The organism is Ruegeria sp. HKCCD6428 (genome assembly GCF_013110595.1).
Taxonomy (GTDB): domain Bacteria; phylum Pseudomonadota; class Alphaproteobacteria; order Rhodobacterales; family Rhodobacteraceae; genus Ruegeria.
In genome coordinates this window covers 109,604-190,346 of the sequence record NZ_WVQX01000008.1, presented here as the reverse complement: position 1 = coordinate 190,346, position 80,743 = coordinate 109,604, and the positions used below count along the sequence as shown (strand labels likewise).

Annotated in this window: 68 protein-coding genes, 1 pseudogene and 1 riboswitch (1 of these 70 only partly in view); of the genes and pseudogenes, 25 read left to right on the top strand and 44 right to left on the bottom strand. The window is 57.7% G+C overall.

Annotation, left to right across the window (positions count from 1 at the left end):
- Positions 1-107: 107 nt before the first annotated feature.
- The 3 genes from GS620_RS17380 to GS620_RS17370 are packed head-to-tail and all read right to left on the bottom strand — an operon-like array spanning position 108 to position 3,492.
- Positions 108-1,286 (bottom strand): carbohydrate porin, encoded by a 1,179-nt coding sequence (locus GS620_RS17380; RefSeq protein ID WP_171617174.1) that lies wholly within the window; start codon positions 1,284-1,286, stop codon positions 108-110.
- Entirely contained in the window at positions 1,283-2,047 is a 765-nt protein-coding gene (locus tag GS620_RS17375; RefSeq protein ID WP_171617171.1) for a DUF3299 domain-containing protein, read from the bottom strand. Before GS620_RS17375 ends, GS620_RS17380 begins: the two co-directional genes overlap by 4 nt.
- A 26-nt stretch (positions 2,048-2,073) precedes the next feature.
- Complete coding sequence (locus GS620_RS17370) at positions 2,074-3,492, bottom strand: amidohydrolase family protein (protein ID WP_253283980.1); 1,419 nt, start codon at positions 3,490-3,492, stop codon at positions 2,074-2,076.
- Positions 3,493-3,604: 112 nt separating this feature from the next.
- Here GS620_RS17370 and GS620_RS17365 point away from each other — a divergent pair, with 112 nt between their 5' ends.
- Positions 3,605-4,612: an AraC family transcriptional regulator gene (locus tag GS620_RS17365; RefSeq protein WP_171617169.1), complete on the top strand. Its 1,008-nt coding sequence runs from the start codon at positions 3,605-3,607 to the stop codon at positions 4,610-4,612.
- Positions 4,613-5,038: 426 nt separating this feature from the next.
- On the opposite strand, the gene GS620_RS17360 is transcribed toward GS620_RS17365, so the two are convergent.
- From GS620_RS17360 to GS620_RS17335, 5 genes are all read right to left on the bottom strand, one after another.
- Positions 5,039-5,530, bottom strand: coding sequence for a hypothetical protein (locus GS620_RS17360; protein ID WP_253283978.1), 492 nt, complete (start codon positions 5,528-5,530; stop codon positions 5,039-5,041).
- Positions 5,531-5,753: 223 nt separating this feature from the next.
- Complete coding sequence (locus GS620_RS17355) at positions 5,754-5,924, bottom strand: AlpA family transcriptional regulator (RefSeq protein ID WP_171120901.1); 171 nt, start codon at positions 5,922-5,924, stop codon at positions 5,754-5,756.
- Between the two features lie 123 nt (positions 5,925-6,047).
- Positions 6,048-6,752, bottom strand: coding sequence for a hypothetical protein (locus GS620_RS17350; protein ID WP_171233360.1), 705 nt, complete (start codon positions 6,750-6,752; stop codon positions 6,048-6,050).
- Entirely contained in the window at positions 6,749-7,936 is a 1,188-nt protein-coding gene (locus tag GS620_RS17345) for a site-specific integrase (RefSeq protein WP_171120897.1), read from the bottom strand. Before GS620_RS17345 ends, GS620_RS17350 begins: the two co-directional genes overlap by 4 nt.
- Before the next feature lie 614 nt (positions 7,937-8,550).
- Positions 8,551-8,760 carry a hypothetical protein gene (locus tag GS620_RS17335; RefSeq protein ID WP_171616948.1) on the bottom strand — a complete coding sequence of 70 codons (210 nt, stop codon included), beginning with the start codon at positions 8,758-8,760 and terminating at the stop codon, positions 8,551-8,553.
- Here GS620_RS17335 and GS620_RS22315 point away from each other — a divergent pair.
- Positions 8,686-8,889, top strand: coding sequence for a S1 RNA-binding domain-containing protein (locus GS620_RS22315; protein ID WP_371809393.1), 204 nt, complete (start codon positions 8,686-8,688; stop codon positions 8,887-8,889). The genes GS620_RS17335 and GS620_RS22315 overlap by 75 nt on opposite strands.
- A 219-nt stretch (positions 8,890-9,108) precedes the next feature.
- On the opposite strand, the gene GS620_RS17330 is transcribed toward GS620_RS22315, so the two are convergent.
- The 4 genes from GS620_RS17330 to GS620_RS17315 form a co-directional block, all read right to left on the bottom strand.
- Positions 9,109-11,052 carry a DUF3604 domain-containing protein gene (locus tag GS620_RS17330; protein ID WP_171617168.1) on the bottom strand — a complete coding sequence of 648 codons (1,944 nt, stop codon included), beginning with the start codon at positions 11,050-11,052 and terminating at the stop codon, positions 9,109-9,111.
- Between the two features lie 350 nt (positions 11,053-11,402).
- On the bottom strand, positions 11,403-13,379 hold the full coding sequence (locus GS620_RS17325) for a bifunctional 2',3'-cyclic-nucleotide 2'-phosphodiesterase/3'-nucleotidase (RefSeq protein WP_171617166.1): 1,977 nt from the start codon (positions 13,377-13,379) through the stop codon (positions 11,403-11,405).
- Between the two features lie 517 nt (positions 13,380-13,896).
- Positions 13,897-14,388, bottom strand: a complete 492-nt coding sequence (locus GS620_RS17320) for an ATP-binding protein (RefSeq protein WP_171363492.1) — start codon at positions 14,386-14,388, stop codon at positions 13,897-13,899.
- Between the two features lie 16 nt (positions 14,389-14,404).
- The gene (locus GS620_RS17315) at positions 14,405-15,304 is read right to left on the bottom strand and encodes a LysR family transcriptional regulator (RefSeq protein WP_171206647.1); all 900 of its coding nucleotides are present in this window, start codon (positions 15,302-15,304) and stop codon (positions 14,405-14,407) included.
- Between the two features lie 96 nt (positions 15,305-15,400).
- Here GS620_RS17315 and GS620_RS17310 point away from each other — a divergent pair, with 96 nt between their 5' ends.
- From GS620_RS17310 to GS620_RS17285, 6 genes are all read left to right on the top strand, one after another.
- Entirely contained in the window at positions 15,401-16,078 is a 678-nt protein-coding gene (locus GS620_RS17310) for a class I SAM-dependent methyltransferase (protein ID WP_171617164.1), read from the top strand.
- A gap of 417 nt (positions 16,079-16,495) precedes the next feature.
- Entirely contained in the window at positions 16,496-18,043 is a 1,548-nt protein-coding gene (locus GS620_RS17305; protein ID WP_171120885.1) for an arylsulfatase, read from the top strand.
- A gap of 412 nt (positions 18,044-18,455) precedes the next feature.
- On the top strand, positions 18,456-18,725 hold the full coding sequence (locus tag GS620_RS17300; RefSeq protein ID WP_371807936.1) for a potassium channel family protein: 270 nt from the start codon (positions 18,456-18,458) through the stop codon (positions 18,723-18,725).
- Between the two features lie 176 nt (positions 18,726-18,901).
- The gene (locus GS620_RS17295) at positions 18,902-19,981 is read left to right on the top strand and encodes an AI-2E family transporter (protein WP_171230012.1); all 1,080 of its coding nucleotides are present in this window, start codon (positions 18,902-18,904) and stop codon (positions 19,979-19,981) included.
- Positions 19,978-21,042 carry an HlyD family secretion protein gene (locus GS620_RS17290; RefSeq protein ID WP_171116978.1) on the top strand — a complete coding sequence of 355 codons (1,065 nt, stop codon included), beginning with the start codon at positions 19,978-19,980 and terminating at the stop codon, positions 21,040-21,042. The genes GS620_RS17295 and GS620_RS17290 overlap by 4 nt, the downstream gene beginning before the upstream one ends.
- Positions 21,032-22,039, top strand: coding sequence for a DUF2955 domain-containing protein (locus GS620_RS17285; RefSeq protein WP_171617162.1), 1,008 nt, complete (start codon positions 21,032-21,034; stop codon positions 22,037-22,039). The genes GS620_RS17290 and GS620_RS17285 overlap by 11 nt, the downstream gene beginning before the upstream one ends.
- Before the next feature lie 266 nt (positions 22,040-22,305).
- On the opposite strand, the gene GS620_RS17280 is transcribed toward GS620_RS17285, so the two are convergent.
- The 10 genes from GS620_RS17280 to GS620_RS17235 form a co-directional block, all read right to left on the bottom strand.
- Entirely contained in the window at positions 22,306-23,055 is a 750-nt protein-coding gene (locus GS620_RS17280) for a proteasome-type protease (RefSeq protein ID WP_152459500.1), read from the bottom strand.
- Between the two features lie 11 nt (positions 23,056-23,066).
- Entirely contained in the window at positions 23,067-23,864 is a 798-nt protein-coding gene (locus GS620_RS17275) for a transglutaminase family protein (RefSeq protein ID WP_171617160.1), read from the bottom strand.
- A gap of 3 nt (positions 23,865-23,867) precedes the next feature.
- Positions 23,868-24,809 (bottom strand): alpha-E domain-containing protein, encoded by a 942-nt coding sequence (locus tag GS620_RS17270; protein ID WP_152459498.1) that lies wholly within the window; start codon positions 24,807-24,809, stop codon positions 23,868-23,870.
- Positions 24,810-24,811: 2 nt separating this feature from the next.
- Positions 24,812-26,230 carry a circularly permuted type 2 ATP-grasp protein gene (locus tag GS620_RS17265; RefSeq protein ID WP_152459497.1) on the bottom strand — a complete coding sequence of 473 codons (1,419 nt, stop codon included), beginning with the start codon at positions 26,228-26,230 and terminating at the stop codon, positions 24,812-24,814.
- A gap of 280 nt (positions 26,231-26,510) precedes the next feature.
- A complete protein-coding gene (locus tag GS620_RS17260; protein ID WP_171116990.1) occupies positions 26,511-27,197 on the bottom strand; it encodes a D-lyxose/D-mannose family sugar isomerase in 687 nt (228 codons plus the stop codon).
- On the bottom strand, positions 27,194-28,471 hold the full coding sequence (locus GS620_RS17255) for an amylo-alpha-1,6-glucosidase (RefSeq protein ID WP_171617158.1): 1,278 nt from the start codon (positions 28,469-28,471) through the stop codon (positions 27,194-27,196). The genes GS620_RS17260 and GS620_RS17255 overlap by 4 nt, the downstream gene beginning before the upstream one ends.
- Before the next feature lie 12 nt (positions 28,472-28,483).
- Entirely contained in the window at positions 28,484-29,524 is a 1,041-nt protein-coding gene (locus GS620_RS17250) for an ABC transporter ATP-binding protein (protein WP_171116994.1), read from the bottom strand.
- Between the two features lie 23 nt (positions 29,525-29,547).
- Positions 29,548-30,384, bottom strand: coding sequence for a carbohydrate ABC transporter permease (locus tag GS620_RS17245; RefSeq protein ID WP_171206652.1), 837 nt, complete (start codon positions 30,382-30,384; stop codon positions 29,548-29,550).
- Positions 30,381-31,226, bottom strand: a complete 846-nt coding sequence (locus tag GS620_RS17240; protein WP_152459492.1) for a carbohydrate ABC transporter permease — start codon at positions 31,224-31,226, stop codon at positions 30,381-30,383. The genes GS620_RS17245 and GS620_RS17240 overlap by 4 nt, the downstream gene beginning before the upstream one ends.
- A gap of 74 nt (positions 31,227-31,300) precedes the next feature.
- Positions 31,301-32,569 carry an ABC transporter substrate-binding protein gene (locus tag GS620_RS17235; RefSeq protein WP_152459491.1) on the bottom strand — a complete coding sequence of 423 codons (1,269 nt, stop codon included), beginning with the start codon at positions 32,567-32,569 and terminating at the stop codon, positions 31,301-31,303.
- 212 nt (positions 32,570-32,781) lie between these two features.
- Between GS620_RS17235 and GS620_RS17230 the strand changes: the two genes are divergently transcribed.
- Complete coding sequence (locus GS620_RS17230; protein ID WP_152459490.1) at positions 32,782-33,792, top strand: LacI family DNA-binding transcriptional regulator; 1,011 nt, start codon at positions 32,782-32,784, stop codon at positions 33,790-33,792.
- A gap of 40 nt (positions 33,793-33,832) precedes the next feature.
- On the opposite strand, the pseudogene GS620_RS22100 reads toward GS620_RS17230, so the two are convergent.
- The 3 genes and pseudogenes from GS620_RS22100 to GS620_RS17220 all read right to left on the bottom strand — a co-directional run.
- Positions 33,833-33,961 (bottom strand): annotated as a pseudogene (locus GS620_RS22100) (integrase); the annotation flags it as partial.
- 509 nt (positions 33,962-34,470) lie between these two features.
- Positions 34,471-35,553, bottom strand: coding sequence for a hybrid-cluster NAD(P)-dependent oxidoreductase (locus tag GS620_RS17225; RefSeq protein WP_171617155.1), 1,083 nt, complete (start codon positions 35,551-35,553; stop codon positions 34,471-34,473).
- 5 nt (positions 35,554-35,558) lie between these two features.
- Positions 35,559-36,812, bottom strand: a complete 1,254-nt coding sequence (locus GS620_RS17220) for an aromatic ring-hydroxylating dioxygenase subunit alpha (RefSeq protein ID WP_171617180.1) — start codon at positions 36,810-36,812, stop codon at positions 35,559-35,561.
- Positions 36,813-36,893: 81 nt separating this feature from the next.
- A riboswitch (cobalamin riboswitch) is annotated at positions 36,894-37,098 on the bottom strand.
- Between the two features lie 265 nt (positions 37,099-37,363).
- Here GS620_RS17220 and GS620_RS17215 point away from each other — a divergent pair.
- Positions 37,364-37,615, top strand: coding sequence for a hypothetical protein (locus GS620_RS17215; protein WP_171617153.1), 252 nt, complete (start codon positions 37,364-37,366; stop codon positions 37,613-37,615).
- 8 nt (positions 37,616-37,623) lie between these two features.
- Positions 37,624-37,848, top strand: coding sequence for a hypothetical protein (locus GS620_RS17210; RefSeq protein ID WP_152459486.1), 225 nt, complete (start codon positions 37,624-37,626; stop codon positions 37,846-37,848).
- A gap of 29 nt (positions 37,849-37,877) precedes the next feature.
- Here GS620_RS17210 and GS620_RS17205 read toward each other — a convergent pair whose 3' ends face one another.
- The 5 genes from GS620_RS17205 to GS620_RS17185 are packed head-to-tail and all read right to left on the bottom strand — an operon-like array spanning position 37,878 to position 42,084.
- Positions 37,878-38,420 (bottom strand): DUF3833 family protein, encoded by a 543-nt coding sequence (locus tag GS620_RS17205; protein WP_171617150.1) that lies wholly within the window; start codon positions 38,418-38,420, stop codon positions 37,878-37,880.
- Entirely contained in the window at positions 38,417-39,034 is a 618-nt protein-coding gene (locus GS620_RS17200) for a DUF3833 domain-containing protein (RefSeq protein WP_171617148.1), read from the bottom strand. Before GS620_RS17200 ends, GS620_RS17205 begins: the two co-directional genes overlap by 4 nt.
- Positions 39,031-40,254 (bottom strand): MFS transporter, encoded by a 1,224-nt coding sequence (locus GS620_RS17195; protein WP_171617146.1) that lies wholly within the window; start codon positions 40,252-40,254, stop codon positions 39,031-39,033. Before GS620_RS17195 ends, GS620_RS17200 begins: the two co-directional genes overlap by 4 nt.
- Positions 40,254-40,799: a hypothetical protein gene (locus GS620_RS17190; RefSeq protein WP_253282525.1), complete on the bottom strand. Its 546-nt coding sequence runs from the start codon at positions 40,797-40,799 to the stop codon at positions 40,254-40,256. The genes GS620_RS17195 and GS620_RS17190 overlap by 1 nt, the downstream gene beginning before the upstream one ends.
- A complete protein-coding gene (locus GS620_RS17185; RefSeq protein ID WP_171617144.1) occupies positions 40,753-42,084 on the bottom strand; it encodes an NAD(P)/FAD-dependent oxidoreductase in 1,332 nt (443 codons plus the stop codon). The genes GS620_RS17190 and GS620_RS17185 overlap by 47 nt, the downstream gene beginning before the upstream one ends.
- A 193-nt stretch (positions 42,085-42,277) precedes the next feature.
- Here GS620_RS17185 and GS620_RS17180 point away from each other — a divergent pair, with 193 nt between their 5' ends.
- Positions 42,278-43,003: an SDR family oxidoreductase gene (locus tag GS620_RS17180; protein ID WP_171330513.1), complete on the top strand. Its 726-nt coding sequence runs from the start codon at positions 42,278-42,280 to the stop codon at positions 43,001-43,003.
- 3 nt (positions 43,004-43,006) lie between these two features.
- Here the strand turns inward: GS620_RS17180 and GS620_RS17175 are convergent, their stop codons facing one another.
- Positions 43,007-44,659, bottom strand: coding sequence for a DNA polymerase Y family protein (locus GS620_RS17175; RefSeq protein ID WP_171617141.1), 1,653 nt, complete (start codon positions 44,657-44,659; stop codon positions 43,007-43,009).
- 62 nt (positions 44,660-44,721) lie between these two features.
- Positions 44,722-45,009, bottom strand: coding sequence for an I78 family peptidase inhibitor (locus GS620_RS17170; RefSeq protein WP_171617139.1), 288 nt, complete (start codon positions 45,007-45,009; stop codon positions 44,722-44,724).
- Positions 45,010-45,139: 130 nt separating this feature from the next.
- Here GS620_RS17170 and GS620_RS17165 point away from each other — a divergent pair, with 130 nt between their 5' ends.
- Together GS620_RS17165 and GS620_RS17160 are read left to right on the top strand one after the other, a co-directional pair.
- Positions 45,140-46,252 carry an S-(hydroxymethyl)glutathione dehydrogenase/class III alcohol dehydrogenase gene (locus GS620_RS17165; RefSeq protein WP_171233384.1) on the top strand — a complete coding sequence of 371 codons (1,113 nt, stop codon included), beginning with the start codon at positions 45,140-45,142 and terminating at the stop codon, positions 46,250-46,252.
- Between the two features lie 89 nt (positions 46,253-46,341).
- Positions 46,342-47,070: an NYN domain-containing protein gene (locus GS620_RS17160; protein WP_171617137.1), complete on the top strand. Its 729-nt coding sequence runs from the start codon at positions 46,342-46,344 to the stop codon at positions 47,068-47,070.
- Positions 47,071-47,078: 8 nt separating this feature from the next.
- Here GS620_RS17160 and GS620_RS17155 read toward each other — a convergent pair whose 3' ends face one another.
- From GS620_RS17155 to GS620_RS17145, 3 genes are all read right to left on the bottom strand, one after another.
- Positions 47,079-48,017, bottom strand: a complete 939-nt coding sequence (locus tag GS620_RS17155; protein ID WP_171617134.1) for a DMT family transporter — start codon at positions 48,015-48,017, stop codon at positions 47,079-47,081.
- Between the two features lie 135 nt (positions 48,018-48,152).
- Positions 48,153-48,566: a group III truncated hemoglobin gene (locus tag GS620_RS17150; protein ID WP_170346782.1), complete on the bottom strand. Its 414-nt coding sequence runs from the start codon at positions 48,564-48,566 to the stop codon at positions 48,153-48,155.
- 47 nt (positions 48,567-48,613) lie between these two features.
- Positions 48,614-51,532 (bottom strand): error-prone DNA polymerase, encoded by a 2,919-nt coding sequence (locus GS620_RS17145; RefSeq protein WP_171617111.1) that lies wholly within the window; start codon positions 51,530-51,532, stop codon positions 48,614-48,616.
- 110 nt (positions 51,533-51,642) lie between these two features.
- Here GS620_RS17145 and GS620_RS17140 point away from each other — a divergent pair, with 110 nt between their 5' ends.
- Positions 51,643-52,107 (top strand): DUF1203 domain-containing protein, encoded by a 465-nt coding sequence (locus GS620_RS17140; protein WP_171172128.1) that lies wholly within the window; start codon positions 51,643-51,645, stop codon positions 52,105-52,107.
- On the opposite strand, the gene GS620_RS17135 is transcribed toward GS620_RS17140, so the two are convergent.
- Entirely contained in the window at positions 52,104-53,096 is a 993-nt protein-coding gene (locus GS620_RS17135) for an ABC transporter ATP-binding protein (RefSeq protein ID WP_171206754.1), read from the bottom strand. The two genes, GS620_RS17140 and GS620_RS17135, sit on opposite strands and share 4 nt — an antisense overlap.
- Before the next feature lie 87 nt (positions 53,097-53,183).
- On the opposite strand from GS620_RS17135, the gene GS620_RS17130 reads away from it, so the two are divergent.
- The 3 genes from GS620_RS17130 (at position 53,184) to polA (ending at position 56,782) form a co-directional block, all read left to right on the top strand.
- A complete protein-coding gene (locus tag GS620_RS17130; RefSeq protein WP_171617109.1) occupies positions 53,184-53,360 on the top strand; it encodes a zinc-finger domain-containing protein in 177 nt (58 codons plus the stop codon).
- 82 nt (positions 53,361-53,442) lie between these two features.
- Positions 53,443-53,913, top strand: coding sequence for a hypothetical protein (locus GS620_RS17125; protein ID WP_152459471.1), 471 nt, complete (start codon positions 53,443-53,445; stop codon positions 53,911-53,913).
- Between the two features lie 70 nt (positions 53,914-53,983).
- Positions 53,984-56,782 (top strand): DNA polymerase I, encoded by a 2,799-nt coding sequence (gene polA / locus GS620_RS17120; protein ID WP_171617107.1) that lies wholly within the window; start codon positions 53,984-53,986, stop codon positions 56,780-56,782.
- A gap of 20 nt (positions 56,783-56,802) precedes the next feature.
- Here the strand turns inward: polA and GS620_RS17115 are convergent, their stop codons facing one another.
- Both GS620_RS17115 and GS620_RS17110 read right to left on the bottom strand, forming a co-directional pair.
- The gene (locus GS620_RS17115; RefSeq protein WP_371809821.1) at positions 56,803-57,123 is read right to left on the bottom strand and encodes a DUF2798 domain-containing protein; all 321 of its coding nucleotides are present in this window, start codon (positions 57,121-57,123) and stop codon (positions 56,803-56,805) included.
- Complete coding sequence (locus GS620_RS17110; protein ID WP_171617105.1) at positions 57,108-57,863, bottom strand: hydroxypyruvate isomerase family protein; 756 nt, start codon at positions 57,861-57,863, stop codon at positions 57,108-57,110. Before GS620_RS17110 ends, GS620_RS17115 begins: the two co-directional genes overlap by 16 nt.
- A gap of 158 nt (positions 57,864-58,021) precedes the next feature.
- On the opposite strand from GS620_RS17110, the gene GS620_RS17105 reads away from it, so the two are divergent.
- Positions 58,022-58,990, top strand: coding sequence for a DMT family transporter (locus GS620_RS17105; protein WP_171617103.1), 969 nt, complete (start codon positions 58,022-58,024; stop codon positions 58,988-58,990).
- On the opposite strand, the gene GS620_RS17100 is transcribed toward GS620_RS17105, so the two are convergent.
- Positions 58,973-59,548 (bottom strand): DUF1285 domain-containing protein, encoded by a 576-nt coding sequence (locus GS620_RS17100; protein WP_171617101.1) that lies wholly within the window; start codon positions 59,546-59,548, stop codon positions 58,973-58,975. The two genes, GS620_RS17105 and GS620_RS17100, sit on opposite strands and share 18 nt — an antisense overlap.
- Positions 59,549-59,612: 64 nt before the next feature.
- Between GS620_RS17100 and GS620_RS17095 the strand changes: the two genes are divergently transcribed.
- The 4 genes from GS620_RS17095 to GS620_RS17080 are packed head-to-tail and all read left to right on the top strand — an operon-like array spanning position 59,613 to position 66,290.
- Entirely contained in the window at positions 59,613-60,620 is a 1,008-nt protein-coding gene (locus tag GS620_RS17095; protein WP_171617099.1) for a MoxR family ATPase, read from the top strand.
- Positions 60,617-61,492, top strand: a complete 876-nt coding sequence (locus GS620_RS17090) for a DUF58 domain-containing protein (RefSeq protein ID WP_171617097.1) — start codon at positions 60,617-60,619, stop codon at positions 61,490-61,492. The genes GS620_RS17095 and GS620_RS17090 overlap by 4 nt, the downstream gene beginning before the upstream one ends.
- Positions 61,489-64,251, top strand: a complete 2,763-nt coding sequence (locus GS620_RS17085) for a DUF4159 domain-containing protein (protein WP_171617095.1) — start codon at positions 61,489-61,491, stop codon at positions 64,249-64,251. Before GS620_RS17090 ends, GS620_RS17085 begins: the two co-directional genes overlap by 4 nt.
- Complete coding sequence (locus GS620_RS17080; RefSeq protein ID WP_171617093.1) at positions 64,248-66,290, top strand: hypothetical protein; 2,043 nt, start codon at positions 64,248-64,250, stop codon at positions 66,288-66,290. The genes GS620_RS17085 and GS620_RS17080 overlap by 4 nt, the downstream gene beginning before the upstream one ends.
- Here GS620_RS17080 and pbpC read toward each other — a convergent pair.
- Together pbpC and GS620_RS17070 are read right to left on the bottom strand one after the other, a co-directional pair.
- A complete protein-coding gene (gene pbpC, locus GS620_RS17075; protein WP_171617091.1) occupies positions 66,287-68,323 on the bottom strand; it encodes a penicillin-binding protein 1C in 2,037 nt (678 codons plus the stop codon). The two genes, GS620_RS17080 and pbpC, sit on opposite strands and share 4 nt — an antisense overlap.
- 36 nt (positions 68,324-68,359) lie before the next feature.
- The gene (locus GS620_RS17070) at positions 68,360-73,786 is read right to left on the bottom strand and encodes an alpha-2-macroglobulin family protein (RefSeq protein ID WP_171617089.1); all 5,427 of its coding nucleotides are present in this window, start codon (positions 73,784-73,786) and stop codon (positions 68,360-68,362) included.
- 116 nt (positions 73,787-73,902) lie between these two features.
- On the opposite strand from GS620_RS17070, the gene GS620_RS17065 reads away from it, so the two are divergent.
- Positions 73,903-76,161: a response regulator gene (locus GS620_RS17065; RefSeq protein WP_171617087.1), complete on the top strand. Its 2,259-nt coding sequence runs from the start codon at positions 73,903-73,905 to the stop codon at positions 76,159-76,161.
- A gap of 90 nt (positions 76,162-76,251) precedes the next feature.
- Here the strand turns inward: GS620_RS17065 and yaaA are convergent, their stop codons facing one another.
- The 3 genes from yaaA to GS620_RS17050 form a co-directional block, all read right to left on the bottom strand.
- Positions 76,252-77,022 (bottom strand): peroxide stress protein YaaA, encoded by a 771-nt coding sequence (gene yaaA / locus GS620_RS17060; protein ID WP_171330492.1) that lies wholly within the window; start codon positions 77,020-77,022, stop codon positions 76,252-76,254.
- Between the two features lie 33 nt (positions 77,023-77,055).
- Positions 77,056-79,095, bottom strand: coding sequence for a DNA helicase RecQ (gene recQ / locus GS620_RS17055; protein ID WP_171617085.1), 2,040 nt, complete (start codon positions 79,093-79,095; stop codon positions 77,056-77,058).
- Between the two features lie 76 nt (positions 79,096-79,171).
- Positions 79,172-79,459 carry a YggT family protein gene (locus tag GS620_RS17050; RefSeq protein ID WP_008757771.1) on the bottom strand — a complete coding sequence of 96 codons (288 nt, stop codon included), beginning with the start codon at positions 79,457-79,459 and terminating at the stop codon, positions 79,172-79,174.
- A gap of 128 nt (positions 79,460-79,587) precedes the next feature.
- On the opposite strand from GS620_RS17050, the gene GS620_RS17045 reads away from it, so the two are divergent.
- Positions 79,588-80,743: the 5' portion of an MFS transporter gene (locus GS620_RS17045; RefSeq protein ID WP_171117052.1), read on the top strand. 212 nt of this gene lie beyond the right edge of the window; the window shows 1,156 of its 1,368 coding nt (coding positions 1-1,156); it begins with the start codon at positions 79,588-79,590; its stop codon lies off the right edge, out of view.

The window sequence follows — 80,743 nt, the reverse complement described above, 5'->3', positions numbered from 1 at the left end:
TCCTTTGCTTCCCAACTTCATTCGACCGGCGTTGAAAATTCCGGCACGCGCTTGATCTCTCTTAGTTGCCCTTTGGCACACCCCTTAGTGACTGCCTTCACTCCGCATTAGAAAACGATTCGGGTTCTTAGACCGAACAGGGTAATCCGGTCCTGATCGGGATTTAGAAGCGGGTCGGAAATGAATTGTACCGATGGCGTGATCTGCAGTCCGGGTGAGATTGAAAAGCGGTAGAAAGCTTCAAGCGTGAACTGATCGCCATCTATGCCTCTTGCTTCGGCCCAGTTTAGGCCCAGACCGGCCAAATCGGTGTTGCGACCATAGTAACCGAGACCGGCAGAAATCGACCGTTCATAAAGCGCTGCGGTTCCCTTCGAGGCCCCTGCACGGAAGAACGGCATCCATTTATTGTCAACAAACCATGCGGCGGAAAACGCTGCGCCGTAATCTTCTGCTCGACTGCCATCGTCAGCCGCATCCGCATGCCAGAGGGTCAGATGGATATTGTCGAAGTAGATGCGATCAAAGCCGGACGTGTACCCAAGTTCGAGCGACTTGAAGAGATTGCCGTCGCTAAACACATCAAAGTTTGGATCGGACGGGTCGGCGTTTGCGTCTGATACGCTGGCAACGGCGTAGAGGTTCTCGCTCAGCTTTACCCCACCGGCAATACCAAGGCCTTGGTTGGGCGTGTTGATTGTCGGGTTGGTATTGAAAGACAGGTTTTGAAAACCACTGTAGGGGCTTACCAACCCGTAGATATCCACAAAGTCCGTTACATCAATCTGCCCGATTTGCAGCGTCCACGACCCGTTTTCAGCCCTTTGGGTCCAGAACAGATTGGTCAGAAGCAAACCGTTGTCATTGAAGGCTGTCCCGGTGATCGAAAGCGCTCCGCCATCCAGCCCAAGAAACTGCGGGGCCACATCGGTATAGCTGTGCCGGTCTTCTATTTTGAATGTCAGAGACCCCCGTTCAGTTGCCTGCCAACTCCCGTAGAATCGCGCAATTCCGCTGGCCGCTTCGCCGGTTCCCAGATCCGCATTCGTGGTTTGGCCTAACGCCAGGTAATCAATATTGAACCGAAACCCACCCTCAGCCAGTTGGTCTTTCCACTCAAACCAACCCGGTGCGATGTTGCGTGGAAAATCGGAACGGTATTGTGGGTCGGTGAGCCCATCTCCGGGGGTAAGATCAGCTTCGACCGAAGAGGGCCCGGAAAGTCCTTGCGCCGAGGCAGCGCCAGCGACAGCAATACTTAGTGTAGCAGCCAGAAGTCTTATCATTCAGACGCCCTTGCCCTACCGGTCTTGCGATTGCCCGCCGCGCGAATGCGATCAGCGGCGCGCTGCTTCCATTCCAGCCTGTCAGCATTGGTTTCGAGCGTTTCGACACTTTCCGTTTCCAACTGGAAAGTCGCGTTCATGGGCATCTGGCCATCCACAACCATCATATTCTGAACAGACGGATCGATGGTCAGCATGCCCGTCAGCCGAACAGGTTCATGAAAATAGCTGGGCGCCCAGTCCCCGTTCAACCGCACACGGATCATCTGGTTGGGCGGAGGGGGAGGCATGTGACTGCACATCCCGCGTTCCGGAACCAAATACGCCACAGTCCGACCGTCCGGATCATTCGGAGCAGGAATGGCAAAGCCCGCAAGCGTGATTTTTTGACCGTCGAATTCCGGATTTCCGTTCGTGCCAGCCTTTCTTCGACGTTCCGTTACAACCTCCCGCTGACCGAGTAGCCAGTCGACATCAATTCCATTAGCTGCCAAAGCATCCTCAGTCTCGGTCAGAAGCATTTGCCACTTTTGCCGCTCGTCTTCACTACCACCGTCCTGCTGCAACCTGCCGCGTATACGCACAACGAAAAGAACATCGTCGAACTGTTCGGGGCTGAGATCACGATAGGGGTCATCAAAGACCTGCGCAGACGGATCTGGCAGGTCTGCCCAGTCCAACGCGGTTCCAGGCGTCGCCGCAGCATCATAACCGCACAAAACCAACCCTGCGAATACTGCGGAACAAAACCAATTTCGCATGAATCCTCTCCGGCTGCTTTATCTGGTCAATCCAGTGTGTTTTTGTAGATCACACCGTCCTTCATGATCAGGCGGATTGTTTCCGGGCTGTCCGGCCTCGGGTCGGCCCCAAACCATTGATCACCCGTTCCAACCATCGAGAAATCTTCGAGCGGATTACCGTCGATCAGCAGGATATCCGCATAGGCGCCTTCCTCGATCACACCGAGCTTGCCAGCTGTGTAAGGGTTCGAGAAATCGCCTGACAATGCTACGACCTCACCGCCGATTGACGTAAGCGTCACCATCGACTGGTACGGTCCGAAGAACTCGTTATTGAGATGTTTTTCATAAGCAATCTGGATGTTGCATGCTTCCACTGATCCCACGCAATCGGTCTGAAATCCGCGTTTTACCGGGCATTCCTTCATATTAGGAATGTAGTTCGCGAAAGTCGCGGACGCCGATATCGCTTTCGCGAGGCTCTTGGGCTCGTTCTTGACCGATGGGATATCCAACAAACCCGGATCAAAAGCCGTGAGGTTGGTCGTTATGTAAGCTCCTTTCTCGTTCATAATCTCGGCAATCTCGCAATCGAAGGAGAAGCCGTGTTCAATGGACATTACACCGGCCTCAAGGGCGTTCATGATTGCTTCCTTGCGATAAGAATGCGCCATGACATAGGTGCCGTATTCGGTGGCAACCTGAACGGCAGCTTCGATTTCTTCCTTGGAGCCGGCGAGCAACTGCCATGGGTCAAAGGCCGAGATCACTCCACCCGACTGCATGAATTTCAGCTGTGTCGCCCCCATGCGCATGTTATTACGACCATACAGGTAGACATCATCGACACCGCTGACCTGTTGCGCCATGTTCAGATTACCGAAGTTGGTCTGTCCGCCCGGCGGCGAGGTGAAGGATGCGAAGTCAGCGTGGCCGCCGCGTGTCCCGAGGAACGCGCCTGACGCATAGTGACGAGGACCGACGATCTGTCCGGCGTCGATGGCCCTCCGCAGACCGCCGTTGGCGCCGCCAGCATCTCTTACAGTCGTAAATCCTTGCATCAGGTACATCTCGGCCATCCTGGTTCCATGGATGCCAAAATCCTCCCAGGTCGAGTTCGTTTCCATGGAAGCGATAGACGGTCCCATGAGCATGAGGTGTGCGTGAAGCTCGATGAAGCCAGGTGTTAGTGTCCTACCGCCGCCATCGATCACCTCCGCATTGGGGGCATCGATCGCATCAGTTGAGACGACCTTGATAAGGTTGCCCTCAACCAGAACGCTTGCATTTTCGATCCGCTGTTCATTGACGCCATCGAAGACATGCACGTTGGTAAACAGCGTTTGGGGTTCTTCTTGATCCTGAGCCTGCGCGGTCGTCGAAAAAGAAAGAACTGCCGCGACAATTGCCGTCGAGCAAAGAGACATTCGTAAGCCGGACATAAGTACTCCCTTCATATTCATGTTTTGCCAACTATAGTCTGGAATTCATTGGCTCGGTTGCCCCTTTTGAATTAGGATGTACGAATGTGACTGCAAAAATGGCCACTTCTTAAAGCTAATCCAGACAAGGGTTATGAGCTTGCCTTTCAACTCCACCTCCCGAGAGCATAGCGAGGGCTTTATTCGCCTCTCTTTAGCTGCTCCGTTTCTGCAATATCTCACCGAACGTAAGATCAATCCGCAACCAGCATTGGATCAGGTCGGATTGAAAGCCGAACTGTTGACTAACCCATCCGTGTTCGTTCACTCAGAGTTGGTTTACGGCTTGGTAAATGCTTTCTCAGAAGTGTCAGGGGATCGATACCTTGGACTGAATGTCGGAGAGACGTTTGACCTGCAAGAGTGGCCTCCATTCGCTCAAGCCCTGCGAACTACAAAGACGCTGTTCGAGTTTTTTACCCGCTTTGTTGGGCTCGTACCTCAGGAGTCCAATTCTGTGCGGCACAGCCTCATTATTGAAGCGGACAAAGCGACTTATCGTGTCGATAGACAACAGGAGCCAACTGTCCCACCCGTTCAGGTAACAGGTTTTGGTGCTGCAATCTATGTACGCCTGTTGCAGACCGTCGTCGGCGATGCCTGGGACTCTTCGCGTGTGCGATGGGAAAGCAGATACATCAATGGTTTGCCTGTCAAATACAAAGGGATCGAGGTTGGCCTTGGAACCGATCCCGGAATGCAAATTAGTTTTCCTGTTGAATGGTTGTTTTTACACCATGTCTCTGACGGCTCTGCCAAGCCGATGGCCTCACCGCGACAAGATGAAGAAGTAACTGTGGTGGCTGCTTTGCGCTCTGTATTGCGCGGCAAACTGGATGAAACCGATTTGGGGCCGGAGATGGTGGCCGAGTTGCTGGGAATACAGCCGGAACGGTTCCTGAAAGCGCTTCAAAAACAAGGCACAACGTTACCGCGCGAAATCAAACGGCTGCGTATCGATGTCGCCAAGGAACACCTCAAAGAAGACCAGATGACAATTGCGGAGATTGGTCTGATGCTAGGCTATTCTGACAAGTCCCATTTCACTCGCTTTTTCCGAGGTCAGACCGGAATGACACCGACCAAGTTCCGAAGCAAGTAAATGTGGTCGAGCCAAATGAACGCTTCGAAGATTAGGTCCTCGTGGGATCAGTTCGGAGAAGTTGTAGTGCGACGTTGAACAGGTTAGTCGACGACATGAATGGTTGGTTGCCACCGCCGATACAACCTCTGCAACTGGCCGTTTCGTTGTGTATTTCGGAGTTAGCAAAGCTTGGTTGCGAAGGTCCGCTTCGGGCTGATTGTGGTCCTTTAGAGCAAGAATGCGGATGGCTGCAAAGTCCGCTACTCGGACCATGGTCCTGTTCAAACCAAAGTCCGGTTCCGCACATAAGCAGTCAGAGGGACGTCAAAGCAGACGTTGCCCCCGTGCTGAGCCCCATGGCTATATGTATATGTGTCCTGTTTCTTGTGACGCCTCTCGGATCAATTTCCGGTTTGGCGTCACAGTATTTAGGACGGCCTCGATTCAAACTGGCTCAACCACCACCCAACCGTCACAACCATTGGGACGGAGTGTCCTGTTTTTTGTGCGGGGCTTCTGTTTTTGCCGCCAAGACACGAAACGCTTCGTTGCTGGTTTTCCGTCGCGTGTCGGCACTTCGCCCAGCGCCCAGACTGATGCCTTGCCGATACCAGACGGACCAAGATGCGGGGCTTTTGTCATGGTAATGAACCCGCGTTGCTGAAGTTCACGAAACCAAGGGCCAACCGTGTTGCGGTGAACGTTTAACGCCGTTGCCGCGTCGCGGTGGCTTAGAATGATATCGCCGTTGTTTGATCCGTTGTAGCGGCGTTTCAGTTCGACGTAGAGCGCCCTTGGACCCGGTGGCAGGGTTGCCCAGGCTTCAGACGCTTGCAGCCACTCAGGAAGCTGGACATGACGCCCAGTCCCCTTTTTCTGACGTTTGTACGGCCTTGCCATTACTTGCACCCTTTCTGGGTCATCAGGGCCAGCCAAACGCTCACTTCGCGGATTTCAGTCTTGTGTGAAATTATGCGCTCGTCCAATAGCGCCTTGCACGTCCAGAGAATCCGTCTCTGGTTTGAATACCATTGATTGCTGCTCATAACCGTGTGCCCTTCGTTGTTGAGCAAACAAGGCGCTGGGCGTATGGTGCAGACGTTCCCGCAAAGAACATTCCCGCCCCACGCCCAGGCGCCAGGTCTGGGTGGGGTGGGTCTTATTGCCTATGTGCGGCGATTGCAGCGTCGATATCAGCTTCGGCCCAATACAGGCGCGAACCGATTTTCACGGGCTTGGGCAATCGGCCCAATTCCACGTCGCGGTAGATAGTGGTGCGGCCTCGGCCACCGAGTTTTTCTTGCAGGTCGCGGAAGGTGAGATAACGCATCTGAGAACGCTCGTTTGTGCTGCGCGGTACACAAAAGGTCGGCCATTTTTTCGAATAGGGGAATAAGGAAACAAGATGTTCCCCTAGGGGACTATCAACTTCCCCCACTTGCTATAATCCGTGTCAGCTAGGCCTCAAACTACGTATCTGACTTACTAATTCGTTGGACGGTGTAACCGGTGGGTAACTGTTCTCAATCGTGCCGCCTTCAAACTGCACTTTCCATAAGTTCCAGTCTGATACGCTAGGCCAAGCTTCGATAATTCGCTGATAGTGCAAAACGGTGGACACCAACTTGAGTGTTTTAGGCAGTGGTTGGACCATAGGATGTGAGGGCCCACTATCAGCCCCGATAAGAGTTTTTGCCGCACAAATATGTGCTGCTGACCTGTATTTTCGGAAATAGGATTTGATCGTGGAGATGTCTCCAACAATAGCTTTCTCTTGGTAATCCCACCCGTTGGGTTTAGGTACCTTAAACAGTATCTTGTCGGAGCTGTACGCTAGCTCAGATGCGATTTTACTCGCTTCGTTGATGCTTGTTGGACTGCCGTCTTCATTTAAGTGCGCCATTATCAACGCAACTATGCCAGACAGATACACTTGTGCAGAGCGTTTATTTAGAGCGTGCAATACACTCTGAGTCACATCGCTGAAACGCCAATTCTTAGGGTCAGAATGATGGCTATGAAACTCTGATTGCAAAAGCTGAAGCGCCTGCAACGCACTTTTGTCGTCGTATGCGTAGAACGCCAGAATATCGAGGCTTTGAACAGCCGTCGGTTTAATACTTCCGTCGTTTTGGTTAATATAGAAGCAACGATTCATAGCTGTACAATCTTCTGGTCCGCTTTAGCCAATTGTTGCCGCGCCCATCGATCCATTAGCGTTTTTCTTTGTTCAAGAAAATCCGTTCGTCGATAACTCCGCTCCACAGCTCCGCCGACAACATGGCCCAGCGCCGTCTCTGCAATATCGTGCGGGGTATTGGTCGCCTCGGCAACCCAATCGCGGAAGCTGGATCGAAACCCGTGCGGACGCTCCACCATGCCGCGCCGCTCCATAAGCTTGCTCATGGTCATGTCCGATATCACGCCCTTGCGGACACCGGGGAATAGGAAGCCATCTCTCGCAAACGGAGTGGCCTCAGCAATTACACTTTGGGCCTCTTTCGACAACGGCACCCGGAAATCACTTGTCGCACCCTTGCGCCCTTTCATGGCCTCTGCGGGGATTGTCCAGATATCACCGTCGATCTGGTCAAGGTGCAGGTAACGCAGGGGATAGCTACGCACCGCTGTCAGTATCAGAAGGCGCAGCGCCAGTTCAGCGGTCGTGCCGCCATCCAAGGATTGATAGAACGCGGGCACATCCTTCCACGGCATGGCCGGGATATTGGTCACCTTGTGCCTTTGCTTGCCCAATAGGGCTTTAGCCTTTTCCGTCGCCTGCAGATCCACGTCCAAGCCCAGCGCTGCCGCATGGCGCATACAGATAGACAGGCGGTTCATGGCTTTGCGCGCCGTATCGGCCTTGGTGTGCCAGATCGGAGCAAGGGTGTCGCGTATGTCGCGCTGGTCAATCTGCGATACGGGCATTTTTCCCAGCTTCGGCAAAACGTGCAGTTCCAAGGGGCTGAACCACCGCCCAGCCTTCCCGTCGCCTTTCAATTCGGCCTTGCGGCTTTCAAAGGCGTCTTTGGCGATGTCGGCCAGAATGTTGAGATTGCGTTGAGCTTCGCGGCTCTGGCGTCCCCGCTCCTTTATGGCGTCTTTGCCAACCCGCACCACCGCCTGCCATTTCTCGGCTGCTTGCCGCGCTGCTTTCAACGAAACCGCCGGGAAGCTGCCAAGCCCCATTTCATGCCGCCGCCCGAACAGGGTGTAGCGCAGAAACCATTGCGCGCCGCCATCGGGCCGCTTGTGAAACCATAGACCGCCCCCGTCCGAATACTTGCCTGGGGCTTTAGCCTTGAGTTCAGCGCTGGAAAGTTTGTGTTTTGGCCGTGCCATTCTATATCCACCTTTCTACCCACCCCTAGATATGGGGTATAGTGGTACAGAATGGTATGGCGTGAAACAAATAAATGTATATTTCAGACATGGTTAGAGCAAGATGGGTGTTCCATGGTGCTCCAAGATTTTAGTTTTGGATGCCCTTCAGCGGCACCAGATTTCATCGAAATCGTAAGGGAAATACTTCTGCTAAGAAAGAATTGTTCTTACTATGTTCTTGTGCCGGGATATATATAACGCAGTTAAAACGGACGTCCGCATGCTCTATAGCGAAGGATCGCTTCGAGCCCGTATTGACCGATGCTGTATTGATCACGAGCGTCTGGTCTCAAAAAAACGGGCCAAAATGTCACAAAATCAAAAGCGATTTTGTCAATGGTTCGTGACACAAGATTTATGAACGATTTCGGTGATGGTGCGAAAAGTGACAGAATCGACCGTTTTTGCAACAAACCGACCTGAGTTCTGCCACTTTGAGTAGAGACTGTGATGGGTTCGGGGCACTTATCTTCCCAAGGAATGTGTTGACACTGGCGGCTCCCATTCCGAGACTATGCAAACCGTTTCACCTCCTTGAGGTTCGCCGTTTGCCTAACCTAATTGCCTGTCCATCATGCGGCAAAGAAGTCAGTCGAAGGGCTCGATCCTGCCCACAATGCGGAGAACCAGAACCGGGAACGGCACAGCGGCAATATGACAAAGAGAGGCTTCTGAGCGAGTTTCAGGATCGAGTTTTGCCCGCCAAAGTGATCCATATCGTCGATTTTGGCGCTTATGCGCAAATCTCCTATGATGGGATGATTTTTGATGGTCTTGTCCACGTCTCACAACTCTCGAACTCGCGCTTAGAGCATCCTAATGAGATAGTTTCAGAAGGAGATACTATCTCCGTAAAAGTCCTGGGAATAAGTGAGCACGGTATACCCCGCTTATCAATGAAGGATGCGTGACCGGGAATTCTAAGATTTACATCGATCAACTCAGGGCGGTGCACGCACTTCAAACCCAATTCGACCGTTTTTGATAATGCGGCAATCGTCAAAGCAACCATTGGCGTAGCCGCAGCGAAGGGGCGCTTTGTCCGAATAGTGATCGCTCGCGATATTCGGGCGAACGACTACAACGAACCCATTTTAGCCATGAAACATGAGCGCGTTTTTGGTGAAGTGCTATCCCTCCGGAGTGTACCAAATGGGCGAAGTATAAGCCCGTTCTTGTGTGGATGTCGGTACTTCTTCAGGTAGTTCGTCGCCGAACCGAATAGCTTCGTAAACCGTCCATCGCGGCGTGGGGATTTCCAGCACGCGCGCGTAGTAAAAAGCCTTTTGTTCCGGATCAAATTCGGGATCAGACCAGACGGTTATCAATTCTGGCGATCCGATTGAGTTCGTGAACGTACCGGTTTCGACGTTCACGGTATTGCCGACAGGCGGCAGCTTGCCATCCGCACCGAGATCCCGATCGCCGGACCAGACGACATCAAAAACCTTTTCTTGCGTCTCTCCGTCTTCTGTTAGCCAGCCCTTGACTATCTGAATACGATCCAGATTACCCGAGTACGGATCCTTGAGTGCAGCGACGAGAAAATTTGGCGCTAAGGCATCACCGGGCGCTTTCGGTAGATCTGCCCCCATGGGTACGCCTTTGTCATAACCAATCTTCGCAGGAAGCCACGATTGAGCGTCGTTTTCTTCGAAATCCCATCCCCCGAAGAAACGTACCGTGATCCGACTGCCTGTTGTCCCATATACTTCCTTACGTTCCATCGCGTCGAAAATAGATGCTCGTGTATTTTCTTCGGCCCAAACCGCCGCATAACCAGAGGCAGCCATCTGCCAGCCCAGAATTTTGGTCGCTTCAAACTCGCCGACAACATGCTGCCAACGCCCAGGCTCAGGTTCCACGCCCGAGTGCTTACCAAAAAAGTTATCTTCCTGGGCTGTCGCCAAAGCCGTGTGACTGTCTGTGGATCCCACGACACCGAACTTGTAAGGGTTGGTCCCAAGCTGCGCCTCGAGCTTCAGGCCATTTTTTAAAGCCTCGCGAGCATACTCGTACTGCAACATCCAGTCTTCTTTGGGGACAGGGCCAAGGTTTGCGACGTCCCACGTTTCGTAATCTGCAAACTCGTCATTTGGGCTCAGGAACGGGTGGGCCTCGCCGTCGCCTTTGATCTGAGTGATCTCATAAAGTGGCTCCCATTTTGCGCGTCTTTCCGCGTAATCTCCTGTGAGCGGTTCGCCGGTATCGGGGTTTGTCTCGACAGGAAACATCAAGCCATTGGAAACATTGCCATTGTGCGCCAATGCGAGGACGCGCCCTCCTGTCGTTTCTTCGTATCTTTCCATCCAATCCCACAGATCTTCCGGATTGAATGTCTCGGCAGTCGTAAACGGCAACATTTGCCGCGCCCGAATCCTGTCGTCCCTATAGATGACATTGCGGTGCAAGTTGTTGCCACCTTCCGTCGAGGTCCATTCGTAGCCGATAAACGCGGTAAACGATCCCGGTTGATCATAAGCATCTGCAGTTTCCGTAAAGTCATCCCAAACTGACTGTACGAAACGACGGTCAGCAATCGCCTCCGGCAAAGTTTCACCGGTAATTCCAGCGAAAGTCTCGATAACCTCCATTGTCGCTCCAAGGGCAACATTCCCTCCTTGGTTCAACCTGTCGTTCCAGTCGCGTAACGTTGGATCGCCCATCAAAGTTGCGTTCCCCGCGACGATCTCGTTCATCGCGCCCATCGCGTCTGAATGGTCTGAAACAACGAGCCAATCGAGCGGGCGAGACAGCTTCGCCCGTAGGCCGTGAGAAGTAGTTACTTCTTCTCCACGCGCAAACCGAAACGCGTCTGAAGGCGAAAGAAGTACACCAAACGCACGCGCGTCGAGTGAGAGCGATGTATGCAAGTGGGTGTCGCCCCAAAGAGGTCTAGTTGGAAAGTCGCGTCCTGCATAAGGCGAAAACGCATCTGATGCAGGGGCATGCATGTCGGCCCCCGAGATGGTCATTTCACCAACTTGTCCACCCTCGGCGGTTTCCTGTGCCCAAGCAGAGGTCGAGGACAAACAGAGACAAAAGAATAAGGTCGCACTGAAAGGAACATTCATGGCTATATTCCCAGCTAATCAGAATATAACTCATGCGACCATTCTCATATGCTTGCTGTCAACCTCGTTTTTGTTTCCGCGAAGAGCTTCAGTACTTGGTTGAATTGGTGTGTAACTACCCAAATCCCTCGCCGCGTCTTAGTCTCGTTTACGGCGGAACCAAACAGCGGCTTTGTCCGCAGAGCATTCACTGATGCACTGCGCAACGAGGACGGCTCCGAGCCCAGATCAAACGTTCATTTCTAACCGCTTATAGCCTTTGAAAGTCGCATGCGGGCGTTCAGTGTAAGCCTGATGGTAGCTGCTTTCGTTGACTTCCGACTTCCTCAAAGTACGCACATGCGATTGCACTAGAGCTTGATGCGGAATGCCGCGAAGCCATCTGCTCCATCTCCGGCATCTTCGATTAAAACGCCTTTGACATCGGCGATGTAGTCTCGGGCCTTTGGGCCGGTCTCGAATAGCACGGTTGTGTTCTCTAAAGGAGCAAATGACCAGTTGCCGTCCGCTTTTGGGTTGATCGTTCCCTGTTCGACAATATAGCGCACGATAACGTCGCGATTAGTGTCCGGGGCTTCGAACACGATTGTATCACCCAATGCGCCGGGGAATGAACCGCCACCCGATGCACGATAATTGTTTGTGGCGATGATGAACTCCATGTCATCGGTGACCGGTTCGCCTTGGAAGGACAAGTTCACAATTCGAGCCGCATCGGGATTCACCTCTTCCCCCTTTGGCCCAAAGCGCGACGGCTGCGACAGGTCGATCTGGTATGTTACGCCATCCATCACATCGAAATTGTAGGATGGAAACTCTGGATTCAGAAGAACCGCATCCTCTGAGCCTCGCTCGATCTGGTTGAACATACCGGCCGAACGCTCCAGCCAACCACGCAGTTGAACACCGTTCACCCGCACCGCGCGCACTGTGTTGGGATAGAGATACAGATCAGCCACATTTTTTATAGCAACATCCCCGACCGGGACGTCGGTGTAATAGTCCGGGCCCCCGCGACCACCCGCCTTGAACGGCGCCGCCGCTGACAGGATCGGCAATCCTTCGTGCTCGGTGCCTTTCAGCATTTCTTCGACATACCATTTCTGTGCGATCGAAACGATCTGTACAGACGGATCATCAGCAACCAATGCAAAATAGCTGTGCAACGGGGCAGATGTTTTGCCAACGGCTCGACGGACATAGGCGAGCGTTTCGTCGTGATCCTTCGCAACCGAGTCGAGAACCTTCTGATCGTCTCCGACCAATGCAGTGATTGAGCGGTCTTCATTGCGTTTGGAAATCGCGCGGGCCTCGGACGTGGTGGTAACCACGCGCCACTCATTTCCTTCCCGTTCCAGCAGCAGGTCCAACAACCCAAGATGTGAACCCCAGAAGCCGCCCATAACAGCAGGTTTACCCATCAGGGTGCCCTTTTCGACGTCGATGCCGGGTCGGTCCGCAAATGTCGGCGAGGGAAAGACAAGGTGATTGTGCCCCGTGACCAGAGCGTCGATTCCGTCAACACCCGCCAAAACGACTGAGGCGTTTTCCATACCGTCCTCATGATTGGCGTCGCCGATCCCAGAATGTGAAAGGGCGATGATTAGGTCACATCCTTGTTCCTTCATCTCTGGCACGTATGCCCGCGCGGTTTCGACGATATCGCGGGCCTGAACATTGCCTTCCAGATGCTTTCGGTCCCAGTTCATGATCTGCGGCGGCGTAAAGCCTATGACACCGATTTTGATTGAGTGCTTGGTCCCATCACCCATTTCGATTTCACGGTCGATGATTGTATATGGTTTGATCAGCGTTTTGTCGTCACGCGGAGTTGCGCCTTGTGACTTTGCAACATTGGCCAAAACGACCGGGAACTCTGCGCCCGCGAGTGATTTTTCCAGGAAATCCAGCCCGTAGTTGAATTCGTGATTGCCCAGAGTTGCAGCATCATAGCCAACAGTGTTGAACGCGGTGATGATGGGGTGCGCATCCCCTTCTTTCATGCCACGCTCATAGGCGATGTAGTCGCCCATTGGGTTCCCTTGAAGAAAGTCACCGTTGTCGACCAAGATCGAATTTGTCGCCTCAGCGCGAATTTCGTTGATGATTGAGGCCGTACGGGACAAGCCCACTGTGTCACGGGGTTTGTCGGCATAATAGTCATAGGGGAACACATGAACATGGATGTCCGTTGTTTCCATGATGCGCAGATGCGCTTGATTGTTGGATGCCAAAACTGAAAAAGGATGCAAGGTGATGGCCGCTGCACCGGCTGTTGTTGCAAGAAATTGGCGACGCGAAATTGACGAGCGGTTGGAAAAAGACATGGGTCACCTTTCGAGTTGGCTGGCAATGAGAATAGTTGCCGGTATTGCATAACGATCTTATGACAGTGTCTTCTAACACATTTTGCAGACTTATTTCAGGGGATATGGACGATCCCATGCACCAGATCCATGAAGTCGCTAAATGATTGGATCAGGTGAAACCAAGCCGGGACTGGTTTGACAACGTATGTGAAGAATAATCAGTGCCTTTTCCCATCACCCGTGCTGTATTGTCGGCGCAAAACTATTCTGGAGATGGTTGTTGGAGCCGGCATTTGCCGATGTGTTGCCCATGCCTGCCAGCGACGTACACTACCGATAATCGACGTGAACGACGCTGCCCGCGTTGCCGTTGCCATGACTTAAGAAGGACGCACCGGGATACATCTTTTGTTGTCACGCAATCTCCGTACCTGAGGCCCAGTGAAAGCTGACTGTAAACATTTGGCCAATCGTCGACTCAGAGCAGGCGGCCGAAAAACATTTAGCTCCGCCGCGACATTTCGAAAGTCTGGTGTTACTGACGGTGAGTTATGATGCTAAAACCCTCTTCGGGTGATGGTGGCACAAAATGCCGCGCAATACGCCGATATTGATCTTCCGTCGCTGCAAATGCATGCGCGCCTTCTCTGTTGCGCTTGTGCAGCCGGTGCAGACAAACCTCATCTGACACATCCAAAAAGTGAAGGTGGTGCTTCGCAGCAGTGTCTTCCAGCAGGTCGCGCATCCAGGCCCTGTTTTCAATTGTGTTCGCTGGAAAATCGAGAACGGCCGAAACGCCAGCCTTCAGCAGAGCAGCCACGTGAGGACCCATGACCAGTCGCAGTTTCAAAGCGCAGTCTACATAATCCTGCAAGGACTTCATTTGATCCCCAAACAGCGCGCTAAGCCATTCATCTTCTGAAATGAGCACGGCCCCGTCACTTTTCGCAAGTCTCGCTGCCAGAGTTGATTTTCCTGAAGCAATTTTGCCGCATAACAAGTGGAGCGTTGGAATAGCCTGTAACATAGAGCGAACTCCCGGATTACCTGATGGTCCCTGCGCTAAGTTGGTCTGCCAATTGATCAAACACCAACCTGATCCTTCGTGCGGTATGTAGCTCGGAGTGCGTCGCCAGCCAAATCGGGAACTTAAACGGCTCACGGTCGGGGAGCACGCGCTCGACGCCGGGTGTTAGGGCAGCCACGTCATCCGACATTACACATATGCCAAACCCTTGGCGCACCAGCTCCCAGGATACAATCCCGCTTTGTGAGCCGACCCGGAAGCTTTTTCGGGTGACCTTAATGCCCGCCGGATCAAGAAAACCGATCATCGTGTCAATGTCACCAAATCCGACAAAGTCCAACTTAGCGAGTTCGCCTTCATTTTTTGGCCGTCCAACCTGATCAAGGTACGAAGGTGCCGCGTAGAAATGTGCCGTGGCCTCGGCGACAAGCTTTGCCGTCAGATCCGGCTGCGTCGGACGTACATGTCGGATGGCGATATCAGCCTCACGTCGCTGTATGTCTCGTATGTCATTTGCAGCAACGATGTCTATCTCCAGTCGCGGTGCTGCAAGTCGGATCTTTTTCAGTATAGGCGGTAGCTGATAGGCAGACATCACATCGGACGCAGTGATCCTGACTTGACCTTCAACAGCTTGCGACTGACTTGTCGCAGTAAGTGAAATCCTGTTCGCCACATCCGCCATTTCTCTGACATGCAACAAAAGCTCGGCGCCAGCAGTCGTCAAATTAAGCGACTTGCCGACTCTTTCGAACAGGGTGATGCCAAGTGCCATTTCCAGCGCGGCAACTTGCCGGCCGACAGTGGGTTGAGTTTGCTCAAGAACGCGCGCCGCTGCGGAAAACGAGCCTTCTTCGGCGGTGGCAAGAAAGGACCGCACCTGATTCCAGTCGAAATTGATGGCTTTCCAGTTCATGCATTTATGCATAACACTTCTGCGGATTGTGGCAATTTCATAAATGATTGTTTGGAAGTAAAGGATACGGCAACAACCTTGTAAGAGAGTAATGAAATGGCTGCTTTATCCAAGGATGCTGCATTCTGGAGTAAAATCTCGCGAAAGTATGCGGCAGACCCAATCCGCAACATGGAAGGGTATCTGAAAACACTCGAGCTGACGAAGTCGTACCTGAATGCCGAGGACAACGTACTGGAAATCGGGTGCGGGACGGGTTCAACCGCGCTGCTGCTTGCGCCGCATGTCGCCCATGTCACTGCCACGGATCTCGCTCCGGGCATGATCGAAATTGCCGATGAGAAGCTTGATAAAGAAGGTCTGGAGAATGTCACTTTCAAGGTGGCCGACGTTCTTGAGCACAGTTTTGACGAAGGCTCTTACGATGCCGTCTTGGCGCATAACTTGCTTCATCTTCTGCCCGATTTGGACCAAGCGCTCGAGCACATTGCTGCGCTGACAAAACCGGGTGGGCTTTTCATATCCAAAACCGTCTGCGCGCCTGAGAGCGGTGGTTTCCAGTTTGCGATGATCAGTCGGATCGCAATCCCAATCATGCAGGCTTTTGGGAAAGCCCCATTTGTGAACTTCGTGTCTGGATCGGCACTTGAGAGGAAAATTGCGTCCGCAGGCTTTGAAGTTCTTTATACTTCTGATCAAGCCTCGATGCTCCAGAGTCGTTATATTGTCGCGCAAAAAACAATAAGCTCCAGTTCGTACAGCTTCGTCCTTTGAAATGATCTTTGCATCACAGTGTTTTATATAAACTGTTCACAAGTGATCGGATGTTACAAAGGTCTGTTTCCGATTTAATAATGCGACTGCGAGTGGCAGCATTAGTCCGCATAGCGATCGCTCGCGATATTCAGGCGAATGTCAGCATCGATTCCGAAGCAGAAGAAAAAGTGCTCCAGCAAACGCTTTGGCGTGGTTCCGAAATGCGGCGAATTCAGTCGTGACCAATTACGTGTTTGAAGCGCTGGAAAAAGGTATCGGTCAGTTCGTTTAGTAAAGCCATTTAAGTCGACAGGATTTTTTTAATTAACTTACGCATTTCCGCCTGAAATCCTGGAAACCGCAAGGGTCCCAACAAAAAACTTCGAATTTGTGGTAGGTTATTCGGTGTTAACAAGAAATTTTGGGAGGACGAATATGAAGTACAAAACAAAATCCACCATAGTAGCGGCATTATTTGCCGCAACCGCTACGGCCGTTTACGCACAAGATGAACCTCCTATGAACTTCCTGATTATTTGGGGAGATGACATTGGGTTTTGGAATATTAGTGCCTACAACCATGGCATGATGGGTTATCAGACACCCAACATCGACCGTATAGCCAAAGAAGGCGCGCTATTTACTGACTGGTACGGAGAGCAGTCCTGTACTGCAGGACGAGCGGCTTTCATAACTGGACAATCTCCCATTCGTACGGGTTTGACGAAGGTCGGCCTTCCTGGCGCACCTGAGGGCATGCCCGTGGAAGACCCCACCATCGCTGGACTACTCAAAAACCACGGGTATATGACAGGCCAGTTTGGCAAAAACCATCTAGGTGACCGTGACGAGCACCTCCCCACCAATCACGGTTTCGATGAATTTTTCGGGAATCTCTACCATCTCAACGCAGAAGAAGAGCCTGAAAATCCAGATTATCCCAAGGATGAAACCTTTAGGGAGAATTTCGGCCCGCGCGGGGTGATCAAGTCAACCGCAGATGGCTCGATCGAGGATACCGGGCCGCTTACAAAAAAACGCATGGAAACCGTTGACGAAGAAGTCACGGCAAGTGCGTTGGACTTCATGGATAGAGCTGTTGAGCAGGACAAGCCTTTCTTCCTTTGGTGGAATTCCACTCGCATGCACATTTTTACGCATCTTAAGGAAGACTCCGACGGAGTGACGGGACTTGGTGTTTATCCTGACGGCATGGTCGAGCATGATGGGCACGTCGGTGTACTACTTGATAAACTTGAGGAGCTTGGGATCGCCGAAAACACTGTCGTAATGTATTCAACAGACAACGGAGCCGAGACCTTCACGTGGCCGGACGGTGGTACTACACCTTTCCGCGGCGAGAAAAACACGCAATGGGAAGGTGGCTATCGTGTCCCGACGGTCATCAAGTGGCCGGGCGTCATCGAGCCGGGATCGAAGATCAATGGCGTAGCTTCACATGCGGACATGTTGCCAACCATTATGGCTTCTGTCGGCGAGCCAGACATCAAAGAAAGGCTACTTGATGGTGGCGTTGAAGCGATCGGTCGCCAATACAAGGCACATCTGGACGGCTACAATCTACTTCCGTCGCTCTCAGGTGAAACTGATGATTGGCCACGCAGTGAATTCATTTATTGGACTGACGATGGCAGCGTAGCCGCCTTGCGCTATGAACAGTACAAGGTGACATTCCTAAAACAGAACGCACATGGACTTGATGTTTGGCTCTCACCTTTCGAGGTGTTGCGCGCACCGATGCTTTCAAACTTACGGAGTGATCCGTTCGAGAGAGCCGAGGAAGAGAACGCTATGGGATACCAGCGCTGGTTCCTCGAGCATATGTTCGCGATAGCTCCGGCCTCCGCCTACGTTGGGCAATGGCTTCAAAGCTTCGAGGAATTTCCGCCAAGGCAAAAACCCGGCAGCTTTAACCTCGACAACGTTATGGAGGAACTCACCAGCCGTGCCGGCAATCAATAGCTCTGACGAAAGCCAGTGATCTTGAATTTAAAGACAACGTTCTGTCGAATTTAAACGCGCAAATCATCCCCTTGGACTGAAAATTGGCGCAGTCCAAGGGAGAGAATGAACGGCGGCTTTGTCCGCGAAGCAGTCGTTCACGCCGAGTGCACCGAATGACTCTGCCGAGCCCATTGCCGACTTTGCCGGGTGATTAAAAACAGAATTGACTTGAGTAATCCCGAAGCGATTGAGCGAGACATTGGTTAACATTCCTGCCGGACACGCGCGGTGGGAGCGCAACAGGCTTTTTGGAAAGATACGAGAAAATTCAAAAAATCCTATGTATAAATAAATCCCTTGGTATTCTTTCTTTATGAATTCACTAACGAGAATTACGCGAGGTATAGGCGTCGCCTTTAAAGATGGCAGGGTGAAGGGCCTTCTAGCATTCACTACTGGCATGATCCTCTGGGCGTCGGTGTTTTACCGTTATGTCGAAGGTTGGAGCTGGCTTGACTCTATCTATTTTTCTGTTGTGACAATTTCGACCGTTGGGTTCGGTGACTTTTCTCCTGAAACAGCGGCAGGGAAAATATTTACAATTTTCTACATCATCGTTGGGCTCGGTATCTTCGTGACTGCAGCGACTACGGTGGCAGATACAATCCTGTCCCAGGACGACAAGCAAGAGGACAACTAGTTTTGCCCCGCCGAGCCACTGCGATTTCATACCCAGGCAATACGTCGACCGAACAGCCCCTCTGAAATCCAGATTTGCGATATACTTCAAATGGTTGCAGGTTTTTTGGTATTTTAAATATACATATTAATTTTTTTGAGTGTAAAGTTTGAACAAACAAATCTTGGAGGGATGGTATGGAAAAGACTCAGGACGCGAAGATTGTCGATCTCGCGATTAGATTGCTGTTTCTCGGGCTATTCCTTTACAGCGCTTTGGTAATGGTGGCCCCGCTGGCAAGCGTGGTCATCTGGGCGACGATCCTGTGCGTCGCACTCTATCCGGTTTTCGATTGGCTGCAGTCCAGGTTGGGCGGAAGAAAGAAGCTTGCGACGACGATACTGGTATTGTTGGGCCTCGTTCTGACCTTGGGACCGGTCGCGACAGCGGTATCCGGAGCAGCCGAACTTGGGTCTGGATTTGCAGAACAAGCTGACAACGGCGAGCTAAAAGTCCCACCGGCACCCGATGGCTTAAAGGAGCTGCCGCTGGTCGGAAACAAAATTGCTGAAGTCTGGGGCTTGTTTGAACGAAACCTTGACGGCGCGCTTGCCAAATACGGCGCGCAGATTCTTGAGATCACCAAATCACTGTTCGGAAAGGTCCTAAGCATAGGGCTTGGGCTCTTGGCGCTGGCCCTATCCGTCTTGATCATGGGGGCTTTGTTCAGTCCTGGTCCAAGTCTGGTGCAAGGCCTGCAGCGCTTTGCCAACCGTGTCTTTGCGCCCCGTGGCGGTGAGTTCGTTACACTTGCCGGCGCTACGATCCGCAATGTGACAAAAGGTGTGATTGGCGTGGCTGCGATTCAGGCGGTCGTGGTTTGGATATTGTTGGCGCTGTTCGGAATTGGCTCGGCCGCCACGCTGGCGTTTATCTGTTTGATCCTCTCGATTATCCAGATCGGGCCCGGCTTGGTTCTTTTGCCAGTGATTATTTACGCTTGGAGCACCATGTCCGGCGGTGCCGCGTTGATCTTCACAATCCTGGCTATTCCCGTTGCGATAATGGACAGCTTCCTAAGGCCTGTATTCATCTCAAAAGGCCTCGAAACACCAATGCTGGTCATACTCATTGGTGTTCTTGGCGGCATGATGGCCTATGGCTTGATCGGCATTTTTATGGGACCTGTTCTGTTTGCCGTGTTTTATGAGCTGTTCAAGGTCTGGATCGACGCCCCTGCAGAAGCTGAAAGCGCGGCTGAAGGAGCCACGAAATGAGAAAGACGATTTGGACCACTTTGGCCGTCATTCTTGTTTTTCTTATCTGGTATCTTGTCGCTGACCGAAAAACGCCGTTTACCGGGAATGCCAGAGTAAAGGCCATTGCGACCCAGATCGTTCCACAGGTCACCGGTACAGTGACCGAAGTTCTTGTCGAAAACGGACAGATCGTCTCGGCAGGTGATATTCTGGTTCGGATCGACCCAAGGCCCTACGAAATTCAACGCAACAAGGCGGAAGCTGATCTAGAAGCGGCAACGCAGGAGGTGGGTGCATCCTCGGCAGAGGTAAGAGCCGCGCAAGCCAAACTGGCGCGGGCCCAGAGCGATCTGGACACAATACGCATTCAAACAGAGCGTGTTTTTGCGCTGGAAAGAAAGGGACTGATCGCCGTCTCAAAAGCCGACGATGCCCGAGGTCAACTGGCAGAGTCCGAAGCAAATTATGAGAACGCCAAAGCGGATCTTGAAAAAGCAAAGCAGAGGCTGGGTGACGACGGGATCGAAAATCCAAAAATTCAGCGCGCGTTAGCTGCCTTGGCGGATGCAGAGCTAAACCTGGAATGGACTGAACTGCGTGCTCCGGCGACGGGTGTCATATCCAATCTGTTGATCGCACCTGGTACGTATGCACGGTCCGGTCAGGACCTTTTGACGTTCCTGGATGCAACCGACATATGGATAGAGGCGTATTTTACGGAAAATAACCTAGGCCGGGCAGGGGTGGGTTCTCCTGTTGATGTCGTGTTGGATATGCACCCCGGTCAAATTATCCCGGGTGTCATTGAGAGCTTCAGCGCGGCTGTATCCTTGAGCGGTGGCGATGAACCTGGCCAGTTGGCCAGCCCGCCAAGTACCAAGGGGTTTCTGCGCGAACCAGAACGGTTTCCCGTTCGGATCGTGCTGCCGGGATATGAGGCCGGAAACGCCAAAGACGAACTGCGCTTCCAACTCAACGGGCAGGCCGACGTGATCATGTATTTGAGCGACAATTCCCTGCTGAATGTGGTCGGCCGGACCTATATCCGTTTGGTCTCAATACTATCCTATGCCTATTGAGGATCGAAAATCCGTTATCCGGCTTGCGCTGGGTGTGACCGGCGTTTTCGCCTTGGGCTTGTTTCTTGGGTGGCCTTTGGCGGTTGTGGGGGCAGTTTTCACCGCGCTGTTCCTACAAGCGCCCACCGCGCTGCCGTTGGCGGCATTCGCAAAGCTGTTTGTTTTCTCTATAGGATTGATGTTCATCTCATTCCTGTTGTCGTCCGTTTTCGCACCCTATCCCGTGGTATTCCTTATTCTGGTTGCCATCGGGATCATCCTGTCCTTCATGTGGTCAGTTTCAGGGGCCGGTGTTCTACCCGGTGTCATAGCACTCATGGGGGCGTTGATGATCCCGAACCTCGTTTTGCAATCGCAGGATCTGGCGCTTGTGCTTGTATTTTGGATACCGATTAACCTGCTATTTGCAGGTTTCGTATCCACGCTGATGTTTGTGATGATCCCAGCGGAACCTCAAACAGTCGCCCAAAAGAAAGCCGACGCGCCACCAGATTTTGACCGGTACCGGCGGATCGTCAGAATGTCGCTTGTGACGCTTCCATTTGCCATAGTGTTTTTTGTGTCCGGGGCATCTGCATTGTTGGTTCTGTTCTTTGTCGCTCTTTTGAGCCAGCAACTGGCCGCCATGCCGTCGATGGGAAAAGCCGTCGCCAAAGCTATGCTTACGGCAAACCTGCTTGGGGCAGCGGTGTCGATCATTTGTTACGAGGTAAACGTGATCGCACCGGTTATTCTGACGCCCATTTTATTATGTCTGTTTTTCTGCTTCACCCTCGGAGCGCTTGGGAAATCTCAGGTCGCACTCGCAGCAGCAGCCGGTTCGGCGTTGACAACGGTTCTGATCGTTTACGGTGGGTCGGTTGCACCGTTTTCGGATGAAGCTGACGTCAAAAGTATCACGCGCGTATTGCAAGTTGCAGGGGCCGCTTTCTTCGTGATTGTCGCTTATGTCATAGTGGACGAGTTCTGGCCGGAGAGGGAAATGCAAGCTTCATGAGTTGCCTGAAGTAAAGCTTTCAGGCGTCCAATCCAGCAACAAGAACAATGTGCTTCGAAGTCAGTGTTACTATCCAAGCGCGCGTCGACAACTCAGGTTAATCCCTTTCAGATTCAACACTGTTCTTCCGAATTTGGCAAACACGGCGCGCTTATATTGCCGGCGGAAACACGGGTGCGATCGTATAAACCATCGTCTGCCTAGCCCGCCAAGTAGACACTCAAGCAAAGCTCAGCGAAAGTCGGCGATGCGGACAAAGCGGACGCTCAATCGTTTGGCTTTCGCTCTGGTTTGTATTCTGGAAGCTTGGACAAGGCCGATTTCAACGCGTCGCCCCACACCTCGGAAATGGTGCGAAAGTACTGATCGTCGGGTTCGAATCTGGACCGTGTGCCGCCTTCAAGACTGTCTTCATCGTAAAGAAGAAGGTCAAGCGGAGCTCCGACAGATAGATTGGCCTTGATCGTGGAGTCGAAGCTGACAAGCAGGAGTTTCACAGTTTCCGCAAAGCTCATCTCCGGATCATAGGCGCGCACCAGAATTGGACGACCGTATTTCGTCTCTCCAATCTGAAAGAACGGAGTGTCAGCGCCAGCCTCGATAAAGTTGCCTTCGGGGTAGATCAGAAACAGGCGAGACGGGCCGCCTTTGATCTGGCCACCTAAAATGAGTGTCGCATGAAAGGCGCTGTCGGCTTGCTGGCCGGATTGGGAATGCTCCTGTATGACGTCATTCAACGTAGCCGCGACCAGTTGCGCGACTTGGAACATTGTCGGTGCTTCCAGTATGGACGGCGAGCGATCTTCTGGCGCTTTGGTCCGCTCTTCCAGAAGGCTTATGGTGGCCTGAGTAGTCGCAAGGTTTCCGGCCGTTAGGATAGTGATCGACCGATCGCCATCAACTGTCCAATTGAACATCTTGTTGAAGGTCGAAACATTATCGACGCCTGCATTCGTGCGCGTGTCGGACATGAACACCAACCCGCGATTCAGCCGCATACCCACAGCATAGGTCATCAAGTTCTCCGTTATTGCTGTGCGACCTGCAACTGCACTGTCAATTGCTCACCCGCTGCCCCAATTCTGTTCCCTATTACTGGGGCAGCTTGGGAATAGTCCAGACCGGTCGCGACGCGTACGTATCGATCGTCAGGTGAAATCCCGTTTGAAACGTCGAACCCAACCCACCCAAGCCCGTCCAAGTACACTTCAGCCCAGGCATGGGTCGCGTCCTGTAGTTCCGTTTCGTTCATCATCAGGTAACCCGATACATAGCGTGCCGGAACTCCGATCTGTCGTGCGCAGGCAATGAAAATATGCGCGTGGTCCTGACACACGCCGCACCCGGATTCGAGTGCGTCTTCTGCGCTCCAGCCCGGGTGCGAACTTCCAATCTCGTACGCGACCTCCGTGCGAATGCTTTCGGAAAGGGCATGCATCTTTTCCAGCGGTTCGCCTTTGGGCAACGCGCCTATCACTTCGGCAACCCCTTTTCCCGGCGTTGTCTGCGGGGTGCTCCTTTTGAATAGCCACAATGGAGTCGACCCTTCGTGACGCCCGAGGACGCCATGTGTGTCTTCTACTTCTACAACGCCTTCTGAGATCAACGAGATTCTTTGGGTGTTTACGTCGAAACTGATCAATTCCACGGTGTTGCGGTGGTAGTCTTCAAAAGTCAGTTCTTTGCGCCCGCCAGTGATTTGGGTGCTCCAACTTACAATGTTCTGATTGCGGAATGACTTTGGTGTCTTTCTCAGCTGTTGCAGCCCGAAGGGAACGGGTGCATCGAAATCGTATCGTGTCTCGTGTCGAATGTGCAGTTTCATTGGCTACTCGTAGAACCTGTAATCAACCTCGATCTGTCGACTTAAGCTGCCGAGATCTGTCAGAAAATCCTGAATGTACTCATGCAGACCGATTTCGAAGATATCAGAGATTTTTTGATCCAGGTATTTCTCGTAGAGGCCATTCGAGGCCTCGCAGGAAGGCCCGGCAAAGCCATAGTCTTTCTTTAGGTAAGAAAGGTTTTCTTGAATTTTTCTGCAGCAAAAGTGAAGGCTGCGCGGCATTCGCTGATCCAAGATCAAAAACTGTGCGATATCAGACGGTTGGGTTTTCTCACCGTGGGTCATTCGATATCCTCCGCCAGCGCCGACGGAACGGAGAATGCTTTCCCATTGGATGTTGTCCAGTGATGAGCCAACTGAGAAAGCTGTGGGCAGAAGAACGTAGTATTTCACATCCAGAATGCGCCCGGTATTGTCGGCTCGTTCGACGAACGTACCAATGCGGGTGAAGTCGAAAATGTCATTGCGTAGCATCGTGCCCAATGTAGCGCCACGAACCAGGGCCGCCTGTTGGCGAATAAGCTCCAGCGTCGCAGGCAGGTCCCGCTCATTCACGCGGCGCTTCATGACATCATCAATCTGCATCCAGGTAGAGTTTACTGCGCTCCAAACATCGTGTGTCAGTGCGGTTCGAACAAGACGCGCATTGTCTCTTGCCTGCTTGATGACTGATTTGATCGAGGATGGATTATCCGCATCACGCAGCATCCAATCCACCGCGTTGTCTTTTGAAACATCATCGTATTTGGCGTGGTACCCATCCAGAACGCCGGCCGTTTTCAGAACAGAACCCCATTCTTCGGTCGAATTCTTGGTGCGGGTCAACGCCATCCGCTGACCTGTTTCAAGCAGCCTGGCCGTGTTTTCCGCTCGTTCCAGGTAGCGGGACATCCAGAACAACCCACCAGCAGTTTTTCCCAGCATGGTCAGTCCTCCAGAACCCAGGTGTCTTTGGTTCCACCGCCCTGGCTCGAGTTGACGACCAATGACCCCTTTTTAAGTGCCACGCGGGTCAGGCCGCCGGGAGTGATCTTGATCCCCTCAGGCGACACTAATACGAAAGGCCGCAGATCGACATGTCTGGGGGCCAGCCCCGACCGCGCGAAGATCGGAACGGTTGAAAGCGACAGTGTCGGTTGAGCAATATAGTTCGCCGGCCGCGCTTTGAGCTTGTCGCGGAAAGCTGAAATCTCTTTCTTGCTGGCGGTCGGGCCGATCAACATCCCGTAGCCGCCAGACCCGTGCACTTCTTTCACAACAAGCTCGGACAGATTGTCCAGTACGTAGGACAGAGATTCGGGATCGCTGCAACGCCACGTGGGAACATTTTGAAGCAGGGGCTTCTCACCCGTGTAGAATTCAACGATTTCAGGCATGTATGAATAGATCGCCTTGTCATCGGCTATGCCTGTTCCCGGGGCGTTCGCAATCGTGATACCGCCAGCGCGATAAACGTCCAGAATACCCGGCACGCCCAATGCGCTGTCGGGGTTGAAATTCAACGGGTCCAGAAAGTCGTCATCCACTCTGCGATAGAGAACGTCGATGGGTTTATAACCTCTGGTGGTGCGCATGCAGACACGCCCGTTTACAACCCGCAAGTCGTGACCTTCGACCAATTCCACGGCCATCTGATCTGCCAAGAAGGCGTGCTCGTAGTAGGCTGAATTGTAGATGCCAGGCGTCAACACGGCGACAGTGGGTTCTCCCTCGGCGCAAGCTGGCGCGCATGCAGCCAGGGACCGTCTTAAACTACGCGGGTAATCGGAAACATTCCGGACATTTGTGGCGCTAAACAGTTCCGGGAACATTTTGAGCATGGTTTCCCGGTTCTCGAGCATATAGCTCACACCGGACGGCGTACGCGCATTGTCTTCCAGCACAAAAAACTCGTCCGGCCCGGTTCGCACCAAATCAACACCGACTATGTGCGTATAAACCTTACCAGGTGGCGTGATGCCCAGCATCTGCGGCAGGAACGCTTCGTTTGCGGCGATCATCTCAGCCGGCACACGGCCTGCGCGAACAATTTCCTGACGGTGGTATATGTCATGAAGAAACGCGTTGATTGCCCGAACTCGCTGTTCGATACCTCGTTCCAGCCGCTGCCACTCTCGTGCCGAAATGACACGCGGCACGATATCAAACGGTATCAGTCGTTCCTCTGCCTCTGCTTTGCCGTAAACATTAAAGGTGATGCCCGTCAGCCTAAAAACTTCTTCGGCTTCACGCTGTTTCGCCCTCAGCCGTGATACGTCTTCAGCATTGAACCAGCGGCCGATCTCTTCATATGGACCTCTGAGTGATCCATCGCCGTTGAACATTTCATCAAAATACTCACTCATGTGTTAAGTTTCACGCTCAAATCAGAATTTTCAAGTCGTTCAGGCTCGATTTGATACTGTCGTCTTAAGTGACGTCTAATTTTCAGGCGAAATGAATATCGTGGTGATCCTAAAACCGTGGCGTTGTTCGCGTTTCCAGCTGTTGAAGCACAACGCAGCGAACGGGCAAATGAAGCCTATAGATATTGCCAATTTTCTGTGAAGGATGACCGCCCAAACTCGGATAGAGAGCGTTAAGTTCGCGCCAAGACGCCACGAACTCCTCCAATGGCTTCATCAATCAGCCTAGCCATTTTGAGTAGTCGCTGACCAGAAGATGTGTCGGCGCGACGTCCTCCTGAACCTCGGCAAATCGGCCAATTGGGTCGCGAAAAACATTGTCGGTCTCGTCGTCATTGACGGTCGAGACCTCGCCGATCAGCACATCGCCACCTTCGCCCCAAAACGCGTGCCAATCACCAGGGCGAAGGGTGACGCTTTCACCGGGGGCCAGGCGCAGTTTCTCGCCCGGGCCGTAATCGCGGCGGATACCATCCAGCCAGACTACGCCGCCGCGATCCTCTGCAAAACCTCCGGCATCATCCGAGCCGAAAAGCTCGATCACTAGGGTCGCGCCACCACGGTTGATGATATCTTCTGCCTTCAGAACATGCGTGTGCATCGGCGAAAGCTGATCTTGCCGTGAAATCAAAAGCTTCTCAGCGTAACACATGCCGCCGCCTTTCGCTAAGTCGCTCTGCAGACCGTTGCGCAGGGTGAAAAGAAACAGGCCCATCCGATCAAAATCACCGTCGCCGTAATCAGTGATATCCCAACCGCAACGCGCGTCAATCACGTGACGGGCATCGCTTTCACGAGCCTTAAATTCTTCCGGCGTCCAATAGGCAAACGGCGGCAATGTGAAACCGTGAGAGCGAATTAGCTCATTTGCTTGCGCCATAATCTCGTTGATGCGCGAACGTTTCATGCGGGCACTTTTTGAATCTTGAGAATTTCAATCACCATTGCAGCTGTCCAAGTGAAATCTCCACCCCCACACGGTTCACCGCTGATGGGATCATAGTATTCCGCAAAGCCGCTTTTCTCAATGAGGCGCAAGCTGCCAGCAAGGATACGTTGCGCCATTGCTTCCTGTCCTGATTGGATAAGCCCTTCGGCAATCATATAGTTCACGACCAGCCATGTCGGTCCACGCCAATAGCGTTTACTGTCAAAGGCGTCATCCGCCGGGTCGTGGCTTGGCACCAGATAATCGCATCGCTCGGACAGCAAGGCGATCCTTCGCACCAGGGCTTGGGCGCGCTCGGGAGGCACCTGAGCAATTGCCGCAAGTAACCCGCCGACCGTTGGCGTGTCTTGCAGAATCCCGGCGGCGCGGTTGTAACACGTGTATTGTCCAAGATTTGCATTCCATAAGCTTTCCAACGCTTCACGGCCCTTGGTGGCCATTTCGCGCGCTTCAGAGGCCATGGCAGGAATACCCAAAATCTCCGCTAATTCCGCAACATCGTCACAAGACCGAATAAGGATGGCATTGAACCCCGGGTCAACCAATCGGAAAGGCGAGGCGTCATGTAGTTTTGTGTTGTCCCATCGCAATCCGCGGAAGTGTTCCACCAACCAGATATACCTTTGGTACTGATCATCTGTCGGGCGATGATCGGGATTGGCATGTGTTGTATCGCGTCGCGTGAACGGTGCTATGCCCTCAGTCGGTACAGCATCCAGCCCTTCGTCCCAGTCCACCGAGTTGTCTCGCCCGGATTCCCACGGGTGAATGATTGCCACCAGCCCGGTGTTTTCTGGATCGCGGTTGCGGTAGAACCACTGATGCCATGCGTGGACCTTGGGCAGAAGTTCAGCAAGCCGCGTCCGGGTGGCGGCTTTGTCTTCGGCCCGATTATAGAGTTTGCGCAGGGCAAGTCCCGCAACCGCCGGCTGGGTGATACCGGTCGTCGGTACAGATTGGCCGGTTTGCCAGACGTCAGGACCGGGGAAATAGCCGTCATCGGGTTCGTGAAAAACGATATGGGGCACCATACCGTCTTCCCACTGATGGGCCATTAGGGTCTCGACCTCGACCCAAGCCCTGTCCATGTCAAAATGCGAAAAGCCTAGCGCAGACAATGCGCTATCCCAGTTCCACTGAAAGGGATAGAGACCGTGGGTAGGCACGGTATAACTGCCACGGTCGTTGCCTTCCATTACTTTGCAGGCCTGATCGATCAGCGCTTGGCTCATCGTGGTTCTCCTTTACGCAACGGCCAGAGTTGTTTTGGGGTCAAACCAGCGTCCGCGACCCTCTTGCGGCGCCAAGGTGAGTACGTCACCTGGTTTCACGTCGAGCTCACTATCCAGCACAGCGCGGAATTGGTGTCCGTCCACATCGCAAGTCACCAGCAAATGCGCGCCCAGAGGCTCCACAACTTTGGCCCGCGCTCCGAAACCCTGATCTGCAATGCGCAGATCTTCCGGTCGAATCGCCCATTTCAGCTCTTTGCCGTTTGCCGGCCCGTCAAGGTTTTGCCCTGCCACATTCCAGCGCCCGGAACCCGCTGCTTCGGCAGGAAGGAAGTTCATTGGCGGATTGCCGATAAAGCTGGCCACAAACTCGGCCGCGGGATCCCGGTACACCTCGATAGGCGAGGCGGCCTGAACTATTTTGCCCTGATGCATGACGCTGATCCGGTCAGCCATGGACATAGCTTCGACCTGATCGTGGGTCACGTAGATTGCTGTGGTTTTACTTTCAGCCAGAACACCCTTCAGCTCGGCCCGCATCTCCATCCGCAACAATGCGTCAAGGTTAGACAGCGGCTCGTCCATCAGGATCACATCCGGTTCCATCGCCAATGCACGGGCAACGGCGACCCGTTGGCGCTGACCACCCGATAGCTCGCCCGAATAGCGCTTCAGAAGCTGCTCGATATGCATCAATCCAGCGGTGCGTTCGACCCGACGTTTGACTTCCGCATCGGGCAGTTTCTGCATCCGCAGACCAAAGCCGATATTTTCGAACACCGTCAGATGCGGGAACACCGCGTAATTCTGGAACACCATCGAGATGCCGCGATCCTTTGGCGACAGGTGATCCACCCGGCGACCACCGATCCAGACCTCGCCGGTGGTCGCTGTCTCGAGCCCGGCAATGATACGCAAAAGCGTGGACTTGCCGCAGCCCGAAGCACCTAAAAGCACCATGAATTCCTGATCCGAGATGGTCAGGTTGATGTCGTGCAGAGCCTGGTAGGACCCAAAGTTCTTGGCGATGTTTTTGATCTGTATTTCAGCCATAACAGTTTCCTTTCAGCCACCGCTCAGCGGTTGGCAATACCCCACATGGCAAAGAGATATTTGCGCACGGCGAAGATGAAAATCAGTGCAGGCACCACGAGAATGAACCCGCCTGCAAATTTCAGATGCAGCGGTGCTTCGCCCAGGGTCTGCAACAGGAACGCGGGAAGCGTCCGGTTTTCGATGGTCAGAACGGCGGCTGCGAAAACCTCGTTCCACGAGATCACGAAGGCAAAGATAGCCGAGGCCGTGATCCCCGGGAGGACCAACGGCAGGATCACCTTGGTAAAGGCGGTCAGCCGCGTGCAGCCCAATGTCCAGGCCGCTTCTTCCAGCTCAAGCGGAATGCCTGAGAATAGCGAAAAGGTTATGAGCACCGCAAAGGGGATTGCCAGTGTGGTGTGGACAAGGGCCAGACCGAAGGCTGTGTCATCCAGACCCGTGCGGATAAAGAGAACCGCCAGAGGCAACGCCAGCAGTGGCAGTGGGAAAGCCCGTGTCAGCAGGATCAAAAGGCGGAACAGTTCCTTCCCCCGGAAGTCGAACCGTGACAGGGCGTACCCAGCCGGGGCTCCGATCGCGATGGACATCACCATCGTCATCAATGCAACCACAACTGAATTCCACAGTGCCGTCAGCATTCCCTGGAACCCCGCAAAGAATTCCAAGGATCCCATGTCAAATTCCGGGAGGAAGCTCTTGGGGAAGCTGTTCACAGTATCCGGTGAGGACATCGTGTTCACAAACAATAGGTAGAGCGGGACGATCACCCAGGCGCACAGCAGGATAACCCCGGCCCGGTAAAGCCCCTTCCCCGCCTTTCGTGCGTCGGGGGCAACTACGTCTGCAACAGCCGTCATATCGTGGCTCCTTTCGGGACGCGCAAGGCGCGCATAATGATCAGAGTGAAGACGATCGAGATAATCAGAACGATGATCGCGAGTGCTGCTGCTGCACCGCCATTTTGCAGATCAAACTGATAGGCGTAGATCTCGCCCATAAGCACCGGGAAAATCGTGCCCCCAAGGGCTGCGACCACGGCAAAAACCTCAAAGGCAAGGATGACGCGCAGGACCAGGGCCGTTTGCAGGGACGGGCGCAAAAGGGGCAGGGTGATCCGCGTGAATTGCTTCCAGCGCGAGGCTCCGAACACGTCTGCGGCCTCGTAGTATTCCTTGGGTATCAAGCCGATGCCTGCGACCAGGATCACAAGCATAATCGCGGTTGCGCGCCAAATCTCGGCCAGCATAATCGCAAGGAATACAATCCAGGGGGTCTGATAGCTCAGCAAACTCACAGGTTGGTCAGTGACACCCAATCCCACCATCATCGAATTCAGGAAGCCTGACTGCTCGAAGATAGCCAACCAGATGATACCAGCAGCAAGGTCCGAAATGCCCAGCGGGATGGTCCAAATGTACAGAACCAGATCGCGTCCCCTTTGCATCTTCGTGACCATTGTGGCCATCAGAAGCGAAAGGGCCAACTGGATCGGCACCACAGCCGCTGCCAGAAGAAAAGTGTTCTTCATTGAAATCGGGAACTTCCAGTAGTTCACAACCTCGCGAAAATTATCCAGTGAGAAACCGCTCTCGGTTCCAAAAGCCTGCTGCGCCACCAACGCAAACGGGTAAAGAAAGAACAGGCAGAGAAACAGAGTCACCGGGAGGATCAGAAGGTATGGCAATAGCCGCGCTTCCATCGGACCGCTCCTTCAAGTTGGGAAAATGCTGGGGAGCCGGGCCGCTATTTCAGCGGCCCGACCGTTGGAAGGTCTTACTCGACCGGGCACGCGCCTTCCGAAGGCGCATCAGGTGCCCAGCAGGGCGCGCCGGTTTCGGTCATGATTTTTTCAAGCTGTTTCTTCTGATCATCCAGTACCTGCTCGATGGGCTGGCCAGCCAGAACAATGCGTTCAAACGTATCTACGTAGACACGATTGAAATCACCGCCCATGCTGCCCAGACCTGCGGGCAACAATCCAGGATTGGCGTCTGCCGAACCGCTCATCTTGGCAACGGCTTCACCGGCAGCTTTTACCGAAGGCGGCAAATCGTCTGGCAACTCGACGTCAACTACAGGGAAGAAGTTAGTGGCTCTCAGAGTTGCGATCTGCGTCTCTGGTTGCATCAGATAAGTTACCAGAGCTTTGGCACCTTCTGCATCCGGCGCGGTGCGCGGTATGGCAACACCTGCCAGAACAGGCATGAAGCCACGGCCGGTCGGACCTGCAGGCGCCGGGAAGGCGACGAAATCATCGGGGCGTTCATTGAATGCCTGCGCCAGGCGCGAGGTGTGATCGAAGACGATCCACGCATCTCCGTTCAATAGCTGTTCCTGCATAAACGAGAAGTTGGTTGATGCAGGGTTCGTATGGCTCCAAAGCTCTTTGAATTTCTCCCATGCGGTCACAGCCTCGGGCGAAGCAAACGTTCGCACGACACCGTTAGTGTAGGACGGGTAAAGATAGCCTTGGAAAAAACGGTGTTTCAGCCCTTTGGGCCCAGCCGGAAAACCGAATTTCTTCTGACCAGTCGCTTGTTCGACATTGGCTGTCCATGCGATCAATTGGTCATAGGTCAGCGCGTTAACGTCTGCACCTTCTGGCAGGTATTGCAGCGCTTCCTTGTTGGCGGCCATGATATAGCTCGCTTGCATCCACGGCATGTATTGCAGGCTGTCCGTTCCCAGCTTAGCCAGATCGTTGAAAGTGTCCGACGCCGACATCACACCCAGATCGCTGAGATCCATCAGATCATCGGGGTTCATTGCCGAGAAGTTGCCGTGCAAAGAGCCCAGCAGATCAATACTACCCGAGCCCGCCTGCAACTCGGCTTGGAGCCGGGTCAACCAAGGGCCATCTTCGTTTGGCTGGTAATCAACTTCGCCATCAAATCCACCAAGCACCTCGGCCCGCATGGCTTGCGCCTCTTCAGCAGGACGGGCTTGGGTCGACCAGAACAGAGTTTCGGCTTGTACGGCAGCTGCGCCAACAAGAATAGCCAAACCTGATACGGCACCCGCAAGTTTCGATTGAATGGACATGTTTTCCTCCGTTTGTCTGGGGCTGGCCAAAATCTGGCAACCTCCCTCCCTCGCCGACAATCTTGGATCAGTCTATGGCGAATGTTGGCACTATGATATATCGTTTTATCATGAGTCAAGTCGGATAGCCCGTTCATGTTTCCATATTTTACTTGAAGTATTCGATTTCGACTGCAAAATAGACAAAACGTTATACCTACAAAAACTCATCCATGGCGAAGAAACCCACCCTTTCCAGCGTTGCCAAAGAAGCTGGCGTGTCAGTACCAACTGTTAGTCAGGTCTTGCGCGACACAGGTCGAATTTCAGAAAAAACGCGTCAAAAAGTTTTGAGCGCGGCTAAGCGGCTTCGATACGTCCCAAATCACGCTGCGGCCACAATGCGATCGGGCGACAATCGCGAAATCGGCTTTATCCTTAACAAGTTGGCAAACCCGTTCAACGCAGAGGTCGTTAGCGGCGCTGTTAACCTGCTGGAGGCCGAGGGCTTTATGGTTTCGGTCCTCGATGCTCAAGGAGACCTTCAGCGCCAGGACCGCCTTCTGGAAGCCTGCATCAGATTTGGTCGACGTGGTCTGATCTGGGTTCCGGCACTCAACACCAGCGGGGACGCCATGGGGCTTCTGGATGCTCACGGTGTTCCTGCTGTCACATTCATGCGAAAGGTGTCTCAGTCTCTGGATCACGTTGGTGTTCTAAACAAAGAGGCCCTCGTGCAGGCCACACAACACTTGATTGATTTGGGGCACAGGCACATCGCCTACTTAGGCGGAACCGAACAAACGTCTGTGCGCGAAGAGCGCATCGCCGGTTATCTGAGTGCCTTGGAGAAATTGGGCGGCGTGCATCCGGTTATCTGGCCATGCGAAGAAACAAAACGCTCTGGTGTTGAAGCAATCACCGCACTTCGTCAGCGACACCCTGAGGTAACAGGCGTTGTTTGCAATGGCGATGTTGTTGCACTTGGGGCATGCTTTGGCTTGATCCAATCCAATTTGAAACCCGGGCGTGACTTTTCAGTAGTAGGCTTCGACGACATCGAAGATGCCGCCGTCTCGACGCCTGGCCTCACAACAATGGCGATCAACCCAAAAAAATTGGGTACGCGATTGGCCGAGATCCTTCTGGACCGCATGCGAACACCTGAAATGCCAGTTCGCCATTTCGAGTATTCTGCAACCCTGACAATTCGAGGAACATCAGGGGCAGCCTCTGACCAATAAAATGTACGTCTTGGCTGCTGTTGCGCGTCCATTCCGGGTTTCGCATTGTACTGTCCGTCTTGCTATGGCCAAGCAACAGTTGGACAGCGCGCATAGTACCCGTTTTCTGATAGATCAACTGAATCAACGCTGCTTTGGTGCGTCTTAGTGAATGGGTTCTCTGGCCTGATGACGCTCATCCAATCGCTTACACCTACTCTCGGACAAGCTTAGCGTATTGGCTCCGGGCCCAAGCTTCGACACCGCGCCGACGAACACATTATCCACTGCCATGATTGATCAACCGGTCCGCGGACGATGAAGTCGTCAGCTTGAGCTTATTGCCGCAAGGGGTCGTCTGCGAGGCGCGTGCCTGTGATCATGTTTTCGTTGGTTTTCCAGATGTGCGGTCATTTGACTGACCGCCAGAACCTCTTCAAACCCTTGTAAGGGTGCTCAGGAACTGCCGCAGGGAACAGCCGCGGGCATTGTGGGGCTCTCTCTTCTCGCGTTTTCTACAATAGCGTGATGGCCGGCGAAGACAAAGGCAGATGCTTGCGCCGCGTTTGTGAGATGGCGGGAAAGCTCCGGACGTCCGGCGACCCAATCCGGCCCGTGTTCTGCAAAGGGCAGAAAAACCGCGCCGAAAACCGCAGCGGGTGTCAGCCACGCTGCGGCTTTGATCGTGATGCGAAGCGCCTAAACGTCGATTTCGACCTTGCCGATCGGGTTCGAGCAGCAGGCCAGAATGTACCCCGCGTCGATGTCGTCTTCCGAGATCCCTCCGTTGTGGACCATATGGACCTCTCCGGCAGTTTTCTTGACCTTGCAGGTCCCGCATACGCCGAAGGTACAGCCTGACGGAATGTTCAGGCCAACCGAGCGGGCGGCGGCAAGGACCGTGTCGGTCTCGGCAACCTTGGCCGTCACGCCCGAGGTCGCGAACAGGATCTCGGCGCTGCTGTCGTCGTCCAGAACAACGTCATCCAACTCGGGCTGATCCGCCTCGGTTTCCACCGGCGCGCCGAAGCTTTCCTGATGGTAGTTGTTCATATCAAAACCAAGACCGGCCAGCGCGTCGCGTACCGCTTGCATGAAGGGCTCAGGACCGCAGCAATAGACTTCGCGCTCAAGGTAATCCGGCGCCATCAGCCCCAGCATCAATTGGTTGAACTGACCCTGATATCCCGTCCATGGGCGGTAGCGGTCCGGCTCTTCCACCACGAATTTCAGGTCCAAACCATCCGTGCGGCTGGCCATCTGTTCCAAGCGCTGGCGGAAGATGATCTCGGATGGCCTTTTGGCGCAGTTGATGAAGACAACGTCCAGATCGCGGCCTTCGTCCCACATACAGGTGGTCATCGACATCATCGGGGTGATGCCCGAGCCAGCCGAGATAAACAGGAACTTGCGCGCATCGCTCAACGCGTTGGTGAACAGGCCCGCGGGCCCAATGGCCTTGATCCGCATGCCGGGTTGAAGATTGTCCAGCATCCAGCGCGTGCCGATACTGTCGGGTTGCGCTTTGGCGGTGATGGTGATCGACCGCGGCCGCGACGGCGACGATGAGATCGTGTAGGTGCGATGCACAACGCCTCCGGGCTGGCCGGGCGCCGGAATCTCGAGCGTCAGGAACTGACCGGGGTGATAGGCGAACTGCGCCCCCGAGGGGGCCCGGAACGAAAAGCTGGCGGTGTTCGGCATCTCGGGCACGACCGAGACACATTCCAGCATCTCTCCATCCTGCCAGATGTTGGAAGAAAGCGAGTTCAGGTCTTTCATCAGACTTACTCCGCCGCCAGGGAGTCAGGGGCCAGGCGGGCCGAAACTGTGTTGCAATACCAATCCACGAATTGCAGCACGCCGGATTCCTGAATGGCTGAATACGGGCCGGGCACATAGGCCGGGCTGTTGATGCCCTGCTGGTTGTCCTCGACCACCTGACGGTCTTCGTCATTCGTGGCGACCCAGACTTCGGTCAGGCGTTTCACGTCATAGTCAACGCCTTCAACCGCATCCTTGTTGACCAGCCATTTGGTCGTGACCTCGGTCTCTGTCGGGCTGATCGGCGTAACGCGGAAAACAATCGAGTGATCGGCAAGAAAGTGGTTCCACGTGGTCGGATAGTGGAACTTCAAAAGCGATCCCGCATCCGCAAAGGGCGACCGGCCCAACCAGCGGCGCACGGCGGATCTCCCGTCCATCGTATAGCTCTCGGCCCCTTCTTTCAGCGGCATCCGCGCTAGTCGATATTGCCCGTCCTCGTGCAGATAGAACTGCGATGGCATGCCGGCAGCCTGGCACCTGTCGAAATGGGCTTGCATATAGGCTGGGGTTTCACCGCCTTCGATCCCCGTCACGCCCGGATCATCAGGGAAGGTCCGGCACAGCGCAGGGTGGTTGCCGCCGCAGTGATAGCACTCGCGATTGTTTTCCCAGACCAGCTTCCAGTTGCCGTTCTCGATGATCGTGCTTTCGAAGGCGACCTTGGCATTCGCAAGATCATGCGGCTTAAGATACGGGCGCGCGATATTGGCGAACGTGTCAAAATCCGGGGCGACATCCGCCAGACAGATGTAAACCAAGCCGGCAAGCTCGCGGCAATGAACCGTCTTCAAACCATGCTGTCTGGGATCAAACTCCGGCCCCATGTCGCGGGCCCACAGCAATGAGCCGTCAAGCTCGTAGGTCCATTGATGATACGGGCAAACCAGCTTCGGCGCGTTGCCTTTTGCCGCCTTGCATATGATCGAGCCGCGATGGCGGCAGGTGTTGTGAAACGCCCGGATCTGGTTGTCGGCGCCGCGCACGATGATCACGCGATAGGCACCCACGTTGTACGTTACGTAGTCGCCGGCTTTCACTAGTTCGCAGGCCGGAATGGCAAAGAGCCATTCGCGATAGTGGATGGCTTCCAGGTCGGTCTGAAAGATCTCGGGGTCGGTGTAAAAGGCCCGTTCCAGAGCATAGCCCGGGATTCGACGCGCCAACAGGTTTTGGACATTGTTCACTTCTGGCTCTCCTGCCGCGCCCCGCGGCATTGCTTGGGCAGATGACAGGGAGGAACCGTCCGGAGGCGCGCGAGGACCACGTCCGAAACCCGTGCCCCCACCGCCACCCGCGGTTTGACATATCTGCAAGGCTGGTTTCCGGACTTGAAAGGGGCTTGCACCCGGTTGCGACACCTTCCCGGGATCCTCGTCCCAGTGGTTGATTGTCGAACCTGACCTTTCTTACCGTTGCGGGGGCAGTGCCGGAATTCCACCGGCTTCCCAATTCTCCGCTGTCTGAGAATCAAACAGCGGCACCTCACGATGGCAGCCTACTTTTTACCCGCTTGGGCGCTGAAATGCTTGCGACATTTCCGGTTTCAAAACAGACATAGAAATATTCCGGCAGAGTGGACGGCGCCGGGACCACAGTCCTTGGCACAGGGGCGTGGCAGGCTCGCCAGCATGGCGTTTTGCGGTGGCCGATGGCCTTGCGATGGATGCGGCCACGTCTGACATCCGCGCCGTAAAATTGACCCCCAACCGCGACGGCGAAGGCCGGCTGCTCTGATCAGAAACCAAACGCTGCGCGTCGCCTGAGCATGGCTGAAAAAGAGAGTGTCGGGCCAAGTGAAGGAGGTTTGCAGCAGGCCCTTTTGCGTAAAGTTGATCCGTTTGGGATAGTGCTGGCTTTCAATGGGGCAGGTGAAGAATGCGAATATCCGTCATGCGAGAGTTGTCAGTCCACCCTGTCAACGGCCGGTAGAAAACCTCATTTTGTCTATAAAAAATTGTCTTTTTCGGGAAAAACCATTACGTTTTCCGAAAATGGTGGAAAACACCGGAGGCAGTAAGAGAGCAGATGCCAAAACCGAAAACAGGTGTTTTGCGGACAACAGTTCCTTCGCGCCTCATGGGAAAACGGGATGGTCTGTTTTTCCTCTGGGGGCAGATAGAACGCGCGCGCTTGAAGGTCGAGGGCGGCGAACGCGCCGAGGGCGCAGCCTCGGACGGGCCAAGGGCAAACACGGCCGGTGAGGTCAAGGGATCGACGACAGCATTGGTGGACGAGTTTATTTTCTACTGACTTTTGTGATGAAACCGGGCCTGGCGGCCCTATTTCTTCTCGAAGAACAGAATGACTTCACCCAGACGGACGCCATAGCGTGAGACATACGCGCGGTTCAGCAGACGGTCGTCATCCAGCAGCCACATCCAATCGTCGAATTTGACACGCATGGTCCCGTCCTTGATCGGCAGGTCGATCTTGTATTTCCAGTTGAACGTATCCCCGCGTTCAATCCCGCTGGCGGTACCCAGTACGCCAGGCGCCGTACCGGTCCACGTATCCTCTCCGGTTTTGGTCAATGTCCAGATGCGTTGTTCCGTCGCGCCATCGTCGTAGACGAAGTCTTCGACCAGGGTCAGGGTTTCGCCGTCCCATGTCCCGTCGATATCAACCGTGAATCTGCGGGGGATATTTCCCAGAACATCCTGAAACTGACCGTAGGCCACTGTTTTGCCTTCGAAAAATTCCTCGAGGTTCAACTGTCGGTCCGACAGAAACGTTTTTGGTACCTTCGGTTTGCCGGAGCAGGCCGCCAAAACTGCAAGGCTTGCGATGGCAATGCAGGCGATGAAAGAGCGAAAGGTGATCATTGCAACGGTTTCCCTTCCGAAGTCGCGTCATACCCGTTTGACCCACTTGGATGAATCGGTTTCGATCTGGGGCTTGGACGCATTGTGGCGATCAGTTCCGCGACCTTGACGCCAAACTTGCGCATCTCGGACCGGTTCATGATGACGCCGGTTTCTGTCAGGTACATCCAATCGGTGACGTCCAGCGTATGTCCACCAGCGTCATCTGGCAGAATGATACGATAGGTCAGTTTCACCGTGGACCCCGAGATGATGCCCTGACCTTCGCCCACGATATCATCCGCCATTGCCGTGAACGTGTTGCCGGTTCCCAGCGTCAGGTACCATTTGCGGGTCATCTGTTTTCCGTTGGAATAGGTGAAGTATTCGGTCAGCGTGCCCGAGTTGCCTTTCCATTCGCCGGACATGCGCGCGACAAAGCTGTTCGACATTTTGCCGTTGGGGCCATAGATCAGGCCCTCGGACAAGATCTCTCCGTTCAGGTGTTTTTTCAGGGAAAAATCTGGCCCGGTGCCGCTGTAATCTGACGGCGATTGCGCGCGAAAGCTCAGCAGCCTTGCACGGATGAAGACAGCGGTCAGAAGGACCAGAAGGATGATGGTGAAAGCGTTCATTTGCTTGTGACCTCGGTGGGCAGGGTCAACACCATCCCGAACGCTCCGACTTTCAGGATACAGGGCAGCACCGCATAGGCAAGATTGAGTGTATCCAGCGCCTGTGCGGAATTGGTTTGACCGGGGGTGAAACCGCTGCGTTCCAGCAGCGGCAGAGTGAAAAAGGCAGCCAGGGCGAGGCCCAGTTTGCCAGCGAAGGACCAGACGCCAAACGCGGCTGATGCGTTCAGCCCGGCCCGGGTAAGGACGATCGAGAACATGGCCGGCAACACGACCATATCTGCGCCCAGCGCCGCGCCCGAGGCGAGACAGATCATTGCAAAACCCGCAAGATTTCCTGCACTCAGTGTGGCAGCGCCGATAAAGCCGGCAATCGAGAGCGGCATGGCGATGATCAGAGTCTGTTTCGGGCCAATTCTGTTGCTGAGCTTTGCCCAGAGCGGGACGCTCGCGCCTGCGCTCAGGAAAAACAGGATCAACAAAGGACCCGCCTTGCCCGGCAGTTGCAGCCGGTCTTCCACAAAAAACAGAAACAGGGTGGAGGTTATGGCAACCGGGAGACTGTTGACCAAAGCCAGCGCAAGAAGGCGCAAGCCACCGGCCTGACCCAGCCCTGCAAAGGACAGGCCTGATCCGGTGATCGGTCTGCGACGCCAGATCGGGATCGTCAGTATCAGGGTCAGAACGGACAGCAGCCCCAGAAACGCTCCGAATGCGGGGTAGCCTTGGGAGTGTGCCCCGAAAGCAACCAACAGGGCCGGAGCGCTGGCTGCGATGACCACCCCGGTCAACTGCCCGCCTTCACGATAGGCGGCCAGTGTCATCAGCTCTTGCGGATCGGTTTGCTTCGCCAGAGTTGCGCTGCGACCATACAGAAGAATGGTTCCCAGGCTGTACGCCGAGAACAGCAAGATCAGGATCGCGACCAGTTCCGGCACGCTGGCACCCTGCGGCAGATTGAAAAGCAGGGGAAACCCGATTGCCAGCCCCAAAGCCGCCATCGCCGCAAATGCAAGCTGGCCGCCGGGCCATCGGTCGATTGCCCAACCGATCAGCGGATCCTGCACCAGATCCACCAAACGGATCACCAGCAGCACCGTACCAATGACCCCAAGGCCAATACCCAGGTTCACGGCTGCAAAGCGCGGCAAGTGGATATAAAGCGGGATACCCGCCGCAGCGAGCATCAACGCATAGAGACTGACCCGGGGATAGAGCATCACCGCCCCTGTAGCCTGCGCGTGAAGGACGCGGACCGCGTGTTGTCTCCCAGGAACACGGACATGAAACTGCGCTTGATGCCCGGATACGCCATGGTGCAGGTCTTTTGCCCGTTCAGCCAGAAACTGACCTTGTCGGGACCATCAGAAACCGCCAGATAGCTGTCCCCTTTTGCCACGGCATTGAAACACCGGTTCAGTTGGTCGCGAACGGGTGCTGACCGGCCGATGCGGTCCATCTCGTCCAGGGTCGAGTTGACCAGCGCTTTCTTCTTGATGTTCTTGCGATAGGTCAGTTGCAGGGCGATATCTTCGCTCCAACTGAACGGCGCACCTTTGGGCGTGTAGAGTTTGGCGTCATAGATTGGCAAACCCAGATAGCGGAACGTCGCGGTTCCGCGCAGTTGGGCATCGTTCAGTTCTTCCGTGACCGGCGACGCGACCAGCCCATTGGGGATCAGCAAGGAAAGTGCAAGAAACGCTGTGCGCCATATCGCCTTATTCAGCGGCAACAGATAGGGCCGGGTCTTTCCCAGGAATGCCATTGTCAGCTCCGATGGTTTGCGGGGCGCCATTTATTCGAGCAACGACATGCATCGCGCTGGCTATCCCGTCTTCGTGAAATCCGTGCCGGTTGTAAGCACCGGCAAACCAAGTTCGGTTCTGTCCCTGCATCTCGCGGATTTGCCCTTGCGCCTTCAGGGCGGCCTTGTCGAAGACCGGATGGGCAAATTCAACCTGGTCATAGATCTTTTCCGCGGGAATTTCTGATGAAGCGTTCAGCGTTACAAACAGCGGGTCACTGTCCGGAATGTTCTGAAGCCGGTTCATCCAGTAGGTTACCCCCACATCTCCGGCTTGCGAACGATAGGTCCAGCTTGACCAGCAGGCGCGCCGCTTTGGCATCTGACCTGGGTCACAATGCAATGTGGCCGTATTGGGCTGGTAGCGGATTGCGCCCAATGCAGCGGCTTCCGCGGGGGTCGCGCCATCACCCAAAATGGAAAGCGACTGGTCCGAATGGGTGGCCAGGATGATTTCATCGAACTGATCCACGGCGCCCTGGCTGTGGATGGTGACGCCCATCTCGTCACGGGATACATTCTGAACAGGGCTGGCCAGACGTATTTCTGCCCCCCGCGCACGAAGGGCCGCGTCGATCCGGCGGACATACTCTATGCTGCCGCCTTTGACCGTGTACCATTGATGCTGGTTTGCGCGACCACTTGCAAGCAAAGCGTGATTGCGGAAAAACTGCACCAAAGAGCGTGCGGGGAACTGATCCACGAACTCGACCGGCGTAGACCAGATGGCACCGCACATCGGCATCAGATAATTGTGCCGAAACCAGTGACCCAGCCGCAGTTGGTCCACCAACTCACCAATCGTGGTGTCATCGTCCTTGGCGGCTTCTGGGGCTTCTTTGCCAAACCGCAGGATATCGGCGATCATTTTATAGTAGGCCGGACGCGCCAGATTGCGCTTTTGAGCGGTCAGTGTGCGCAGATTGTTCAACCCGTATTCAATGCGGCCATTGTCGATTGTCGCGCCAAAGCTCATCTCGCTTTCGATCACGGGCACGCCCAGTTTATCAAACAGCCGGGTCAGGTAGGGATATGTCGCATAGTTGAAGACGATGAAGCCCGTATCGACCGGTTGATCCCCGTTCTTTCCGGCCATCACCGTGCGGGCATGGCCACCAAGCCGAGGTTCGGCCTCATAGACTGTCACGTCGTTGTTTTCTGAAAGATAGTAAGCGGCGGAAAGTCCCGAAATGCCTGCACCTACAATCGCGATTTTCTTCCGTACACCCCGGGGTTCGTCGAACATTCCAGCCTCTTTATGTGACAGTTTACAAGAAGATACGCAGGGTAGGCACAAGTGGATCAATCCGATTAGAAGTTTTTAACAGATGCACTACCTTGTGGCTTCTGGTTTGAGCTTCCGTGACCTGCGCTACCGTTTTGATCCGAAGCGGATGCGAGGCCGTATTATGGTGAAACACAACTGAATCGGCCCATACATGAGCAGCTTTGACGGCAAAACCATTTGGATCATCGGCGCAAGCGAAGGGCTGGGTCGCGCTTTGGCGCATGCGCTTGGCCAACAGGGTGCTTCCCTGATCCTGTCTGCGCGCAATCTTGAGCGGTTGTCCGAGCTGTGTTCTGAACTGCCGGATGCGCGCGCGATCCGGTGCGATGTGACCGAGTTAGACTCTGTTCGTTCGGCTGTTGCCGAGGCGGGGCATGTCGACGGGCTGGTTTACAATGCAGGTGCGTATGACCCCATGCGTTCGGCCGAATGGGACACCGAGGCGTCGCTCAGGATGAGCGATGTGAACTATCTGGGTGCGCTACGGGTTCTGGGTGAAACCGTTCCGGGTTTTGTCCGGGCAGGCCAGGGAGAGGTTACTTTGATCGGGTCACTGGCCGGGTATCACGGGCTGCCCGCCGCAATCGGGTACGGAGCCAGCAAGGCCGCGCTGATTTCTCTGGCCGAGACGATGCGACACGACCTGGCGGGTACGGGCGTGACGGTGCGTATCGTCAATCCGGGCTTCATCAAAACCCGCCTGACCGAAAAGAACGGTTTCAAGATGCCGATGCTGATGTCGCCCGAGGATGCGGCGGATCACGTGGTCAAGGCGATGGCGCGTCGCCGTTTCCGTACGGATTTTCCGGCACCGTTTTCCTGGTTCATTCGTCTGATCGACTGTCTGCCGGATCTGCTGGTTTATCGTGGAAAATAGACTCTAACAAAACTGCCCCTGACAGAACCAGCCGGCGGACATCGCGCCTCCGTGGCCATAGAACAACCACAGGCGCTCCCCTTGTTCTGTCACCACCACCCAGTAATCGCGTACACCGCTGCGCCAGTTGGGGTCATCCAGCCACCATTCCGGCGCGATGCGTTCCGGGCCGGTGGCCTGCGCCAGTTGCCAGTCTCGTCCACGCCAGCGAAAGGTGCAGGGCACATTCGGGGTTTCCGGGGCCATCACGGGTTCGGGCTGCCACATCTGCAAGGGGCGGGGGCGCGGCGGGGCAGGCCAGTCGCGCGCGGGTTCCGACCAGGCCGCCGCCAGCGTTTGCGCCGTTTTCTCGGGGATATGAGAGGCCGCAGGATGCCGCCGGGTGATCGCGTCCAGCCCGACCCGCGCGCCCAGCTTGGCCGTAAGGTCATCCACGGCTGTATTGCCCTCAAGCCGGTTGCAGGCCACGCGGCGCGCTTCGGCATGACCGGCGATGGTGCGGGCGTGGATGGGTTCTGTCTGGATCGCTTCAAGCCGCAGCAAGTCGATGCCATAGCCTGCGTCGATCTTGTCAACTTTCATCTCTAACAAAGGGCGAATGCGATTTTTGTCATAGGTCGGACGGGCCAGGCCGATCTCGATGATTTCAGCGGCCTGATCCGCACGGTGGGCTTCCAGCCGCAGCGTGCGGGCCCCGCGCCCCTTCTCTTCCAGTTTGGTGCAGAGCGTTGGCAGAATCCGATCGACAGCGGCCATCACGTCTTCGACCAGGCCAATCGGGTTGGGCAGAGTCATCCGCACTGCAAAGTGATGTGGCGGACGGGCGGGCGAGACCGGCTCGGGCGCGCTGCCCATGGCCTGATCCAGACGCAACACCAGCCCGCGGCCGAACCGCCGTGCCAAACTGGCACGCGGCTGGCCCAGCAGATCACCGATCCGGCGCAGGCCCAGGCGGTTCAGTTGCGCCACGGTCTGATCGTCCAGCCGCAGCGCCGCGATGGGCAGGGGGCTGAGCGCGCCATAGGCCTGCCCCGGCGCGGCAATCCGCGCGCCACCGCCCAGCGCCATCACCTGTGGCGCGGCCCCGCCCCTGGTCCAGTGCCGCCGCTTGCTTGCCCGGGCGCGGGTGGCGCGGGCCTCTTGGTTGATGGCGTCGCCGTTGCGGTCGGATGTGGCCTGTTGCCCGGCATAGCGGGCCAGCGCCCAGGCCGCGCCTAACGTGTCGGCGATGCCCATCTGCACGCTCAGGCCCATATCGGCGCAGTCGGTTTCAAGCACGCTCAGCAAGGCCTCTTCACCGCCGAACAGATGGGCGCAACCCGACAGGTCAACGATCAGGCCATCGGGGGCCTCTTCGGCCACCCAGGGGCTGAACTTGCCCGCCCAGCGGCGCAGCGCGGTCAGAAACGCGGCCTCGGCCGGGGTGTTGCGGGGGCGGGTGATCAGGCTGGCGCACATGGCATGGGCATCGCGCACCGGCTGGCCCACGCGCAGACCAGCGGCCTGAGCTTCGGTGTTCAGCGAGGTGATGACCTGCATGTTCGACTGTTCGGCCACAACGGCCAAAGGCCCGCCATGCAGGCCCCGCGCAGCGCGGATCAGCCGTTCGGCCCCCAGACGGGGGAACCACAGCGAGAGTATTCGGCGTTTGGGCATCGGGCAGACATCAAAATGTTCTTATTTTGTTCCTATCCGAGAATCACCAGCCGAGTCCACGCTTACCCGCAAGTCAGACGCTGAATAACACCGGCGCCGTCCACATAGACGTTCAGCCTGTCGATACGGTAATCCTGTGTGGCGATGTCATCCGGGCCCAAAACACGAGACCGTTCGGGAAGATCGGCCTGAATCGTCGACACGGGCTGACCGACCGTTTCGGCAAAGGGCTCGCCCTTGCAAAATGCCAGATCAACAGGAGCGTCTTCTGAGGTGGTGGCGACATCCTGCGGAACGCTTGTGTCTGCGCAGGCCGCCAGAAAGATAAAGATCGGTAAAAAACGGTGCATTGGCGTTCCTCATTCTGGCAATGTCGTTTCTGCAATATCAAACAATTAGCCAACCTGCCAAGAAAGCACAGTTGAAAACACCCTGTATTTGACGCAGGGTCGGGGCAAAAGTGACAGGGAGATAAGTACCATGCGTACCCGTGCTGCCGTCGCCGTACAGGCGGGCAAACCTTTGGAAGTGATGGATGTGAACCTTGAAGGCCCAAAGGCGGGCGAGGTTCTGGTTGAAATCAAGGCCACTGGCATCTGTCATACGGATGAATTCACCCTGTCGGGCGCCGACCCCGAAGGCCTGTTCCCGGCCATTCTGGGGCACGAGGGCGCCGGCGTGGTGGTCGAGGTCGGACCGGGTGTGACCAGCCTGAAGCCAGGCGATCACGTGATCCCGCTCTACACCCCCGAATGTCGCGAGTGCGAATACTGTCTGCATCCCAAGACCAACCTGTGCCAGGCCATCCGCGAGACGCAGGGCCAGGGGCTGATGCCCGACGGCACCTCGCGCTTTTCGACGCTGGATGGCGATCCGATCCTGCACTACATGGGCTGCTCGACCTTCTCGAACCATACGGTCCTGCCGGAAATCGCGCTGGCCAAGGTGCGCGAGGACGCGCCGTTCGACAAGATCTGCTATATCGGCTGCGGCGTGACCACGGGCATCGGCGCGGTGATCAACACTGCCAAGGTTGAAATCGGCAGCCGCGCCATCGTGTTCGGTCTGGGCGGGATCGGTCTGAACGTGATTCAGGGCCTGCGTCTGGCCGGGGCCGATCAGATCGTCGGCGTCGACCTGAACCCCGCCAAGGTCGAGATGGCCACCAAGTTCGGCATGACCGATTTCGTCAACCCGTCCGAGGTCGAGGGCGATCTGGTGCCCTATCTGGTGAACCTGACCAAGGGCGGCGCGGATTACACCTTTGATGCAACAGGCAATGTCGGCGTGATGCGCGCGGCGCTGGAATCGGCGCATAAAGGCTGGGGTGAGTCGATCATCATCGGCGTTGCGCCCGCGGGGGCCGAAATCTCGACCCGTCCGTTCCAGCTGGTCACCGGCCGGTCGTGGCGCGGTACAGCTTTCGGCGGTGCACGTGGGCGCACGGACGTGCCCAAGATCGTCGACTGGTACATGGAAGGGAAGATCGAGATCGACCCGATGATCACCCACACCATGGGTCTGGACGACATCAACACCGGCTTCGACCTGATGCATAAGGGCGAAAGCATCCGGTCGGTGGTGATTTACTGACAACCAGAAATTGCAAGGGCGGGGTTTAACCCGCCCTTTTTGTCTCCTATCTTCAGGATATTGATAAATATCTGAATAGAGGGACTAAATTGACCACTGAAGCAACGGAACGCCTGGCCGTTCTGATTGACGCCGAGAATGTTCCGGCAAAGCATGTTGCCGAGATTTTCGAAGAAGTTGCCACATTGGGTGAGGCAAGCCTGCGCCGGATCTACGGAGATTTCTCGGGCGGTACCCCGCAAGGCTGGAGTGCTGAGAAGCTGGCGGAATATGCCATCGTTCCGCACCAGCAATTCGCCAATACCACTGGCAAGAACGCCGGGGACATCGCCCTTGTGATTGATGCCATGGACATATTGCATTCCGGCCGGTTCGGTGGGTTTGTACTGGTGTCGTCAGACAGCGACTTTACCCGGCTTGCCAGCCGGATCCGAGAACAAGGGTTGAGTGTGTTCGGGATCGGCGAAGAAAAGACGCCCAAAGCCTTTGTCGCGGCTTGCAACCGGTTCATCTACATCGAGAATATAAAAAAGGAGGAGGTGCAGGCGAACGATTCCCCGGAGAAAGCTAAGAAGCCCTCTGCCAAACAAGAACTGAACCATGCTTATCAGTTGATCCGGAATGTCGTGCTCAAATCCGAGGAACCGGACGGGTGGGCGGGCCTTGGCTGGCTAGGCAGTCAGCTCAGCATGAACTATCCGGATTTTGACACGCGAACCTATGGCTTCAAGCGGCTGAGCGACTTGGTACGAGCCATCGGGAAGTTCGAGGAAACAGGCGAAAACGGCGGCCTGAAGATCAGATTGAAAGATCAGTAGCAGACGCCCTACGACCCCGGTCGCGCCGAGGCCCCGGTGTCGGACCGCGGCGAGCGGACGCGCAGAACCGGTTTGTTCGGCGATACATTGGCCCGGCTCTCGCGCCAGACGACGAACACACCGGACGCGATGATGATTGCGGCCCCCACGGCCACCCATTTGTCGGGCCGTTCACCAAAGAACACAGCGCCGAATATCGTGGCCCAGATGATCTGGCTGTACTGGCTGGGCGCGACCACGCCGGCGGGCGCAGCCCGATAGGCCAGGATGATCAGGTGCTGGGCGATCACCGAAAACACGCCGACCAGCGCCATCATCGCCAGATGAAGCAGGGACGGCGGCTGGTAGACCGCCGGTTGCGCCAGGCTCATGACCGCGATCGCCAGCAGCATCGGATACAGGATCAGGACGGCCGAGCGTTCCTCGTTCCCGATCTTGCGCACCAGCACCGATGCGAAGGCGCTGCAGAACGCGGCCATCAGGGCGGCAAGGTGGCCCAGGGTGATCTCGGTCGCGCCGGGGCGCAGGACGATCAGCACCCCGATCAGACCCATGCCAACCGCAGCCCAGCGCTGGGCCCGGACGACTTCGCCCAGTATCGGAATCGACAGGACCGTGACGATCAGCGGGAAAGAAAACAGCAACGAATAGACCTCGGCCAGGGGCAGGGCCGAAAAGGCATAGAACGCACAGGACATGGCCGTGACCATCAGACCTGAGCGCAGCAACACCAACCAGGGGTGATGCGGCCGGAAGTTGCCCGTGGTCCGGTCCGTCAAGATCGTCACTGCCATCGGGACAAAGGAAAACAGCGTGGCAAAAAAGATGATCTGCATCACCGAGTAGGTCCCGCCCAGCGTCTTGATCAGCGCGTCATGGGTCGCAAAGACCGCAAAGCCCGCGAATGCATAGCCAAGACCCCGGAGGGTGGTGTTCTGAGTGCTCATGGGTCGGCCTCGGGTGATGTGTCGATGTGAAGGGGCAGCGCAAAAGGGGCTGTCTTGTCTCTGACTAACCCTATTTTCTCGACCCGCATAGCCCCCAATTTACCGCTAACATTGCAAGGCAGCCATGACGTGGGCTCAACGCAGGATTGGTGGCGCGTCCTTGGGCTGGCGGGCCGATTGCACCCCGGCCTTCATCCCAACACCGATGCGGCGCGCCAGAGCGACCCAGGGTGTGGCGGTTTCCGGGGGCAGGGTCTGGGTGGCGACCTCTTCGAACAGGTCCAGCCAATGGGCGAACATCTCGGGCTTCACGTCCGGTCGTTCGATATGCACCCGCTGCGGATTGCCGTCATAGCTGCGCTCGAACAGGATGGCGTTGCGCCAGAAAGATGCGATCTTTTCCTCATGCGCGGACCAGTCGGTGACATGGTTGGCGAATACGGGTCCAAGTACCGCGTCCTGCCGCACACGGGCGTAAAAGGCGCGAACCTGTGCGTTGATCTGCTCGGGCGTCGCGGGAAAGCGCGGCGGAAGGGTTGGTCTGATCATGGTGGCCTGTTTTCGACTCCGTTTTTGGCAGATAGGCGGTTCCGGCGTTATGTGACAGAGGTGGTATTGTCGCGCTGCCCCGGCGTCAGCAGGTGCCGCAGCAGGGCCACCGGATGCGCCCGCAGGCTGAGGCGGGTGGCGACGTAATCCTCGACCACCTGTTCGCCCAGCGACATCTGCGGCAGATGGGCGGCGGGCTCGTCCAGCGCCTCGCCTTCCAGATCCTGCGCGAACAGGGGCAGGGGCCTGGCGGTGGCGATCGCCTTGGCCTGCCACAGCGCCTCGCGCCGGGTCAGGCCGCAGGCGGCAAAGGCATCGGCCTCGGCCAGACGCTCGATCACCGAGGGGCCAAGGCCCGCGCGGCGCCAGACATCCTCGACCTGGGTATAGCCGTTGCCGCGCGCGGCGGTCAGCCAACTGGCGTCCTCTTCGCTCAGGCCCTTGATCTGGCGGAAGCCCAGCCGCAGGGCCAGCCCGCCATGGCCGTCGGGCTCCATCACGTTGTCCCAGAAGCTGGCATTGATGCAGACCGGGCGCACCTGCACCCCATGCTCGCGCGCATCACGCACGATCTGGGCGGGGGCATAGAACCCCATCGGCTGCGAGTTCAGCAGCGCGCAGGCGAAAATCCCCGGATGGTGGCACTTGATCCAGGCGCTGGCATAGACCAGCAGCGCAAAGCTGGCCGCGTGGCTTTCGGGGAAGCCGTAGGAGCCGAAGCCCTCGATCTGCGAGAAACAGCGTTCGGCAAATTCGGCGTCATAGCCGTTGCGCTGCATCCCGCGCAGGAACAGGGCGCGGAATTCGCTGACATTGCCATGTTTCTTGAAGGTCGCCAGCGAGCGCCGCAGCCGGTCCGCCTGTTCCGGGGTGAAACCCGCGCCGACGATGGCGATCTGCATCGCCTGTTCCTGGAACAACGGCACGCCCAGCGTCTTGCCCAACACCTCGCCCAGTTCGTCCGAGGGGAAGCTGACCTCCTCCTCGCCGTTTCGGCGGCGGATATAGGGGTGGACCATGTCGCCCTGAATGGGGCCGGGGCGGATGATGGCGACCTCGATCACCAGATCATAGAAATTGCGCGGCCGCATCCGGGGCAGAAAGTTCATCTGCGCACGTGATTCCACCTGGAACACGCCGACCGAATCCGCGCGGCACAGCATGTCATAGACCGCCGGGTCCTCGGGCGGCAGGGTCGCGAGCGTGTAGCTGGTCTGGTGGTGCTGGGCGATCAGGTCGAAGGCCTTGCGGATGCAGGTCAGCATGCCAAGGCTCAGGACATCGACCTTCAGGATGCCCAGACTGTCGATGTCATCCTTGTCCCAGCAGATGACGGTGCGGTCCTCCATCGTAGCGTTCTCGATGGGCACCAGTTCGTCCAGGCGGCCCTCGGTGATGATGAACCCGCCCACATGCTGGGACAGGTGGCGGGGGAAGCCGTTGATCTCATTGACCAGCATTAGAGTCTGTTTCAGACGCCGATCCTCGGGGTCGAGGCCGATTTCGCGCATCCGTTCGGCCTCGAGCCCCGAGGACGAGAAGAACCCCCACAGCTGCGAGGACAGGGCGGAAATCGTGTCCTCGGTCAGGCCCATGGCGCGGCCCACCTCGCGGATGGCGCGTTTGCCGCGATAGTGGATCACGGTGGCGCACAGCCCCGCGCGGTGGCGGCCATAGCGTTCATAGATGTGCTGGATCACCTCTTCGCGGCGTTCATGTTCGAAATCCACGTCTATGTCGGGTGGCTCGTCGCGGGCCTCGGAGACGAAGCGTTCGAACACCATGGTGCCCATCTCGGGGCTGACCTCGGTGATGCCGAGACAGAAACAGACGACGGAGTTCGCCGCCGAGCCGCGCCCCTGGCACAGGATGCCGCGCGAGCGGGCGAAATGGACGATGTCGCGGACGGTCAGGAAATAGGGCTCGTATTTCAGCTTGCCGATCAGCATCAGCTCATGCGCCAGCATCTTTTTGGCTTTCTCGGACGCCCCGGCGGGATAGCGCCATTTCAACCCTTCATGTGCCAGCCGATGCAGGCGCTGGGTCGGGGTTTCCTGGTCGCTGCCTTCGCTGGGATATTCATAGCGCAGCTCGTCCAGCGAGAATGTGAGTTCCTGGCTGAGCGCATAAGCGCGGGCCACGGCGTCCTCAAAGCCCTTGAAGATGCGCAGCATCTCGGGTTCCGAGCGCAGGCGCTGTTCGCCATTGGCCAGCGCGTGACGGCCCAGATCGTCCACCTTGCGGCGCAGGCGGATGGCGGTCAGCACATCACCCAGCTTGCGGCGCGAGCCGTGATGCATCATCGGCGCGGCGCTGGCGATGGTGGGCAGGCCCAGATGGCGTGATTCAGTCTCTAATAATTGGAAAAACGCGGAATCCGCCCCGTCATAGCGGGGGTGCATCAGCAGGTGCATGCGCCCGGCAAAGCGGCGCGTCAGCCGTTGCGCCTGTGTCCGCCATCCGCTCGCGCCGCCGGTCGGACGGCCCGCCTGTGGCCAGAGCAGCAGGTGCAGACCGCCGGAAAATTCCAACAGGTCGGACAGGTGCAGGATGCAGTCGCCCTTGGCCGCGCGCAGCCGTCCGGTGGACAGGATGCGGCACAGGTTGGCCCAGCCCTGCCGGTTGAGGGGCAGGGCGGTGACGGGCGGGGCATCGGTAAAAATCAGCCGCGCCGCCGGGATCAGGCGCGGCACCGCATGCACCGGGAACGAGGGCGATTTCGGGATGTGATCGGGGCAGGGCGGGCCGATGGGCGTGTTCTGCTCCTCCCACGCGCGGCGCTCGCGCACCTTGCGGGCGATCTCGCGCGCCTGGGTATGGGCGCGGACGATGCCGGCCACCGAGTTGTCATCGGCGATGGCGATGGCGGGCAGGCCCAGGGTGACGGCGCGCTCCATGTACTCCTCGGGGTGCGAAGCCCCGGTGAGAAAGGTGAAGTTCGACGTGATCGACAGCTCGGCATACATGGCGATTCCACATTATATTCACGTTTTGTTCTTTTTCGAGTCCTTTGCGCAGGAAACGGGTCGCCTGGACCAGGCCAGGCGCGCATGGTTGCAGAAAAAGGAGACCTGATATGTTCAAGATCACCGCTCTGCCCACTGACGAAGTCCGCGCCCTTCAGGCAGGTCAACCTGATGCATATGGCGCCGCGCCCGAGCGCGCCGTTTCGTCGGGGGCTGGCAATCCCTGTCGCCACTGCCTGAAGAACATTCCCGAAGGCGCAAAGATGCTGATATTGGCGCATCGCCCTTTTTTAGAGCCACATCCATACGCTGAAACAGGGCCGATCTTTCTGTGCGCAACGCCTTGCGAGCGCTATGAAGACGACGCCCTGCCCGAGATCTTGACCACTGCACCCGACTATCTGATCAAGGGGTATGGACCAGATGACCGGATCGTCTATGGCACCGGGGCAATCACGCCCAAAGATCAGATCGGCGCAAAAGTCAGCGATATTTTTGCCCGCCTGGACGTGGCCTATATTCACGTCAGATCGGCGCGGAACAACTGCTACCAAGCACGGATCGACCGGGTTTAGAGCTTGACCCGGTGCAGGCCCCGGCGCGGCTGGTCCTGATCGTCGGCCGGGGCATCGTCGGTGCGCGAGGAGGTCAGGGCCAGGAACACATCCTCGAGATCGGCCTCTTCGGTGCGCACGTCGCGGATGCGGATGCCCGCCGCCCGGACGGACTCCAGAACCTGCTCGGCGCTGGTCCGGGCGCTGCGATATTGCAGTATAAGGCTGCCGTCTTCACGTAAGCTGGCCTCGACGCCTTCGGTCACCGGCAGGTCGACCACCGGGGTGTCCGGCACAATGACCATGGTCCGGCTGTCCATGCGGCCCAGCAGGTTGGCGGTACTGTCCTGAGCGATCTTTTCACCGTGGTTGATGATGGCGATTTCGTCGCACATCTCCTGCGCTTCTTCCAGATAGTGCGTGGTCAGGATGATGGTCACGCCCTGCTGGTTCAGCTTGCGCACATTGGCCCACAGCATCTGGCGCAGTTCGATATCGACGCCCGCCGTGGGTTCGTCCAACACTAGGATTTTCGGGTGATGCACCAGCGCCTTGGCCAGCAGCAGCCGCCGCCGCATCCCGCCCGACAGCGTGCGGGCATAGGCCTCGGCCTTGTCGCTGAGGCCGACCAGTTCAAGGATTTCATCGCTGCGACGTTCGGATTTCGGTACGCCGTACAGGCCTGCCTGTACTTCCAAGGCGCCCCGCGGGGTGAAAAACGGGTCAAGGTTCAGTTCTTGCGGCATCACACCAATCGCGGCGCGGGACTGCCGCGGATTCTGATTCTGATCGAAACCCCAGATCGATACACGGCCCGAAGACTTCACCACCAACCCGGCGAGAATATTGATCAGGGTCGATTTCCCGGCGCCGTTCGGGCCCAGAAGCCCGAAAACCGAGCCCCTGGGAACAGTCAAATCAATGCCTTTCAGCGCGTGTTTCTCGGGCTGACCCTTGCCGCCACGATAGGTCTTGCGCAGACCTTCGATCCTGATTGCCGCATCGCTCATGTGGCTCTTGCCCCCGGATTGCTCATCGCTCATAAACGCACCTAATACATGCCCGCGAGGCCGACAACCGAAGAAGGATCGCCAGCCGTGACCATCGAAGCGCCGGAAACCAAGATCGTCGAAACCGCCCGTGTCGCCTGTGACGGCGGCGAAGGCGCATTGGGCCATCCGCGCGTCTGGCTGCAAATCCCTGAGGATTCAGGCTGGGTCGAATGCCCGTATTGCGACTGCAAATATGTGCTGAAGGGCCGTGAACAGGGCTGATTGCCCGACCAGCCGGGTTTTGCCCAAATCTTGCCTCGGTTTTCATGTTAGTGCTTTGGCGCAACCAAAGCAGGGATACGTGATGACCGGAATTTCGGCCACTGACAATGTTAACCCGGTTTTCGGCTGGGTTGGGTTCTGCATCGCATCTTTGGCGTTGTTTGCTGCGTTGTTTGTATTCTGGGCGGGGCCCTTTGCACCTCAGCAGACTGCGGGTGTGTCGCTGGGCGAACTGGCGGCCGAAATCGGCAAATCGACACTGAGGGCCGCCGCAGGGATGGAACAACCCGAGCCCGTTGCACGCGCCCGCGATCTGGATGATTTCCTGCGGATCGGTGTCGCCATGCTTGGCGGGCTTGCGATCGTCATCTCGGCCGTTGGCATCCTGCGTCACGAAAAGCGGCGCCCTGCCATCGCCGGAATGGTTATCGGTACGGGGGCAATCCTGTTCCAGTTCTTTGCCTTTGCGTTTTTTGCGTTGCTGGGGGTGTTGGTGATCATGGCTTTGCTGAACAGTTTCTCTGACGTCTTCTCGGGATTGTTTGGCGGTTAGGCTGCGTTCTTGGCTGGTCACCCGCGTGACCCTGTGGCAGAACCATCCCTGACCGACAGGGAGCGCGCGCATGAGCAATTTCGGAAAAGGATGTCACCTGCATCTGATCGACGGATCGGCCTTTATTTTCAGGGCCTATCACGCGCTGCCTCCGCTGACCCGCAAGTCGGATGGTCTGCCGATTGGGGCGGTGTCCGGGTTCTGTAACATGCTTCAGAAATATGTCGAAGGGAACACCGGGCCGGATGCGCCAACCCATGTCGCGGTGATCTTCGACAAGGGGTCGCACACATTCCGGAATGATCTGTACGACCTGTACAAGGCCAACCGCGAAGCGATGCCCGAGGACCTGCGCCCGCAAATTCCACTGACCCGCGAGGCGACAAAGGCGTTCAATATCGCCTGCAAGGAACTCGAGGGCTATGAGGCCGACGACATCATCGCCACCCTGACCGTGCAGGCGCGCGAGGCTGGGGGGCGCGTGACCATCGTAAGCTCTGACAAGGATCTGATGCAGTTGGTCGGTGACGGCGTCGAGATGCTGGATGCGATGAAGAACAAGCGTATCGACCGGGACGGGGTGATCGAGAAGTTTGGAGTTGGCCCCGAGCGCGTTGTGGATGTTCAGGCGCTGGCCGGGGATTCGGTTGACAATGTGCCGGGCGCTCCGGGAATCGGGGTCAAGACGGCCGCGCTGTTGATCAACGAATACGGTGATCTGGAAACACTGCTGGACCGGGCCGAGGAAATCAAACAGCCCAAGCGCCGGCAGACCCTGATCGAAAAGCGCGATCAGATCGAACTGTCGAAGAAACTGGTGCAGCTGGACGAGAACATACCGCTGGATTTCACGCTGGATGACCTTGAAGTGAGAGAGCCCGATGCCGAGACCCTGCTGGGTTTTCTGGCGGATATGGAATTCCGCACACTGACCAAACGGATCGCCGACAAGCTGGGGGCCGAAGCACCGGCCATCGCCGACGCTCCGGCGCCTGCGGCCAAGGAAGTTGAGGCCGAGACGATCCCGTTTGACGCTTCAAAGTATGAATGTGTCCGTGATGCAGCGGCTTTGCAAAAGTGGATCGACCAGGCCCATGAACGAGGCTGGATCGCTGTTGATACCGAAACCACCGGTCTGAATGAAATGATCGCCGATCTGGTCGGTATTTCGCTGTGTGTCGAGGCCGGCGAAGCCTGTTACATCCCGCTGACTCACCGCGATGGTGCGGCGGATGATCTGTTCGGGTCGGACGCGCTTGCTGAAGGGCAAATGCCGTTGGATGAGGCGCTGACGCTGCTGAAGCCGGTGCTTGAGGACCCCTCGATCATCAAAATCGGGCAGAACATGAAATACGATGCCAAGATTTTCCGGCGTCACGGCATCGATGTGGCCCCGATTGATGATACGATGCTGATGTCCTATGCCATGCATGGCGGTGAGCACGGGCACGGTATGGATACGCTCTCGGAACGGTATCTCAGCCACACGCCGATCCCGATAAAGCCGCTGCTGGGGTCAGGCAAATCTGCGATCACCTTCGACAAGGTGCCGATCGACGAGGCCACCGCCTATGCCGCCGAGGATGCGGATATAACGCTGCGCCTGTGGCAATTGTTCAAACCGCAGCTGCACCGGGTGCAGGTGACGACTGTCTACGAGACGCTCGAACGACCACTTGTGCCGGTTCTGGCTGAGATGGAGATGCATGGCATCAAGGTCGACCGCGACGTGCTGAGCCGCATGTCGAACGCCTTTGCCCAGAAAATGGCCGGTTTAGAGGCTGAAATCCACGAGTTGGCGGGTGAGAACTTCAATGTCGGCTCACCCGCGCAGTTGGGTGAGATCCTGTTCGACAAGATGGGCCTGGAAGGTGGCAAGAAGGGCAAGACCGGCAAGTACTCGACCGGGGCTGATATTTTGGAAGATCTGGCGACCGAGCATGAACTGCCGCGCAGGGTGCTGGATTGGCGCCAGTTGTCCAAGCTGAAATCAACCTATACCGACGCGCTTCAGACCCATATCAACCCCGACACGGGCCGGGTGCACACGTCTTATGCCATCACCGGGGCGAATACCGGGCGTCTGGCCTCGACCGACCCCAATTTGCAGAATATCCCCGTGCGCACCGAGGAGGGCCGCCGCATCCGCGAGGCCTTTGTCGCCGAGCCGGGCAATGTTCTGGTCAGCCTCGACTACAGCCAGATCGAGCTGCGCATCCTGGCGCATATCGCCGACATTTCGACCCTGAAACAGGCCTTTGCCGACGGGCTGGACATCCACGCCATGACCGCGTCGGAAATGTTCGACGTGCCGCTGGACGAGATGACGCCGGACATCCGCCGTCAGGCCAAGGCGATCAACTTTGGTGTGATCTATGGCATCTCGGGCTTCGGACTGGCGCGCAACCTGCGCATCCCGCGGGCCGAGGCACAGGGTTTCATCGACCGCTATTTCGAACGCTTTCCGGGCATTCGCCAGTACATGGATGACACGGTGGCATTTGCCAAAGAGCACGGCTATGTCCAAACTCTGTTCGGGCGCAAGATCCACACGCCCGAGATCAACGCCAAGGGGCCGCATGCAGGATTCTCGCGCCGGGCGGCGATCAACGCGCCGATTCAGGGCACGGCGGCGGATGTGATCCGACGCGCGATGGTGCGGATGCCGGGTGCGATCAACGGGCTGCCCGCCAAGATGCTGTTGCAGGTCCATGACGAATTGTTGTTCGAAGTCGCCGAGGATTCCGTGGATCCGCTGATCGACGTGGCGCGCGAGGTGATGGAGGGTGCCTCGGACCCGGCGGTGAAACTGGATGTGAAGCTGAGCGTGGATGCCGGCCAGGGTGCGAACTGGGCCGAGGCGCACTAGCACCAGGTCAGCCTTCCGGGTCAGCCCTGTGGCCTGACCCACCCTTCGACCAAACGTTTCACCGAAGGTCCTAGGACCAGGATCACCGTGAACGCGATGGGCCAGCAAAAGGCCCAGGACGCCATCCAGTCGCCCAGCGTTTCAGGATGGAACCCCACTGCCTTGACCGTAGCGATCCCGGTGACAATGCACGACATCAGCCCTGACATGATCAGACCAAAGATGGCATTGGCAAAGCGGGCAGGGATCATATCGGGCATCCTCGAAAACGGCTTGCCCGATATGTGCGCCTTTCGGGCAGCGAATTCCAGCCCGATGAACGGCGTCAACGTCGCATCCAAGCCAGGGTCGCATCCGTTCGAGCCGTCGAAGGCGCGTATTCGGCGCTGACCCAACCGGTGTAACCAGCTTCATCCATTGCCGCGAAAAGCTGCGCGAAATCCGTAGGCCCGCGTCCCGGTTCAGAACGTTCGGGGGCGGCCCCGATCTGGGCGTGGACAACACTGGGGTGAAAACGCTCCCAGACGGCCAGCGCGTCGCCGTGGATCATATGTGCGTGAAAACTGTCATATTGCAGACCGACATTCGGGCGATCCACGCGGCCCAGTACCTCGGTCGCCAGATTATAGTCGTTCAGGAAATAGCCGGGTTGGGACATCGGATTGAGGGGTTCGATCGTAAATGTCTGCTGCGGTGCGAAATCGGCGGCCCACTGCAAGTTTTGCACGAAGCAGTCCAACGCATCCGTCCCGGCTGCGTATCCGGACATGATATGAATGAAGCCCGGCCGCAGCACCTGAGCGTAGCGCAGAACGCGGCGGATATCAGACTGAAACCGGGACGCACCGCCGGGGATGGCGGCATAACCCGGTGCGCCACCGGTATAATTCGGCGGGGGCGCGTTGATCAGAACCAGTTCGAGTCCGTTGGCCAGCAAGGCACGCCGGGTTTCTTTTGCAGCAAGTTCGTACGGAAACAGGATCTCGACCGCCTGGAACCCGGCATCTGCCGCTGCCTGAAACCGATCCAGATACGGAAGTTCGGCAAAGAGCAATGAGATATTCGCGGCGAATTTTGGCATAGGCGGCCCATGGATTTCTGGTGGCCCGACCTTATCCGCGCGTTGATTTCTGTGAAAGTGACAGAAAACGACAGTTTGTCGAAATTCGACCAGATCGACCCGATGAAATCGGAAACGCTTCCTGCATTGCGGCGAATCAATTTTCTGACGCCGTGCCAATGGAAGGTTTGAAAACGATGGCGATGAGCCCAGACCCCGTCCGCGGGAACAGCCTTTCTGCGCCGGCGGGACAGCATTCTGCCTTGTCGGGTAACGGGTTGGCCGTGGCTTCGATGCTGACATGGGCGGCGGGGTTTCCGGCGGCCGAGGTGCTGTTGCAAACATGGCCGCCCGTCGCCCTGTTGGCCGCGCGACTGGCGCTGGCCGTGTTGGTGATGGTGCCGGTCTGGCTGATTCTGGACGGGCCGCGCCGGGTTGTTTCAGCCCGCTGGGGTCATGCAATGACCGTCGGCGGCCTTGGAATCGGGTCGGGAATGTTCCTGTTGATCTTGGCGCAAAAGCTGACCGACCCGGTGACGGTGGCAATCATCGTCTCTTGCGCACCTTTGGTGGCCACATTGCTTGAATTGGCTGCTGGCACACGCCGGCTGAAGTTGAATTTTGCGCTGGGCGTAGCTGTATCGATTGTCGGCGGGTTGATCGCCACCAGCGCCTTGGCCCCGGCCCAGTTGGGTCTGGGCGCGGCCTGTGCGGTTGGATCAACGGTGCTATTTTGCTGGGCCAGCATGGCAACCGCCCGGGATTTCGCCGAACTGAGCCAGACTGGACGCACGACGATCACCTTTGTCGGAGGGCTGGCCATGGCATCGCTGCTGGTTTTCGGATCGGCGCAGTTTGGTCTGGACGTGATGCCTGCAACTGCGTTCGACATGCAACAGGCAGGCATGCTGATGATCTATGCGCTTATCTCAATGGGTCTCAGCCAGGTATTTTTCATCACCTCCGTCGGCAAGCTGGGCGTGGCGCTGGCCTCTTTTCACATCAATGTTGCCCCGTTCTACGTGATGCTGATCATGCTGATGCTGGGGGACGAATGGAACTGGACCCGGGCATTGGGTGCGGGCATTGTTGCAATGGCTGTCGTGCTGGCACAGGATCGCGCGCCACGGTTAGCTCAGGTCGGCTGAGGGGATCAGGCCAAAGAACTGCCCGCCTGACCAAACACCGAACCAGCCGTCATGGTGCGTTCCGATCTCGACGAGGCGGTAAAAGCTTTTGCGGTCTATCCGAGCTTCGAGGTTGTCGCGGATCAATATGTAGGGTGAGGGTTCGTCTGTTTCAGGGTCTATAACAATTCGGATCGGATGATCAGCTCCGGCCACAGCCCTGTCGCCAACATGGGTTGTGAAGGTCAAGGACTGGTCCTTTCCATCCCCGTCCCGGTCGAAATCCACAGCGACAAACGGCGCGTCTTCGACAGTGATTCCCACCTTCTCGACCGGGGTGACGAGGAAGTACTTGCCGTCTTCCTTCTTAAGAATTGAGGAAAAAAGCTTCACAAGCTCGAAACGGTTGATGGGTGAGCCTAAATAACTCCATGTGCCATCTTTTGCGATCTTGATGTCCAGATCGCCGCAAAACGGAGGATTCCAGAGGTGAACGGGCGGTAAACCGTTGGTTTTGGCCGCTTTGACCGATGCCGCCAGACCATCTGGCGACGGTTTCACAGGTTTTTGTCCGCTCATTGCTTTTGCCATTTCCTCTCAGCGCGATACACTTCAATTATAATAGTCCACGGAAGGGAAAGTCATGACCGAACCTGCCGACCTCGTAGCCGAGATCGAAGCGCTGGAAAACAAGCTGCAAGAGGCCAAGGCCTCGATCACCCGCCGCTTCATCGGGCAGGAGAGGGTCGTGGACCTGACGCTGACCGCGCTGCTGTGCGGCGGCCATGCCCTGTTGATCGGTCTGCCGGGTTTGGGCAAGACACGCCTGGTCGAGACTCTGTCGACGGTGATGGGCCTGCATGGCAGCCGCATTCAGTTCACGCCCGATCTGATGCCCGCCGATATTCTTGGGTCCGAGGTTCTGGACACTGCCGACGATGGCAGCCGGCATTTCCGGTTCATTCCCGGCCCGATCTTCTGTCAGTTGTTAATGGCGGATGAAATCAACCGGGCAAGCCCGCGGACACAATCGGCACTGTTGCAGGCGATGCAGGAACGCACCGTTACCGTGGCAGGCGAGGACCGTTCATTGGGTACGCCGTTCCACGTGCTGGCAACGCAAAACCCGATTGAGCAGGAAGGCACCTATCCGCTGCCCGAAGCCCAGCTTGACCGGTTCCTGGTACAGATTGACGTCGAATACCCCGACCGCCAGACCGAGCGGGATATCCTGCTGGCCACGACCGGGGTTGAAGAGGAAGAGGCATATCAGATTTTCAGCAAGGAAGAGTTGCTGGCTGCGCAGGTCTTGTTGCGCCGGATGCCGGTCGGAGAATCTGTCGTTGAACTGATTCTTGATCTCGTGCGGGCCTTCCGCCCCGAAGAACCCGGTGTGTCCGAACGGGTTGCCGAAACCGTGGCCTGGGGTCCGGGCCCCCGTGCCGCGCAGGCGCTGATGATGACGGTGCGGGCGCGTGCCATGTTGCAGGGACGCCTGGCACCAAATGCCGAGGATGTTCTGGATATGGCGCGCCCGGTGCTCAGCCACCGGATGGCACTGAACTTTGCGGCAAGGGCGCGTGGTGACAGCCTTGCAGAGCTGATTGACTCGACCGCTGTCGGGCTGATCCGGACCGAGGCCGCGGCGTGAATGCCGAGCTGACCCTTCGCGAGAGATCCGAAGCCGAGGCATCACGGCTGCCGCCCCTCTTGGCGCGGGCCGAGCACTTGGCCGGAACCGTTCTGCTGGGCGACCACGGTCGACGGCGGTCCGGGATGGGGGATGATTTCTGGCAATACCGCCCGGCGCAGGTCGGCGACAGCCGTCGCATGATCGATCACCGCCGCTCGGCGCGGGGGGATCAGCAGTTCGTACGTGAACGGGAATGGCAGATCGCGCAATCCGTGATGTTATGGGTCGATCAGGGGGCTTCGATGCGGTTTGCGTCCGACAAGACCCTGCCGACCAAAGCGGATCGCGCGCGGCTGTTGGGGCTGGCGACATCCATCCTTCTGGTGCGCGGCGGTGAACGCGTAGGTCTGACCGGCACCACCTTGCCGCCCCGGCGCGGCAATGCGCAGATCATCCGGCTGGCGCAGGCCTGGTCCGAGGATAATCAAGCGGATTACGCCCCGCCCGAACACCGCGCCATGATCCCTCATGCCCGCGCCGTGTTCATCTCGGATTTTCTGGGCCCCATGGATGAGGTTGAACTTGCCTTGACCAAAGCCGCCGACCGTGGCGTGCGCGGCGTGGTTCTGCAAGTGCTGGATCCGGGTGAGGAGTCGTTTCCCTATCGCGGGCGCACCATTTTCGAAAGCGTCGGAGGGTCTGTCCGACACGAAACGCTCAAGGCTGCCGAGCTGCGGGACCGTTATCTGGAACGCCTGGCGCACCGCAAGGACGCGCTGAGGCAACTGTGCCGAGCGACGGGTTGGCAACTGGGCCTGCACCACACGGGCGACAGCGCGCAAGCGGCTCTGTTATGGTTTTATCGGGCCTTGGATGGGGGCACGCGATGACGGTTCTGGCGGGCATCGGCTTTACCGCGCCATGGGTGTTGCTGGGTCTTCTGACCCTGCCGATCCTGTGGCTGATCCTGCGCGCGGTTCCGCCCGCACCGATCCGCCGCTTGTTCCCGGCGGTCACGCTGCTGTTGGGCCTGAAAGATGACGAAAGCGTATCCGACCGCACCCCATGGTGGCTGCTGCTGCTGCGGATGCTGGCGGCGGCTGCGATCATCATCGGGCTGGCAGGGCCGGTTCTGAACCCGTCACGGGATGAAACCGGAACCGGGCCGCTGCTGCTGGTGCTGGACGCCAGTTGGGCCGGGGCCGCGCGCTGGCCGGCGACACTTGACCAAATCGACACGCAATTGTCGGAGGCCGGGCGCGCGGGCCGAACGGTTGCGATTTTGCGCCTGACAGAGCCGGAAACACCGGTATTTCAGGCTGCGGAAGCGTGGCGCGGGCGTTTGCCTGGGCTGACCCCGAACCCCTGGCAGCCGAATGCGGATCAGATTGCTCAGACCATTGCCGCGTTGAACGCCGTTGACGGCGGATTTGATACACATTGGTTCAGTGACAGGCTGGACTATGCAGACCACGCTGAACTGGTGTCCAGCCTTCAGGCGCGCGGAGATGTGACGGTCTATCAGGCGGCGTCCCGGCCCGTTGCGATCCGGCCTGCGGCCTACCAGGACGGGCTGATCCAATTGACCGTTCAGCGCGCGGGCCCCGGACCGGAAGACCGCGTGACGGTACTGGCGCAAGGCCGTGATCCGGCGGGTACGGCCCGGGTGCTGCATTCCGTTGAGCTGACCCTTGAAGCCGGCGAAACCACGGCGCAGGCCGATCTGGCGCTGCCGTCGGAATTGCGCGCCCGTATCACGCGGTTTGAAATTAAGGGCCAAAGGTCCGCCGGGGCCGTGACTTTGACCGATGACAGTCTGCGCCGGCGCGAGGTTGCGCTGATTGCCGGAACCCGCAACCGTGAAGGGCTGGAGCTGTTGTCACCCCTGCATTACCTGACGCAGGTCCTGGTCCCGACCGCGGATTTTGTCGATGGCGGCCTGCTTGAGGTTCTGCCCGCCAACCCGGATGTGATCGTCCTGTCGGACGTGGCGCAGATGTCGGAGCCGGAAGAGGCCGCTTTGATCGAATGGGTCGAACAGGGCGGGCTTCTGCTGCGTTTTGCCGGTCCACGCATGGCGGCCAGCGATCTGGGCAGGGATACCGAAGACACCCTGTTGCCGGCGCGGCTGCGCAGCGGTGGGCGATCCGTCGGCGGTGCGATGAGCTGGGGCGAAGCCAAGACGCTGGCTCCATTCCCCGAAAGCTCTCCGTTTTTCGGCCTGGATATCCCAAAGGACGTGGTTGTTTCGACCCAAGTCATGGCTCAACCAGACCCTAACTTGGCGGATCGCGTGATTGCTTCGCTGTCCGACGGGACTCCGTTGGTGACACGCAAGGCTTTGGGGCTTGGGCAGGTGGTGCTGTTTCACGTCACTGCGGATGCCGAATGGTCCAGCCTGCCGTTGTCGGGCCTATTCGTCGAGATGCTGGATCGTTTGGCCGTGGCTTCGGCAGCCAAGTCGCGGCAAGAATCGCAACTGCAAGGCACCACGTGGGAGCCGGTTCAGATTATGGACGGGTTTGGCGCCCTGTCAGATGCCGGAACCCTGGCCGGTGTGGATGGCGTTCAGCTGATCTCGGGCCGGATCGGGCCAGATTTGCGTCCGGGTCTCTATGAAAGCGGCAAGCAGAAGCTGGCATTGAACGTGGTCTCGGAAGAAACCGAGCTGCGCCCGGTGACCTGGCCCGCCAATGTGCCGATCAAAGGGCAGGAGGTCAGCACGGAAACCCCGCTTGGTGGCCTGTTACTAAGCCTCGCACTGATCTTGCTGACGGTTGACGTGATTGCCTCGCTGGCCTTGTCGGGCAGGCTGGGTCTGGCGCGAACGGCGGCTGCCGCGATGGCCGCTTTTCTGCTGGTGCCGGACGTACAGGCGCAGACGCCCGAAGATACCGAATTTGCCCTTGCCGCAACGCACGAGCTTGTGCTGGCGCATGTGCTGACCGGTGAGGCGCAGGTGGACGATATTGCCGAGGCCGGATTGCGCGGCTTGGCGCAAACCCTGTTCTTTCGCACCTCTGTCGAACCGGCGGACCCAATCGGCGTTGATCTGGAACGAGACGAGCTGGCATTCTTTCCGCTTCTCTACTGGCCCATTACGCCGAACCAGCCGCAACCTTCGGCCGAGGCGTATATCAAACTGAACGCCTATTTGCGTTCGGGTGGGATGATCCTGTTTGATACGCGCGATGCGGATATTGCCGGTTTCGGCGCATCCAGTCCGAATGGCCGCAAGTTGCAGCAACTGGCCGGACCGCTGAATATCCCTGCATTAGAGCCGATTCCCCGCGATCACGTCCTGACCAGAACATTCTATTTGCTCCAGGATTTCCCGGGCCGCTATTCCGGCGCAGAAGTCTGGGTCGAAGCTGCACCCGGGGATGCAGAACAGATCGAAGGGATGCCTTTCCGAAACCTCAATGACAACGTGACACCGGTGGTTATCGGCGGCAATGACTGGGCCGGGGCCTGGGCCGTGGATCGCAACGGCCAGGCCCTTTTGCCTGTCGGTCGTGGGTATGCCGGGGAACGGCAACGCGAACTGGCCGATCGTTTTGGCGTCAATCTGGTGATGCACGTGCTGACCGGGAATTACAAATCCGATCAGGTCCACGTGCCCGCCCTTTTGGACAGGTTGGGACAATGACCGGAACCGTCATATTCGACCCTCTGATCCCGTGGCCGCTTTTGGCTGCTGTGGGGGCGATTGCCACTGTCGGAGTAGCTCTGGCCTTGTGGCGCGGTTTGTCGGGCTGGGCCCTGCGGGGATTGGCGGCCCTGGTTGTCGTCGCGGCACTGTCCGGTCCGGTCTATCAAGTCGAGGACCGCGCGCCGCTGACGGATATCGTTTTGATGATCGAGGATGAAAGCGCCAGCCAGACACTTTCGGACCGGGCCGAACAGACTGCGCAGGCCGCCGAAGATCTGGCCGCCGAGATCGAGGCGCGGGACAATACGGAACTGCGCCGCATTCGGGTCGGCGACGGTGACGGGGATGAGGGCACGCAGGTCATGGCCGCCCTGAATGAGGCCCTGGCCGAAGAACCGCGTGCGCGCATCGCAGGCATTCTGGTGATATCGGACGGGATCGTGCACGATGCCGATCAGGCCCCGGAATTGCCGGCGCCGATGCATCTGCTGCAAACCGGGCGTGCGGACGACTGGGATCGCCGGCTTATCGTCCGAAATGCGCCTGCCTTTGCCATCATCGGTGAATCGGTGACTTTGACCCTGCGCGTTGAAGACAGCGGAGCAGCCCCCGCGGGTGCCGCGACAGCGCCGCTGGAGATTTCCGTGGATGGTGGTGAGCCTCAGCAGCTGAGTATTCCAATCGGTCGGGATGTCGAACTGCCTGTCACCCTGCCTCATGGCGGGCGCAACGTGATCCAGTTTTCCGTGCCCCTGGCCGAAGGCGAGTTGACCGACCGCAACAACACCGCGCTGATCCAAATGAACGGCGTTCGGGATCGCCTGCGCGTTCTGCTGGTCTCGGGTGAACCTCATCCGGGCGGGCGCACATGGCGCAACCTGCTGAAATCCGACAGCTCGGTCGATCTGGTGCATTTCACCATCCTGCGCCCGCCCGAGAAGCAAGATGGCGTGCCGGTGGACGAATTGTCTTTGATCGCCTTCCCGACCCGCGAGTTGTTTCTGGAAAAGATCAACGATTTCGATCTGATCATATTCGACCGCTACAAGCGGCGCGGCATCCTGCCTGCGATCTATCTGGACAACGTCACCAGTTATATCAATGACGGCGGCGCGGTTCTGATTGCGGCCGGTCCCGATTTCGCCGGAGCTGACAGCATTTTCCGGTCGCCGCTGGCGCCGATCCTGCCGGCGCAACCTTCCGCGCGTGTCTTCGAGGAACGCTTTGTTCCGAAGGTCAGCGAGTTGGGTCAGCGCCATCCGGTGACAACAAATCTGGGCGATTCCGAGGATTGGGGGGCCTGGTTGCGCCAGATCGATGTGAACCATCGCTCGGGCGAGGTTCTGATGACGGGCATTGACGAACGCCCCCTGCTGGTTCTGGACCGAGTGGGAGAAGGGCGTGTTGCGATGCTGGCATCGGACCACGCCTGGCTGTGGAGCCGTGGCTTTGAAGGCGGCGGCCCGCAACTGGAGCTTTTGCGCAGGTTGGCCCATTGGATGATGAAGGAACCCGAACTCGAGGAGGAGGCGCTGTGGGCCGAAGCCAACGGCCAATCCATGCGCATCATTCGACAGACGCTTGGGGATGATGTGGGTCCGGTGACTGTGACGCGCCCGAACGGCGAAACGCTGGAAATCACCTTGCAAGAGGTCTCTCCGGGGCGGTTCGAAGCGCAATACTATGGGCCCGAAATTGGTCTTTACCGTTTGCAGGAAGGTGACCACATGGCCGTGATCGGGCTTGGTCCCGCCGCGCCGAAGGAGTTTGAACGCACCATCGCAACGGGGGATGTTCTTGAACCGGTTCTGGCCGGCATGCGGGGCGGCGTGATCCGGGTGGAAGATGGGTTGCCGTCGATCCGCAACGTGCGCGCCGGGCGCCCGGCGGCTGGTCGGGGCTGGATCGGTCTGACCCCGCGCGATGCCTACGAGACTCGGGATGTTACCCAGGCGGGTCTGCTGCCACCTTGGCTGGTTTTGCTGTTGGCGGGAGGTTTCCTGTTGGGCGGTTGGCTGCGCGAGGGGCGGCGCTAATCGATCCTGATTGACGCCCTGTCGGATTGACCTTGCGCATCCACCACGACAAGTGAGGTGAAGCCGGTCCCCGGATTGGGGATTTCGAACTCTCGTCGCCGCTGCCCGGTCAGCACCGGCACGCCATCCGCCAAAACGGAAAACGGCCCGACGCCGCCACGCAGTTTGACTGTCAGAGGTGCTCCTGACGTCTCTAACACGGCGTTATCGGGCGGGAACAGCAGGTCCGGCGCCGAGGGATCATCCTTGAAAGCCGTCGTGCGGGGGCGAAATCGCTGCAACGGCTGAGGCAATTGGGCCGCGCCCACAAGCAGGGTCGAAGGCGGCGGCGGGCGCAGGGGCGTGAGCTCGGGTTTCAACAGGTTGAAAGCCTCGGCCAACAGGGGTGCGGCAAGGTCGCCGCCGAATGCACCGGGAACAGGCGTTCCATCGGCGCGGCCCAGCCAGACCCCTATGACGTGCTGCCCGTCAAAGCCGATGGCCCAGGCATCGCGGTGGCCATAAGACGTGCCGGTCTTGTAGGCCAGCGACCCTGTTGCACCGCCTGCCGGTGGCGCAAGCCCGGCCAGAATGTCCGAAACCTGCCAGGCCGAGGTTTCCGACAGAACGCGCCGGGTGCGCCGGGCGTCTGCCAGAACGTCATGATGCAGGATCGGGCCTGTACCGCCAGCTGCCAGAGTGGTGTAAACCTGTACCAGATCGTGCAGGCTCAACCCCACGCCACCCAAAGAAATCGCCAATCCGGGTGTTGCGCCATTCAGACGTGGCTCTGACCCGGCCAACCGCAAAGCCGTCATCAACCGAGCGGGCCCCAGCTCATTCGTCAGGCGCACTACGGGGATGTTCAGCGACAGCTGTAGGGCGTCCCGCACCCGGACATCGCCACGGAAGGCGCCGTCGAAATTGCGCGGTGCGTATCGGCTAAACATCACGGGGCTGTCGCTGATCAGGGTCTCGGGATGGGCCAGCCCCTGATCGAAGGCCAGCCCGTAGACCAGAGGTTTCAGGGTCGATCCGGGCGATCGTACGGCCCGGGTCATATCCACGAACCCCTGACGGGCATCTTGGTACCCGGCAGATCCGACTGATGCCAGAACCTCGCCGCCGCGATGGTCGGCCACGATCAGAGCCCCGGAAACGCGTGGTCCGACGCGGTTGGCGGTCTGTGCCACCAAGGTTTCCAACCGGGCCTGCAATCCGGCATCCAGTGTCAGATCGAAGGCCTGGATTGCGGGTGCTTGCCGCCTCACGCGGTCAGTTAGATGGGGTGCAATGCGCGGAAACGGATTCATCCGATCCGGAAGGGGGTCGGTCATGGCCGCACGCGCTTGGGCATCGGTCAGGACGGTGTGGCGCACCAGCCTGTTCAGAACCCGGTCGCGGGCCTGCCGGGCAGCCTCGGGCTTGCGATCCGGGCGCCGGCCCTCGGGGGATTGCGGCAATGCAACCAACAGGGCGCTTTGCGCGGGCGTCAGCCGCGTGGCGTCCTTTCCAAACCACGCGCGGGCGCCGGCACGGAGCCCTTCCAGATTGCCACCATAGGGGGCATGGGTCAGATAAAGGTTCAGGATTTGCTGTTTGCTCAGACGCCGCTCCAACGCCAATGCGACTCTGATCTGGCGAAATTTCCCGCTCCAGCGCCCGGTTGGGCCATCTTCGATCAACCGCGCCACCTGCATGGTCAGGGTAGACCCGCCCGACACGTTACGCCCGTTCCACAGGCTTTGCCCGGCAGCCCGCAGCATCGCGATGAGGTCCACTCCGGCGTGGGTCCAGAACCGTTTATCCTCGTACCGGATCAGCATAGCGATGAAATCCGGGTCAACTGCGCCGGGCCGCAGCCTCCAGATGCCATCCTCGACTGGAAACGCCCGCAAAAGCTCGCCATTCCGGTCCCGCATCTCGACCGAAGTTTCAGCCAGAACGGAAGGCAGCGTTGTGGCATCGACCCAGCGGTCAACACCATCCCGTGCCAGTGCCGTCAGATAGAGTGCTCCGGCCAGCGCAAACAAGAGCCGCGACCGCCTAGGCATGTCGACCGCCCAAACAAGGGTATGGCGCAAGGCCGGTCACTGGATCTCGACCTGTCCGGTAGATGTCCGCGCCCGGTTCCGCGGGCGGTACATGTCCTCGACCGAGGCCGCCGGATGATGGAACACGCCAGGTGTCACGGCGCGCGCCACGTAGGCCAGCGTCACGGTTTCACGACCGGACAAATCAACGGCGGCCAGGAACCGGTCCGAGCGGAACTCGGTATGGGTGGCGTCGGACAGATCCAGCCAGTCCAGCGATCGGACATCGCCCGAGCGCAGCAAGCTTGGGTTATCAATCTCGATCCCGGCGGCCAGTGGATCGTTCACCATCAGCCGCGCGCCGCCGTTTTCGAACGGTGTTATTTGCAATACGGTGACGAACCGATCACCCACGGCAAAGCTGTCTGAATCGATCAGATCACCATCCATCGAGTAATACCGCCGTTCGATTGCATAGCCGGTGCCGCCTGCCTCGGGAGGAACCTCAGGGATGCCTGTGACCGTCAAGGTGATATCCGTCGCCTGATCGTCGGCGCCCGTGACGTTGATCTCGTCCGCCTGTCCGGATTGCAGAACTTTCACGAACGGACCGGAAACCGGCGCCCCGTTGACCATCAAGCCCGATCCCGTTGGGTCAGACACAAGCGCGTGCGCCGCCAGCAATGACCACGTGGCCTCCTGAGTGGACAGCGGCGTGCGGCCCGTGCTCACCCATTGGATCAAAGCATCGCGGTCAATCGCCTCGCTGCCCGCGTCCACTGCAAGGCTCAACAAGCCCGCTGCATCCCGAAGTTGGGTGCCGTAGTCAGCGCGCCAGACGTTCTGTTGCTGGTTCTGTTGCCGATCCAGCATCCGCGCGGCACGGTTGAACATCGCATCCGCGCGGGTCTGGTCGCCGTAAGAGGCCAGAGCTGCGCCCAATTGCGCCGCCGCCAGAGGGGTGTCGAAGGCATCCCCTTTGACATCCGCGTAATAGCGCAGATCGCCCATCGATGCCGCGCCTTCCCGCGCAAGAACCATCAGGGCATAGGCGATGTCCTGACCGCCTTCGTCGAAATCAGGCGCGTAATTGACCCTGTTCCGAAGATTGTCCATCGCCTGAGCAAACGCCCGGTCCGGCACGGGATGCCCCTGAATGCGGGCACGGGACAGGAAATCGGTCACATAGGCGTCCAGCCAGAAATCCCCGCTGTCTGCGCGCCACAGGCCAAAGGCGCCGTTTGCGGCCTGACGGGTCAGGATACTGCGGATCGAATCGGCGATGCGTTGATCCACAACCGGGCCATCCCCCAGCCCCGTGGCTTGCGCAACGGATGACAGGTACAGCAACGGCAGCGCTTTGCTGGTGATCTGTTCGGTGCAGCCATAGGGGTAATGGTTCAGCTGATCCAGCAGACCGGGCGTGTCGAATTTGGCCAACGCTCCGGTGGACAGGATGGCCTTGGCTGAACCCGGCTGGAACCCGTCAAACACATCCTGCGAAAACAGGAAGCTATCGCCTGCGCCCAAGGCAAAACGCCGCGTCTGTGCAATCACCGGATCATTGGCCCGCACCGGCATTCGCAGGGTTTGCGACAGGTCCCGTCCATCAGGTGTGGTGATCGATACGCTGATTTCAGGATCGCCGATGGCGCTGGCCGTGATCGGGATCTCGAAAACCGCCTTGCCACCGTCCTCCAGCACAAAGCTGGCCGGTGCCGCGCCCAGTTCCAAACCATCGGAGGCGGTCAGGCCAAGTGCCATTTCTCCGGATGTGGCATCTGCATGGACGATCTCAAGACGCATCCGGCTTTGATCGCCCGGGGCAAGGAAGCGCGGAAGGCTGGCGGTGACGACCACCGGGTCGCGGACGATCATTTCAGCCTCGGCCTGACCGACGGCTTTGCGCGACCACGCGACAGCCATCAACCGGACGGTTCCGTTGAAGGCGGGAAGGGGAATGTCGATCTCAACCTCTCCATCCGCGCCGATCTCGACCGGGCCACTGAACACGGCCATCAGGTCTTGTGTCGGTGGCGGAGACTGGCGACGCATCCCGCTGTCATTGTCGCCGCCCGAGCGCACTGTGCCCATGGTTCCGTTCATGCCGTCGATCAGTCGCCCGTAGACATCCCGCAGATCAACACCCAGGCGGCGTTGCCCGAAATAGTATCCTTGCGGGTCCGGGCTTTTGAACCCGGTGAGGTTCAGAATGCCCACGTCGACGGCGGCCAGCGTCAGCCAGACCGGCTCATCGCCCACGGTATTTTCGACCCTGATACGGGCTTTTTGCGTCTGACGAGGTGCGGTGACCTCGGGCACATCGACAATTACGGAAAGTCTGCGGTCCCCTGGATCGATGCTGGCATGGGCCACGCCCATCACCCGCGCCGGGTTCCGACCGGCTGCAACATCCATTGGGCGGATCACGGTTGCGGTGACATAAGCCCCGGCGCCCCAATCCTGGGTCACCTCAATCGGGATCAGAGTTTCCCCTTCGGGCACCTCCACGATCTGGCGGTGGATCAGACGGTTCGAAAGGACTTCGATCTGAGCGACACCGGCCATGTGGGGCACGATCCGCAACTGCGCCGTATCCCCGATGTGATAGCTGTCGCGATCCAACGACATTTCAAGCCGGTCCGGCGTGGTCGATGCATCGGCGGCCTGATACCAGCCCGCATAGAAATCGACGGCGGTTTCGGAATATGTTCCGTCAACTCGCTGCACCACCAGTTCATAGCGCCCCCATTCCACCGGTTGGGTCAGCATCAGAGGGTCAGAGGAGACGTCTACCTCGCCGGTGGCGACACGGCTGCGGCGCGTTGTCGGTTCCCAGTTCCAGTCGCCGTGAAGCTGGTACCACTGATAGCGCGTTTCTATCTTGTTCAGCGTCCAGCGGAGACGCATAGGAATGGGCGTCAGCTCAGGAGACAGGCCAACGATCTCGAATGCAGCCTCGGTGCCTTCCGGGATGACTTCGTCGAACAGAGGTTTGACACCAATAACAGGGTGCGGCGGCAGGACGGGCGCGGTCAGGCGACGCTCGACCGGGCGGCCTGAGCCATCGGCAAGCCGGGCGATGATTTCGGCCTCGATTGGCTTTCCCTCAGTCTCTAACACGGGGATTTTGACCGCCATGGTCGCGTGCCCGGTTGCGTCTGTGCGCGTGTCTCCGAAATATGTGCTCTTGATCGAGGTTTCTGCATCATAGCGGCCAAAGCGATACCCGTCGTAGCCCGGGACCGTGTCCGCCGGGCGGGCGATGACCTGCCCGTCAATGCTCAGGTCCGACCCCGGCGCTCCAAACAGATAGCGCGCGTCGATCGCGAGCGGTGGACTGTCGCCGGGGCGCAAGGGTGCGTCGGGCAGGGTCAGTTCGAAATCGATACGCTCGGGCAGGAAATCCTCGACAAGAACGGTCTGACGCGCTAGCGCATCGCCCTTGGGATCGGATTTGATTTCAATCTTCCATGCGCCGCGCGGTACGTCTGCGGCCACGGGCAGGGCAAAGACATGGCCCCCGGCAACACCGCGATCCGAGACAGACCGGCGGTATTCCACCCCGTCCGGGCGATACAGGATCGCCGTCAGAGGCAGGCCCTCGATGGCCTGCGCCTTGCCATCGCGGGACAGGGAGGTGACATGGATCACTTCGCCGGCCCTATAGGCACCTCGGTCGGTTGTCAGGAAGACATCGACCGGCCCCGCCGGTGCGCGCCCTTCAACGCCGCGATCCGACAGGTCAAAGGCAGGATCGGTCAGCGAGAGAAAGCTGAAATCGCTATCATCGATTGCCGCCGTCACCAGAGCAGGCGCGCTGGCCCCTTTGCCGCGTGTCAGGCCCGGATCGAACCTTACATAGCCGGTTTCATCGGTCTGTGCCGATGCGATGACAGCATTCGCCCCAGAGACCAGCGAAACTTCGACACCCTCGCGCGGTGCCGCGTCGCTTAGCCCGCGCACGGTCACGTGCAGCCCGTCAGTGCCCAAGGCGGTGCTGATCCCCAGATCAGAAAGCACAAACCATTGCGTTGCGCCGGGATCGTCATAGGGATCGGCCCCCGGAACCCGGGCGGTCAATGCATAGATACCCGCAGGTTGATCCGAGATCGCTTCGGCCATGGGAAGACGTGCCGTCATGGTCTGGTTCAACCGGTTTGAAACCTCGGCAGTACCCGTCCAGATGTCCTGGGCAATCTGGTCCGAGAATTCTTCCTCCTGCCATTCGCTGAGAGGGCGACCGAAAAAATCCTGTTGCACGGCACGCAACAGGTTCCGGTCGCTGACCCGCCGCAGTGTCAGGTCAAGTTCGGTGACATTGACCGTTTCGACGGGCAAGGCCGCGTCGGCAGATTTCGGAAGGACATAGCTGCGCCCTGGAAACCGAACCGAAGGCGTCCGGTCGCGTACATAATGGGTCAGTTCGATGCTGCGATTCAGTGCTTCGCCCGAGGCGGCAGGCAAGCCTTCGCGCAGCGTCAGGCGATAACGCTGGCCATGCGCGACCCCATCGATGCAAAGCTGGCTGTCCTTGGCCTGCACGACCAGCCCGTCGGCGTCACGTTGAACGAAGGGATCATAGTCAACCCCGGCCTTGACCAGTGATTCCGAGAATTCGATACAGATCCTGGGGGCTGCCGCATCGCTTTCGACCGAGCTGTCGACCACGCGGAAACCGTATTTGCCGATGGCTTTGTCCAATGCGGACAGCACGTCTTCGCGCGGCTGCACTTGCTCGGCCAGCCGAAGAACGGGAATCATGTCGCGCCCGCGCTCAACCTCTTCCAGGGCGTCCGCAAGGGTCATCAGGGCAGCGATCTGGGTGCCGGGGGTTTCGGCGCGCAGATAGCCATTGATCGACGCATTCAGCGCGCGGTTGCGCAGGTCGCGCCGCTCGTTCCAACCCGAAGGGTTCATGGCCAGCAGCAGGCGCGCATATTCCACCCAAAGATCCGCGCTGTCGCTGAGCGATACGGCCACACCGGTCCACTGCATCGCTTGTGCGACACTGCCCGTGTCGCGCGCCGCATCCAGAACGGCTTGAAGGTCATACCCCCCTGCCGGGTGCAGGAATCCCAGATCGCGGGCTTGTTTTCTTGCGTGCACCAGATCGTCAGAACTCAGGACGCTCAGTGCTTTTGCGCGCGTTTTTCCCAAGGTTAGGGTCTGTTCGCTGCTTGGCACCTTTTGCGCGGACAATGCGCCTTGATACGCCTCTTGTCGGTTCACGCCACTTTTGGGAAAGCAGGCATCGGATCGAGTGTTGTAGGTGAACGCCGTACATTGCGCGTTGGCCGAGCAGGCCTGAATACAGGACTTCAGATCGGTGTCGAACAACGGATCCAGATCCGACCCGTAAAAATCCGTGTCCCGAGAGGTGACATAGCGGAACTCGGGCACCGCACTCTGCGCCAGAACGGCAGCGGGAAGGATCAGAAGGAAAATTATGTAAGTCATTGAAATAAAAACAAAGCGGTGCATCGTGCCCTCCTCTTTGGGCTCAACCTTGCATGGCGCGCGCCTGTAGCGCAACGGCTTAAACAGTTTTTCATTCTCTGTCGCGATGCTGAATTCCGAACGTCCCGGAATCGATCAAAATGAGTCTTTCAAACAAATTGGCACAGGAACGGCGTGCGCGTCTGGCAGCCGAACGAATGCTTGCCTTGAAACAGGCCGAACTATCTGCTGCAAATCGAAAACTGGGCCAACACGCCATGGCGCTGACCAGGCGTATTGGTGAAACTCAGGCCGAAGTTGAAACTGTTCGCGGCGAAAACGAAAAGGTCAAATCCGATCTCACCGTCGCCCATGCCAAGATCGAAATTGCCGAACGCCGTCTTTGGCATTCGATCCAGACCATTCAGGACGGGTTTGCTTTCTTTGACGGCGACAGCAGGCTCATCAGCGCAAACGCTGCATATCTCAGCGTATTTGAAGGGCTGGATGAGGTGGCGCCAGGGATTTCCTACCAGCGCATTCTGCAATTGCTGACCACCGAAGGAATTGTCGATACCGGTGACGAAACAGCCGAGGAATGGCAGACCAGAATGCAGGCACGCTGGAACCGGGCCAATCCACCTCCGATCGTCATGCAACTGTGGAACGGCCACTACATCCGACTGATCGATCAGCGTGGCAGCGGCGGCGATGTGGTCAGCCTGGCGCTCAACATCACCGCGTCGGTCCGGCACGAAACAGAACTGAAGGCTGCCCGCGAACGGGCGGAAGCGGCCAACAGGGCCAAATCAGCCTTTCTCGCCAATATGAGCCATGAAATCCGCACGCCGATGAATGGTATCGTGGGTATGGCCGAACTGCTTGATGAATCTCCGCTGGACGAAGAACAGCGGCTCTATGTCAACACGATCCGCAATTCGGGTGAGGCATTGTTGGTCATCATCAACGACGTGCTTGATTACTCTAAGATCGAGGCAGACAAACTGGTTCTGCACCCTGAACCCTTCGATCTGGAGCGCTGCATTCTTGAAATCGCGATGCTGTTGCAGCCAAGCGTGCGTGACAAGGGGCTCACGTTGCTTGTGGATTACGACCTGTTCCTGCCCACCCTTTTCGTGGGCGATCCGGGCCGAATACGGCAGGTTCTGACCAATCTGGTCGGCAACGCAGTCAAATTCACCACGGAAGGGCATGTCCTGGTCCGTGTGACAGGCGTTCCGCATGCCCAGGCTCAAACATGCGACATCCATGTTGCCATCGAAGATACCGGCATCGGTATCGATGCGGACAAGATCAACCACGTTTTTGGTGAGTTCAATCAGGTCGAAGATGAACGCAATCGTCAATTTGAAGGTACCGGGTTGGGTCTTGCGATCACCAGGCGCCTGATCACCATGATGGGCGGTTCAGTCTGGGTCGAAAGCGAACCGGGTCGGGGATCCTGTTTCGGGTTCAGGGTGTCGCTGCCCACGGCAGAAGGCCCACAGCCCGAGCCTCCGAAACTGGCGGATTGCGTGAAACACGTCATGGTGGTCGAGGATCTGGCCGTAAACCGGGCCATTCTGGCGAAACAACTTGGCCGTTTGGGGGCCGAAGTGACGGTTTGCGCATCAGGGGCCGAGGCGCTGGCAGAAATGCATGACGCGATTGAACTTGTCCTGTGCGATCATGATCTGCCGGATATGGATGGCTTGGATCTTGCCGTCACCCTCAAAGACCGTGGGTGGGGCGACGCTTCGGTCATCGTGATGTCTGCAAATCCATCTCTGATCCACACGCACCCAGCCCGTGAACTGATCGACGGTGTGTTGCAAAAACCGATCCCCAGGGCCGAGTTGTATTCCAGGCTCGTGGCTCTCAAGGACACCCCGCCGCCAGAACGTCGTTCGACGCAGCGAAAACCCGTTGCTGACGGCCGAGAAACCAAGGTCTTGGAAACAAGGCGCATGAAGGTACTTGCGGCCGAGGACAATCTTACCAACCAGCTGATCCTGAAAAAGATGGTCAAAGACCTGCATATAGATCTGCGATTTGCGTCCAATGGAATAGAAGCCGTCGAGATCTTTCAGGAATTTGACCCGGACTTGATCTTCATGGATATATCGATGCCAAAAATGGACGGCAAACAGGCCACTGCTGAAATCCGCAGGCTTGAGGTCGAAACAGGGCGTCATGTCCCGATCGTCGCCTTGACGGCTCATGCAATGGCCGGTGACGATCAGGGCATCCTGTCCGCGGGGTTGGATCACTACATGACGAAACCACTGCGCAAAAACCACATTCATCAAATGATCCTGCAAAACCAACCGGATGGCGTAAGCGAAGTCATGGACAATCACCTCGCCCAGAAGCATGCACCCATGTGTGACCCCATACAGGATCCCACTTCATCTGGCTGAAAATATCCCGGGGAGCGCGAGGGGCTGGCCCCTCGCCCGGACCCACGGCCTAAAACCGTGGAAGGAAGTATCGATCAGGCTGTCAGGGTCTCAGGCCGAATAAGGTCGAACAAAGACAGGTTTATCCTTTTCCGACAGGTCAGCACGATACGCGTAACCGCCCGTATCGAAATCCAGCAAGGCATCGGGGTCGGTCAGGCGGTGCTGAATGACATATCGCGCCATTGCACCACGCGCCTTTTTGGCAAAGAAACTCACGATTTTCGGAGTGCCGTTTTTGTCTTCCATGAACACTGGCGAGATGACGCGCAATTTCAGCGCGTTCGGGTCCACGGCGCCGAAATACTCCTGACTGGCGCAGTTGATCAGAACGTCGCTGCCGATCATGTTGCCTTGTGCGTTCAGAGCTTTGCTCAGCTGGTCGCGCCAAAACTCGTAAAGGTTTTTGCCGCGCCGTGTTTTCAGCTTGCTGCCCATCTCCAGCCTGTAGGGCTGTATCGCATCGAGTGGCCGCAAGACACCATAGAGACCTGAGAGGATGCGCAGATGATCCTGTGCCCATGCCAGTTCGTCAGGATCGAGCGAAGCTGCTTCCAGACCCTGATAGGTGTCCCCCGCAAAGGCCAGCGCGGCAGGGCGCGTTGCATCAGCGTCTGGCATGTCGGAAAAAGCACGATAGCGATCGCGGTTCAGGCGCGCCAGATCATCGCTCAGACCCATCAGCTTTTTCAGATCGCCAAGGGTCAGATTGCGTGCGGTTTTGGATAGTCTGATCGCATCATCCTGAAAATCGGGTTGTGTGACTTCAACATCCCGCTCTGTCCAGTCCAGCCGTTTGGCCGGGGAAATCACCACCAGCATACCTGCCCTCTTTCCTTACCTGTCCCGGTGTATCTAGCCCGCCTCACGCAGCACGTCCAGAAAGGCGGTGCCAAACCTTTCGTGACGCCGGTCGCCCAGCACCTGTTCAAGCCCGCGCAGGTCATCCGGGCGCATCTGTGCCACCTTTGCCAGTTGCGAGGCCGAGCAGGTCAGAGGCTTGTCTATCCCGTCGGGACCGCGGGACAATTGGGACTGTACTTCCAGCAAGCGGTCATAGATGTCGCCCTGATCGCGACCGGCCAGCTTGCGCCGCGCCGGGTGCAACGCCCGGGCCTCGCCCGCGATCACTTCAAGGAAGGTGTCGCCATACCGTTCCAGCTTCTTGGCGCCGACGCCGCCGATCCGGGCCATCTCGTCCAGCGTCATGGGGCGTTTTTCCGCCATTTCGATCAGGGTGCGATCCGGAAAAATGACATAGGCAGGGACCCGGGCGGATTCTGCCAAAGCGCGTCTTTTGGCCTTGAGAGCCGACAGCAAAGGCGCATCTTCATCGGACACCATGGCTTTCACGGCGGGGCGACGGGTTGCCTTGCGCAGGGCGTCCTTGCGCAGGTTGATCTTTGCCTCGCCCTTGAGAATAGGTTTGGCGGCCTCGGTCATACGCAAGGCCCCGTGGCGTTCGGGGTCGGGGCGCACCAGATCGTGCCCCATCATCTGGCGGAATATCGCCTGCCATTGCGCGCGCGACCAGTCCTTGCCGATGCCCCAGGTGGACAGACCATCATGACGACGGGCGCGGATCTTGTCGGTCTCGTTCCCCAGAAGGATGTCGATCAGATGACCGCTGCCAAACCATTCCTCGGTGCGAAGAATCGCGGACAAGGCCATTCGGACAGGTGTTGTGCCATCAAATACCTCGGGCGGTGTATCGCACAGGTCGCATTTGCCGCAGGGTGCGGCCTGTTCCCCGAAATAGCCCAGCAGGGTCTGGCGGCGGCATTCCAGCGCCTCGGCCAACCCCAGCAGCGCGTTCAGCCGCGCATGATCCGCCATCCGGCGTTCGGGTGGCGCCAGCCCCTCGTCAATCTGGGACCGCCGCAAACGTATATCGTCGGGGCCGAACAGGGTCAGGGTCTCGGCCGGCCCGCCATCGCGGCCGGCGCGGCCGATCTCCTGGTAATAAGCCTCGATCGATTTCGGCAGGTCCGCATGGGCGACCCAGCGAATGTCGGGCTTGTCGATGCCCATGCCAAAAGCCACGGTGGCCACCACGATCAGCCCGTCCTCGCGCGCGAAACGGGTTTCGACGATGCGGCGGTCCTCGGCCTCCATCCCGCCGTGATAGTGGCAGGCGCTGTGGCCCTGTTCGCGCAGCGCCTGCGCCAGAACTTCGGTCTTGTTGCGGGTGCCGCAATAAATGATGCCCGACTGGCCTCGGCGGGCGTCCGCGAAATCCAGGATCTGCCTGCGCGGGCTGTCCTTGGCGGCAAAGGCCAGGTGGATATTCGGCCGGTCGAAGCCCCGCAGAAACATGCGCGGGGGTGTGCCGTCGAACAGTTTCTCGACGATTTCGTCCTGTGTTTCCGCATCCGCCGTGGCGGTGAAGGCGGCCAAGGGCACGTTCAGCGCGCGCCGCAGCTCTCCGATCCGTAAATAATCAGGGCGGAAATCATGGCCCCACTGGCTAACGCAATGGGCCTCGTCCACCGCGATCAGGCTGACATTGATCCGCCGCAGCATGCCCAGCGCCGAGCCCGCCGCCAGCCGCTCGGGCGCCATGTAAAGCAGTTTCAGCCGCCCGGTTTCGAGCGCCGCCCACACGGCATCTGTTTCCTCGGGGGTGTTGCCCGAGGTCAGCGCACCGGCCTCGACCCCGGCTTCTTGCAGCCCCCGCACCTGATCGCGCATCAGGGCGATCAGCGGCGAGATCACCACCGTGACCCCCTCGCGCAGCAGGGCAGGCAGTTGAAAACACAGAGATTTGCCGCCCCCGGTGGGCATGATCGCCAGCACGTTCTCGCCGGCGGTCACGGCATCGACGATCTCTTCCTGCCCGGGGCGGAAGTCATCGAATCCAAAGACATCTCGCAGCAGAGGCGCGGCGTCGAACATGTGCGGGGGTGCCCTGTTTCAAGATTTGACTGCTCTTGAACGGACAATCACACAGTCGGAATCAGGGAACAAGAGGTCAGTAGAAATAGACCGCGTTGTTGATGAGGACGATCCGCAGCGCATAGACCCCGATCAGCACCACCAGCGGCGTCAGGTCCAGACCGCCCATGTTGGGCAGGATACGCCGGATCGGGCCATAAATAGGCTCTAACAGGCGGTTCAGCCCGTACCAGATTTGCGCGACCAGCTGTTGGTGCAGGTTGAGCACCTGAAAGTTGATCAGCCAGCTCATGATCACATGGGCCAGGATGATGAACCAGACAATGTCCAGGATCAGCAGCAGGATTTGGATCAGCGACAGCATGGGTTCTCCGTATTCTAGTTGGCCGAGACCTAAGCACCATAGCGACAAAGAGCAAGTGTCTGGCACTCAACGCTTGCGATTTGAATTAAAGCCCAGTCATATAATCGCAACGATAAACAGGGGCAGAGATGGCAGAAATATCCAAGCGCAGGCGCATCTGGGGCTGGTGGTTCTTTGACTGGGCCAGCCAGCCCTATCATACCCTTCTGGTCACCTTTGTCTTTGGCCCCTACTTCGCAGGCGTCGCCGCCGGGTATTTCACTAATGAAGGGCTGGATGCGCAGGCGGCTGCGGCGCGCGCGCAGACTGTTTGGGCGAACTGTCTGACGATCACCGGGTTGATCATCGCTTTTGGCGCGCCGCTGCTGGGGGCGATGGCGGATGTTTCGGGGCGGCGTATCCCGTGGATATTTGCCTTTTCGGTCATGTATGCGGTCGGGTCTGCGGCGCTTTGGTATACGATGCCCGATGGCTCGAACATGTGGTTGATGCTGTCGGCTTTTGGTTTCGGCTTCGTAGGTGCGGAATATGCGCTGATCTTCATCAACTCGCAGCTACCCGATCTGGGCGATGACAGCGAAGTGGGCGAGATCTCGGGCTCTGGCTTTGCCTTTGGCTATTTTGGAGGGCTGATTTCGCTGGCGATCATGCTGGCGCTGTTTGTGGAACAGCCAAACGGCAAAACCCTGATCGGGATGGTGCCCGCCTTTGGTCTGGATGCCGCCACCCGGGAAGGCACGCGTTTTGTCGGCCCATTTACGGCAATCTGGTTCATTCTGTTCATGGTGCCGTACTTCCTTTGGGTCCGCGAAGATGCGGCGACAGACAGGAAAGGAAGCGTGGGTGAGGCGCTGCGCCTGTTGTCGAAATCAGTGTCTAACTTGCGCTATCGCGTCAGTCTGGCCAGTTACCTCGGTTCGTCCATGTTCTATCGCGACGCACTTAACGGGCTGTACAGTTTTGGTGGTGTCTATGCGCGGCTGGTGTTGGAATGGGATCTGATCAAGATCGGAGTATTCGGGATCGTCAGCGTTCTCGCTTCGGCCGTTTTTGCGTGGATCGGGGGGAAGGCAGACAAGAAATACGGCCCGAAACCAGTGATATTGGTGGCGATCTGGGTATTGATTTTTGTCTGCGTCACAGTGGTGTCGATGGACCGGACGCAGATCTACGGCATCGGCCTGCCTGACGGATCCAACCTGCCTGACCTGGTCTTCTTTGGCTGTGGTGTGCTGATCGGTGGCATGGGAGGCATTCTGCAATCGGCCAGCCGTTCGATGATGG

Coding starts and splice junctions, on each gene's coding strand:
- GS620_RS17185 (WP_171617144.1), bottom strand. CDS start 42,084: ATGTTCGACGAACCCCGGGGTGTACGGAAGAAAATCGCGATTGTAGGT.
- GS620_RS17255 (WP_171617158.1), bottom strand. CDS start 28,471: ATGAGCCAAGCGCTGATCGATCAGGCCTGCAAAGTAATGGAAGGCAAC.
- GS620_RS17250 (WP_171116994.1), bottom strand. CDS start 29,524: ATGGCTGAAATACAGATCAAAAACATCGCCAAGAACTTTGGGTCCTAC.
- GS620_RS17355 (WP_171120901.1), bottom strand. CDS start 5,924: ATGCGTTATCTCACCTTCCGCGACCTGCAAGAAAAACTCGGTGGCCGA.
- GS620_RS17370 (WP_253283980.1), bottom strand. CDS start 3,492: ATGAATATGAAGGGAGTACTTATGTCCGGCTTACGAATGTCTCTTTGC.
- GS620_RS17365 (WP_171617169.1), top strand. CDS start 3,605: ATGAGCTTGCCTTTCAACTCCACCTCCCGAGAGCATAGCGAGGGCTTT.
- GS620_RS17230 (WP_152459490.1), top strand. CDS start 32,782: ATGGCGAAGAAACCCACCCTTTCCAGCGTTGCCAAAGAAGCTGGCGTG.
- GS620_RS17200 (WP_171617148.1), bottom strand. CDS start 39,034: ATGAACGCTTTCACCATCATCCTTCTGGTCCTTCTGACCGCTGTCTTC.
- GS620_RS17310 (WP_171617164.1), top strand. CDS start 15,401: ATGGCTGCTTTATCCAAGGATGCTGCATTCTGGAGTAAAATCTCGCGA.
- GS620_RS17070 (WP_171617089.1), bottom strand. CDS start 73,786: ATGCACCGCTTTGTTTTTATTTCAATGACTTACATAATTTTCCTTCTG.
- GS620_RS17290 (WP_171116978.1), top strand. CDS start 19,978: ATGAGAAAGACGATTTGGACCACTTTGGCCGTCATTCTTGTTTTTCTT.
- GS620_RS17330 (WP_171617168.1), bottom strand. CDS start 11,052: ATGAATGTTCCTTTCAGTGCGACCTTATTCTTTTGTCTCTGTTTGTCC.
- yaaA (WP_171330492.1), bottom strand. CDS start 77,022: ATGCTGGTGGTGATTTCCCCGGCCAAACGGCTGGACTGGACAGAGCGG.
- GS620_RS17155 (WP_171617134.1), bottom strand. CDS start 48,017: ATGAGCACTCAGAACACCACCCTCCGGGGTCTTGGCTATGCATTCGCG.
- GS620_RS17065 (WP_171617087.1), top strand. CDS start 73,903: ATGAGTCTTTCAAACAAATTGGCACAGGAACGGCGTGCGCGTCTGGCA.
- GS620_RS17315 (WP_171206647.1), bottom strand. CDS start 15,304: ATGAACTGGAAAGCCATCAATTTCGACTGGAATCAGGTGCGGTCCTTT.
- GS620_RS17380 (WP_171617174.1), bottom strand. CDS start 1,286: ATGATAAGACTTCTGGCTGCTACACTAAGTATTGCTGTCGCTGGCGCT.
- GS620_RS17095 (WP_171617099.1), top strand. CDS start 59,613: ATGACCGAACCTGCCGACCTCGTAGCCGAGATCGAAGCGCTGGAAAAC.
- GS620_RS17050 (WP_008757771.1), bottom strand. CDS start 79,459: ATGCTGTCGCTGATCCAAATCCTGCTGCTGATCCTGGACATTGTCTGG.
- GS620_RS17260 (WP_171116990.1), bottom strand. CDS start 27,197: ATGAAACGTTCGCGCATCAACGAGATTATGGCGCAAGCAAATGAGCTA.
- GS620_RS17265 (WP_152459497.1), bottom strand. CDS start 26,230: ATGAGTGAGTATTTTGATGAAATGTTCAACGGCGATGGATCACTCAGA.
- GS620_RS17175 (WP_171617141.1), bottom strand. CDS start 44,659: ATGCCCAAACGCCGAATACTCTCGCTGTGGTTCCCCCGTCTGGGGGCC.
- recQ (WP_171617085.1), bottom strand. CDS start 79,095: ATGTTCGACGCCGCGCCTCTGCTGCGAGATGTCTTTGGATTCGATGAC.
- GS620_RS17180 (WP_171330513.1), top strand. CDS start 42,278: ATGAGCAGCTTTGACGGCAAAACCATTTGGATCATCGGCGCAAGCGAA.
- GS620_RS17325 (WP_171617166.1), bottom strand. CDS start 13,379: ATGTCTTTTTCCAACCGCTCGTCAATTTCGCGTCGCCAATTTCTTGCA.
- GS620_RS17375 (WP_171617171.1), bottom strand. CDS start 2,047: ATGCGAAATTGGTTTTGTTCCGCAGTATTCGCAGGGTTGGTTTTGTGC.
- GS620_RS17100 (WP_171617101.1), bottom strand. CDS start 59,548: ATGAGCGGACAAAAACCTGTGAAACCGTCGCCAGATGGTCTGGCGGCA.
- GS620_RS17345 (WP_171120897.1), bottom strand. CDS start 7,936: ATGGCACGGCCAAAACACAAACTTTCCAGCGCTGAACTCAAGGCTAAA.
- GS620_RS17140 (WP_171172128.1), top strand. CDS start 51,643: ATGTTCAAGATCACCGCTCTGCCCACTGACGAAGTCCGCGCCCTTCAG.
- GS620_RS17215 (WP_171617153.1), top strand. CDS start 37,364: ATGGCTGAAAAAGAGAGTGTCGGGCCAAGTGAAGGAGGTTTGCAGCAG.
- GS620_RS17145 (WP_171617111.1), bottom strand. CDS start 51,532: ATGTATGCCGAGCTGTCGATCACGTCGAACTTCACCTTTCTCACCGGG.
- GS620_RS17190 (WP_253282525.1), bottom strand. CDS start 40,799: ATGGCATTCCTGGGAAAGACCCGGCCCTATCTGTTGCCGCTGAATAAG.
- GS620_RS17085 (WP_171617095.1), top strand. CDS start 61,489: ATGACGGTTCTGGCGGGCATCGGCTTTACCGCGCCATGGGTGTTGCTG.
- GS620_RS17350 (WP_171233360.1), bottom strand. CDS start 6,752: ATGAATCGTTGCTTCTATATTAACCAAAACGACGGAAGTATTAAACCG.
- GS620_RS17110 (WP_171617105.1), bottom strand. CDS start 57,863: ATGCCAAAATTCGCCGCGAATATCTCATTGCTCTTTGCCGAACTTCCG.
- GS620_RS17080 (WP_171617093.1), top strand. CDS start 64,248: ATGACCGGAACCGTCATATTCGACCCTCTGATCCCGTGGCCGCTTTTG.
- GS620_RS17170 (WP_171617139.1), bottom strand. CDS start 45,009: ATGCACCGTTTTTTACCGATCTTTATCTTTCTGGCGGCCTGCGCAGAC.
- GS620_RS17275 (WP_171617160.1), bottom strand. CDS start 23,864: ATGAAACTGCACATTCGACACGAGACACGATACGATTTCGATGCACCC.
- polA (WP_171617107.1), top strand. CDS start 53,984: ATGAGCAATTTCGGAAAAGGATGTCACCTGCATCTGATCGACGGATCG.
- GS620_RS17270 (WP_152459498.1), bottom strand. CDS start 24,809: ATGCTGGGAAAAACTGCTGGTGGGTTGTTCTGGATGTCCCGCTACCTG.
- GS620_RS17225 (WP_171617155.1), bottom strand. CDS start 35,553: ATGAAAGACCTGAACTCGCTTTCTTCCAACATCTGGCAGGATGGAGAG.
- GS620_RS17295 (WP_171230012.1), top strand. CDS start 18,902: ATGGAAAAGACTCAGGACGCGAAGATTGTCGATCTCGCGATTAGATTG.
- GS620_RS17305 (WP_171120885.1), top strand. CDS start 16,496: ATGAAGTACAAAACAAAATCCACCATAGTAGCGGCATTATTTGCCGCA.
- GS620_RS17135 (WP_171206754.1), bottom strand. CDS start 53,096: ATGAGCGATGCGGCAATCAGGATCGAAGGTCTGCGCAAGACCTATCGT.
- GS620_RS17240 (WP_152459492.1), bottom strand. CDS start 31,226: ATGGAAGCGCGGCTATTGCCATACCTTCTGATCCTCCCGGTGACTCTG.
- GS620_RS17245 (WP_171206652.1), bottom strand. CDS start 30,384: ATGACGGCTGTTGCAGACGTAGTTGCCCCCGACGCACGAAAGGCGGGG.
- pbpC (WP_171617091.1), bottom strand. CDS start 68,323: ATGCCTAGGCGGTCGCGGCTCTTGTTTGCGCTGGCCGGAGCACTCTAT.
- GS620_RS17235 (WP_152459491.1), bottom strand. CDS start 32,569: ATGTCCATTCAATCGAAACTTGCGGGTGCCGTATCAGGTTTGGCTATT.
- GS620_RS17195 (WP_171617146.1), bottom strand. CDS start 40,254: ATGCTCTATCCCCGGGTCAGTCTCTATGCGTTGATGCTCGCTGCGGCG.
- GS620_RS17210 (WP_152459486.1), top strand. CDS start 37,624: ATGCCAAAACCGAAAACAGGTGTTTTGCGGACAACAGTTCCTTCGCGC.
- GS620_RS17165 (WP_171233384.1), top strand. CDS start 45,140: ATGCGTACCCGTGCTGCCGTCGCCGTACAGGCGGGCAAACCTTTGGAA.
- GS620_RS17150 (WP_170346782.1), bottom strand. CDS start 48,566: ATGATCAGACCAACCCTTCCGCCGCGCTTTCCCGCGACGCCCGAGCAG.
- GS620_RS17220 (WP_171617180.1), bottom strand. CDS start 36,812: ATGCCGCGGGGCGCGGCAGGAGAGCCAGAAGTGAACAATGTCCAAAAC.
- GS620_RS17205 (WP_171617150.1), bottom strand. CDS start 38,420: ATGATCACCTTTCGCTCTTTCATCGCCTGCATTGCCATCGCAAGCCTT.
- GS620_RS17320 (WP_171363492.1), bottom strand. CDS start 14,388: ATGTTACAGGCTATTCCAACGCTCCACTTGTTATGCGGCAAAATTGCT.
- GS620_RS17125 (WP_152459471.1), top strand. CDS start 53,443: ATGACCGGAATTTCGGCCACTGACAATGTTAACCCGGTTTTCGGCTGG.
- GS620_RS17105 (WP_171617103.1), top strand. CDS start 58,022: ATGGAAGGTTTGAAAACGATGGCGATGAGCCCAGACCCCGTCCGCGGG.
- GS620_RS17280 (WP_152459500.1), bottom strand. CDS start 23,055: ATGACCTATGCTGTGGGTATGCGGCTGAATCGCGGGTTGGTGTTCATG.
- GS620_RS17285 (WP_171617162.1), top strand. CDS start 21,032: ATGCCTATTGAGGATCGAAAATCCGTTATCCGGCTTGCGCTGGGTGTG.